General features: G+C 43.8%; 104 protein-coding genes, 1 tRNA gene, 3 rRNA genes and 1 pseudogene (2 of these 109 only partly in view). 58 read left to right on the top strand and 51 right to left on the bottom strand.

Features of this window, described 5'->3' with window-relative positions; genetic code table 11:
- From MADE_RS00165 to rrf (MADE_RS00175), 3 genes are all read left to right on the top strand, one after another.
- Positions 1–1670, top strand: a 23S ribosomal RNA gene (locus tag MADE_RS00165); it begins 1217 nt to the left of the window's first position.
- 212 nt (positions 1671–1882) lie between these two features.
- Positions 1883–1998 (top strand): 5S ribosomal RNA (gene rrf, locus MADE_RS00170).
- A 141-nt stretch (positions 1999–2139) separates the two neighbouring features.
- A 5S ribosomal RNA gene (gene rrf, locus MADE_RS00175) occupies positions 2140–2255 on the top strand.
- 98 nt (positions 2256–2353) lie between these two features.
- Here the strand turns inward: rrf (MADE_RS00175) and MADE_RS00180 are convergent.
- From MADE_RS00180 to MADE_RS00220, 9 genes are all read right to left on the bottom strand, one after another.
- The gene (locus MADE_RS00180; protein ID WP_012516556.1) at positions 2354–2884 is read right to left on the bottom strand and encodes an acyloxyacyl hydrolase; all 531 of its coding nucleotides are present in this window, start codon (positions 2882–2884) and stop codon (positions 2354–2356) included.
- Between the two features lie 136 nt (positions 2885–3020).
- Positions 3021–3830 (bottom strand): substrate-binding periplasmic protein, encoded by an 810-nt coding sequence (locus tag MADE_RS00185; protein WP_012516557.1) that lies wholly within the window; start codon positions 3828–3830, stop codon positions 3021–3023.
- Between the two features lies 1 nt (position 3831).
- Positions 3832–4623 carry a type 2 periplasmic-binding domain-containing protein gene (locus MADE_RS00190; protein ID WP_012516558.1) on the bottom strand — a complete coding sequence of 264 codons (792 nt, stop codon included), beginning with the start codon at positions 4621–4623 and terminating at the stop codon, positions 3832–3834.
- A gap of 139 nt (positions 4624–4762) precedes the next feature.
- Complete coding sequence (locus MADE_RS00195; RefSeq protein ID WP_023559470.1) at positions 4763–7852, bottom strand: error-prone DNA polymerase; 3090 nt, start codon at positions 7850–7852, stop codon at positions 4763–4765.
- A 28-nt stretch (positions 7853–7880) separates the two neighbouring features.
- Positions 7881–9392, bottom strand: a complete 1512-nt coding sequence (locus MADE_RS00200) for a Y-family DNA polymerase (RefSeq protein WP_232362890.1) — start codon at positions 9390–9392, stop codon at positions 7881–7883.
- Positions 9338–10042 (bottom strand): recombinase RecA, encoded by a 705-nt coding sequence (locus MADE_RS00205; RefSeq protein WP_012516562.1) that lies wholly within the window; start codon positions 10040–10042, stop codon positions 9338–9340. The genes MADE_RS00200 and MADE_RS00205 overlap by 55 nt, the downstream gene beginning before the upstream one ends.
- A gap of 249 nt (positions 10043–10291) precedes the next feature.
- Complete coding sequence (locus MADE_RS00210) at positions 10292–10804, bottom strand: hypothetical protein (protein ID WP_012516563.1); 513 nt, start codon at positions 10802–10804, stop codon at positions 10292–10294.
- A 2-nt stretch (positions 10805–10806) separates the two neighbouring features.
- Positions 10807–12558 (bottom strand): DUF885 domain-containing protein, encoded by a 1752-nt coding sequence (locus tag MADE_RS00215; protein WP_012516564.1) that lies wholly within the window; start codon positions 12556–12558, stop codon positions 10807–10809.
- Between the two features lie 39 nt (positions 12559–12597).
- Positions 12598–12933 carry a DUF1820 family protein gene (locus tag MADE_RS00220; protein WP_012516565.1) on the bottom strand — a complete coding sequence of 112 codons (336 nt, stop codon included), beginning with the start codon at positions 12931–12933 and terminating at the stop codon, positions 12598–12600.
- Positions 12934–13121: 188 nt separating this feature from the next.
- On the opposite strand from MADE_RS00220, the gene MADE_RS00225 reads away from it, so the two are divergent.
- Together MADE_RS00225 and MADE_RS00230 are read left to right on the top strand one after the other, a co-directional pair.
- Positions 13122–14759 (top strand): M28 family metallopeptidase, encoded by a 1638-nt coding sequence (locus MADE_RS00225; RefSeq protein ID WP_012516566.1) that lies wholly within the window; start codon positions 13122–13124, stop codon positions 14757–14759.
- A gap of 289 nt (positions 14760–15048) precedes the next feature.
- The gene (locus MADE_RS00230; RefSeq protein WP_012516567.1) at positions 15049–15816 is read left to right on the top strand and encodes a glycosyltransferase family 2 protein; all 768 of its coding nucleotides are present in this window, start codon (positions 15049–15051) and stop codon (positions 15814–15816) included.
- 111 nt (positions 15817–15927) lie between these two features.
- Here MADE_RS00230 and slmA read toward each other — a convergent pair whose 3' ends face one another.
- Entirely contained in the window at positions 15928–16515 is a 588-nt protein-coding gene (slmA, locus tag MADE_RS00235; protein ID WP_012516568.1) for a nucleoid occlusion factor SlmA, read from the bottom strand.
- A gap of 121 nt (positions 16516–16636) precedes the next feature.
- A complete protein-coding gene (coaBC, locus tag MADE_RS00240; RefSeq protein WP_012516569.1) occupies positions 16637–17860 on the bottom strand; it encodes a bifunctional phosphopantothenoylcysteine decarboxylase/phosphopantothenate--cysteine ligase CoaBC in 1224 nt (407 codons plus the stop codon).
- Positions 17861–18065: 205 nt separating this feature from the next.
- On the opposite strand from coaBC, the gene radC reads away from it, so the two are divergent.
- The 9 genes from radC to mutM all read left to right on the top strand — a co-directional run bounded on the left by radC (position 18066) and on the right by mutM (position 25097).
- Positions 18066–18743 (top strand): RadC family protein, encoded by a 678-nt coding sequence (gene radC / locus MADE_RS00245; protein WP_012516570.1) that lies wholly within the window; start codon positions 18066–18068, stop codon positions 18741–18743.
- A gap of 92 nt (positions 18744–18835) precedes the next feature.
- Entirely contained in the window at positions 18836–19195 is a 360-nt protein-coding gene (locus MADE_RS00250; RefSeq protein ID WP_012516571.1) for a hypothetical protein, read from the top strand.
- Between the two features lie 93 nt (positions 19196–19288).
- Positions 19289–19978: a YjbF family lipoprotein gene (locus tag MADE_RS00255; RefSeq protein WP_012516572.1), complete on the top strand. Its 690-nt coding sequence runs from the start codon at positions 19289–19291 to the stop codon at positions 19976–19978.
- Positions 19978–20727 carry a capsule biosynthesis GfcC family protein gene (locus MADE_RS00260; protein ID WP_015065857.1) on the top strand — a complete coding sequence of 250 codons (750 nt, stop codon included), beginning with the start codon at positions 19978–19980 and terminating at the stop codon, positions 20725–20727. The genes MADE_RS00255 and MADE_RS00260 overlap by 1 nt, the downstream gene beginning before the upstream one ends.
- Complete coding sequence (locus MADE_RS00265) at positions 20724–22826, top strand: YjbH domain-containing protein (protein WP_012516575.1); 2103 nt, start codon at positions 20724–20726, stop codon at positions 22824–22826. The genes MADE_RS00260 and MADE_RS00265 overlap by 4 nt, the downstream gene beginning before the upstream one ends.
- Before the next feature lie 327 nt (positions 22827–23153).
- Complete coding sequence (gene rpmB / locus MADE_RS00270; protein WP_012516576.1) at positions 23154–23390, top strand: 50S ribosomal protein L28; 237 nt, start codon at positions 23154–23156, stop codon at positions 23388–23390.
- A gap of 11 nt (positions 23391–23401) precedes the next feature.
- Complete coding sequence (rpmG, locus tag MADE_RS00275) at positions 23402–23557, top strand: 50S ribosomal protein L33 (RefSeq protein WP_012516577.1); 156 nt, start codon at positions 23402–23404, stop codon at positions 23555–23557.
- 265 nt (positions 23558–23822) lie between these two features.
- Positions 23823–24287, top strand: coding sequence for a hypothetical protein (locus MADE_RS00280; protein WP_015065859.1), 465 nt, complete (start codon positions 23823–23825; stop codon positions 24285–24287).
- Positions 24288–25097: a bifunctional DNA-formamidopyrimidine glycosylase/DNA-(apurinic or apyrimidinic site) lyase gene (gene mutM / locus MADE_RS00285; protein WP_012516579.1), complete on the top strand. Its 810-nt coding sequence runs from the start codon at positions 24288–24290 to the stop codon at positions 25095–25097.
- Positions 25098–25123: 26 nt separating this feature from the next.
- On the opposite strand, the gene coaD is transcribed toward mutM, so the two are convergent.
- Both coaD and MADE_RS00295 read right to left on the bottom strand, forming a co-directional pair.
- Positions 25124–25612: a pantetheine-phosphate adenylyltransferase gene (gene coaD, locus MADE_RS00290; RefSeq protein ID WP_012516580.1), complete on the bottom strand. Its 489-nt coding sequence runs from the start codon at positions 25610–25612 to the stop codon at positions 25124–25126.
- A gap of 105 nt (positions 25613–25717) precedes the next feature.
- Complete coding sequence (locus MADE_RS00295) at positions 25718–26443, bottom strand: 3-deoxy-D-manno-octulosonic acid kinase (RefSeq protein WP_012516581.1); 726 nt, start codon at positions 26441–26443, stop codon at positions 25718–25720.
- Positions 26444–26536: 93 nt separating this feature from the next.
- Here MADE_RS00295 and MADE_RS00300 point away from each other — a divergent pair, with 93 nt between their 5' ends.
- The 8 genes from MADE_RS00300 to glpG all read left to right on the top strand — a co-directional run bounded on the left by MADE_RS00300 (position 26537) and on the right by glpG (position 35454).
- Positions 26537–27541, top strand: coding sequence for a glycosyltransferase family 9 protein (locus MADE_RS00300; protein WP_012516582.1), 1005 nt, complete (start codon positions 26537–26539; stop codon positions 27539–27541).
- 89 nt (positions 27542–27630) lie between these two features.
- Entirely contained in the window at positions 27631–28104 is a 474-nt protein-coding gene (locus MADE_RS00305) for a hypothetical protein (protein WP_012516583.1), read from the top strand.
- On the top strand, positions 28101–29276 hold the full coding sequence (locus tag MADE_RS00310) for a TonB-dependent receptor (RefSeq protein ID WP_012516584.1): 1176 nt from the start codon (positions 28101–28103) through the stop codon (positions 29274–29276). The genes MADE_RS00305 and MADE_RS00310 overlap by 4 nt, the downstream gene beginning before the upstream one ends.
- A 9-nt stretch (positions 29277–29285) precedes the next feature.
- Positions 29286–31730 (top strand): putative bifunctional diguanylate cyclase/phosphodiesterase, encoded by a 2445-nt coding sequence (locus tag MADE_RS00315; protein WP_012516585.1) that lies wholly within the window; start codon positions 29286–29288, stop codon positions 31728–31730.
- 158 nt (positions 31731–31888) lie between these two features.
- Entirely contained in the window at positions 31889–33085 is a 1197-nt protein-coding gene (locus MADE_RS00320) for a glycine C-acetyltransferase (RefSeq protein WP_012516586.1), read from the top strand.
- Positions 33082–34107 (top strand): L-threonine 3-dehydrogenase, encoded by a 1026-nt coding sequence (gene tdh / locus MADE_RS00325; RefSeq protein WP_012516587.1) that lies wholly within the window; start codon positions 33082–33084, stop codon positions 34105–34107. The genes MADE_RS00320 and tdh overlap by 4 nt, the downstream gene beginning before the upstream one ends.
- Positions 34107–34418: a thiosulfate sulfurtransferase GlpE gene (glpE, locus tag MADE_RS00330; RefSeq protein ID WP_012516588.1), complete on the top strand. Its 312-nt coding sequence runs from the start codon at positions 34107–34109 to the stop codon at positions 34416–34418. The genes tdh and glpE overlap by 1 nt, the downstream gene beginning before the upstream one ends.
- Positions 34419–34590: 172 nt before the next feature.
- On the top strand, positions 34591–35454 hold the full coding sequence (glpG, locus tag MADE_RS00335; protein ID WP_012516589.1) for a rhomboid family intramembrane serine protease GlpG: 864 nt from the start codon (positions 34591–34593) through the stop codon (positions 35452–35454).
- Positions 35455–35574: 120 nt separating this feature from the next.
- Here glpG and MADE_RS00340 read toward each other — a convergent pair whose 3' ends face one another.
- Complete coding sequence (locus tag MADE_RS00340) at positions 35575–35988, bottom strand: flagellar basal body-associated protein FliL (protein ID WP_012516590.1); 414 nt, start codon at positions 35986–35988, stop codon at positions 35575–35577.
- A 148-nt stretch (positions 35989–36136) separates the two neighbouring features.
- Here MADE_RS00340 and MADE_RS00345 point away from each other — a divergent pair, with 148 nt between their 5' ends.
- The 4 genes from MADE_RS00345 to MADE_RS00360 all read left to right on the top strand — a co-directional run bounded on the left by MADE_RS00345 (position 36137) and on the right by MADE_RS00360 (position 38439).
- Positions 36137–36706, top strand: a complete 570-nt coding sequence (locus tag MADE_RS00345) for a chorismate--pyruvate lyase family protein (protein ID WP_012516591.1) — start codon at positions 36137–36139, stop codon at positions 36704–36706.
- On the top strand, positions 36703–37563 hold the full coding sequence (ubiA, locus tag MADE_RS00350) for a 4-hydroxybenzoate octaprenyltransferase (RefSeq protein WP_012516592.1): 861 nt from the start codon (positions 36703–36705) through the stop codon (positions 37561–37563). The genes MADE_RS00345 and ubiA overlap by 4 nt, the downstream gene beginning before the upstream one ends.
- 194 nt (positions 37564–37757) lie before the next feature.
- Entirely contained in the window at positions 37758–38132 is a 375-nt protein-coding gene (locus MADE_RS00355) for a type II toxin-antitoxin system RelE/ParE family toxin (protein WP_012516593.1), read from the top strand.
- 1 nt (position 38133) lies between these two features.
- On the top strand, positions 38134–38439 hold the full coding sequence (locus MADE_RS00360) for a helix-turn-helix domain-containing protein (RefSeq protein WP_012516594.1): 306 nt from the start codon (positions 38134–38136) through the stop codon (positions 38437–38439).
- 110 nt (positions 38440–38549) lie between these two features.
- Here MADE_RS00360 and ubiK read toward each other — a convergent pair whose 3' ends face one another.
- Positions 38550–38801, bottom strand: coding sequence for a ubiquinone biosynthesis accessory factor UbiK (gene ubiK, locus MADE_RS00365; RefSeq protein ID WP_012516595.1), 252 nt, complete (start codon positions 38799–38801; stop codon positions 38550–38552).
- 111 nt (positions 38802–38912) lie between these two features.
- Between ubiK and rep the strand changes: the two genes are divergently transcribed.
- Entirely contained in the window at positions 38913–40928 is a 2016-nt protein-coding gene (gene rep, locus MADE_RS00370; RefSeq protein WP_012516596.1) for a DNA helicase Rep, read from the top strand.
- A 43-nt stretch (positions 40929–40971) separates the two neighbouring features.
- Here the strand turns inward: rep and MADE_RS00375 are convergent, their stop codons facing one another.
- Together MADE_RS00375 and MADE_RS00380 are read right to left on the bottom strand one after the other, a co-directional pair.
- Positions 40972–43572, bottom strand: coding sequence for a sensor domain-containing phosphodiesterase (locus MADE_RS00375; protein WP_012516597.1), 2601 nt, complete (start codon positions 43570–43572; stop codon positions 40972–40974).
- Positions 43573–43675: 103 nt separating this feature from the next.
- Positions 43676–44083, bottom strand: coding sequence for a c-type cytochrome (locus MADE_RS00380; RefSeq protein ID WP_012516598.1), 408 nt, complete (start codon positions 44081–44083; stop codon positions 43676–43678).
- 280 nt (positions 44084–44363) lie between these two features.
- On the opposite strand from MADE_RS00380, the gene MADE_RS00385 reads away from it, so the two are divergent.
- Positions 44364–44440 (top strand) — tRNA-Arg (locus tag MADE_RS00385).
- Between the two features lie 17 nt (positions 44441–44457).
- Here the strand turns inward: MADE_RS00385 and MADE_RS00390 are convergent.
- Both MADE_RS00390 and MADE_RS00395 read right to left on the bottom strand, forming a co-directional pair.
- Positions 44458–45651, bottom strand: a complete 1194-nt coding sequence (locus MADE_RS00390) for a type II toxin-antitoxin system HipA family toxin (RefSeq protein ID WP_012516599.1) — start codon at positions 45649–45651, stop codon at positions 44458–44460.
- Entirely contained in the window at positions 45641–45931 is a 291-nt protein-coding gene (locus tag MADE_RS00395) for a helix-turn-helix domain-containing protein (protein ID WP_012516600.1), read from the bottom strand. Before MADE_RS00395 ends, MADE_RS00390 begins: the two co-directional genes overlap by 11 nt.
- A gap of 302 nt (positions 45932–46233) precedes the next feature.
- On the opposite strand from MADE_RS00395, the gene nhaC reads away from it, so the two are divergent.
- Positions 46234–47631 carry a Na+/H+ antiporter NhaC gene (gene nhaC, locus MADE_RS00400; RefSeq protein ID WP_012516602.1) on the top strand — a complete coding sequence of 466 codons (1398 nt, stop codon included), beginning with the start codon at positions 46234–46236 and terminating at the stop codon, positions 47629–47631.
- 105 nt (positions 47632–47736) lie between these two features.
- On the opposite strand, the gene MADE_RS00405 is transcribed toward nhaC, so the two are convergent.
- The 3 genes from MADE_RS00405 to MADE_RS00415 form a co-directional block, all read right to left on the bottom strand.
- Complete coding sequence (locus tag MADE_RS00405; protein WP_012516603.1) at positions 47737–48156, bottom strand: YeeE/YedE family protein; 420 nt, start codon at positions 48154–48156, stop codon at positions 47737–47739.
- 20 nt (positions 48157–48176) lie between these two features.
- A complete protein-coding gene (locus tag MADE_RS00410; RefSeq protein WP_012516604.1) occupies positions 48177–48605 on the bottom strand; it encodes a YeeE/YedE family protein in 429 nt (142 codons plus the stop codon).
- Between the two features lie 89 nt (positions 48606–48694).
- On the bottom strand, positions 48695–49147 hold the full coding sequence (locus MADE_RS00415) for an RrF2 family transcriptional regulator (RefSeq protein ID WP_012516605.1): 453 nt from the start codon (positions 49145–49147) through the stop codon (positions 48695–48697).
- Between the two features lie 129 nt (positions 49148–49276).
- Between MADE_RS00415 and MADE_RS00420 the strand changes: the two genes are divergently transcribed.
- From MADE_RS00420 to MADE_RS00445, 6 genes are all read left to right on the top strand, one after another.
- Positions 49277–50077 (top strand): sulfite exporter TauE/SafE family protein, encoded by an 801-nt coding sequence (locus MADE_RS00420; protein WP_012516606.1) that lies wholly within the window; start codon positions 49277–49279, stop codon positions 50075–50077.
- A 10-nt stretch (positions 50078–50087) separates the two neighbouring features.
- On the top strand, positions 50088–50942 hold the full coding sequence (locus MADE_RS00425; RefSeq protein ID WP_012516607.1) for an MBL fold metallo-hydrolase: 855 nt from the start codon (positions 50088–50090) through the stop codon (positions 50940–50942).
- An 11-nt stretch (positions 50943–50953) separates the two neighbouring features.
- Entirely contained in the window at positions 50954–52627 is a 1674-nt protein-coding gene (locus MADE_RS00430) for a bifunctional protein tyrosine phosphatase family protein/NAD(P)/FAD-dependent oxidoreductase (protein ID WP_012516608.1), read from the top strand.
- Positions 52628–52942: 315 nt separating this feature from the next.
- A complete protein-coding gene (locus MADE_RS00435; protein ID WP_023559473.1) occupies positions 52943–53260 on the top strand; it encodes a TonB-dependent receptor plug domain-containing protein in 318 nt (105 codons plus the stop codon).
- Positions 53261–53266: 6 nt separating this feature from the next.
- Positions 53267–53803 carry a DUF2938 family protein gene (locus MADE_RS00440; RefSeq protein ID WP_012516610.1) on the top strand — a complete coding sequence of 179 codons (537 nt, stop codon included), beginning with the start codon at positions 53267–53269 and terminating at the stop codon, positions 53801–53803.
- Between the two features lie 76 nt (positions 53804–53879).
- A complete protein-coding gene (locus MADE_RS00445; RefSeq protein WP_012516611.1) occupies positions 53880–54365 on the top strand; it encodes a hypothetical protein in 486 nt (161 codons plus the stop codon).
- Between the two features lie 96 nt (positions 54366–54461).
- On the opposite strand, the gene MADE_RS00450 is transcribed toward MADE_RS00445, so the two are convergent.
- The 7 genes from MADE_RS00450 to MADE_RS00480 all read right to left on the bottom strand — a co-directional run bounded on the left by MADE_RS00450 (position 54462) and on the right by MADE_RS00480 (position 62451).
- The gene (locus tag MADE_RS00450; protein ID WP_012516612.1) at positions 54462–56126 is read right to left on the bottom strand and encodes an amino acid ABC transporter ATP-binding/permease protein; all 1665 of its coding nucleotides are present in this window, start codon (positions 56124–56126) and stop codon (positions 54462–54464) included.
- Between the two features lie 7 nt (positions 56127–56133).
- A complete protein-coding gene (gene cydD, locus MADE_RS00455; protein WP_012516613.1) occupies positions 56134–57825 on the bottom strand; it encodes a thiol reductant ABC exporter subunit CydD in 1692 nt (563 codons plus the stop codon).
- A 2-nt stretch (positions 57826–57827) separates the two neighbouring features.
- Positions 57828–58829 (bottom strand): cytochrome d ubiquinol oxidase subunit II, encoded by a 1002-nt coding sequence (cydB, locus tag MADE_RS00460; protein ID WP_012516614.1) that lies wholly within the window; start codon positions 58827–58829, stop codon positions 57828–57830.
- Between the two features lie 2 nt (positions 58830–58831).
- Entirely contained in the window at positions 58832–60229 is a 1398-nt protein-coding gene (locus MADE_RS00465; RefSeq protein ID WP_012516615.1) for a cytochrome ubiquinol oxidase subunit I, read from the bottom strand.
- Between the two features lie 241 nt (positions 60230–60470).
- A complete protein-coding gene (locus MADE_RS00470; RefSeq protein ID WP_012516616.1) occupies positions 60471–60866 on the bottom strand; it encodes a rhodanese-like domain-containing protein in 396 nt (131 codons plus the stop codon).
- Positions 60867–60874: 8 nt separating this feature from the next.
- On the bottom strand, positions 60875–61738 hold the full coding sequence (locus MADE_RS00475; RefSeq protein WP_012516617.1) for an MBL fold metallo-hydrolase: 864 nt from the start codon (positions 61736–61738) through the stop codon (positions 60875–60877).
- Between the two features lie 62 nt (positions 61739–61800).
- The gene (locus MADE_RS00480; protein WP_012516618.1) at positions 61801–62451 is read right to left on the bottom strand and encodes a peroxiredoxin; all 651 of its coding nucleotides are present in this window, start codon (positions 62449–62451) and stop codon (positions 61801–61803) included.
- Between the two features lie 134 nt (positions 62452–62585).
- On the opposite strand from MADE_RS00480, the gene MADE_RS00485 reads away from it, so the two are divergent.
- Entirely contained in the window at positions 62586–63032 is a 447-nt protein-coding gene (locus MADE_RS00485) for a hypothetical protein (protein WP_232363090.1), read from the top strand.
- A 44-nt stretch (positions 63033–63076) separates the two neighbouring features.
- On the opposite strand, the gene MADE_RS00490 is transcribed toward MADE_RS00485, so the two are convergent.
- Positions 63077–63904: a TlpA disulfide reductase family protein gene (locus tag MADE_RS00490; protein ID WP_232363091.1), complete on the bottom strand. Its 828-nt coding sequence runs from the start codon at positions 63902–63904 to the stop codon at positions 63077–63079.
- Positions 63905–64096: 192 nt separating this feature from the next.
- Positions 64097–64606, bottom strand: coding sequence for a helix-turn-helix transcriptional regulator (locus tag MADE_RS00495; protein WP_012516621.1), 510 nt, complete (start codon positions 64604–64606; stop codon positions 64097–64099).
- 104 nt (positions 64607–64710) lie between these two features.
- Between MADE_RS00495 and MADE_RS00500 the strand changes: the two genes are divergently transcribed.
- The 6 genes from MADE_RS00500 (at position 64711) to MADE_RS00525 (ending at position 73029) form a co-directional block, all read left to right on the top strand.
- Entirely contained in the window at positions 64711–65901 is a 1191-nt protein-coding gene (locus MADE_RS00500; RefSeq protein ID WP_012516622.1) for a TolC family protein, read from the top strand.
- Complete coding sequence (locus tag MADE_RS00505) at positions 65898–66917, top strand: efflux RND transporter periplasmic adaptor subunit (RefSeq protein ID WP_012516623.1); 1020 nt, start codon at positions 65898–65900, stop codon at positions 66915–66917. The genes MADE_RS00500 and MADE_RS00505 overlap by 4 nt, the downstream gene beginning before the upstream one ends.
- A complete protein-coding gene (locus tag MADE_RS00510; protein ID WP_012516624.1) occupies positions 66914–69982 on the top strand; it encodes an efflux RND transporter permease subunit in 3069 nt (1022 codons plus the stop codon). The genes MADE_RS00505 and MADE_RS00510 overlap by 4 nt, the downstream gene beginning before the upstream one ends.
- Positions 69975–70292, top strand: a complete 318-nt coding sequence (locus MADE_RS00515; protein WP_012516625.1) for a DUF3240 family protein — start codon at positions 69975–69977, stop codon at positions 70290–70292. The genes MADE_RS00510 and MADE_RS00515 overlap by 8 nt, the downstream gene beginning before the upstream one ends.
- 202 nt (positions 70293–70494) lie before the next feature.
- Entirely contained in the window at positions 70495–72255 is a 1761-nt protein-coding gene (locus tag MADE_RS00520; protein ID WP_012516626.1) for a BCCT family transporter, read from the top strand.
- A 144-nt stretch (positions 72256–72399) separates the two neighbouring features.
- On the top strand, positions 72400–73029 hold the full coding sequence (locus MADE_RS00525) for a hypothetical protein (RefSeq protein WP_012516627.1): 630 nt from the start codon (positions 72400–72402) through the stop codon (positions 73027–73029).
- Between the two features lie 136 nt (positions 73030–73165).
- Here MADE_RS00525 and MADE_RS00530 read toward each other — a convergent pair whose 3' ends face one another.
- On the bottom strand, positions 73166–73414 hold the full coding sequence (locus tag MADE_RS00530) for a DUF2960 family protein (protein WP_012516628.1): 249 nt from the start codon (positions 73412–73414) through the stop codon (positions 73166–73168).
- A gap of 121 nt (positions 73415–73535) precedes the next feature.
- Here MADE_RS00530 and MADE_RS21070 point away from each other — a divergent pair, with 121 nt between their 5' ends.
- Complete coding sequence (locus tag MADE_RS21070) at positions 73536–73670, top strand: hypothetical protein (protein WP_257720416.1); 135 nt, start codon at positions 73536–73538, stop codon at positions 73668–73670.
- A 182-nt stretch (positions 73671–73852) separates the two neighbouring features.
- Here the strand turns inward: MADE_RS21070 and MADE_RS00535 are convergent, their stop codons facing one another.
- The 4 genes from MADE_RS00535 to MADE_RS00550 all read right to left on the bottom strand — a co-directional run bounded on the left by MADE_RS00535 (position 73853) and on the right by MADE_RS00550 (position 76874).
- On the bottom strand, positions 73853–74839 hold the full coding sequence (locus MADE_RS00535) for a GTP pyrophosphokinase (RefSeq protein WP_012516630.1): 987 nt from the start codon (positions 74837–74839) through the stop codon (positions 73853–73855).
- Positions 74836–75924 (bottom strand): nucleoid-associated protein, encoded by a 1089-nt coding sequence (locus MADE_RS00540; RefSeq protein ID WP_012516631.1) that lies wholly within the window; start codon positions 75922–75924, stop codon positions 74836–74838. The genes MADE_RS00535 and MADE_RS00540 overlap by 4 nt, the downstream gene beginning before the upstream one ends.
- 9 nt (positions 75925–75933) lie before the next feature.
- A complete protein-coding gene (locus MADE_RS00545; protein WP_012516632.1) occupies positions 75934–76386 on the bottom strand; it encodes a DUF4231 domain-containing protein in 453 nt (150 codons plus the stop codon).
- A 290-nt stretch (positions 76387–76676) separates the two neighbouring features.
- Positions 76677–76874, bottom strand: a complete 198-nt coding sequence (locus MADE_RS00550) for a hypothetical protein (RefSeq protein ID WP_012516633.1) — start codon at positions 76872–76874, stop codon at positions 76677–76679.
- Positions 76875–77044: 170 nt separating this feature from the next.
- Here MADE_RS00550 and MADE_RS00555 point away from each other — a divergent pair, with 170 nt between their 5' ends.
- The gene (locus MADE_RS00555) at positions 77045–77902 is read left to right on the top strand and encodes a hypothetical protein (protein WP_012516634.1); all 858 of its coding nucleotides are present in this window, start codon (positions 77045–77047) and stop codon (positions 77900–77902) included.
- A gap of 113 nt (positions 77903–78015) precedes the next feature.
- On the opposite strand, the gene MADE_RS00560 is transcribed toward MADE_RS00555, so the two are convergent.
- The 4 genes from MADE_RS00560 to MADE_RS00575 are packed head-to-tail and all read right to left on the bottom strand — an operon-like array spanning position 78016 to position 83059.
- Complete coding sequence (locus tag MADE_RS00560; protein WP_012516635.1) at positions 78016–78498, bottom strand: hypothetical protein; 483 nt, start codon at positions 78496–78498, stop codon at positions 78016–78018.
- Positions 78495–80609 (bottom strand): SMC family protein, encoded by a 2115-nt coding sequence (locus MADE_RS00565; protein ID WP_012516636.1) that lies wholly within the window; start codon positions 80607–80609, stop codon positions 78495–78497. Before MADE_RS00565 ends, MADE_RS00560 begins: the two co-directional genes overlap by 4 nt.
- A 6-nt stretch (positions 80610–80615) precedes the next feature.
- Positions 80616–80849 carry a hypothetical protein gene (locus MADE_RS00570; RefSeq protein WP_012516637.1) on the bottom strand — a complete coding sequence of 78 codons (234 nt, stop codon included), beginning with the start codon at positions 80847–80849 and terminating at the stop codon, positions 80616–80618.
- Complete coding sequence (locus MADE_RS00575) at positions 80846–83059, bottom strand: DEAD/DEAH box helicase family protein (protein ID WP_012516638.1); 2214 nt, start codon at positions 83057–83059, stop codon at positions 80846–80848. The genes MADE_RS00570 and MADE_RS00575 overlap by 4 nt, the downstream gene beginning before the upstream one ends.
- A gap of 135 nt (positions 83060–83194) precedes the next feature.
- Between MADE_RS00575 and MADE_RS00580 the strand changes: the two genes are divergently transcribed.
- The 3 genes from MADE_RS00580 (at position 83195) to MADE_RS00590 (ending at position 88499) form a co-directional block, all read left to right on the top strand.
- Complete coding sequence (locus MADE_RS00580) at positions 83195–84154, top strand: DUF4007 family protein (protein ID WP_012516639.1); 960 nt, start codon at positions 83195–83197, stop codon at positions 84152–84154.
- Between the two features lie 95 nt (positions 84155–84249).
- Complete coding sequence (locus MADE_RS00585; RefSeq protein ID WP_148291016.1) at positions 84250–87384, top strand: hypothetical protein; 3135 nt, start codon at positions 84250–84252, stop codon at positions 87382–87384.
- Complete coding sequence (locus MADE_RS00590) at positions 87381–88499, top strand: phosphoadenosine phosphosulfate reductase domain-containing protein (RefSeq protein WP_012516641.1); 1119 nt, start codon at positions 87381–87383, stop codon at positions 88497–88499. Before MADE_RS00585 ends, MADE_RS00590 begins: the two co-directional genes overlap by 4 nt.
- Position 88500: 1 nt before the next feature.
- On the opposite strand, the gene MADE_RS00595 is transcribed toward MADE_RS00590, so the two are convergent.
- From MADE_RS00595 to MADE_RS00605, 3 genes are read right to left on the bottom strand one after another with little or no spacing between them, the layout of a single operon-like run.
- Positions 88501–89622, bottom strand: coding sequence for a cysteine desulfurase family protein (locus tag MADE_RS00595; protein WP_012516642.1), 1122 nt, complete (start codon positions 89620–89622; stop codon positions 88501–88503).
- 27 nt (positions 89623–89649) lie between these two features.
- Positions 89650–91518 carry a DNA phosphorothioation-associated putative methyltransferase gene (locus MADE_RS00600; RefSeq protein WP_012516643.1) on the bottom strand — a complete coding sequence of 623 codons (1869 nt, stop codon included), beginning with the start codon at positions 91516–91518 and terminating at the stop codon, positions 89650–89652.
- Complete coding sequence (locus tag MADE_RS00605) at positions 91518–92198, bottom strand: hypothetical protein (RefSeq protein WP_148291017.1); 681 nt, start codon at positions 92196–92198, stop codon at positions 91518–91520. The genes MADE_RS00600 and MADE_RS00605 overlap by 1 nt, the downstream gene beginning before the upstream one ends.
- 149 nt (positions 92199–92347) lie before the next feature.
- On the opposite strand from MADE_RS00605, the gene MADE_RS20770 reads away from it, so the two are divergent.
- Positions 92348–93199 (top strand): hypothetical protein, encoded by an 852-nt coding sequence (locus MADE_RS20770; protein WP_012516645.1) that lies wholly within the window; start codon positions 92348–92350, stop codon positions 93197–93199.
- A gap of 110 nt (positions 93200–93309) precedes the next feature.
- Here the strand turns inward: MADE_RS20770 and MADE_RS19935 are convergent, their stop codons facing one another.
- Together MADE_RS19935 and MADE_RS00625 are read right to left on the bottom strand one after the other, a co-directional pair.
- Complete coding sequence (locus MADE_RS19935) at positions 93310–95478, bottom strand: DUF262 domain-containing protein (protein WP_012516646.1); 2169 nt, start codon at positions 95476–95478, stop codon at positions 93310–93312.
- 506 nt (positions 95479–95984) lie between these two features.
- The gene (locus MADE_RS00625) at positions 95985–96593 is read right to left on the bottom strand and encodes a class I SAM-dependent methyltransferase (RefSeq protein WP_012516648.1); all 609 of its coding nucleotides are present in this window, start codon (positions 96591–96593) and stop codon (positions 95985–95987) included.
- A 187-nt stretch (positions 96594–96780) separates the two neighbouring features.
- On the opposite strand from MADE_RS00625, the gene MADE_RS00630 reads away from it, so the two are divergent.
- From MADE_RS00630 to MADE_RS00650, 5 genes and pseudogenes are all read left to right on the top strand, one after another.
- Entirely contained in the window at positions 96781–97833 is a 1053-nt protein-coding gene (locus tag MADE_RS00630; protein ID WP_012516649.1) for an HlyD family secretion protein, read from the top strand.
- Positions 97833–100564 (top strand): annotated as a pseudogene (gene rbbA, locus MADE_RS00635) (ribosome-associated ATPase/putative transporter RbbA). Before MADE_RS00630 ends, rbbA begins: the two are co-directional and overlap by 1 nt.
- Before the next feature lie 3 nt (positions 100565–100567).
- The gene (locus MADE_RS00640; protein WP_012516652.1) at positions 100568–101689 is read left to right on the top strand and encodes an ABC transporter permease; all 1122 of its coding nucleotides are present in this window, start codon (positions 100568–100570) and stop codon (positions 101687–101689) included.
- Positions 101690–101817: 128 nt separating this feature from the next.
- Positions 101818–103911 carry a TonB-dependent siderophore receptor gene (locus MADE_RS00645; protein WP_012516653.1) on the top strand — a complete coding sequence of 698 codons (2094 nt, stop codon included), beginning with the start codon at positions 101818–101820 and terminating at the stop codon, positions 103909–103911.
- 426 nt (positions 103912–104337) lie between these two features.
- Complete coding sequence (locus MADE_RS00650; protein WP_012516654.1) at positions 104338–104856, top strand: hypothetical protein; 519 nt, start codon at positions 104338–104340, stop codon at positions 104854–104856.
- A gap of 68 nt (positions 104857–104924) precedes the next feature.
- Here MADE_RS00650 and MADE_RS00655 read toward each other — a convergent pair whose 3' ends face one another.
- Positions 104925–106145, bottom strand: a complete 1221-nt coding sequence (locus tag MADE_RS00655) for an acyl-CoA dehydrogenase family protein (RefSeq protein ID WP_012516655.1) — start codon at positions 106143–106145, stop codon at positions 104925–104927.
- Positions 106146–106240: 95 nt separating this feature from the next.
- Between MADE_RS00655 and MADE_RS00660 the strand changes: the two genes are divergently transcribed.
- From MADE_RS00660 to MADE_RS00675, 4 genes are all read left to right on the top strand, one after another.
- A complete protein-coding gene (locus MADE_RS00660) occupies positions 106241–107176 on the top strand; it encodes a LysR family transcriptional regulator (protein ID WP_012516656.1) in 936 nt (311 codons plus the stop codon).
- A gap of 87 nt (positions 107177–107263) precedes the next feature.
- Complete coding sequence (locus tag MADE_RS00665) at positions 107264–108025, top strand: MBL fold metallo-hydrolase (RefSeq protein ID WP_012516657.1); 762 nt, start codon at positions 107264–107266, stop codon at positions 108023–108025.
- 189 nt (positions 108026–108214) lie between these two features.
- Positions 108215–109606 carry a YcjX family protein gene (locus MADE_RS00670; RefSeq protein WP_041912792.1) on the top strand — a complete coding sequence of 464 codons (1392 nt, stop codon included), beginning with the start codon at positions 108215–108217 and terminating at the stop codon, positions 109604–109606.
- On the top strand, positions 109603–110751 hold the full coding sequence (locus MADE_RS00675; RefSeq protein ID WP_012516659.1) for a YcjF family protein: 1149 nt from the start codon (positions 109603–109605) through the stop codon (positions 110749–110751). The genes MADE_RS00670 and MADE_RS00675 overlap by 4 nt, the downstream gene beginning before the upstream one ends.
- Positions 110752–110760: 9 nt before the next feature.
- Here MADE_RS00675 and MADE_RS00680 read toward each other — a convergent pair whose 3' ends face one another.
- Complete coding sequence (locus tag MADE_RS00680) at positions 110761–111987, bottom strand: threonine/serine exporter family protein (protein WP_012516660.1); 1227 nt, start codon at positions 111985–111987, stop codon at positions 110761–110763.
- Positions 111988–112402: 415 nt separating this feature from the next.
- On the opposite strand from MADE_RS00680, the gene MADE_RS20075 reads away from it, so the two are divergent.
- Positions 112403–112597 (top strand): hypothetical protein, encoded by a 195-nt coding sequence (locus tag MADE_RS20075; RefSeq protein WP_232362933.1) that lies wholly within the window; start codon positions 112403–112405, stop codon positions 112595–112597.
- On the opposite strand, the gene thiH is transcribed toward MADE_RS20075, so the two are convergent.
- The 4 genes in view from thiH to MADE_RS00700 are tightly spaced (at most 1 nt apart) and all read right to left on the bottom strand, a layout consistent with a single transcriptional unit that may run on beyond the window.
- A complete protein-coding gene (thiH, locus tag MADE_RS00685; protein ID WP_012516662.1) occupies positions 112578–113714 on the bottom strand; it encodes a 2-iminoacetate synthase ThiH in 1137 nt (378 codons plus the stop codon). The genes MADE_RS20075 and thiH overlap by 20 nt on opposite strands.
- Positions 113711–114481, bottom strand: a complete 771-nt coding sequence (locus tag MADE_RS00690) for a thiazole synthase (RefSeq protein ID WP_012516663.1) — start codon at positions 114479–114481, stop codon at positions 113711–113713. The genes thiH and MADE_RS00690 overlap by 4 nt, the downstream gene beginning before the upstream one ends.
- Before the next feature lies 1 nt (position 114482).
- On the bottom strand, positions 114483–114692 hold the full coding sequence (thiS, locus tag MADE_RS00695) for a sulfur carrier protein ThiS (protein WP_012516664.1): 210 nt from the start codon (positions 114690–114692) through the stop codon (positions 114483–114485).
- A protein-coding gene (locus MADE_RS00700) for a HesA/MoeB/ThiF family protein (protein ID WP_012516665.1) crosses the window boundary here: on the bottom strand, positions 114679–115343 show its 3' portion. 115 nt of this gene lie beyond the right edge of the window; the window shows 665 of its 780 coding nt (coding positions 116–780); its start codon lies off the right edge, out of view; its stop codon occupies positions 114679–114681. Before MADE_RS00700 ends, thiS begins: the two co-directional genes overlap by 14 nt.

Consider the following 115343-nt stretch of genomic DNA (forward strand, 5'->3'; position numbering starts at 1 on the left):
ATCACAAGTGCGAATGCTGACATGAGTAACGATAATGGGAGTGAAAAACTCCCACGCCGGAAGACCAAGGTTTCCTGTCCCATGCTAATCAGGGCAGGGTAAGTCGGCCCCTAAGGCGAGGCAGAAATGCGTAGTCGATGGGAAACGGATTAATATTTCCGTACTTATATAATCAGTGATGGAGGGACGGAGAAGGCTAGGCAAGCTTGGCGTTGGTTGTCCAAGTGAAAGTGTGTAGGCTAGTGACTTAGGTAAATCCGGGTCGCTCTTTAAAAGAGAATGCCGAGACACGAGACGAGCTCCCAAGGGAGTGAAGTTGTTGATGCCCTGCTTCCAGGAAAAGCTTCTAAACTTATGATTATATGAACCGTACCCCAAACCGACACAGGTGGTCAGGTAGAGAATACTAAGGCGCTTGAGAGAACTCGGGTGAAGGAACTCGGCAAAATTGTACCGTAACTTCGGGAGAAGGTACGCCTCTGTTTGTGAACACTTTACGTGGTAAGCAAATGGAGGCCGCAGTGACCAGGTGGCTGGGACTGTTTATTAAAAACACAGCACTCTGCAAACTCGTAAGAGGACGTATAGGGTGTGACACCTGCCCGGTGCCGGAAGGTTAATTGATGGGGTTAGTCCTCGGACGAAGCTCTTGATCGAAGCCCCGGTAAACGGCGGCCGTAACTATAACGGTCCTAAGGTAGCGAAATTCCTTGTCGGGTAAGTTCCGACCTGCACGAATGGTGTAACCATGGCCACGCTGTCTCCACCCGAGACTCAGTGAAATTGAAATCGCAGTGAAGATGCTGTGTACCCGCACCTAGACGGAAAGACCCCGTGAACCTTTACTACAGCTTGGCACTGAACATTGAACCTACATGTGTAGGATAGGTGGGAGGCTTTGAAGCACAGTCGCTAGATTGTGTGGAGCCGTCCTTGAAATACCACCCTTGTATGTTTGATGTTCTAACATTGGCCCCTTATCGGGGTTGTGGACAGTGTCTGGTGGGTAGTTTGACTGGGGCGGTCTCCTCCCAAATAGTAACGGAGGAGCACGAAGGTTAGCTAATCACGGTCGGACATCGTGAGGTTAGTGCAATGGCATAAGCTAGCTTAACTGCGAGACAGACACGTCGAGCAGGTACGAAAGTAGGTCATAGTGATCCGGTGGTTCTGTATGGAAGGGCCATCGCTCAACGGATAAAAGGTACTCCGGGGATAACAGGCTGATACCGCCCAAGAGTTCATATCGACGGCGGTGTTTGGCACCTCGATGTCGGCTCATCACATCCTGGGGCTGAAGTCGGTCCCAAGGGTATGGCTGTTCGCCATTTAAAGTGGTACGCGAGCTGGGTTTAGAACGTCGTGAGACAGTTCGGTCCCTATCTGGTGTGGGCGTTGGATGATTGATGGGAGCTGCTCCTAGTACGAGAGGACCGGAGTGGACGAACCGCTGGTGTTCGGGTTGTCATGCCAATGGCATTGCCCGGTAGCTATGTTCGGAACGGATAACCGCTGAAAGCATCTAAGCGGGAAGCCGGCCCAAAGATGAGTCATCCCTGACCTTTAAGGTCTGGAAGGGTTGTTATAGACGATGACGTTGATAGGCAGGGTGTGGAAGCGTTGTAAGGCGTTAAGCTAACCTGTACTAATTGCCCGAGAGGCTTAACCATACAACGCCTAAAAGGCTTCGAAGAGAAGTTGGCGTTGTAAGCAAATGATAAGTAAATCGATAGGATGTGACAAACAACAATATGTACTGTTGGTCCTCCTTGCGCAAAAGTCATGATAAAAAGCAATCATGATTTTGCACGACAAATAGAGTAAAAAGTAGTTACTCACTGATTGAATTAATATTATCTTTCCCAAATTGTTACCAGTTTTTCCTGGCAGCCATAGCGATACGGTACCACCTGACTCCATTCCGAACTCAGAAGTGAAACGTATTAGCGCCGATGGTAGTGTGGGGTTTCCCCATGTGAGAGTAGGACACTGCCAGGTCCTATTAAGAAGAACCCGCCTAACGGCGGGTTTTTTGCTTTATATAGAAGCCGCTACATTTTTATGTATACGGCTTACAGAATTTAGTAAAGTTGATAGTAACCAGCTTTACGCAGTAAACGCTACTGCAAACCAGTTTTTCCTGGCAGCCATAGCGATACGGTACCACCTGAAACCATTTCGAACTCAGAAGTGAAACGTATTAGCGCCAATGGTAGTGTGGGGTTTCCCCATGTGAGAGTAGGACACTGCCAGGTCGGAAAACCCATTAAAAGAAAACCGCCTACCGGCGGTTTTTTTGCTTCTGGAAGAAACAAAATAATAGGGTCAGAGTCAGAACTCTGCCCCCATTTAGTTAGAAGTGGTAGGAGTATGACAAGTTTAGGAAGTCTAGTCCTGGGTTGTCGTTATTAAAGCCACCATTTGAAAAGTGCATATAACGCAGGGCAACGTGTTGCTTCTTATTGATCTCTACAAACACGCCCAATCTGTCTTCAAATTGGTAGTTAGAGCCAATATCTTTACCTGCCACTTTTTGATCGCCAATGTAGCTTGCGCCAATACCTGCTTCTATATATACAGGATACTTGTCATATAGTGTGGATATCTGTTTCATAAAAACAGGCGTCAGTGACGCGCCATAGCTTGTACTGTGCGTATCGTTCTCGCCATATTCCCAAACAACCGCACTAACTTCCCAGTAAAGCTTTATGTCGCCAAACCAATCTGTAGCTAATGTTTGTTCAAGCGGTCGGTATGCGAAGCGCATACCGTCAATGTCATCGAATCCATGCATGTAGTCAACGCTCACGGTTTGCCGTGCTTGTGCTGTAGTCGCAGTAAAAGCGATAAAAAAAGAAAATAAAAGTAATGTTACCTGTTTCATAATTGCTCCTTGATCTGCTAATCAATAAGCAAAATGTTTTCCATCTGATAAAAGTACTTAATATCAGTGGTTTATTTTTTTTTGGGGTTTCTTTTTACTACCGATAATCGTGTTATTTACTGACTTTGTGGAAGATTTACAGAGGAGACCAAAGCATGTTGTCTCGAAGTTCTTGCTCTTTCATTAATTGTTTAATTAAGTGCTTCGTCTCTTCGATACCGTATTTTTCTTTTATCTTATTTATAGTTTCAGATTTTGAATGTAAAAACGCATTTAGCTCTTCAATAATGTTGGGGTATTTAAGCGTAGACAGTGAAAACGAGACCGCATTGTGGGGAAGGGTTAAATCAGCGCTAAATGGCCCAACTTGAGGGTGTCGGCGAATAATATGTCGGGCTACGTTATACTCAATGTCCATAGCATCCACTTCGCCATTGTGAAGAAGTGATAAGCCTTCGTATACGCTAGCAACAGTAAAAGTATTTACGGTACCTTCACTAATTTGCTTCTTCCACTTCACCGGTGAAAAACCATCAGGAATAACAAGTTTTCCGATGCTACTAACGCCCTTATTTGTGTTTTCAGGTTTGATTAATGTTACTGAAAACGTCTCGATTAAAGGGGGAGAATAGATTTTATTAAGGTTATACGTTAACGAGTTGTTCCATCGAGGGTTATCTGGAAAAACAAAGTCAACGTTGCCTTTTTTCAGCTCAATTTGAAGGCGTTTAGCTGGCATACTTAGATAGACAAACTGATGTCCGCTTTGTTTGGAAAATGCTTCAAGGATGGCCCAGCCCAACCCTTTTTCATGTTTTGAAGAAAAGTTGTAGTAAGGATCGTACGCAATATTTTGAGCGCCTACGATAAAGGTTTCGGCCTGAATGGCAGGGGTAAAAAGTGCCAGCGCGAACAAAAATGATCTAACATGTCTTAAACCGTTCACCCTACTTCCAAACCTCTTCAATTTCTAATCCTTGTTGCTCTAAAAGTTGTTGAAATAAACGCTCAGTGTCTGTCATTTCATATTTGGCTTTTATATTAGCAATTAATTCTGGGTTTGAGGACATGAAATCATTGAGTTCAGTAATAATATCTTGGTGATAAAGCGTAGATAAAGAAAATGGAATGTCATTATGTGGAAGCGTCAAATCTAAAACAAATGCGTCTTGCTCAAAATAATAAGGCGCAGAATGCTTATGGACAAAATATTCCAAGTCGAGCGCATCCACACGTTCTTGATACACCAAGGTTAGCCCTTGTTGGATATCTTTAACCCATGTGATATCTGTACTCTGATTATCTATTCGCACTTGCCAATTTACAGGTGTAAAACCTAACGGCATGGCAAGGTGTTTTATATTATCTATGCCTTGGCCTGCGTTTTCCCGCTTTACGATAGTTCCTGTTAATGCGCGTGTTATTGGCGCAGAGAAGTATTTTTCTTTAGAGGTTGTAATACTGTTATACCAGCCTCTATTGTCAGGATATACAAAGTCTACATTACCTTTAGCTAATTCAAGCTGAAGTCTTCTAATTGGTAGACTTACGTAAACAAATTTGTGCCCGGAAGCTTCAGAAAAAGCTTCTAATATTGACCAAGCTACACCTTTATCAACCGTAGATGAAAAATCATAATGAGGGAAATATGCTAAGCTCTGTGCACCGATAATGTATTTCCCTGCGCTTATATTAATACTGGCCAAACAGCCACATAAAAGCGCAACCCATCGCTTCATGTTAAACCCCAAAATAATAACTAAAATTTACGATATGCATTTGACTGATATGGTTGGCGATCCTAATGAAGCCAATCATTACAAAAAATATAGCTTTTTTTAGTATACATTAGACTATAAGTACCAAGGCGTTAAACCCCTAATGAAAGTCTCGCGAATTGAGCGAAATACTTTCCAGCCAGGGTGTTCTATCGATAAGTTTGCCGGCAATAATATGAATTACCCCCTCTTTAGAGCGTTCAATAATACCGTTAACTTGCAGAAGCTTTGCTTTTAAGAAAGTCTTTTGCTGAGCGCGTGCTGTGGCTTGCCAGACAACCACGTTTATATTGCCAATGTCGTCCTCTAATGTAAGAAAGGTAACGCCTGCGGCTGTACCAGGGGCTTGACGTCCGGTCACGGCACCTAGCACTTTAACTACCGACTTATTCTTCTTGTTAATAAGCGTGTTAGACCAGCTGATATCATTGAGTTTATGCTGGCGTTTAAGCAGCGAAATAGGATGGTTGTTAACTGACAAACCTGTCGATGCATAGTCTTCGAGTAAATTTTGCGCATCTGATGGTTTATTTTTTAAAGGCGAATAGCCTTGTTTAGTATTCACCTCTACAGTGTCGAAAAGCGGCAGGCGTGTTTGCGTGTCCATTATTCGCCAGCGTGTTTCGTAGCGGTTGCCGGAAATAGTGCGAAACGCATCGGCGCTCGCTAGCGCCTCTAGCTCGTTACTTTTAATCGATAAATGCTGAATTTGCTCTATATGGGTATAGCCTGCTGCCGGGCGGTTTTTCACAATCTTGTGTGACGCTACTTCACTTAACCCTTTAATCAGCTTAAGCCCTAATTGAATATATTTATCTTCACCCTTGGTAACTAAAGTGTGCTCAGTGTCTGACTTGTTTACACAGGGGGCTTCTACATAAATATTGTGTCGCTTCGCATCTTGAACTAACTGTGACGGCGTATAAAAACCCATTGGCCAGCTGTTTAATAACGCTACGTAAAATTCCACGGGAAAGTAAAACTTTAGCCAGCAAGACACATACGCTAATACTGCGAAAGACGCTGAGTGAGATTCTGGAAAACCATAACCTGCAAACCCTTTAATTTGTTCAAACAAGTTATGTGCAAACGTACTGTCGTAGCCTTTATTCGTCATTCCTTTAATTAACTTGTCTCTAAACTCGAAAATTCTGCCATCTTTTTTCCAGCTCGCCATTGCGCGGCGTAGCTGATCGGCTTCCCCTCCGCTAAACCCTGCGGCTACCATGGCTAGCTGTATAACTTGCTCTTGAAATATAGGTACTCCCATGGTGCGCGACAGAACTTTTTCAACTTCTTTTGATGGGTAGCTAATAGTTTCATTGCCGTGCCGGCGTATTAAATAAGGATGTACCATATCCCCCTGAATTGGGCCTGGTCGTACGATAGCTATTTGCACTACCAAGTCGTAATAACGGCGGGGTTTAAGCCGCGGAAGCATAGACATTTGTGCCCGCGATTCTATTTGGAAAACCCCAACGGTATCAGCGCGACATATCATGTCGAATACTTGCTTGTCATCACCAAGCTTGGTGATAAAAGGAATGCTTGTCTCGACGGGGTATTGCTTATTGATTAAGGAGAATGCGCGCCGAATGGCGCTTAACATGCCAAGGGCCAGAACATCCACTTTTAATAAGCCAAGGGTTTCTATATCGTCTTTATCCCATTGAATAATAGTGCGCGCTTCCATTGCTGCATTCTCTACAGGAACTAGGTCATACAGGGGCCCAGCACTAATTACAAAGCCGCCTACGTGCTGCGATAAATGTCGGGGCGTTCCTAATAGCGCTTCAGTTAAGCTAATTAGCTGCTGTACACGTTTTTCTTCAGGGTTTAACCCAAGGTCTGCCAATTGGGACTTCCAAGGAATAACGCTGTCCCGTCGGTTTATTTGTTTAACCACAAAGTCTAGCTGAGACTCGCTAAATCCAAGGGCCTTCCCTACATCTTTAAACGCTGATTTAAAGCGATAGCAGATAACGGTAGCTGCAATTGCAGTTCTTTCTCTGCCATATTTTTTATAGATGTATTGAATAATTTCTTCTCGGCGTTGATGCTCAAAATCTACATCAATGTCTGGCGGTTCATTACGCTCTTTGGAAATAAACCGCTCAAACAGCACGCTAATTTGCCTTGGGTCGACAGCGGTTATTTCTAAACAATAGCAAACCACCGAATTAGCGGCTGAGCCTCGGCCTTGGTATAAAATGCGCTGCTGTTTGGCAAATTGAACAATGTCGTAAATCGTTAAAAAGAAGTACTCATACTCTTGCTCAGCAATCAGCCTGAGTTCTTTTTCTATTGTTTGCCTTATCTCTGACGTAATGCCTTCAGGGAAGCGAATCTTAATGCCTTCTTCCACGCGCTCTCTTAAATATGAGGTGGGTGTATAGCCTTCAGGCACAAGTTCAGCAGGGTATTGGTAGCGCAACTCTTCTAAAGAGAAGGTAAATTGTTGGGCAAGGCTATGGGTATTAGCCAGCCACTTTTCAGGATAAAGCTTTTTTATTTTATGGGTTGTACGCAAACTACGCTCTGCATTGCTTAGCGCTTCTCTTCCTATCTCGTGTACGGTGGTGTGCACTTTGGTGGTGTGCAAAATATGCTGTAACGGTAGTCTATCTGCATGATGCATTAATGCACCAGTACAGGCGATGACAGGAAAAGCGTAGGTAGACTGTAAGTGATTATAATGCGCAAACCTATGATGGTCACGCCCGTCTAGCAGGCGTTGCGCGCCGATAAAGGCGTCTATATTGGGGTGTTTCTGTAGCCACTGTGCCCAATACTTATCCTCATTCACCTCACCGCTAGGCAGCCAGATGAATTTACAGTGGCGAATGGTGCGTAAGTCCCACTCGGCAAGCTGATACTCCCCTTTTTCAGAGCGTCTTCTGGCGTTAGTGATAATACGGCACAGTTCGCTGTAGGCCGCTTTGTTTGGGCACAGCAATACAAAAGATAATGTCTTATCAAATATGAAATAGCTGCCTACGATAAGCTTAATGGGCAACCCTTGGTGTGTAATTTCATCGAAAGCGCGTACCACTCCTGCCACTGAGCATTCATCGGTTATTGCTATAGCCTCATAACCAAGAAAAGAGGCCGTGGTTACTAGTTCTGCTGGGGAAGAGGCGCCGCAGAGAAAGCTATAATGGCTTTGGCAAAAGAGTTCACTGTACTTCATGGTATTGCCTTATCTTAAGCGCTTAGGGCTAACAAAAAATACCTTGTACCCACCAGTGACTTTGCGCATCTTTAAACACTAAAAGCCTTACACTTTGAGGCGTTTGCGCTATAAAGTAGTCACGGTTTGTAGGGGGATCTCGCCACCACTCGCTATGCAGGCGTACCGGTCCGAAGCATATCTGTGATGGTTGAATAAGCGGTTTAGGCGCTTCAAAGGTGAAGGTTGGGGTGATATCACTGCTGTAGGAATAGCCACTGCCGTTTGGTTCTGACACCGTCATATATTCAAACTGGTGGCTATTGGTAGCGCAAGGCTGAAAAGTACTGTGATCGCCTAACTTAGCGTTTAGGCGACCAATTAGTTGCTTTTGTGCCACATCGTTAAATCTATCGCTAAAAAAGTCGCCATTGTTGCTATCTATTTCTTCAAACTGTTGGCACCGAACGCCAATGGCGGTGGCCGGTTCCGGTAACTCAAGGTTCTCTGTTTTAAGTGTGAATAAAGGTAGCCAGCTTTTAACGGATGCCTGAGGAAGCGCAGAGCGGATATTAATATCCAAAACGGGTGCTTCTCTAAAATGAATATGCACACTTATACTGGATGTGTATAAGTTTCTTGCGCGTAAATAGTGCGATAAGTGCTCGAACTGCTGGGTCACAAAAGGGGTTAGGTGTTGTGTATTTTCTATATCAAAAGGTAACAGCGTAAAATTATCGAAGTGCTCTAGCGGCCTAAACAGCGTAACCCGAGGAAAGATCTCCCCCCTAAGTGCGGTAAGGTACACAATCGTATTATTGTCAAAGCGCTTGCCTAGCTCTTGAACTGGCATTGCCAGTAACTCATGTACACGAGTAATACCTACTCTGGTCAGTGATTCTATAACTTTTGACGCAAGCGCCGTGGTAGAAAGAGGGCAAGCACCAAGCGCCTGTTTAATTTCTTGTTGCGCATGTAAGTAGGTATTGTGTTTGTGAAGCACAAGTACTTTGGCGGCTTCTATTGTCCATGCACTAGCGAAATGGTAACGAACATTGGCCTCAAATAACGCCTGAGTTAATGTTTTCCAGAGTGCCTCATGACCGCCATAATAGTGACTGAGATTATCTAACCTTATAGCCAAACCATCAGGAGCGTCTAGCACAATATCAGACGCCAACGGATAAAGCCTATGCGCCAGCTGAGTTAGCATATGTTTTTCATTTTCTTCATTGAAAGGCAAAATGTGTACATAAGGGCACAGCGCAGCCGCTTGAGCTAACCCATGACCTATTTCAATACCTTCTTTTTTCGCAACCTCGTTACATTGAATTATTTTGCTCGCTTTACTGCTATACACAGCTACTGGTGTACTTAAAGGCAGCGATGAGTCTGCGCTGCTATCAAGTTGCCCAGGCACTTTGCTATTCAACGTTTTATTGTTAGTTGCTTGATTGTGGCCATCAAGAGTGAGTTGATAGCAGTGAATATAGGCCCACAGCATGGTTAACTCACAGAGTGGAGCGCCTGATCGGAAAGCGTATTGTGTGCCATCGCCCATTTGATCGCTCGATTGTCAGGTGTCCACTGATGGGATATAACAATGTTATCTTTAGGCCAACCATGGCGCTGCTTGCGTATGCTTATTGATAAGGTGTGCGGCTCCCCTAACAAAGCGAGATCTAAAGCAATCGGTAAAGCACTAGCGTTGGTATTTTGCTGTGATATACGCTGTTGCTGTGGCGTATAAAGTAAGCACAATGCATCGTTATGTGTTGCGGCTACTTGTAAACGTCGCGCTGCTTTTTGACCTACGGCATTGCTCCATAACACTACACAATGACAGGCGGAGCTTTTTAAACATTGCTCTGCCGCCCATAATGACTCTTGCTGTGAGCTTGCCTTTACTACAAGCACTTGCTGCGCGTTTAACCCTAAATTTTCTAACCAAGGTGACTGTAACAGCCCTGGTGGGTTAATAAACACGACAAGTTTATGCGTACGGTGCCTACAGATAACCTCTTTGAATAACGAAAGTTCACCGACCCCCGTTAATGAAGCTATACGTACAAGGCCAGTAGACGCAACGCCTCCGTTAAGCGCTTTATCGAGATGCGGAAAGCCTAGTGAAAACTTTGCTTCACTTTGCTTTTTTTCTCTGGCCCGCCAGATATGCGGGTGGTTGTTAAGCACAGATAGCGGTTTGTTCATGACACTCAAAATAAACTGTATTTTTATACAGTATTATAGTGCAGCAAAAAGCCTTTTCAAGCCAAAAGGCTTTCGCCCCATTGTTTTGAATGCTAACTCACTGATTAGTTTGAAAAGGTAGAAGATTAAACTTTGAAAAATGGGAGGAAGAGTGGCTAAGGGTGCTAACCTTTGCAATGCATGAAAGATCAACACCCTAGCACATAGGTAATGCAGTAATAATGTAAATTAAACCGCGGAGTTTTAGCGCTACCCTTCAGCTGTCGGCGTTTTCGTTGGTTTTGCTGTAGTGCCATTTACCGTTGCTGTAACCATTTGGCAAAAGGCAATAAAACCATCCGCGGTATTCTTTGACCATACCATGCGTACATTTCCTGGCAGCGCCTTTACCACCTCGCGAATGTCTTCAAGGCTAACATCTTCGTTAAGCAACGCCTTATTCAGCGACTCTTCTAGTGACATACCCTTCTCACAGCACGCCATAATAATGGTCGAGAAGTTTTGCATTAGCGGGTGTAGCGCTTGGTACTGAACCTGATCGATAAGACGACTTTTATAGGCACTTTCAATACGTGATGTTAGGTTCTTTTCTAATGCATCTGTAACAAGAACCAAGTTGCGATAAACATAAGTCACCTTACTATTCGTTTGCTTATTCGAGTGGCGCAACAGCGCCAACTCTTTCTGTAAGTTCTGCGCTCGCAGCACAAAGTAAATTAAAAACAGGATGAGTAATCCAATAACACCAAATGCAACGATCATGTTTATTTAGCCTTTTGTTCTTCTATAAACGCATCGATATGTTGTTCTAAAATGAATAGTGGAACCGAGCCATTTTCTAAAACAGCGCGGTGGAATTTGCGAACGTCGAAACGTTCTCCTAATTCACTTTCTGCTTTTTCTCGTAGCGCTTTAATTTTGATTTCGCCAATTTTGTAAGACAGCGCTTGCGCGGGCCATGAAATATAGCGGTCAATTTCCGTATTCACGTTATGCTCAGAAAGGGCAGTATTTTCCATCATATAATTTACGGCTTGCTGGCGGCTCCAGCCCATAGTGTGCATGCCAGTATCAACAACTAAGCGGCATGCGCGCCACATTTCATAGCTTAAGCGGCCAAAGTTGTCGTAAGGCGTTTCATAAATACCGGCCTCAATACCCAAAAACTCAGAGTACAGGCCCCAGCCTTCACCAAACGCTGAAATATAAGTATTACGACGTACCATTGGTAAGTCTTCAAGTTCTGCTGCCAGTGATATCTGAAGGTGATGACCCGGCACGGCCTCATGTAATGTTAGCGCAGGTAGTGCATATAAAGGGCGCTTATCAAGGGCATAGGTATTTACCCAGTAATAGCCTGGTTGATCATCGCGGCTAGGGTGGATGTAACGGCCCGTGGTGTACTTAGGCGCAATGGCGTCAGGCACAGGAGCAACGCCGTAGGGCGTTCGCGGTAGATATTCAAATAATGAAGGCAGCTTAGCGTCCATTTTCTTGGCAATAAACGACGCTTCTTTTAATAAGTCTTCTGCGCTGGTGGCGTAAAACTGAGGGTCTTTGCGCAAAAAAGTGATGAAGTCGTTAATCGTACCATCAAAGTCAAGTTCATCTACAATTTGTTGCATTTGCGCGCGGATGCGTTTGACTTCTGACAGCCCCAGGTCGTGGATTTCTTGGGGCGTCATATCAGTAGTCGTATAATGCTTTGCGCGATTGGCGTAATACGCTACGCCATCAGGCCAGTTATTGGCAGCAATATCTTCACGAGCATTAGGAATATATTCATTCACCATAAAGTCGTAAAACGCCTGATATGCGGGAAGGACACTCGTGTTTATCGCTGCTTTGCCTTGTTCAATTAATGCTGACTTTTGTTCGGCAGTAAAGTACTCAGGAAAGCGGGTAAACGGAGAATAAAAACCACTGTCTTCGGCATTTTCTACAATGTATGACGCCACCGAATTTTCAAACCCTTCAAGCACCACTTTAGGCTGCGTATAGCCCTCTTTTAATGCCTGCTTCATATATGTTATCTGCTGATCAAAGTAGTCATGTAAAGCATTTAAGCGGCTAATGTAAGCTTGATAATCTTCCACGCGCTTAAATGTGGACACGTTCGGTAAAGATGCCATGGCACCGTGAAAACCGTATTCAGAGTTAATGGGCACTAAATGAGAGCGATAGGTGTATTCATCTACATAGTTAGCCAACCGGTATTGTTGCATCAGTAGTGCAATATACCCGTCGGTAGAAATGTCTTCTTTTTTGTACTGACTTAGTGCTTTTTGAAATGCACGCCATTGTTCGTTTTTGGCTTTTAATGCTTCAGGTGAAATATCAGGTAAAGCATGTGCTAGTGTGTTATCGCCTTGACGGGAAGCCAATAGGGGAGAAACGGAAAGCTCGTATTGCCAAATGTCATCAAGCAGTTGATACAAGCTTTCATCATTAAGGACTTTTGCCGGTGAACTAGCACTGCAAATTAGTAGTAATGCTGCTAATAGATAGCGATACATAAGGGTCTCCGGTAACCTTTACCGGATAGACTCCAGCGGCTACTCTTTCGTTGGTGTATATATTGGGCTAGGGAAAGCCGTTACTTTATCAGATTTATTCTCCAATTTAGTAATTTTGGCCGTTCCTTTTTTATTTACGGCGTCAATGCGTAAAACGTTGTGCATAGGAACGTAAGTTTTTGTTACTTCTGAAAATTCATTTTTTAGTCTTTCATGACTGGGATCGACAACAACACTCGTGTGGGTATCCCACACAAAGTCGCCTATCTCGATAAAGCCAAATAAAGCACCTTGTATAAGGGTTTTTACATATAACTCGTAATGCTCTCCATTGCTGATGAACTTTACGCGATAAAGAATATCGTCTTTCGACATGGATGCTGCTCTTCACTAAAAAATAAAAATACTCCCGGAATCTGATCCGGCGTTTGGCTAACAATTTTACCTTGCTCCTAAAATGCGAGCAACGGTAGGAAACGCATGGTAAACGTAAGGAGTTTAATGGTATTACGCCCAGTATCTGCGTTACCATTGTACCCACTTAGTTATACGGTGAAATTAAAATGATAAAAAAACTCCTTATAGGTAGTGCAATGACGGCAATGACATTTGCTGCAACCGCACATAACCACGCATCGACAGATAATGCTTTCAACCCTGATACACAGCGAATTAAGTCTCACCTGTTTTTTCTAGCAGATGACTTGCTTGAAGGTCGTGACACTGGCTCTCGAGGCCATGAAATTGCGGCCCTTTACATCGCTACTGAGTTTGCAAAGTACGGTTTAACCCCAGCGGGCACCGACGGCTATATGCAGAACGTAACGTTTCGCAAAGCCAACCTGGTACAAGAATCGCCAAGCTTTTCCTTCACACAAAACGGTGAAACGGTAAACTTTGATTACCCGAAAGAATACTTAGCTGGCCCGAGCTTGCTTAACACTGATGCCAGTGTAAAAGGCGAAATGGTATTTGTAGGTTACGGTATTGTGGCAGATGAATTATCGCACAACGATTACAAAGACCTTGATGTAGAAGGCAAAATTGTCGTTGCGCTTGCGGGTAAGCCAAGTGACTTCCCCTCAGAGGAAGGGGCACATTTTGCGTCGGGTTATCAAAAGCAGAAATACGCTGTAGATAATGGCGCTATTGGCATGATTACCATTACTACGCCTAAAAACGAGAAAGTACGCCCTTATCAAAGCCGTTTGAACTACATTCATACGCCGCGCATGGCGTGGTTAGATGACAGCGGTCAACCTGCGAACAGCTTTTCTCAGCTTAAAGGCGGCGCTTATATGAGCGAAGGGGCTGCACGTAAGCTGTTCAAAGGTGCAGAGAAAAGCCTTGATGACGTATACGCACAGCTTGAAGCTGACAAAGTACCACAAGGTTTTGCGCTAAATGGCGTGGTAGATATCAGCAAGAAGAGCGTTCACGACACCATCACAAGCCCGAACGTTGTGGGTGTACTAGAAGGTTCAGACCCAGAGCTTAAAGATGAGTACGTGGTTTTCTCTGCGCACTCTGATCACATTGGTTTTGCCAAAACCGTGAAAAAGGACAACATCAACAATGGCGCAATGGACAACGCGTCTGGCACGTCGGTAATGTTGGAAACCGCACGCTTGTTTAGCGAAATGAAAGAAAAGCCAAAGCGCTCAATTCTTTTCGTGTCGGTAACCGGTGAAGAGAAAGGCCTGTTAGGTGCAGACTATTTCGCCCGTAACCCAACCGTACCTGTTACTTCAATGGTGGCGAACGTAAACTTAGATATGCCAATTCTGACCTACGAGTTTGCTGACGTTATTGCCTTTGGCGCGAACCACAGTGATTTGCAAGACTCTGTGGAAAAAGCGGCGGCGAATGCAGATATCGAGCTAAGCCCAGATCCGTGGCCAGAGCAGGCACTTTTCACACGCTCAGATCACTACGCGTTTGTGAAACAGGGTGTACCTTCAGTATTTATGGTGCCAGGTCTTAAATCAAAAGATCCTAACGTAGATGGCAGCAAGGTGTTCGGCCAGTTCTTATCTACGCACTACCACAAGCCTAGCGATGATATTAATCAGCCATTTAACTGGAATGCGGCAGAAACCTTCACAAAGGTTAATGCACAAATTGGTTGGACATTAGCAAACCAGAAGAACAAGCCTCAATGGAACAGCGGCGACTTCTTTGGGAATACGTTTAGTAAGTAGTGATTACTTAGGTTAAATTAGGAAAGCAGCATTTTTGTGCTGCTTTTTTCCTCTCAAGCAGATATTACAGTCGTAGCGAGCTCGTTTATGCGTTGGCGATGACTGATCTATCGCTGGCATTAACCTTTCAAAGCCCAACAGAAAGTGCTACTTTTTCGCGCTGAAACTGACTTCAGTAAAAATAGTCAAAATATAAACTGACGGAACTTTCCATATCGGCTTGGCGCTTTTCTAAAGATCACTTATGAACACAAAGAAATAACGCATAGCAATACTTAAGGGTTAAATCATGAAGAATACGCTTTCTGTCATTGTGATCACAAAGAATGAAGAAGATCGAATATCACGTTGTTTAAGCTCAGTAACACACATTGCTGATGAAATAATTGTCTTTGATAGCGGTAGCACCGACAAGACCGTTGAAATAGCTAAACAATTCACTGATAAGTTGTTTGTTACCGATTGGCAAGGCTATGGAATCCAAAAGCAAAGAGCGTTGGATAAGGCAGCGTGCGATTGGGTTTTATCAATCGATGCAGATGAGGAAGTAGATTCAAAACTTGCTCAAGAAATAACAAGCCTTTTAAATCAAGACGTTATTGAACATAATGCCTATAAGGTGAGGTGGAAAAACATCATCTTCGGTAAACCCACCCGATTTGGTAGAACTGCGAGAGCGTGTACTCGGTTGTTCAGAAGGCATGGCTCTAGATTTGATGGGGCTATTGTTCATGAAAAGGTACTTTTCGAAGGTGAGACTGGCGTAATTAAAAAGGGCTTCTTAAATCATTACTCTATCCGAGATTTTGAGCACCTGCTGTATAAAAATAGACTCTACGCAGTATTGATGGCTGAAAAGAAATTCGCCAAAGGCAAAAAGAGTTATGGAATACCGCTTGCGGTTCTTAGAGGGCTAATCACTTTCATACAAATATATGTATTCAGGCTTGGCTTTTTAGATGGTGGCAGAGGGCTTTTGTACGCCGTTATTTATGCACAGTATACTTTTAATAAGTATGCAGGCTTGTGGTCTCTCGAGCAACAGAGTAAACAATAACTACTAGAAGTAACCACGCTAGATGCTAAAGCAGTTACCAAAAGTTGACTGCAACAAGAAAAAGGCACTTACATGCGCCTTTCATTTTAGTAGCTCTTGTGTTTGTTTTACTTAAACAAACATCTGCTTAAACGCAGCCCATTGTTCGTTGAACTGTTCAGTAGGCTTACGAGTAAAGCCACTGCGAATAAAGCCATTAATGCGACCGTCAGTGTAGCAAATCATCATATTAGCAATAATTGCTTCATCTGCTGAAAGGGTTTTCCCTTCGCGCAGTTTGCGCTCTCTTAACACCTGTTTAAGCTGGGTTTCTAAACGCTCAAACAGTTTTGCAATGCGTGCACGTAATCGGTCTTGCTCACCCATTAGCGCATCACCATTTAATATGCGGGTTATGCCTGGGTTCTTTTCCGCAAAGCCTAAAATTAGGTGCAGTATAAGCTGGCAGCGTGTTAGTGAATCTTTTTCTTCATTCACTATTTTATTAATACGCGTGAAAAGCGTTTCTTCGATGAACTCGATAAGCCCTTCAAACATTCGCGCCTTACTGGGAAAATGGCGATAAAGCGCAGCTTCAGACACGCCAACTTTTTCCGCTAATTTAGCCGTAGTGATACGTTGACCTGGGCTGGTTTCTAACATTCCAGCAAGTGCTTGCAGAATTTGCGCTCTGCGATTGGTTTTTTTGACAGCAGGCATGACGAAAGTATTTCCTCCGCTACCGAGTTAACGCAACTCGGGCTCCATGTTAAGTTGGCTTACGCCAAAGCGTTTATATTTATCGTTGTTATTATCGACACTTAATAAGCATCTGTTAGTTTTAATTGTTTAAAGCGAAACGTTCTGCAATAAGAGCGAGCAGTTGACCCGCTAGCTCATCTTTACTGGTAGCTGGCAAGCGTTTGTCACCATCTTGCCAAATAACATGTAAGGCGTTTTTATCGCTGTTAAACCCAAGACCTTCTGTGGTGATGTCGTTAGCGGCAATCATATCTAATTTCTTTTTAGCGAGTTTTGAGCGCGCGTAATTTTCCACATTTTGGCTTTCCGCTGCAAAGCCAACGCAAAATGGTCTGTCTTGTCTGTTGGATATCGTTGCTAGAATATCAGGGTTTTTAACAAAAGTAAGTGTTAACTCATCACCTGTTTTCTTAATTTTGTTGTCAGCAATGCTCACAGCTTTGTAATCGGCAACCGCTGCAGTGCTGATAAAAATATCTGTAGCAGGTGCTAGCTTTTCACAGGCATTGAGCATCTCGTCGGCTGTGGTTACATTAACACGAGCGCAGCTGTAAGGTGTATCAAGTGTCACTGGCCCTGCCACTAAAGTCACCTTCGCCCCCGCCAACGCGGCCGCTTGCGCAATCGCAAACCCCATTTTGCCCGAACTGTGGTTTGAAATATAACGTACAGGGTCTAAGGGTTCTCTTGTTGGCCCTGCGGTAATAGTAAGGTTTTTGCCAACAAGAGAGTTTAGCGTGTGAGAGGTTGACGGTGAGCTTTTGCTATCACTGTTCAATATTTCTGCAATATCGACGGGTTCTACCATTCGCCCAGAACCCACATCTCCGCATGCCTGCTCACCACTCGCTGGGCCTATAAATGTAACGCCGTCGGTTTTCAGCGTATCAATATTGCGCTGCGTAGCCACAGCTTTCCACATTTGCTGGTTCATAGCCGGCGCAATATACAGCTTGGCTGTTGTTGCTAGATACAAAGTAGTAAGCAAATCATCTGCCATGCCGTGGGCTAGCTTAGCCAGTGTATTGGCGGTAGCTGGCGCGATAAGCAGTATGTCGGCCCACTTGGCTAATTCGATATGCCCCATGGCCGCCTCTGCAGCCGGGTCTAAAAGGTGCTGGTGAACAGGGTTGCCCGACACGGCCTGTAGTGAAAGGGGGCTGACAAACTCTGCCGCAGAATTGGTAATCACTACGCGTACATTTGCACCAAGTGCAGTAAGCTTTCGCACCAAGTCGGGGGCTTTGTAAGCAGCAATGCCGCCTGTAACGCCTAGCAAAATGTTTTTATTAGCAATAGACATAAAAGAATACTAAATCTAGAAATTACCCATAGCCTACCATGGGGATAAAAAATCGGATAGCTGAACAAAAGTAGATCCTTCTTTCATGCACGGTATTTATACATCGCTTATTTACCGCAAAGAACAAACTGGCCTTTTATTCAGTCGTCAGCGTGGCGAGATTCAATTATAACCACAGTTTTACTGAGCTGGTGGACCGTCAAATATGTCGATAAAAGTATGGCCAAAAAGTGAAAGGCCAAGAGAAAAGCTATTGCAGTATGGTGCAGAGAACTTAAGTGATGCTGAGCTTATTGCCGTGTTATTGGGTAAAGGAGTTAAAGGAAAAAACGCAGTATCTGTAGCACATGAATTACTCAATGAATTAGGGTGCTTGCGCGGTGTGGTAACGGCAACGAAAGACGAGTTTGCTAAAGTAACAGGCATTGGCCCGTGTAAATATGCCCAGTTTCAAGCTGGCTTTGAAATATTTAAGCGCAATTTAGAAATTAAGCTTCAGCGGGAAGACGTGTTTAATAATGTGGATGATACTAAGCGCTACTTACAAGCCAAATTAAGAGACTGCCAGCGGGAAAAATTCGCGCTTTTAATGCTAGATAGTCAGCATCAACTCATCGCATTTCGCACTATGTTCAACGGAACGATCAATAGCGCGGCGGTATATCCCAGAGAATTGATCAAACAAGTAATGATCGACAATGCAGCCGCGATCATTTTAGTCCATAATCATCCCTCAGGCGTAGCAGAACCAAGCCATGCGGATATTCGTCTAACAACAGAGATCAAAAGTGCAATGGCATCGATCGATGTGCCTGTTCTCGATCATTTTGTGGTTGGAGACAAAGAAACTATTTCATTCGCACAGCGAGGCTTGCTAACATAAGAAATCTAAGTCATTTATCGATTACAATCTAGTCAAATGGTTGAAAATGATTTAGTATAGGATTTAGTGGGTAATTTTATTAAAGGACTGTTATGAAGAAGTCAATTATTGCATTGTTTGCAGCTGCCACTATGGCAGCAGGTGTTAACGCACAAGATGGCGAAGGTGGTGCTGGTGCAGGTGGTGCGGGCGCAGTAAGCGGTGGACTAATCGCTACTGGTGTTGTTGCTGCTGGTATTATCGCTGGTGTTGCTAACAATAACTCGGCAGACGCGCCAGGAAATGGTGGTACTACTCCAGGTCAACCTACTTGTGAAGGCGACGATCCACTAGTAGACGGCGTATGTGTTGGTACAACTAATACTGTTACCGTAACTACTTCTGGTACAAGCACTGTAACTAAAACAATTACTGTGCCTGTTACATTTACTTACGCGCCGACCGTACAGTAAATTTAAGAGTATTCGAAAAAGCCGCTTTTATTAGCGGCTTTTTTTATTTGTATCGCAAAATAATTTGTTTTTAGTTTTAGTCGGCGTACCTTAATGAAACTACACATTCTATCGGCCATTCTAGGCTTTATTTGCCTTTCTCTTTCTGGGTGTTCCACTACAACACTCGCCTATTACAATACGCTCAAACTCGCTTTAAAAGACAGAACCGTTACTTATACTGTTGAAGAAATTGCTGCCAGTAAAGCCGATCTTATGCAGATAAAAGCCGGTGAGCGCGACGGAGCCTCTTTAGCTTTGGCGTACATCGACGGCGACAAATACAAATGGGTATCAGGTGATAAAGTTATCTTCACAATGCACCACGGTATCATCGTTAAAACAGAAGGCTTAGACAACGACATCTACTACACCGGCAACTTACAGCACAATCCACTGGCAACGAATAATGTTTTGCCATTTAACTGGAAGCGCAAGGTCGATATCGCAACTATCGGTTATGGCATACCTGTAGACTCGTCATGGCGAATTGAGGGTGAGGAAACTCGCGAATACCTTGGGTACTCTGTGCCTGTAATTAAGGTTGTTGAGCGCGTATCATTTTCAGAATACACCCCTTTTATCGACGTGGGGCTATCGTGGGAAAATACCTACTTTTTGCATAAGTACTCCAAAGAGTTGTTGGCCTCTAAGCAGCAATTTAGTCCAGAGGGAAACGTATACGATATGGTCTACCTAAGTCGAATTGTGCGTGAAATGAACAAGCAAGGAGCGACGCAATAATGAAGTTTATCTCTACGCTTATTGCGGTATTGAGTATCACTATATCGGGGTCGCTATTGGCTGACGAAGATACCGTTAGCATTATGATTAACAAGCAAACGTATCAGTTTGATAGACCAATAAGACTGTCGAGTGCGCTGTCTATCGTTGCTGATAACGGCGACTGGTACTGGCCTAGTGCATCTGCGTTTGACTTAACTAACCCTAAAGCCGAGCGCGAAAAAGAAATCGCGTTGTCCCAAATTAGAACGCTTCTCACACAGTTTGATAAAGACTCTGAAACTCACGTTGCGTTACAGAATTTATACGAGCAAGTGGCGTCATGGACAGTGTCAACCCGTATCGACATGCCCATTTCCTACAACCGGGCCAGACTGTTCTTTGAAGACAACCCTATGTTTCAACCGGGTAAGTATTGGATTCGCTTAAACGGCAGACCGAATGTGGTGCATTTCTCTGGCGCTGTAGTAAAACCAGGTGCCTATAAGCATCAAAGCGATACCTCGGTCTATACCGCAGTACACACTGTTAAAAAGGCAGTAGATGCAGACAGAAGCCATGTCTATGTGATTGATCCAAGAGGCAACATTGAAGAGAAAGGTATTGCTTACTGGAATTTAGACTTTGCTCAGCTTATGCCAGGCAGTCAGGTTTACGTACCTATTTCTTCAGAGCTTTTCAGCGACAAACTAAAGCAACTTAATGAGCGCGTTGCCGCGTTAGCAGTACATAGGGTTTTACCTCAATGAGTGCGCCACTACTTTCTAAGAAAACAACACTTGCGCTTGTAATTGGAAGCGCACTTTCTTCTACCACGCTCGCCGATACGCAACTTCGCGTTACGCCATCTCAAATGGTGCAGGGGGGGAACGGTCTTATTCAAACGCCTACCGCACGTATTCGTGAAGAAGGCGGCATGGCCATTAACTATACCGACAATGGCGAATACCGTTTTTGGTCGGTCAATATTCAGCTGTACGACTGGATGGAAGCAACAGCGCGCTATACCGATGTGCGTACGCGATTATATAGCCAAGTTGATTCGTTCAGTGGCGATCAAACCCTTAAAGATAAAGGTTTAGATGTCAAATTTAGGCTGTGGGAAGAAAGCTACTATTTACCCGACATTAGCGTGGGCTTTAGAGATTTCGGCGGTACTGGCTTTTTTGAAAGTGAATACGTAAATGCCAGTAAATCGGTAGGCCCGTTTGACTTTCACTTAGGTGTTGGCTGGGGTTATTTAGGAACCGCCGACGATATCACTAACCCATTTTGTGAGGTTAAAGATAGCTTCTGTGAACGCCCTGGCGGATTCTCAGGCCGTGGTGGTAAAGTCGATTACGACCAGTTTTTTAAAGGTACTACAGCGTTCTTTGGTGGCGTAGAGTACCAAACGCCTTGGGAGCCACTAACTTTAAAGCTGGAGTTCGAAGGTAATGATTACTCTCGTGACAGAGCTGGGCGACTAGAGCAAGACTCACGCTGGAATGTGGGCGCGGTTTACCGCTACAAAGATTTTGACTTCTCGCTAAACTATCAGCGAGGCAATACCATCGGCTTTGGTGTTACCTATCGATTCAACATGAATACGGCATCGCAAATCAAGTTTGACGACGACCCGCGAAACCTGATGGGTAGAAACGCCCCTTCTGATGTTAAAGACGTGAATAAGTCTCGACTCTATAACGATTTGTACAACTCGGGCGGTTTTATCTTGTCCGATGCCGAAATTAAAGAAGACAGTGCGACTTTCTACGGAACGCAGGTTAAATATCGCGATCAAGATGAAGCAATTGAGCGAGTGGGTCGCGTCGCTGCATCAGAACTGCCTGATAGCGTAAAAACTTATCACATGGTAGATAACCGCGGCGGCCTGCCAATGGTCGACACGCAAATAGATGCCGAAGCATTTATCTCTGCCGCGCGCTATGAGTCAGTAGATGCCGACATAACCGAAACCTACGTAAGAACGTCGCCTTCTAAAGAGGTATTGGAAGCGTATGACCCTGAAAATACGTCAGGGCTTTTTTACAGCGCCGATTTCTTCTTCACCCAGTCGTTCGGTAACCCCGAAGATTTCTATTTGTATCAAACCGGGTTGTTGCTAAACGGCGGCTATGCGTTTAATGAAAACTTCTCGGTTATGAGTAGCGCGCGAGTAACGCTACTTGATAACTTCGATAAGTTTAATTACTTGGTAGACGGTGAAGACGTATCCTTACCGCGTGTACGTACCCGAGTACGTGAGTATGTATCTGAAAACGATGTGTGGTTAGACACGGCATTTTTACATTACAAAGACAATGTTGCTGAAGATACGTATTTCCAGGCGTATGCAGGTTACCTAGAAACGATGTTCGCAGGTGTGGGGGGCGAAGTGCTCTATCGCCCTGTAGATAGCAATGTCGCCTATGGTATAGATATCAATTACGTGAAACAGCGTGACCCTTATAGCCAAACAGGGTTAGAAGATTACGACGCCATAACCGGTCACGCCAGTGTGTATTGGCAGCCGGAATTTCTTGATGATACGCAAATTACGGTAAGCGCAGGTCAATTTTTGGCGAAAGACAAAGGCGTTAATATCGACTATGCCAAGCGCTTTGACAGCGGCATTATCGTGGGTGCGTATGCGGCATTTACCGATGTATCTTCAGAAGAGTATGGCGAAGGCAGTTTCACCAAAGGTTTCTATATTTCCATTCCTACCGACTTGTTCCTATTGGAGCCGTCGAAAGGCCGTGGTCTATTCCCTTGGGTACCTATTTCACGTGATGGTGGGCAAATGCTTCGCAGGCCATCTCGTTTAATTGATTTAACAGAAACAAGGTCGCCTTTTTACGACTAACGAAATAAACGCCACTTCATGTGGCGTTTTTTTAGTTTTTTCTGGGCACCGCCACGCTAAAATATAAATTCAAATAGCGTATTTATTCATAGCCTAAATGCGAAAGGAAAAGTACAATACAGCACGCAAAAAAAGAGGGGTGGTGGTATTTTGCGCAAAAATAGTACGTAAAAGTAACCTTTTTGTACTTTCTTATTGAAATGATCCTGCCTTTGCTGTATAAAATGCGCCCTCTAATTTATAGTAATACGTCATTTGACCCAACCACTGTTTGAGCGCTTGGGATTAACTGACGCGACAGTTATCGTTGTTCTGGAGACAAATACAATGTCAAGAGTATGCCAAGTAACAGGTAAGCGTCCAACGGTTGGTAATAACCGTTCACACGCACGAAATGCGACTCGTCGTCGCTTTTTACCAAACCTTCAAACACACCGTTTTTGGGTTGAGAGCGAAAGCCGTTTTGTTAAACTACGTTTGTCTGCTAAAGGCATGCGTATCATCGATAAAAAAGGTATCGATTCAGTACTAACTGATATCCGTGCCCGTGGTGAGAAAATCTAAGGAAGCCGACAATGCGTGATAAAATTAAACTAGTTTCTTCAGCAGGTACAGGTTTCTTCTACACCACTGATAAAAACAAGCGTAACATGCCTGGCAAAATGGAGATCAAAAAGTATGATCCCGTTGTGCGTAAGCACGTTATGTTCAAAGAGGCCAAAATCAAGTAATTAGCTTGCTTTTGTCTCCACGAAAACCCAGCCTTTGCTGGGTTTTTTGCTTTTTGATACTTTTACCTTCCCAAGCGTAGATTTTGATCTAGCGCGATCCACCTAGCCATACACGAATGATCCCACGTTTTTCAACGATCGCAGTACGGTAAGTCAGTGTATTACTTAATGCCTACAGCCTTTTATTGAATTGAATTAGCTAATGCACGAATGAGGTATTACTATATTGCGTTATCTTTGGGTTCATATTTCGCGGGTATAATACGTGGCTAGAATTTCACAGCGAGCAATGAATAACGTGGTCATCATAGCTATGCTTGTCATGATTGCATTGTTTAATTTAGATAGCTTACGTCCACAAAAAAACGTTGTGGAAACCCGCAGTTTGCTACCCGAAAATGCTTATGTGTTAAAAATTGAGCACGATGGACATAGCTTAGAGCGCATAGGGCAACAGTGGCGTCAGAAAGGGCATACCGAAAGCCTTGCCATTACACCTGACGTGCAGTTTTCTCATTGGCAGCGTGGTGTACTTAACCCGGTCACAAAGGTGCCGGCCGATCTTAGCCAGACACAGCCCTACATTGTGGTTGCTTGGCTGGCGGGTAACAGCAACGGGCTGGTTTACGCTATCTACCCAAATACCAGACCTACCGTGATCAAATTCGAAAATAACTGGTACACATTAACTAATACAGATATCGATAATTTATTACCTTGGACATTGTAAATGCCTGAATTACCCGAAGTTGAAGTAAGCCGTTTGGGCGTCTCACCACATCTTATTGGCAACACGATTACCCGTGTTGTGGTTCGCGAGCGAAGAATGCGTTGGCCTATTCCACAAGAGGTGGCCAAGGTTGAGGGGCAAAAGGTCACGGCCGTAAAGCGCCGCGCTAAATATCTATTGATTGAGACAGCGCAGGGTACGCTAATTTTACACTTGGGCATGTCGGGTAAACTACGGGTTATCGACGCTTCTACCCCAGTGATTAAGCACGACCATGTGGACATTGTGCTTAGCACGGGTAAATGTCTGCGCTTTAACGACCCTAGACGCTTCGGTGCCGTGCTGTATCAAGCGCCAGATACACACATTCCCATGCTTGATAATCTTGGGCCTGAGCCCCTTACAGACGATTTTGACGATACGCGCTTATTTACCCTGTCACGCAACCGCAAAGGCCCAGTGAAAAACTTCATTATGGATAATGCTATTGTGGTGGGGGTTGGAAATATCTATGCAAACGAAGCGCTATTTTTAGCGGGTATCGATCCAAGGCGTGCCGCCGGTAATATCAGTGCAGCCCGCTACAAGTCGTTAACCGCTACAATAAAGCAAGTGTTGGCAAAAGCCATTGAACAGGGCGGCACTACGTTAAAAGATTTTGCGCAAACAGATGGCAAGCCTGGCTATTTCGCCCAACACCTTAATGTCTATGGCCGAAAAGGAGAGCCATGCGAGGCGTGTGGTAAGGCGATAGAAAGCAAAGTAATCGGGCAGCGCAATACCTTCTTTTGTACTCGCTGCCAACGTTAATACCGATAAATGCCTGTTACAGGCATTTAGTTTTTCTTACCTAACCTGTCTCTTAACGCTTGCTCTACTACAGGGTGGCAGAAACCGCTTACCGCGCCGCGATGAAGGGCCACTTCTTTTACTAGCGTTGAAGAAATAAACGAGTTTTCTTCAGCAGGGGTGAGGAACACGCTTTCTAATTTTGGGTTCAAGCGACGGTTCATGTTGGCCAATTGAAATTCATATTCAAAGTCCGATACTGCACGCAGGCCTCGAATCAAAATAGTCGCATTTTGCTCATCGGCGAAATCAGCCAACAGGCCTGTAAAACCCACAACTTCGACATTAGGTAAATCTGCCGTTACCTTCTTAATCATTTCTACCCGTTCTTCCAACGTAAATAGTGGCTTCTTACTCGGGTTTGAAGCAATAGCAACAATCACATGAGAAAATAACTGAGATGCGCGTTCAATAAGGTCTGCATGACCATTTGTTATAGGGTCGAAAGTACCAGGGTAAAGTGCTCGTGTGTGCATAAAGTCGAATCTTATCGTTGTAGAGGGTTTATGTGTTCAACAAAGGTTAATGTACCACAATAATGACGAAAGTAGAGCGGGCTGCCAAAGGCTTCCCGTGTGCCACTATCGAGAAACTGCATTTCGATAGCCGTCCATGCACCAAGCCCAATGCTTTTCTTCCCAATGAAACACGGGGTTTTTCGCTTTCTCTTTGTGTAGCGAGCGCAATAAGCGGTCAAGGTTACTTTGCTTCCAGCTATCCCCTTGGCGCTTTGAACAACGGTCAAAATCGATAAGCCAAATCTCTTTATCACTATCAATCATGATATTTCGTACGTTTGCATCGTGGTGATAAACTTGGCAATTATGCATAGCAGCAAGTGCATGGCCTACTTTGTGCCACGCTTCTTCAGACAAAGGCTGGTTACACAGTACATGGTGTAGGTCTTGGCTGTCAGGAATGTTTAGGGTAATAAGGTCGCCCCGATAAATGAGGCCTCTGCGATGAATACGTGCAGCAACCGGCACAGGCACGCGCAAACCTTGCGATTGCATGTGTTCAAGTAGCCTAAACTCTTCGAATGGGCGTGAACGTTCAACACCTAAAAACAAATATTGGTCGCTAAGTATCTTTCCAACTAGGCCGCCACGCATGAAATGGCGCAAAACCCAGCGCTGGTTTTCATGCTCAATGAAAATGGTTGTACCACGTCCTTTCGCTTGACCTGTTATTTTGTTTTGCTGTTGCCAAAACTCGGGGTTAAACATTTCCGCGTGGGGCTGTTTGACCAAGGTGTCGTCGAAAATAAAATGGTGCCCAGCACCTATGTCTCGTCGTATTGTCGCCATGTTGCCCACAACTTATGGTAAATTTCACATTCTAATGATTTATTTTGGTTTTTCAGCAACGATAGAGCTTCTGTGGGAAAAAAGATTTGTTTAATGCGCTTATCAGCCATAGGTGATGTGTGTCACGCCGTTGCCATGGTAACTCGAATTCAATCACAGTGGCGCGATGCTGAAATTACATGGGTAATCGGAAAAGTGGAGTATCAGCTCGTTAAGCTGATGCCAAACGTGCGGTTTATTATTTTCGATAAATCACAGGGCAAAGCTGCTGTTGAATCGCTAAAAGCGGCTGTGGCAGGTGAAACCTTCGACGCGTTACTTATGATGCAGGTGGCGCTTCGGGCTAATATGGCCTCGCGCGTTATTAAAGCAAAGCAGCGCATTGGGTTTGACTGGTCGCGCAGTAAAGAGCTGCATTGGCTATTTGCCAACAAACGGGTTGCTGCGACAAAGCACGCACATGTGCTTGAAGGTTTCATGGATTTTGCCGATGCACTGGGTGTACCCAAATCTGACACGTTAACGTGGAATATTCCTGTCACCCCTGAAGATGCGCGGTGGGCAGAGGAACAAGCAAAGGCGCTTGGAAAATATGTGGTTATTTCACCAGCGGCCAGTAAGGCGGAAAGAAATTGGTTACCGCAGCGATACGCCAGTATTGCTGACTATATCCAAGAGTCTGGCGTCAACGTGATACTATGCGGCGGCCCGGGTGAATTAGATCGCAAAACCGCCGATGCGATTAAAGCAGAGGTCAAACATCCGGTGAAAGACTTCACTGGGAAAACGTCACTTCATCAGCTACTCATGTTGTTAAAGCATGCTCACTTGGTGATTGCGCCAGATACAGGGCCGGCCCACATGGCAACCACGGTAGGAACACCGGTTATTGGGCTTTATGCACACTCTAACCCACGGCGAACAGGGCCTTATCACAACCTTGAAAGGGTGGTGTCAGTCTACGATGAGTGTATCGAAGTGCAAAAAGGAAAGCCTTGGAAAGCCCTGCCATGGGGAACACGGGCCAAAGGTAGCGAGTTAATGGAAAAAATATCTGTGGAGATGGTAAAGCAAAAAGTTGAACCATTTATCGCTTAATTTATTTTACTGTAAGGTAAAACAACCAATTATTATCTACACTTAGCGTTGCTAAGTGAACCTCCGAAACAACAGGGAGTCGTTACTGAATGAAAAAGCCCGCTTTGCGATGGCTATCCAAAGTTCTTGCTTATAACCGCCTTACACTTGTACTGCTAGTATTGGCAGGGCCTATTATGGCAGGGCATAAAGTAAAGGCTTCAGAACTTAATGTCATGGTGAACGAAAGTGTGATGGTAGCAGAGCTTAGCCGCTCTGAGCTTCGTCAGATTTTTACTGGGCAAAGACAGTATTGGAGCGACGGCACAAAAATTACCGTATTTGTTCTGCAAGACAGAGACGAACTGCATAAACAGTTTTGTCGCGATATACTCCAAATGTTTCCCTATCAATTGTCTCGTCTGTGGGATCAAATAACCTACTCTGGACAGGGCCTCACGCCTGTTAGGGTAACCTCGTATCAAGCGTTGATTGACGCATTGGAAAATACCACCGGCGCAATTGGTTATGTAGAGCGTACTGATATTGTGAAGCTACGACGCGTAGAGGTAGATTTAAAATGAAAAAGACCATTACTTTTGCGCTTTGGTTAATGAGTTCATGCGCCGCAGCCTCCCACTCTGACTTCTCATGGCACGGCTATGTTGCGCAAGGCGTGACGCAGTCGAAAGGCAGTAGCTTTATTACTGACGATGATAAAATAACGGGTGAGCTTACCGAAATCGGCCTAAATGGCTATTATCAACTAGCTAAAAATGTATCTATTGCCGGGCAAATCAATTATCTCGACGGTGGCAATCGCTTTGAACAAGGTGCGCGCCTAGATTATCTATTTGTCGACTGGAAGTTACCGGATTTATCGGAAAATTGGCGTGGGCAAATTCATATAGGTCGCTATAAAAACAAGCATTGGTTGTACTCAGTAACCCGTGATGTGCCTCAAACGCGCTATACGTCGGTGCTTCCTCAATCGGTTTATTTCGATGGTTTTCGCGACGTGGCCTTGGGCAGTAACGGCATCCAAGCAAACTTTTCTCACCTAGGTTCTCACTACAATTGGGATCTAAACTGGAGCTATGGCCGCTCTCATATCAACGACACCCAGCGAGACTTTCTTTTAGGGAGCGATGCAAACGGCGAAATAAAACAAGACTTTGTGCACCAAGCGAGCGTGTTTTTACAGCCCTCATCACTCACCTGGAAAGTAGGGGCTAGCTGGCTTAACTCAGATTTTCGCTATACGCCTTCATTAAATGACAACCGTCTTTCTGGCGAGGCGAATATCGAGCGTTTAATGTTGTCTGCGCAGTATTTTGCTGAAAACTGGGAGGTGTCCGCTGAGGTTTTACGAGAAATCCAAGACAGTAAAGGGCTATTTGCCCCCGACTTTGCCGAGAAGCGACGCGGCGAGGGAGGCTTTGTACAGTTTAGGTATCTATTTAATAACGACCTAAGTGGTCTTATTGGCTTTGATACCTACGTCAACGACGTATCAGACAGACAGGGCAAACAGTTAGAAGCACTGTCAGGTGGAACGATCCCAGCCTATTTTGGCTACCAAGACACCTACACCATAGGCTTGCGATGGGATATCGCGCCAAAATGGCGATTACAGGGCGAATATCACTGGGTAGAAGGGGCAACTCGCGTGGTCAGTTTGTTAAATCGGGACGTGGTATCTCATGCAGACAAATATTGGGAAATGTGGTCACTGCAGCTGATGTACTGGTTCTAAGGGTAAAAAATGAAGGTCCAGGTATCTTTTACCACCAAAACCATCCTTATTTTATTGGCGATGGTATTAACCGTTGCTATTGTCATTTCGACAGTGCTGATCCAAGAGTCCGAAGCTCGGGTGTTGCTCGAGCAGCGGGAAAGCCAAATCAGCAATCAGCGACGGGTTCAGCTTTTCGAAGATATTCTTCACGGGCGTATGATCACGCTTATTGATGTTATTAGTCGTAAAAAAGGCACCTATTCCAATAACCTAAACGAACTGCAGCAGTCGTTGAGTGATTTAAGCGAGTATTTAACCCTCAACTTTCAAGTAGAGTCGCTTTTATTATTCGATGAGTTTGGCGTGGTAGGCACACCAAATCGTCCAATAGACAACACAATTGAACGGCTTGTCGATACAACACGAGCAACGTTTGAAAGTCGCTCGCTATTGGTTTGTGACAATGTATGTACACACTATATCTCCATTCCTGTTATGGCGGACAGCGACACAATTCCTATCATTGTAGTTTCCACATCAATGCGTGAGCTTTTGTATTTGTTCAGCCGCGCCACAGATGTGCATAAAGTTGCCATTGTCCAAGCTAAAAAAATGCCGGCAGGGAAAACAAAACTTGCTGTAGCTAGCCAAGTATCTGCGGCAAATCGACAGTATCTGCAATCGCTTTTTGATGTCTTGCCAGAGCAATGGCGTATCGATGATTTAGTGATAAAAGGCTTAAATGTAGTGCTTGATAACCAGCAACTGCTTGTAAGCTTATTGCCCTTTGACCATGCCTCTGGCGATCATCCTTACTTGCTGATAGTGCAAGATGTATCGGCTATGGTACGACAAAACGAGCAATATCAATATGTGGTTATTTCAAGTGCCATTGGGTTATTCCTGCTGTTCTCGTCACTGCTTTACGTATTTCTAAATCAGTACCGAATCAGGTTATTAAATGTAAGTGAACGCTTACCAATGCTGGCGGAGCATAAATTTAAAGAGTTCTATACGATTGCAGCAAAACGCAGAAAATCGCCTATTTTTAGACTTACTGATGAACTCGATGTCGTAGAAGAGGCGGCGAATAACCTAGCTCGTCAGCTTGAAAGCTTTGACGGTCAAATGGCAATAAATACCGCGAAGCTTGAAAAGATGGCTATGTTTGACGTGCTTACTGGCCTGCCCAATCGAAATATGCTGACTTTTCAAATTGAAAAGCAGTTGGCCAGCTCTATCCGCGATGACAGGTTAGTGGCGTTAATGTTCATGGACTTAGATGACTTCAAAAAAGTTAACGACAGCCACGGCCACGATGTGGGCGATAAATTATTAAAAGCGGCAGCCATGCGTATTTCTCGTCCCATTAGAGATTCTGATATCGCGTCGCGTTTCGGCGGTGATGAGTTCGTTATATTGCTATCAAACATAGAAAGTAAACAGCACGTCGATAAAGTCGCACAAAAAATTATCGATGAATTCATAGATCCAATCATTGTGGATGGCGTGACATTTTATGTGTCTATCAGTATCGGTATTGCTATCACTAGTCACTCGCGTGCAACACCGGTAGAACTGTTACGTCATGCAGATATCGCCATGTATGAAGCGAAAGCCAAAAAAGGCGCTGCGTTTAAGGTCTACGATGCCACAATGAACTTAAAAGTGATGCAAAAAGTTGAGTTGGAGTCTGAGGCGCGCGAAGCGTTGAGGGATAACCAATTCAGCTTGGCTCTTCAGCCACAAATCGAAATGCACACTGGGAAGCTGATAGGGTTTGAAGCGTTACTGCGTTGGTATCACCCTAAAAAAGGGCACATTTCACCAGCTCAGTTTATACCGCTGCTTGAAAATACGTCTTTTATGCTAGAGCTAGACTATTGGGTGATAGCACGCTCTACTCGCATAGTTCGCGATTTTAAAAACAGTGGTTATCCCGATATTAAGATTGCTATTAATCTCTCAGCCGGGCAGTTTTTAGCCCCCACTTTGCCTGAGTTTTTACAACAGCAAATCATTAAAAACGATATAGCGCCCAACCAAGTTTGCCTAGAGCTTACCGAAACGGTGCTGGTGTCCGACATTAAACGTGCAACGAGCATCATGAGAACCATTCGAGAAATGGGGTGTATGCTGGCCATTGACGACTTCGGAACCGGTTATTCCTCGCTTAGCTATTTAAAATCGCTACCGGCTGACTATATTAAAATTGATCGCTCGTTTGTTGCGAATATTGCTAGCAGTGCCGACGACAGGAACATTGTTCATTCCACCATTTCCATGGTGTGCAACATGGGAATGCAGGTGGTAGCCGAAGGCATAGAGACCAGTGAGCAATACGAACTGCTGTGTCATTTCGACTGTCATATCGGACAAGGCTACCTTATAAGTAAGCCCATTTCAGAAGCCAATATTTGGGACGTGTTAAATGACAAAGTGGAATATAACTTCTGGAAAGACTTCACCTAGCTATGCGTTAACACCTTGCCCGTAAACCCTGTTCGCGCAAGTGTGCTGAATAATTTACAAACTTGGTCGACAAACCCATTAAATACAGCGCAAGGGTGTGTACCCTTTAATGCGCTTTCATTAAACTACGGGTTTTATACCTATATTCGGAGAATGGCATGTCTGCGGCGTTTATTTCTCACTTGCAATCGCAAATTGAAGCCACGAAAGAAGATGGTTTGTACAAAAAAGAGCGTGTAATTACCTCACAACAGCAAGCTGATATTGGCGTTGCTGGCGGCGAACACGTCATTAATTTTTGTGCGAACAACTACCTTGGTCTAGCAAATAACGAAAGCTTAATTGAAGCAGCGAAAAACGGCCTAGATAGCCATGGTTTTGGTGTAGCATCTGTACGTTTCATCTGCGGTACTCAAGACATTCACAAGCAGCTAGAAACCTCAATCAGCGACTTTTTAGGTACAGAAGATACCATTCTTTACCCGTCGTGCTTCGACGCCAACGGGGGCTTGTTTGAAACGCTACTTGGCCCAGAAGATGCCATCATCTCTGACGCGCTTAACCACGCCAGTATCATTGACGGCGTACGCTTGTGTAAAGCTAAACGCTACCGCTACGCGAATAACGACATGGCGGCGCTAGAAGAGCAGCTCAAGCAGGCCAATGCCGATGGCGCGCGCTTCAAAATCATTGCCACTGACGGTGTTTTTTCAATGGACGGCGTTATTGCCGACCTCGCTTCTATTTGCGATTTAGCCGACAAATACGACGCTATGGTAATGGTCGATGACTGTCATGCGACAGGCTTTCTTGGCGAAAACGGCAAAGGCAGTCACGAATACTGCGGCGTAATGGGCCGTGTAGACATTATCACCGGTACTTTAGGTAAAGCCCTTGGCGGTGCGTCTGGTGGCTATACGTCAGGTAAAAAAGAAGTAGTGGAATGGCTGCGTCAGCGTTCGCGCCCTTATCTTTTCTCTAACTCAGTTGCGCCACCTATTGTTTCAGCGTCACTTAAGGTGTTTGAAATGATGAAAGAAGGCGATGAGCTACGCGCAAACCTATGGCGTAACGCAAACCACTTCCGCAAGCGCATGGAAGAAGCGGGTTTCACCCTTGCGGGTAAAGATCACGCTATCATTCCTGTCATGCTAGGCGACGCTCGCTTAGCCAGTGAAATGGCTGACAAACTGCTGGAAAAAGGCATTTACGTTATCGGCTTCTCATACCCTGTAGTGCCAAAAGGCCAAGCCCGAATTCGTACGCAAATGTCGGCAGGTCACAGCCTTGAACACGTTGATAAAGCCATAGATGCATTTATCGAAGTAGGCCGTGAAATGGGAGTAATTTCATGAAATCGCTAGTAAAAGCGAAGGCGGAAAAAGGCATTTGGCTGCAAGACACGCCAAAGCCGGAAGTCGGGCACAACGACCTGCTGATTAAGATTCGCAAAACCGCTATTTGCGGTACCGATATGCATATCTACAACTGGGATGAATGGTCACAAAACACCATTCCCGTGCCTGTGGTCGTCGGTCACGAATACGTAGGCGAAGTAGTGGGTATGGGGCAAGAAGTAAAAGGCTTCGAAGTAGGTGACCGTGTGTCCGGTGAAGGTCATATTACCTGTGGTCATTGCCGAAACTGCCGTGCTGGCCGCGTACATTTGTGCCGCAACACCGAAGGTGTGGGTGTAAACCGCCCGGGGGCCTTTGCCGAATATTTAGTTATTCCTGCCTTCAACGCGTTTAAAATTCCAGACAATATCAGCGACGACCTAGCGTCCATATTTGACCCATTTGGTAATGCTGTTCATACCGCGCTAAGTTTCGACTTAGTAGGCGAAGACGTACTTATCACAGGTGCAGGACCTATCGGCATTATGGCGGCTGCGGTCGCCAAGCACGTTGGTGCGCGTCATGTTGTGGTTACCGATATCAACCCTTATCGCCTTGAGCTTGCTAAAAAAATGGGTGCTACTCGCACTGTTGATGTCAGTAAAGAAAACCTACAAGACGTTATGGATGAGCTGGGCATGTCAGAAGGCTTTGATGTAGGCCTAGAAATGTCGGGCGTGCCGGTAGCCTTCAGAGACATGCTGAACAAAATGAACCACGGCGGCAAAATAGCCATGCTAGGTATACCGCCACAGGATGTGGCAGTCGACTGGAACCAAGTTATTTTCAAGGGCTTGGTAATAAAAGGTATTTACGGCCGTGAAATGTTTGAAACCTGGTACAAAATGGCGAGTTTGCTGCAAAGCGGTTTAGACCTGTCGCCTATCATCACACATACCTTTTCTATTGATGACTTTCAGAAAGGGTTTGATACCATGGGGTCAGGACACTCAGGTAAAGTTATTCTGGACTGGCAATAATGACAACATTTTCACACATTAGCGTCAACGACGTTGCTAACTTTCAAGGCGACGTAACCATTGTGGACATACGCGATCCTCAATCGTTCGCTAATGGACACATGCCGAACGCGGCACCGTTAAACAATGACAACTTTGCCGCGTTTATCGAACAAACGCCCAAAGACATCCCAGTGGTTGTAGTGTGTTACCACGGCGTTAGTAGCCAACAGGCAGCACAAGTGATCGCACAGCAGGGCTTTGAAAGCGTTTATAGTATGGACGGTGGTTTCGAAGCGTGGCGACTGGCGAATCCGGTGGTAACGGCATAAGTTACATCATGCAGGATGTGACGTAAGAACATAACAAAGGTGCACACGGTGCACCTTTGTTTTATGCTTTGCAGAACTAATACATTCCAGTATAAAGGTGTTACGCACCGCACCCACATTATACGTAACATTGCGTTTATCTATTTTCTGCTTTCGGGGTAACAAAAAGCCTATGGGTCATCCTTTAATTGCGTTTAATCAACAAAGTCCAGCGCACCTTCTCGCTAACTACTTAACCAGTCAGAACATTACGGCCAACGTTGTTCAAAGCGATAAAGAATTCGTGGTAGTACTTAACGAAGATGCGCATATCGACCGCGCAAAAATCATAGCGGAAGACTTCTTAGCGAATCCTACTCACCCTAAGTATCAGCAGGCTGCGTGGGACAGCGGTAAGAATGTGCAGCTTGCGCCCTCAGGCAGCGGCTTTTCTATGGGCAATATTATTACCGATGCGGTCAAAGCGCCTTTCACGTCAGTGGTGTTTATACTGTGCGTAGCGGTGTATGGCTTGTCGTTACTTGGCATGTTCGCGCCTATTGCCCAGCATTTACTTATGCAGCCGTTTTCTGTTTTGGCACAAAATCAAGAATGGTGGCGTTTACTCGGTCCGGCGTTCATACACTTTTCGGCATTACACATCATATTTAACCTGCTTTGGTGGGCCATGCTAGGGGCCAAAATTGAACGGACCCTTGGCATGAGCATGTTGCTCATTGTGTTTATCGTATCGGCAACTATATCCAATGCGGCTCAGGCTATTTTTAGCGAACCGGTGCAGGGTAACTTGTATCTATTTGGCGGCTTGTCAGGCGTGGTTTACGCTGTAATGGGGTTTGTGTGGTGGTTAGGGTGGCTACGCCCAAGCTGGGGCTTGTCGCTACCTAACTCTATTGTGGGGTTTATGCTGGTGTGGCTGGTGCTCGGTTATGCCGATATCTTATGGGTAAACATGGCGAACGCGGCGCATACCGCAGGACTGATTTCGGGTTGCCTATTGGCGGCAACATTAAGCCTTGGCTCGGGCAAGCGTTAATTACCAAACTCTCTAATGAGAGCCGGATGCCTAATAGCACATCATTGAACCATTCATACTAAAAAGCGAGCGCATTACACCGGCTCGCTTTCTATTTTTACTTACCCGTTACTCAGCGCACTAGCCGCCCTGATACAAGTACTTGGTAAAGATAACGTTCTTTATAACTTCACCACCGGTTTCTTGTTGCATATGCTCTTGAAGGGCTTTAAGAATGGCGCGGCGAATATCTTCGCGCCCGGTAAGCGACTTCACTTTTTCTGCTGGCTGTTGGCCAAATATTTCAATGGCGGTAGAGCGCAGTAATGGCATGTGGTGTTCCGCAATTTCAAGCTCGTTCACATCGTGAATCATTAGCTCAACCGATACCCGTACGTAACCTAATTTTTGAGCGCTATCGCTAATGTAGTTGGTAACAATTTCTGGTTCTAAACCTAAATAGGCATAATTGGCGTTATCTTGAGCCACTGCCAAGTTTCCACCAAAAAGAAAGAAGCTAAGCGCAAATACACGTAAAACTAAAGGCTTAAGCATAGTGAAGTCCGAAACACCAAAGTAATAAATTCACTGGGTAGTGTAGCAAAACTCTGATTAAACACACTACTGCAAAAGTTTAACCGAGTGAAAATATTTAAACACGACGTGTTATCATACTCACAGATTTATTATTCGGGCTTTTCGTGTGAGTTTTAATGCCACTTTTCCAGTGGGTTTGGCGGTTAACTGGCAAGCACCTTCTGGCATCACAATTCCTAATGCGCAGCTGAAAAACTGGCTGCTTGATACCGGTTCTTTAACTGCGCGGGTGCAGTCTTTAAGTAATCACTTCTCTTTAGAGCTACTAGGCCAGCATACGCAAATACCCCACGATAACGAACTATCGTTACTACACGCTAACGGTGAAACCAGCTATCAAGCCCGAGAAATTTTGCTATGTGGCGATCATCAGCCGTGGGTGTTTGCCCGTTCTATTATTCCTCAAGCGTTTGTAGATAGTGAGCTTTCAGGTCTGGGTCGAGAGCCTTTAGGTAAAAGATTGTTTAACGACACTAGGTTTACACGGTCAGCATTTCAATTATGTACTATGCCCGCCTCTCAATTTGGTATGGGCGGCAACCAAACCTTGTGGGGAAGGCGTTCGTTGTTTACGTTAGATAATTACAGCATGATAGTGGCAGAAGTTTTTCTTCCTGCATCTCCTGCGTATGGCGAAAGTGTCACAAGTAAAGTAGAAAGCGAAAAACAGTTATGAAGCACAATTGGAAGGCATACGCGCAACTTATGCGCCTAGACAAACCCGTAGGTATTTACTTGCTACTATGGCCAACGCTGTGGGCACTATTGATGGCTGCCCAAGGTTTACCGCCATTGGAGATAACCGTAATTTTTGTAGCCGGTGTGGTTGTTATGCGCTCTGCAGGGTGCGTTATAAATGACTATGCTGATAGAAACGTAGACGGGCGCGTAAAACGCACTACACAGCGCCTGCTGGCAACAGGAGAAGCTACACCAAAACAAGCGCTACAGTTATTTGGCGCACTTATCGTAATCGCATTTATCTTAGTGCTGTTTCTTAACTGGCAAACTATCGCGTTATCTGTCGTCGCGCTTATGCTTGCAGCAAGCTATCCCTTCATGAAGCGCTATACGCACTTGCCGCAGGTAGTATTAGGCGCAGCGTTTGGCTGGTCCATACCTATGGCTTTTATGGCCGTGCAAGAAACTGTACCAACGTACGCTTGGTGGTTGTTCATTGCTAACTTACTATGGACAGTCGCGTACGACACCATGTACGCCATGGTAGACCGCGACGACGATTTGCAAATAGGCGTTAAGTCTACCGCTATATTGTTCGGTAAAAACGACGTGCTAATTGTGATGTTGTTGCAGGCCTGCGCGCTAATAATATTGTGGTGTATAGGCTGCACAATTAATGCTACCTGGCCTTACTATACAGCCGTGCTGTTTTCCGCTTTGCTATGCGTGCGCCAATATCAGCTTATTAAACGCCGTCAGCGTGAGGGTTGTTTCACCGCGTTTATTGAAAACCACTACATTGGTTTAGCCATTACGCTTGGTACGGCGCTGCATTTTTATTTGGTTTGGTAAAACTTACCAACAGCAAATTTAGTAGCTATTTAGCGCTGGTATGGCCTTAAGAAATTACAGCACTAAAAGCCTACTCCAATCTGTACCCACGTCCCCTTATAACTTATTTATAGCCAGTCTAAAGTATTTACTCACTAAATGTTTTTAAAGTCGCGCACAAAATGTGCTACTAAGTGTTATGCTTTAGGTGTCAAATGGAATCTATACGCATATATAAATTGAAGTGGTTCAAGAGGTGGGCGAATAAAGAAGGTTTATCAGACAGCTTGATAAAATTAGCAGTTGCGGAAATGCTAGAGGGGTTAGTTGACGCCGATTTAGGTGCAAACGTATATAAAAAGCGAATACCTCTTTTGGGGCAAGGCAAAAGTGGAAGTTTAAGAACCCTCATAGCTTTTCAAGTGGATAATAAAGCCTTTTTTATTTATGGCTTTTCCAAAAGCGCCCGCTCGAATGTTAGTGTTAAAGAAATGAAGTCTTTAAAACTCCTAGCTAAAGAGCTACTGAACTATAGCGAGGAAAAGCTCAAGAAAGCTATTGATTCAGGTAGTGTTGAAGAGGTGAGATAACATGAAAGAAAGCATTTTAGATGTGGTACACAGTACTGCAAAAGATTTAAGCGAAGCCGGAGTAATGGATAAGCAGACTATGCATCAGTTCGATGCATTATGTTTACCCAAACTCAAGCAATACGATGGACAGCGGATAAAAGCAATACGTGAGAAAGCAAGAGTAAGCCAAGCTGTTTTTGCCGCCTATTTAAACATCACGCCATCTACAATTAAGCAGTGGGAGCAGGGGAGCAAAAAGCCTCGAGGTACTTCTTTAAAGCTCTTGAGTCTTGTTGAGCAGAAAGGTTTAGAGATCTTGATGTAACGTTTCTTTTGTTCTGCGCCTTTGCAAAGGCAGAAGAGCATTTCTTTATTTCATCGATCCCAACAAAAAAGCGCCGTAAAGGCGCATTGTATTTTTGAAAGTAGTAAGTACTACTTTTCTGCTAGTTTCGCTTCAAGCTCGGCAATGCGGCTTTCCATTGCGTCTAGTTTTTCGCGAGTGCGAATAAGCACTTGGCTTTGAATGTCGAACTCTTCGCGAGTCACTAAATCTAGCTTCGACAGCTGCGATTGCAAAACCGTCTTCACTCGGCCTTCCGCTTCTTCAGCCATGTTTTTAACGCCTGGTGGTACAGCATCAGCAATTTGTTTCGCTAAATCTTCGAGTTTCTTCGGATCCAACATGGAATTCCCTTATAATGCGCAGCTCAAAATGTGAAAGCTATTCTATCGGTATCGACACGACATGCAATGAAAACCGTGTTGTGCCCAAATGTACGTTGTTTTAGGAATTAAATGAAACTAAATGAAGCTCAAGAATCTGCCGTAACCTATGTGTCGGGCCCATGTTTGGTGCTGGCAGGGGCGGGCAGTGGTAAAACCCGTGTAATTACCAACAAGATTGCTCATTTAGTCAGAAACTGCGATATGCCAGCACGCTATATTGCAGCGGTAACCTTTACCAACAAAGCAGCACGTGAAATGAAAGAGCGTGTGGCACAAACTTTGGGTAAGCCCGAAGCGCGCGGGTTAAAAGTATCAACTTTTCACACCATGGGCTTAACCATTATCAAAGCGCATGTGAAAGACCTCGGTCTAAAGCCCGGGTTCTCGCTGTTCGATGATAAAGACTCGTTTGCTCTGCTTAACGACCTAACGTCTGACACACTCGATGGTGATAAAGATCAGCTTCAGCTACTTCAAAGCTGCATTTCGAACTGGAAAAACGACCTTATCTTGCCCGATGCTTTATTAAAGTCGGCAACCAGTACGGGCGAGCGAGAATTTGCAGAGGCCTATAAGCGCTACCAAGACAATCTAAAAGCCTATAACGCACTAGATTTTGACGACCTTATTTTACTGCCCACGCTGCTTTTAAAAAGCAGCGAGGCCATTAGAGCAAAATGGCAAAGTAAAATTCGCTACCTGCTGGTGGATGAATACCAAGATACCAACACCAGTCAGTACGAGTTAGTTAAGCTATTGGTAGGGGAGCGTGCACGCTTCACCGTGGTTGGCGACGATGACCAGTCTATCTACTCATGGCGGGGGGCTAAGCCGCAAAACCTGCATCTGCTACAACAAGATTTTCCGCGCTTAAATGTCATTAAGCTACAGCAAAATTATCGCTCATCGGGGCGCATACTACATTGCGCCAACATTCTTATTCAGAACAACCCTCACTTGTTCGATAAAACCCTGTTCTCCGAGCTTCAATACGGCGAGCCGCTTAAAGTAATAGAAGCCAAAAACGAAGAACACGAAGGCGAGCGTGTAGTGGCAGAACTGCTGGCGCACAAGTTTATGAACCGCACCCAGTTTAAAGACTACGCCATTTTGTATCGTGGTAATCACCAAAGTCGTATCTTTGAAAAACTGCTAATGAGCAACCGCATTCCCTACAAAATTAGTGGCGGCATGAGTTTCTTCGGACGGGCCGAAGTAAAAGACGTTATGGCCTATTTACGGCTATTGGTAAACCAAGACGACGATAATGCCTTACTTCGCATAATCAACACGCCAGGGCGCGGTATAGGCCGTGCTACGCTAGAAAAATTGGGCAACTTTGCTAATAGCTTAGGTGTGTCTATGTTTGAAGCGGCCACGCACCCTAACTTAAACAGCGTATTGCCAGATAAAGCCTTTCACGCAGTCTCGAGTTTTTCGCGATGGATAGTTGAGCTTTCAGACAACGCCGAGCGAGGCAATACAGCAGACGCCGTGCGTACTATGATCCGCACCATGGGCTACGAAGAATGGCTTTATGAAACCAGCGCTAGCCCCAAAGCGGCTGAAATGGCAATGGCTAACGTCAGTACGCTATTTGGTTGGGTGAACGACATGCTCGAGGGCAATGACCTAGACCAGCCCATGACCCTTACCGAAGTGGTAAACCGCCTTATTCTGCGCGATATGATGGAGCGTGGTGAAGATGATGGGGAAGGGGACCAAGTTCAGTTAATGACCTTGCACGCATCGAAAGGCCTGGAGTTCCCGATTGTGTTCCTAGTAGGGATGGAAGAGGGCTTGTTACCCCACCAAAGCAGTGTTGATGAAGACAACGTTGAGGAAGAGCGCAGGTTGGCGTATGTAGGTATTACCCGTGCCCAGCGCGAACTTATCTTCAGCTTAGCCAAAGAGCGCCGTCAATTTGGTGAAGTCATCAACCCTGAGCCAAGTCGTTTTTTGTTTGAACTGCCGGCCGATGACGTGCAGTGGGAAAACCAGAAGCCAAAAGCGACAAAAGAAGAGCGCCAGCAAAAAGCTCAAGTGGGCATCGCTAATCTTCGCGGCATTTTGGGAAAGAAGTAAAGTCTAAATATAAAGCGCTACCGTTAAGAGTAAGCACTTACTCTTAACTAGCTAGCGACGTCATATCCAGCACTTTGGCGTGCTTGAGTATTTTGCCCTGACCGTAAATGCATTCGATTTCATTAAGCGCGTCTAACTGCGCCTGTGAATCTACGCCCTCTGCAATAACCTGAAACTTCAAGTGCTCCGAAATAAGCATTACCGACTGAATCAGTTTTAAATTGCGCTGCGAGCGAGGAATAGATTTAACGAAGCGGTGATCAATCTTTATGAAATCGAAGGGGTAGGCGAACAGATAGCTAAGTGAGGCTAAACCGCTGCCAAAGTTATCAAGCACAAGGGTGACGCCAGCCCGTTTTAACTTTTTAATAGCGGGAAGAATAAACTGTGAACGGCGGTTTAAGTCGTTCTCATCAAACTCAAACACCAGTTGGCTTGGCGTTATATCGGCCGACTCGATAACATCAATCATTTGATTAACCATTGAGGCCTGTAGCAAATGATTAATCGACACATTCACCGCAATCTTGTTAATAGGATCGTCGGTGCCTTGATAATAGTTAATGAGTTCACAAGCTTTGGTTAGCTGAAATAAATCGAGATCTAGCGTTAAGCCGCTGTGCTCAGCCACTTGCCTAAACTGTTCTCTGGCTATTTTGCCGTAAGCTGGGTGCGACCAGCGAACATACATTTCTTTATATAGCGTACTTTTATCGTCTAGTTTAATAACAGGTTGCAAAAAGTAGTCGAATTCTTCTTCACGCAGCGCCCGTCGAAACTCATTTTCAAGTTCTAGCTCTTCAATAAGTCTGTCGCGCATGCTCTTATCGAACATAACAAAGCGGCCGCGACCAAGGGTTTTCGCTTGATACATGGCGGCGTCAGCATCACGTAGTACTTCATCGGCACTGCGATAATAGGTTTCAATGTGTGCAATACCTACACTAGCGCCGGAGTACATCTCTCGGCCATCCAATAAGAAGGGTTCAGAGATAGATGAAATAATACGGCTGGCCACCTCTTCAACGTCGTCTTCATCTTCAAAATTGTCGAGCAATACCACAAACTCATCGCCGCCTAAACGGGCCAACAGGTCGTGCCCGCGAATACAAAGAGCAATACGACGGGCGACTTCAATTAAGAACTCGTCGCCAGCATGATGGCCTAGGGTGTCGTTAATAACTTTAAAGCGATCTAAATCGATGAATAAAACCGCAAACATGTTTTCGCTGTAGCGCTGCTTGCTTGCTATAGCAAGCTCTAAGCGACTGGTAAACATAGCGCGGTTGGGTAAGTCGGTTAACGAGTCGTGATGGGCGTCGTGAATAAGCTTCAGCTCAATCTCTTTACGCTCTTCAATTTGCTGCTTTAGAAATTTGTTTGTGCGGTTAAGCTCGGCAGTGCGTTCTTTTACGCGTTCTTCAAGCTCTACGTTATACCGCTGCATCGACTCGGTATTGCGCTTGCGCTCTATGGCAACAGCAATATGATGCGACACAAAGCGTAAAAGCTCTTGGTCGCGGGCGTTGTACTTTGCGTGTTTGCCGTAAGTTTGCACGGCAATAACCCCGGCAATTTCGCCGTCTACAACTAGGGGAGAGCCCAGCCACGAGTTCGCACTGTTTAACATGTTCTGAGCAACAGACACATCCAAATCGCCAGACTCAGCTAACTCCAGTACTTTAGGCGGGTTTATTAACTCCGCTTGCCCAGTTCGCAATACAAACTCAGTTAGCCCTAAACCAAGCGGCCTAGCATTAATCTGGTCTTGCTTTGCATCGCTGAAATAAGGAAACTCAAGAAGGTCTTTTTCTTTATTGTGTATGGCTATGTAGCAGTTAGGTGCGCTTATCAGCCTTGCCAAAATCTCGTGCAAGCTCGAATAGAATGCATTCATATCCCCTTCAAGGTTGGCGGCGAGTTCAGAAATTTCAAAAAGTGCTTGCTGTAGCGACTCTACTTTTTGTCGTTCTAAAATTTCTTCTTGAAGGTCGTCGTTTATCTTTCGAAGTTGGCGGGTGCGTTCGCGGATGGTACTTTCGGTAAGTTCTCGGTTCTTTACTCTATCAACGGTGGTAACAATGTGCTGAGAGACAAAAAGCAAAACTTCTAAATCTTCTTGTGTGTAATGCACGCCCTCATCGTAGGTTTGCACCACCATCGCCCCGATAACTTGGCTTCCTCGTTTTAAAGGTACGCCTAAAAGTTCATAGGGTTGTGAACCCACCAATTTAATATCGTGTTCAGACGCAAAAATTTCTTCTTCGGCACGTTTGTAGAAAAGGTGGTTACCGGTTCTAAGAATGAACCCCGTCATGCCATCCATTAACGACTCGGCGGGCAATTGGTGAACCGTTTGCTCGTCGAATTCATCTACAAAATAAGCGAAGTCGACAACGTGGTTTTCAGGTTCGTAGAAGGCAACAAAGAAGTTGTCGGCATTCATAAAATCAGCAATGATTTCGTGAATGGCAGAATAAAGGCGATTGAGGTGACTTACGGAACTGGCAAGCTCGGAAATATCAAAAAGCGCCTTCTGAACACGTTCAGCGCGCTTGTATTTATCGGTGAGTTGCTGAAGCTGCGGTATAAGTTCGCGCAGTTCTTCTTCCGTCAACTCGTGTTGCGTCGAATCTTGTGACATTCCGCTCGCCAGTATAAAAGTAACGTTTACCCAACCAATTAAATTACCCGATAAGCAGGTAAAACGCTACTTTTTCCATCAACTTGTTGTGATTGTGTAGGTATTAAATACCTTCAATCATGTACTCGATAGCCGCTTTAATTTCGTCATCAGAACAGGTGCCGCACGTACCACGAGGTGGCATAGCGTTAATACCGTTCAGTGCGTTTTGCCAAACGCCATCAAGGCCGCGCTCGTCCAAACGAGGTTGCCAGTCTGCAGCGTTTTGAAGCTTAGGTGCGCCTAGTACGCCTGCTGCGTGGCAAGCTACACATGCTGAGTTGTAAACGTCTTCACCAGACTTTGCTCCGCCAGCTGCGCCAGCACTACCTTCTGCCGCCGCGCCTGCAACGTGTACCTGACCTACCGGCTTAATGCGATCGGCAATTTCATCGTTACTCATTTCTTGTGCTTGTGCTGCAAAAACAGTTAGCGCAGTAGCAGCAACAGTTAACCAAGTCTTTAATTTCACATCTGTCTCCAGGCAATGATGAATTTGTTTAAAATATAACTGGCCAGATTATAACGGTAAATTGGGGCTGAACAACTATTTGAAGCCAATTACCTATAAAAAGTAAGGATTTTTAACAATCAAGCCAAGCTACCTGAAGAGATTTTAATAAATGAGTTGAAGCTAACCCTTGGCCTAAGTATTATTACGCCCCGTTTGCAGCATATGTGTTGACGCAGCGCTCTTGATGCAAGAGTGCATCACAGTAAACGCTCGGTGATTATCTCACTGGTTCTACAAACCGCCCTTAGCTCAGCTGGATAGAGCGCGGCCCTCCGGAGGCCGAGGTCAGAGGTTCGAATCCTCTAGGGCGGGCCATTACCTTTTCTAATGACCTATAAAGGAATAATCCCCTTAAGCGTTTCTATATCGGTATCGGGTACACCAGCCTTGGTAAAATAAGATATCCATTCATTAGTTAACGCTTGCACACTAGAAATGATTGTTTTGGCTTTTGCTTGAGAAAGTCCAAACCTTTTAGATTGAGACAGCGCATTTTCAAGCGTTCCTTCTCTGCCGTGAACCCCTATTCCAATTCCATGTTGGCGGGAATTGTTTATCGGCAATACGTCGTAGGCTGGAGATAAGCGCCAGTTTTTATCTGAGAAGGAATACAAGAACGCATGATTTCTGGAATGGTCATCAGTGTTACCCATTAAGATGTTAAAAACCATGCGTGTGTACAGTTCATGGGCATCTCTCGGCTCTGCTCCATGCTTCATTATAAACTCTGTCAAAGCACCATAACTATAATTCTCAGTTAATGCCTGATTCGTCAACTTTTCTTGGTTGATTAGGGAATTAGCACTTAAGAAATGGTGTGTTGGTCTATCAGCGTCACAGTCGAAGCGCTCTACTAATAATATGTCTTCTTGTTGGCTGTTCACTATAGACGTGGCTGCAACTCTAACGTCCAGTTCTTCTAGCATTGTCATTGTTGCATGTTCTACTAAACATACGTTGTATAAATCATCTGGACGGTTGAATTTCGCTAAGTAATTTATACCACTGTCTTCAACCAGTGTTTTAGGTCGGGCGCCACCCATACTGGACCCGTATTCAAATGCTTTTTTGACTTCCTTAGGAATGTCTTCATTTTTTAAAATTGCCCTCTTTCCCTGCAAAAGCATAGGGATATCGCCAAGCGTATTCTTATTCTTCTTTGGCTTACTTGCACTTCTAGATAAGCTAAAAGTAAGTGCGCCAACACCCATCCCAGAACCAGCCAGAACGAGTTCTAGGTCATTGTTAGGCTTAGTTGAGTGCAGTGACAAAATAAGCCTTTTACCCCAGCTATCTGCACCAGCATCTAAGATAGCGCCAAACATTCCTTTATTTACTCTAGTAATAAACTGATTGCTAAGTAGGGGAAGGTGAAGTGGATCTAGAGGAAATGCATCATCCCTTTGTAGGTAGCTTTGTCCATATCGAAACTTCCCGATATTAGTCTTCGGATCTAACTCAACAACGCCACATATAACCGGGTTATTTTCGAGTCCATCGATAAAGACATAAGCTCTAGAAGTCATTAGGCAGTTCCTTTTCTACGAGTGAGCTTTTTCTCAACGGGTTATTGCTTACTAACTCGTACTCTTTCTCAATAGTTTCAATAAGGGGGTCAAGCACTTCGAGTTGATCTAACACGGTAAACAATGTATCGGAATTAATGCCTTTTCCTCGCTCTAACCTGCTAATGGTATTTTTGCTTGTGCCGGTTCTAAGCGCTAACTCTTCTTGATCCATAGAAGCGGCTCTCGCTTGCTTTACGAGGTTGCCGAGCAGTTTTTTCGTGTATTCAACTTTGCTCATAAAACACCAAATATAGCTATTAGTGACGTAATTCTTTAAGTATGGCTATTTATTATGACATGTCAATTAAATAGCCATAAATGGCGTTTAGGGTCTTAAAGCACCATTTATGGCGTATTAAGAGGAGGTTGTTCTTTCAGTTTCCTCATTTAGGCAGCACTTATTGACTGAACGGGCCATTTCTTTCTGAAGCGTTGTGCGTATTTCAAGCCTATGCTGCGCCAAAGTCATTCCAACGCATAGCAAAGTCGTTATACTGTTTTTCACTACTTTCATTTTTAAAGCGGTTCAACAGGTCTTTCATGTCGCCTCAACCATCGAATACCCCCAGTTTTGCTCAGTCACTGCTTTGTTTTAGCGTTATTGTCGCGCTAATAGCCGGTGGGCTGTTCGGCCTGGGTATTAGCCTGCATGCGCTTATATTTTTGTGTTTATTGTGGGCCGGTATTAATGCGTTTAGTTTGGGGTACACATACCTGCAAATTCGGGAATTAATGACCAGCGCGTTAACCCGAGCCATGCCAGCAATCTATATCTTTATCCTTATAGGCATGGTTATCGCCAGCTTTATGCAAAGCGGCACTATCTCAACGTTAATTTATTACGGCTTAAGTTGGCTAAACCCAAGCATATTTCTGGCGGTGGGGTTAATTTTGTGTGCGGTAATGTCGGTGGCAACGGGCACATCGTGGGGAACGGTGGGGACTATGGGCGTAGTGCTAATGGGCATTGGTGAAGCCATGAACATACCACTGCCCATTGTGGCGGCCATGGTGGTATGCGGTGCAACCTTTGGCGATAAAATGTCACCGGTTTCTGATACTACCAACCTTGCGGCCATGAGTGCGGGCACCAACCTTTATCGGCATATGTATGCCATGCTGTTTACAACGTTGCCTAGCTTCCTTCTCGCACTGGTCATTTTTTTAGTGATAGGTTTTAGCTACGCAAGCGAAAGTTTAAACGCAGGTCAGGTATTTGAAATTAAAGCAGCGCTTGCCACGCATTATAACCTTGCACCCTATATAACACTGTTACCTCTGGTGCTACTTACAGTGCTAAGCATCAAAAAAGTACCTGCTGAAGTAACCATGTCGTGCAGCATTTTGCTTGCCGTAATCATCGCTATTTTTTACCAAGATACCAACACCATTAGCGTTCTCAATGCACTGTGGGAAAACACCCCACAAAACACGGGTATCGAAAACTTAGATGCACTATTAGGCCGGGGCGGCATAAGCAGCATGAGCTGGACGCTATTACTCGCCTTAATGGCAATAGCATTAGGCGGCATATTGCATGGTGCAGGGTTTTTATCGGCGCTGTTGGCGGGCATTGTTGAACGGGTAAAACGCACGGCAAGCTTAATTGCAGTTACCATAGCATCGGGTTTTTTAGGTAACGTAGCTATGAGCGAGGCTTATATCTCTATTATTTTAAACTGCCAACTATTTAAACCAAAATATGAACAGCAGAACCTTGACCCTGCCGTGCTATCAAGGTCGGTAGAAGAAGGCGCAACCATGACCACAGGGCTTATTCCGTGGACAACCGCCGGCGCGTTCTACTCTGCTACCCTAGGCGTTGACGTGCTCGATTACGCGCCCTATGCGTTTTTTAATTACTTAAACGGCGTTGTTGCAGTGATCATGGCCGCATTGGGGGTAGGTTTATTGAAAGGGAAAACCGCAAAACGATAAGTCAGCTATTTTCACTTTTGTAAGTGGCTGGCACGTTTATCCCCTTAAAGGGATAATTACGACTTTATACCCACTAGGGGATAAAGCCGCAAAGGCAGTTATGCTTTAAGCCGCTTTTGGCTTCAACCAATGCTGCGCCAGCATGCCAACAACCATAGCACCTACAAACAACAGCACATCGGTTTGAAGCGACGCAATGGCTACCACGGCAGGCCCTGGGCAAAAGCCGCTAATACCCCAGCCAATACCAAAAGCCGCAGAGCCTAAAATTAACTTAGCGTCGATAGTTGTGCTGGTTGGAATATCAAACTTATCGGCAAACAAAGGCTTGTTGCGCTTGCGCACCCAATACATACCTGGCGCTGCAACTAAAATAGCGCCGCCCATTACAAACGCTAATGTGGCATCCCAATTTGAACTGAAATCTAAAAAGTTAAGCACGCGGGCAGGGTTGCTCATACCCGATATAAGAAGGCCAAAGCCAAATAAAAGCCCACAAATTAGCGAGGCGATAATTACTCTCATAGGTTGTCTCCTCAGTTAACTTACAGGTGTCTGATAATTGTGGTGGTAATAATTGCCGCACCCATAAAGGTAAGCGTTGCCACAATAGAGCGGGGGGATAATCGCGATAAGCCTGCCACGCCATGGCCCGACGTACAGCCACAGCCAAGGCGTGTACCGAAGCCTACTAATAAGCCCGCTACTACCAACCACGCCGACCCCATTTGAGTTTGTACCTGCATACCGCCGGTAAAGGCAATATAAAGCACGGCAGACAAAACAATGCCTGCTAGAAATGCCAGCCGCCAGTAACGTTCTGAACCTTGTTGCGTCATCGCGCCTGCTGCAATACCTGATATACCTGCAATACGACCAAGGGTATACAGCAGCAATACCACTGACGAACCAATAAGCAGTCCGCCGGCCAAACCGTCTAACGGCTCAAAGGGGGTTGTCGTCCAAGTTTCCAATTTTCTCTCCTAAATCTACCCGTGCGATGCCCAAGTTAAATGACGCTATCGCGAATAAACACAGTACAAATAGAAGCCTTAAAAAACTTCTACTCAACTTCTATAAAATCGATGGCAAGGTGCATCGCTAATGCACCTTCTCTGTCTTTTACCAAATCATGAAGCGTAAATTGATCAAGCTCGCTTATAAATTTATCCGCAGCGTCCTGAAGAATTGTCTTCAAGCGACATGTGGGCGAAATAACACATTTATTCGTTGGTGATGCAAAACACTCAGCTAACGCTACATCTTCAATAGTTAATCTAAAAACCTCGCCTATGTTTATTAGGTTGGCTTCTTTCGCCAACCGAATGCCGCCACCGCGCCCTTTCGTACCAATGATATATCCCTGGTCAATTAGCAAAGTGATGACCTTTTTTAAGTGATTGAAAGACACAAAGTACGCGTCTGCTATTTCACTTGTCTTTACAGTTTGGTTTTTGCGTAGCGCGAGATAGATCAAAACGCGAAACGCTAAATTGGTAAAAGTATTGATTTTCATGGGATATCTAAAAAAACGATTAACGTAATCTAGCAATTTTACAGCACCCCGAAAATTAAATATATATTTAGAATATACTTTAATGTATATTTTGTTCTATTATATATCAAAATGAAATAAGGTGTCGATATGATTATTCTTGGCTACATCGCTGCTGTTCTTATGGGAATGGTTTTAGGCGTAATAGGCGGAGGGGGTTCTATCCTCACCGTGCCTATCCTCGTTTACTTAATGGGCGTTACGCCTGATATAGCTACCGGCTATTCTTTGCTTATTGTGGGTGCCACAGCCGCATTCGGCGCGGTAAGGTATTTCAAAGAAGGTCTAGTAGACGTTAAAGCGTCTATTTTATTTGCCGTGCCTTCCATCATTGCTGTTTATCTTTCAAGGGCCTACCTAATGCCCGCCATTCCCGAAACTATTTCTTTTCAATCGCTAACCATAGATAAGAACCTGGGCATCATGGTGCTGTTTGCTGCACTGATGTTGGCCTCGGCTGCCATGATGTTGAAAAAGGCTTATAGCAAATCGACGCCAGCAACACAGGTCATTGAGAAAAAACAACCCAACATTGGGCTGATAGTTATTGAAGGCGCAGTAGTGGGTGTTGTTACCGGCATACTCGGCGCAGGCGGTGGCTTTCTTATCATACCCGCCTTGGTACTTATTTTAGGCATGCCCATGAAAAACGCGGTGGGCGCGTCTTTATTCATTATCGCCTTAAAGTCGTTGCTTGGCTTCGTAGGCGACCTACAAACCGGAATTCAATTGGAGATGCCTTTGCTGCCGCTTATGTTGGTAGCCACGTTTATTGGGATGGCAGTCTCCACGAAGGTAGCGGGAAAACTAGATGGTGCAGCTTTGCAGAAGTTCTTTGCATTTTTCACTCTAGTTATTGCCGTTTTTATCATGACCAAAGAGCTTCTTTAGGAGAACACCCATGAACGTTGAAACATTTTACGATAACAAAACGGCCACGTTTACCTACGTGCTATTCGACCCCGCTTCCAAAGAGTGTGGCGTGATAGACTCGGTTGCTGACTACGATATCTTTTCGGGTCGCGCGTCAATGGAAAGCGCCGACAAGGTTATCGACTTCATCAACCAAAAACAGCTTACTAATAAGTGGATTCTAGAAACCCACGTACACGCCGACCACATTACGGCTGCGCACTACTTAAAGTCTAAAATTGGCGGCAAAATTGGTATTGGCTCAGGTATTAAAACGGTGCTAAATACCTGGCTAGATGTATTTGAAACGGCCAACGACACGCCAAGCGATGGCAGTCAGTTTGATGTGCTGTTCGAAGAAGGCGACACGTTCAATATCGGCGAATATGAAGTGACAGTATGGCATACGCCGGGGCATACCCCAGCCTGTGCAAGCTTCTTAGTAGACGGCAAAATATTTGTGGGCGACACCATGTTTGCCCCCAACTTAGGTACAGCACGATGCGACTTCCCGGGTGGCAGTGCAGAGCAACTTTACAACACCATTCAGCGCTTCTTCACCCTGCCTGACGACACCACTGTTTATCTTGGTCACGACTATCCCAAAGAAGGTACAGCGCCGCTATCAACAGTATCTATCAAAGAAGCCAAGGAAACGAACAAGCAAATTCGCCCAGAAGTTACGCTTCAGGAATATGTGGAAAAACGCGAGGCAAGAGATGCAACCCTTGCGGTACCCAAACTACTGTTACCCGCTATTCAAGCAAACCTTCGAAACGGCCAGTTTGGCGAGAAATCTGAAGGCGGTAAGCAGTTCATTAAAATTCCTGTAAATGCCATTTGAAGGGGTGAGTTATGCAATACGCCAACGTAACACAACAGCTATCTGTCTGCCCTCAAATCTCAGTGGATGAGCTTGAGGCAATAAAAGCAGCAGGGTTCAAATCTATTATTTGTAACCGCCCTGACGGTGAAGGTGCAGACCAGCCCACCTTTGCTGAAATAGAAGCAAAAGCATCCTCATTGGGCATGCCCTGCGTGTATCAGCCAGTAGTTAGCGGAAAAGTAACTCAGCAAGACGCAATAAAATTTGAAGCGAACTTACAAAAGTTAGAAGGCCCGGTATTTGCCTACTGCAGAACAGGCACGCGCTCTATTACGCTATGGGCAATGACCGCAACCAAAACCCTTTCTTATGAAGAGATACTCGGTCTTTCACAAAAAGCCGGCTACGACCTAAGCGGGGTAGTGCGACGCCTAAAAAACGGCGGCGAAACGCCCAGTGATCATGCCGATCACTCTCATGCTGTAGTGATAGTAGGGGCGGGCGCGGGTGGTGTTGCTGTAGCATCAAGTTTGAAATCGCGATGCCCAGATTTAGATATTGCCATAGTAGAGCCTAACGAAGTGCACTACTACCAGCCTGGCTGGACGCTAGTAGGCGGGGGCGTATTTAACGCCAACGACACGGTGCGCACTGTGGCATCTGTCATTCCTAATAATGTTAAATGGATAAAAGCCGGCGTAGCGGCCTTTGCGCCAAAAGAAAACATGATTGTGGTAGACGGCTGTCGCACCATTAAATATGAACACTTGGTGGTTTGCCCCGGCATTAAGCTAGATTGGAATAAAGTGGAAGGCTTAAGCGAAACCCTAGGTGAAAATGGTGTGACGTCAAACTACCGTTTTGACTTGGCGCCGTATACATGGGAATTAGTAAAAAACCTTAAAAAGGGAAAGGCCGTATTTACACAGCCGCCAATGCCAATTAAGTGTGCAGGTGCGCCGCAAAAAGCCATGTATATGTCGTGCGACCACTGGTTTAAAGAAGGCGTGTTAAACGATATTAACGTTGAGTTCTACAACACGGGTGCCGTACTTTTTGGTGTAAAAGAATACGTGCCTGCACTTATGGAATACATTAAGAAGTACCACGCAAACCTTAACTTTGAACACCAGTTGGTAAAGGTTGATGGCAAAGCAAAAGTGGCATCATTTAAAAAAGTGGCAGAGCCTGATGCACCGCTTGTCGAAACAGAGTTCGATATGCTACACGCCGTACCGCCGCAATCACCGCCTGACTTCATTAAAGTCAGCCCTATTGTAGATGCTAATGGCTGGATTGATGTCGACCAGTCAACGCTACAGCACAAGTCGTTCCCCAATATCTTTGCCCTTGGCGACGCAATAAACGCTCCTAATGCTAAAACAGCTGCTGCGGCGCGTATGCAGGCCCCGGTGGTTGCCAACAACTTGCTTTACGAGCGTGGTGTACAAACAGATAAAGCCATATACAACGGTTATGGCAGCTGCCCGCTTACTGTAGAGCGAGGCAAAGTGATATTGGCCGAATTCGGCTATGGCGGGAAAATTCTTAACAGTATGCCGACGTGGGTATTGGATGGCACGAAACCGTCGCGCCTGGCATGGTATTTAAAAGAAAAGTTGCTTCCACCCATTTATTGGGAAGGCATGCTGAAAGGCAGAGAGTGGCTGGCTAAGCCTGAAACTCAGCATATAAATAAGTAACTCGTCATTAAATTCGACAGGAAGCTTTAGCCCGTTAGAAAGGCTAGAGCTTTTTTATTTTAGAAAATGGACTGCACTTGAGTTTTACGTAAGCACCGCTTATCAAAGGGCGATGCTAAATAAAATGCTGCTTGTTCCTATCTCTCACACTCCTCCAATTTTTAAAACTAAAAGCAAAAATATAAATAATTCTTTATTTAATATTGTAATGTGTATTTCAAATATATATTATAGAGGCGTAGTGAGTTAGCGAAGTTCAAAATTGGATATCGCTTAACTCATTACAAGATACTTCATGTCTTTTCCAGTTTGGATATGGTCGAAACTACCTGGCCACCTCTTAAAGGTGGCGTTTTTTCAATTTCACATATGGCCGGAGTGGATACGGTAAGTGCAGGCGGGCAAGCGGGAGAGCCAGTTGTAAGAGGCTTAACCGGTAACCGCGTGCGAGTGTTGCATGATGGTGTGCCTCAGGACTTTCAACAGTTTGGAATTAGACATGCACCAACCGTTGACCCCGTTAATGCCTATAGAATTGATGTAGTACGTGGGCCTATGAGCGTTATTTTTGGGTCAGATGCATCAGGCATGGGCAGGAATATTCAGCTTAGCCTGTCGGCTCAACTTAGGTAATTGACCATGAGCATCACTTTAGCAAACAAAGATGACAGAACCACACTCTTAATCTTATCAATAGTGCTCGGTGTAGCAGCAACCGCCTTTTTAGACGCTGTGAACTATCTGCAACACATCGTCCTAGATAAGCCACTAACGCGGTATGAATTTATTGGGCGATGGGTTATTTATATGACAGACGGCGTATTTTCCCATGAATCAATTAAAACCGCAGAGCCGCGAAAGGGTGAATTACTGCTGGGGTGGTTTGGCCACTATGCGATTGGCGTCGGGTTTGCGCTTCTTATGCTTGTGTTTACAGGTTTAAGGTGGATTCAAAAACCATCGTTCATGCCGGCTTTTATTGTGGGTTTTGCCACTTGCAGTATTCCTTTTTTCCTTATGTATCCAGGAATGGGATACGGCGTTGCAGGCTTGCATACACCAAACCCTGCCATGCTTCAGTCGAAAGTACTGTTATCCCATTTTATTTTCTCAGTGGGTCTTTATGCCGCAGGCTGGCTTTTAAGCAGGCGGATTCAAGATGCCAGTAATGAATAAAAAGACTTTCACCACACGCACAGTCGCGCGTTTGCAATAACTAAACTATGCGGAACATCACACAAGGGTAAGCCATATGAAAACGATACGCCTAAATTCACACCGCTTAGCTTTAATGTACGGTTTCTTGTTACTGATATTGTCTGTTCAGGCGTTCTCTACAAACGCGTCAGAGCATGAACATAGTCCTAATCATATCTCGTTATTTATCGGTCATACGGATTTTTCTGAACATGGCAACGGTGAAACAGTTGGTATCGATTACGAATACAGAGTTTCACCGTTATTAGGTTTAGGTAGTGTAGTGGAGTACGCATTTGGCTCATTAGACGCACTAACTGCGCTTGCAGTGGCAGATATACATCTCACCGATCAGTTTATTATTCAGGTAGGCCCCGGCTACGAGTACACCTCTGAACATGAGTTCTTTGTTTCACGACTAGGTGCCTTGTATGAATTTCGATATAGCGGGTATACCTTTTCGCCGCAATTTCATTTTGATTATCATGAGGGCGTTGGAAGTTCAAAGGTTGCTGGTTTGGCTGTTGGTTTCGACTTTTAACTTATCCTTTTTGCTTGCCGCTTCATACGTTAACAGCGAGACAGGATAATGAACGCATAGGCGCCAGCATTCGTTAAATAAACGGCGCCTCAAATTTTACGCTGCTGATAAATCCACATTAAGTGAATGGTAATCAATACTTTGCTGCTCGATAAACAAGGGCACTTCATGAAGTAAAACAATAGATTTTCGTGCCGTAAGCCAAGGCAATATACGCATGAAAATACGCTCTGCCATAGCGCTATCTAGGCCATTAAACGGCTCATCTAATACAATAAGCTCTGGGTTTCTAAGTAATAACCTAGCCAAACAAATGCGTCTTGCTTGTCCACCTGAGACCTTTGCTCCACCTTCACCTAACCAGGTATTCAATCCCTCGGGAAGCGAATCAGCCCACGCTTGTAGCTCTACTAGCGAAAGTACATCGAACACTCTACTGTCTTCTATGCTTTCAAGACCCAATGTTAAGTTGTAGTACAAACTGCCAGACAGTAATGAAGAGGTTTGCTCTAGATAGGCACAGTGGCGATACAAGCTGTCTGACGAAATATTTTGTACAGATATATTATTTATCATTACGCTAGCGTTCGATTTATCTAACGGTACAAGCTTGAACATAAGCTTGGCCAAGGTTGACTTGCCAGAACCAGAGCGGCCTGTGATTAAAAAAGGGGTCGTATCAATCAGATTAAAGCTTATGTTGCGTAACGCACTCGCGGGAATATGTGGGTGATTACTTACCGTGCAACGCACTTCGCTTATCGCCGCGATATCAGTGTTATTACTTACATTGCTTTCACTGGCCAACGTTGATAGGCGCTTACTTGCATAGTCGGTTTTTCCCCATGTACTGAACTGTTCTGGTGTAGTCTGTAAAAGCTCAGCTACACCGACAAACAAAAGTGCCAACATGATAGCTGTTGGCCCCTCAATAATGTGGTGGTTTACAGCCCATAGGCTGGCATAAAGCGTAGCTACAAGGGCAATAGCAAATATTGAATCGGTTACCACCTGAATTCGAGCAATACGTTTTTGCAGATTATTGTGATGTTGTTCAAATAGCGAGAGTGCTCTCGTAGTGTCACCTGAATGATGACTCATCAAATGCTGGCTATTGAGCACAAATGCGCCCTTAAGATGGCTAATCAAGGTTTCTCTCGTGTGATTTAAGTGCGAAATGGCTTGCGAGGCGGCGCTTTTAGTTTGCCGTATTGAAAACAGTATAAGAAGTAACCAGGCTAGCGTTGAAGCAATTATAAAAACAACACCAAACTCAAACCATATGAAGCACAAAAAAAGGCTTACCACACCTAAAAGAAGCCCTGTGGCTAGAGTTGGAATGGTGTAACGAATTAATATGCTATCAAGGGCATCTAAGTCTGATGTGAGCCGGCTTAGCCACTCGCTGTCAGACGTTTGCCTTACATCGTGAAGAGGCCTACGGGAGAGCGCATTAAATATCGTGACGCGATATGTCGCAATTAGCCTCAGAATAGTATCGTGATTGTATAGTCTTTCAATATATCGGCCAATGGTCCGACTAAGGGCAAAATAGCGGATCCCAGAGCCCGGCATATACATATCAAGCTTTACAATTAAACCCGCACCTATGGCTATTCCAGCTAACGCCGTGGCAGTAATGAGCCAACCGGAAAGCGCCAGTAACCCCACGCCAGAAAGCATGGTAAAAAACGACCAAAAGAGCCCAATTAGCAGGCGTTTACGCTCATTCTTAAAGATAATTGAAAACCAAAACTTCATATAACCGTTAGGCCTTATTGGTTAAGTCAAAATGATTACTGGTTTTTGCTATAAGGTCGCTGTCATGTGTTGCAACCACTACAAGGGCGCGGCTTTTAAGCTCGTCTAAAACGCCAGTAATTACGAGCCTACTTTTTAAGTCTAAGCTTGCCGTGGGCTCATCAAGTAAAATAAGTTCGGGTGGGTTTAACAGTACTCTCGCTAGCGCAATACGCTGCATTTGTCCTCCAGATAACCCTTGCCCATGCTCACCTATCACGGTGTCTAGCCCGTTATGATGTGTTAGAAGCTCATCTGACAATTCAAGTCTTTCAAGAACCCTTAACATATCTTCATCTGATGCGAAGGCGGCGGTGACGGATAAATTCTCTCGAACGGTAGCGTTTTTAATCCATGCTTTCTGAGGCAAATAGGCAATGGAGTGCACTTCTTTAAGTGCTAGTTCAACACTGCCCGACATTGGGTGTAAATAACCTGCAATGGTGTTGAGAAGGGTGGTTTTACCACACCCCGATTCGCCAGAAAAAACCAGTAAACCTCGCCCGGAAAACGAAAAGTTAAGGGCAGACATTTTCTGTTTATTGCCGCTGTACCCAATAACGGTGTCTTTAAACATCAAGCGCGTTACATCACTTGAAGCTATAACGTGTCTGCCATCGCTGCAGCCTAATAGCACTTGTTGTTCTTCCAAGTGTTGCAGTGAAGACATTATATTATTGGCGGCGCCTAAAGCGCAGGCTCTGTCGTGATAGTAAGTCGATAGCGTGCGCAATGGCTTAAAAAATTCGGGTGCAAGCAGTAAAATACCAAGCCCTGAAAACAGCGTTAACGACTGTGCAGGCCCCCAATTAATTGCCCCGTAAAGTGAAAAACCAATATAAATAGCAAGGCTTGCAATGGCTACGCTGGTGAAAAACTCCAGTACCGTTGAAGAAAGAAACGCTAGCTTAAGTGTTTTCATAACAACGTTACGATAAGTGTCACCACGCTTAGCAACCTCATCAGACATATTTTTTTGCGCGCCTAAAAGCGCAATAGTTGAAAGGTTTGCGACACGGTCGAGAAAGTGCCCGGCTAAACGTTGGCGTAACAACGCATACTTTTCGTTCACATGCTCAGCGCCCATGCCAACCAAAATCATGAAAAGAGGAATGAGAGGCGCGGATACTAAGAGCAAAATGGCGCAAAGCCAATTCAAATAGGCAACAGTAACAAGAATGAGTAGAGGGGTTATCACAGCAAGCATTTGCTGAGGCCAATAGCGAGAAAAATAGCCGTCAGTAGATTCGATATCTTCAACCCATTGCGACGCTAAGGCGCCATTAGATAGGCTTTGTAGTGCAACAGGGCTGGTGGCATTCCACTGTTTAAGCAGTGTATTCCTTAAATGGTTTCTTACATTGGCACTTGCGTCTTGTGCAAGGTTAGTTTGCTTCCATGTGAATAGTGGTTTTACAACACTAACAACTAAAAGAAGCAGCCAATAGCCAGACAAATCACTAAGAGAGGATTGGTTTACAAGCGTATCATGTGCAATAAGCGCAACTAACAGCCACTGCACTATCATAAGCACTGACCCTATCGAACCAAAAAACACTGATTGATTCAAAAGGGAGCGTTGGCTGGCTACTTGCTCTTTTAAAAACTGCGCGCCTGATACAGCTTTGTTGTCAGGCGCGCTTCGGGTACTACTAGTCATGATTAATGATAACCAGCGTCGCCTACTTTTCCTCTAAATACCCAATAAGTCCAGCTGGTGTAGGCTAATACAATGGGAATAACAAATAAGAAGCCCAACAACAAGAAAAGTTGTGAATTATAAGAAGACGCGGCGTCGTAAATAGTAAAGTTTGGTGGAACAATGTAAGGCCATTTACTAACTAATAAACCAAGGTAGCTGAACAAGAATATACCCATTGTGGCAACGAAAGGCATACCATCTTGTTGCTTTTTAACCGAACGAAATACTACATAGGCACACCATAATACCAATACCGGAAGTGCCCAAATAATACTAAAACCTTCAAACCATCTGACCATTGCTGTGCTATCTACATAAGGCGTATAGAAAGACACTACACCAAATACAACAAGCAATGCGATAAGCAATTTAGGCGTAATTTTATATGCCCATTGTTGTACCGCACCGTCTGTTTTCATGATAAGCCAAGTGCTGCCAAGAAGCGCATAGCCTACAACAAGACCAAGACCTGTTAATACGGTAAACGGCGTTAACCAATCAAGGGGGCCACCTGAGTAAACAAAACCTTCAGTTTCAAAACCTTGAATGTAAGCGCCTACTACCGCACCCTGTGCAAAAGAGGCAACAAATGAACCTACAGAAAATGACCAGCTCCATAGGTATTTTGACGTTTTTGCTTTAAACCTGAATTCAAATGCAACGCCTCTGAATATGAGGCCAGCCAGCATTAAAAATACGCCAATATAAAGGGCCGGTAAAAAGACTGAGTAAACCAGAGGGAAGGCCGCAAGCAACCCTGCGCCTCCCAAAACAAGCCAAGTCTCGTTGCCATCCCACACAGGGGCGACAGAGTTCATCATTTTATCACGTGCTTGTTCGTCGGGTGCGAAGGGGTACAAAATGCCTTGGCCTAAGTCAAAGCCATCCATTAGCACGTACATCATGATCCCGAAACCAATGATGCCAGCCCAAATTAAGGTCAAATCAAATGTTGGTTCCATTTTTATAAGTCTCCATCAATAGCCACGTGGCCAGCAGAAAATGGGCGAGCTGGACGTTCTACTTCATCCATTTCATGAGAGGCGTTTGCTTTTTCTAGGCCGCCTTTGAACACCTTAAGCAAGTAGTAAATACCAGCGCTGAATACCAAAGCATATACCACTACATATCCAATTAACGAGAACAGTGCCATGCCACCGGTCAGCGAAGGCGTTAACCCTTCTGCATGAGTCATTTGGCCGTATATAAGCCAAGGTGCTCTTCCAGCCTCAGTGACAATCCAGCCTGCCAGTACCGCAAAGAACGGGCTTATGCTCATCAATCTAAGGCCTTGTAAGAAAACGGGCGATGTATAAATTTTGCCGCCTTTCCTGTATACAAGCCCCCATACGCCGAACAATACCATCAGCAATCCAAGTCCAACCATGACCCTGAACGACCAAAACACAACAAACACAGGAGGTTGTTCCTCTTTAGGTACCGCCTTTAACCCCGGCACTTCACCATCCCAGTCGTGAGTGAGTATGAAGCTGGCTAACTTAGGAATTTTCAATTCAAAATGATTGGTTTGTGCTTCTTTGTCTGGAATAGCAAAAAGCAGTAGAGGAACACCTGTACTTGTCTCCCAGTTACCTTCCATCGCCGCAACTTTTGTAGGCTGGTGTTTCATGGTGTTTAAACCGTGGAAGTCTCCAATAACCGTTTGAAGTGGAGCAAGGAACAATAAGAACCATAACGCTACAGACAGCGCTTTTTTATTCGCTTCTAGTTCACGTTTTTGCAAAATGAACCATGCACTAACGCCTGCTACAACGAGCGCGGCAGTAAGGAATGAAGCTAAGGCCATGTGCGTAAAGCGATATCCGAAAGATGCTGTGAATAGTGCATCAGCCCAAGATTTTACGTGGTAAATGCCGTCGATAAGCTCCAAGCCGTCTGGGGTTTGCAGCAGTGAGTTGGCTGACAATATCCAAAATGAAGAGATAAACGTTCCTGTTGCCACCATGATAGCGGCAAAAAGGTGTACCCCTTGCGGTACTTTTTCTCGACCAAAAAGTAGAACGCCAAGAAACGCCGCTTCTAGGAAGAAAGCCGTAATGACTTCGTAACTTAGCACAGGCCCTAAAAAGTTAGCCGTGGCATACGAGAAGTTACTCCAGTTTGTGCCAAACTGGAACGACATAACAATACCGGAAACCACGCCTATGCCGAAAACAACGGCGAAAACCTGTATCCAAAATTTTGACAAACGTTGCCAAATTGGGTTTTCAGTCTTAAAATAAAGTGTTTCAAATCCCGCGATGGTACTCGCCAGACCAATAGTAAACACTGGGAATATGGCATGGAAACACACCACAAATGCAAACTGTATTCTCGACAGTACGAGAGGATCTAATTCCATAATGCAGGCCTCTTTAGAGATAAACGCAATCAGGTTATAAATTCACCCTATGTAGGGTAGATGGCGAGCATTTTACGCTCCCCTTTCTTAAATGTATATTTAAAATGTACTTTTAATGCTCGTATCTTAACAATAATTAATGTTTAAGTAATTAACGGCTTACAGCGAGTAAGCTAAAACGCATAGGTCATCTGTGTATAGACATAACGGGTGGTTTGATTGCCTATCACCGTCTTTCGGTTTAATGGCTTAATGTCAGTTGTTTACGTTGCCACTCATCCATACCTCCGGCAACAGAAAATACATACTTATGGCCCATATCAGTTAACGATTTAGCCGCCAACGCAGACCGGCCGCCTGTCTTACAAATTAGGTAAACACTGCGCTGTGCTAGGTCATTAATCGCATCCTGCTCCTCGCAGTGGTGTGCAAGAAGTGGGTGGCTACATATTTTTGCTTCAAGCATGCCTCTAGGAAAGTTCACCGAGCCATTAATGTGACCGTGTTGGTATTCCTCACTTTCCCTAACATCAATCAAAATAACGTCCGGTTGGGTTAGTGCCACCATTAAATCGTCTACCGTTACTTCCTCAACCGCAGCTTTCACTTCGCTAATGAATACTTTTGGTGTTTTCATCATTCACCTCACAGTTGGTTAATGGGTACTTTGATGTAGCTAACGTCATTGCTCTCTGGTGGTGGTAACTCGCCTGCTCTCACGTTAACTTGAATAGAAGGCAAAATGAGTCTAGGCATACTTAAAGTCGCATCTCGAGTTTCACGCATTTTTACAAATTCATCCTTTGAAACGCCATCTTTAACGTGAATGTTGTATTCGCGCTGCTCGCCAACCGTTACTTTGCTTTCATGAGTGCGGTGTTTTGTAGGGTAATCATGGCAAACGTAGATATTGGTTTCTTCAGGTAATGCCAAAATGCGATGTATTGAATCGTACAGGGTAGTTGCACTGCCACCAGGGAAATCACATCGTGCGGTGCCTACATCAGGCATAAACATTGTGTCACCTACAAATACCGATTCGTTATTAAGTAAGTAGGCAATATCTGCTGGTGTGTGCCCAGGTACATGCATAACCTCAAAGCGCATGTTACCCACTTCAAGAGTGTCACCCTCTTCAAATAATCTATCGAACTGAGCACCGTTAGGCAGAAACTCTTTCTCTAAATTAAACAGCGCTTTAAATATTTTCTGTACTTCAGTAATGCGCGCGCCTATACCAATTTGCGCGTTATATTTGCGTTTGAAAAATGGTGCGGCTGATAAGTGATCAGCATGGGCATGGGTTTCCAAAACCCATTCTACTAACAAGCCTCGTTCATCTACAAAGTCTGCAATTTTCTGTGCACTGGCGGTATGTACGCGGCCCGCGCTATAGTCAAAATCTAATACAGGGTCGATGATTACCGCTTTTGAAGAAGCTTTATCTTCGACTACATAGGTAAAAGTTTCACTGTCATTATCTAAGAATGAAGTAATTTCAATATTCATGGTGATCTCCTAAATTCAGAGTTGGGTGGCATGCTTTCATGCCACCAATAAAAGCGTTTTACTTACAGCGCTTTTTTACAGAAGTACCAGTCGACATAGTTGTAGCCCGCAGACTCACGACCTTCAGCATCTTCGATAGTGTGAGGAGGTGGAACAATAACTTCATCACCAACCTTCCAGTTTTCAGGGGTAGCACAGCTGTTTGCATCGCTGGTTTGTAGTGCTTCAACCAATCTTACGAATTCATTAATTGCTCGGCCATTGCTCATTGGGTAATAAACCATAGCGCGAAGAATACCTTCTGGGTCGATAATGAAAGTTGCTCGAACCGCAGACGTGTCGCTCGCTCCAGGCTGAACCATGCCGTAAGCCTTCGCTACTTCCATCGACAAATCAGCAATGATTGGGAAAGGAATAGTTACGCCAAACTTCTCTTTAATGTTGCGAACCCAAGCAATGTGCGAATGCGTGCTGTCGATAGAAAGGCCAAGTAGCTCAGTATTAAGTGAAGCAAACTTGTCAGCCGCATTAGCAAAACCGATGAATTCAGTAGTACATACTGGCGTGAAATCAGCAGGGTGAGAGAAAAGTACCAACCACTTGCCTTTGTAATCAGAAAGTGACTTTTGACCGTGCGTTGTCTTAGCACAAAAGTCAGGTGCAGGGCGGTTAAGTTGCGGGAAAGTTACGTTGTTTTGAATTTCTGTCGTCATGATTAAGCTCTCTTTTGTTTAAAGGTGTATTTAATTTACACATTTAATGTATAGTGAGTTATGAGGTTTTTCTAATATATTTTTTTGAATAGCTTCATCGGATTAATCGTTTAATGAAATTAATTAGGAATGAAATGATGACAAAATTTTTAAAAGCACTTGTTGTTGGAGCGCTCTTAGCTAGCGTTTCAGGCCTCGCTGAGGCAAAAGAGACCAACTTGGTTGACGGTCTAGCGGTAGTCATTACATCAGAAAATGAACAGGCTCAGATGATGGCGATGGTGCTATCGCTTCAAACGATAAAGACACATGGGAAAGAGGCACATATTACATTATGTGGTCCTGCGGGTAATTTGGCGCTACGCAGTACTGTAACGAAGCCGATGAAGCCAATGGACGCCTCACCGTCAATGATGCTTAAAAAGTTAATCCAGTTAGGCGCAAAAGTAGAGCTTTGCCCGCTTTATCTTCCTAATAAACCGGGTTCTGACAATGCACTAATAGAAGGAATTACCGTTGCTAAACCCGTTGAGGTTGCAGAGCGCTTACTAAATAGCAATTTTAAGAACTTAACGTACTAGTATAGCGAAATGGAAGCCTTGGCTTATAGTTGCCAGGCTTCCGCTTAATCACTGCTGTTGATAGCTTTTTTTCGTAAGGGGTCTAAGTAATATTGAAGGCTTGCCTCGGACAATTCGCCCATATGGCTGTCAACCAATTTACCGCCGGCATTAAAAAATAAGGTGGTGGGAAGCCCGAAGGCGCCTAACTCTTTTGCTGTGCTGCCAGTAAAATCAAAATATGTATTTTTCAAATCAATTTTTTGTTTGCCCAAAAATTGTCGTACTTTACTCGGCGCTTCTCCCTGATTTACAAAAATATACTCTATGTTTACATCGTTTTTTTGCGCGTATTCCAACATTGGCATTTCTCGCCTACAAGGCGGGCACCACGACGCCCAAAAGTTTATAACGGTAGGCTTGTTATTGTTTAAAACTAACTCGATGGGTGTACCGTCAGCATTGTAAACGTTGATAGTTTCAATCGTTCTTTGATTGCTTAGCATTGAGTTAAAAACAAAAAAAGGGAAAACTGCAACAGCCGTAATAGCTGCCGATTTTATGTATATAGAAAACAGTTGGCTGTACTTTTTGCTTCTAAATAACATGATGCACACCCCTGCAAACCAACCTATTGATTGGTTAAAACCACCGTCTCGTATATCAATTGCTGATAGCCAGTCGTGCTGGTACACCTCCCACATGGCAATAACAAACGCGACTCTAGCGGCGAACAACCCTGTAAATAAACTATAAAATAAGGTATCAGTAGCAAACGATTTGTATGATGCCTTGCGAGTGAAAAAAGCAGTTAGCAACCATAGTGAAATAACACTTACTATAGTTAGAAGAGAGTCAACTGTTAGGGCAATTGGGCCTATTGAAATACTCATAAACATAAAAAACAACTTATTGATAATAACGTCGGAAATAGGCCTACACTGATATAGACATTGAAAATTGAGACCGGTTGTAATAATAAACTTAAATAACGGACTGGCTCAGCCTCGCTCAAACCTAGAAGTCTGCTTCTACGCCCGAACTATCGGCTCATTCAACAATTGGGTTTGTCTTTATTCAAAGAGCTATGCCGCTTTATCTTCTTGTTGAAGAATATCTTCAAAAAACCAAGCGGCTAGTGCATAGCGCCCTTCAAGTTGAGACTTTGCGTAAACTGCCGATGCTTGTTGTCTAACGGTTTTCTCTTTTGTATTTCTTGCCGCTGCAATTTCTTGCGTGCTTAAGCCTTTTAACATGAATAAGGCTACCTCTTTTTCGCTCGGGGTTAAGCTCCAATCATTGAACTGATTTTCGACCTCGTGCAAGTATTGCGCTTTCACATTTCGCAGCTTGTTATTCATAGAGCTCAATCGTGCAGTGGCGGTATTGAGCTCGGCGAGTAACAGCTTTGTTTTTCGGGTGCGTTTACGCATATCAAAGATAAGATAGACAGCCATCAAACCCGCAAGTAACACAATCATCGATTCTTCGATAATGTGTGAAGTAGGCACATTCAGTGACAAATCGACCATGACATCTCTGAAGTTTAAAAACATGATGAGCAATAAAAGGCTAGTAATTACTTTATCTTTCATTTTCTTTAAAAACAGTAAGTTAGGGCTTTATGGGACATATGTCTAATGACGATGAGACATATAAAGGAGAATACTAGAGGTATTAGTTTCTCTGGCGTCTGCTTATGAATACCCGTTATCTGTTCATCCTTTTAAGTTTTCTCGTGTCGAGCTTATTTTCAATCAGCAGCGTGGCGGCTGAAACGTTAAGTGCTATCACCAACAATACTACACAGCGCTTAAAGCAAATCTATAACGTTAACCCCGAAAAATTGCAGGATAACGTTAAAAGTATCAATCGTTGGTTACAAGGGCCAGCCTCTTTGCAGCTTATTGCACTGCCAAGCAATACACAAGGCGGTACAGATGAATATGAGGTAGGGGTGTTTTTTCCCTTTCGGTCACCTGCGGGCAGAGAGCTAGACGCTCAGCAGTTGTCTATTACCAACGCGCTGGATAACCTTCAGGAAACGCGGTTCAGGCTAATGACAAGCGGTTTAATAAGAGAGGCACTGTGGCAGCGTCTCTTTGCAAAAGCCGAAGTAGATGGGCTTTTAAGCAAGCAAGAGTGGATTGCGTCGTTAGACGGTGTAATAGCAAGCTTAGCAAAAACTGGCGAGCTCGACCGTATCGCCTCATTGAGGTGGCAGCAGGAAAAACTTTCACAGCAATTGGCGTTGAAAAAAGCGCAAATGGCGTTAGATAAGGCGCAGAAACAATACAGACAAGTCACGGGTACTGATGTATTACCAGAGCAAGTGACCGAAGCCCTAGCTGGTGATCTTGAGAACAAACTGCAAACACACCCTGAATTAAGGCTACTTACCCTGAGTCAATCTCAGATTGATATGAACTTGGCGCAGTCTGATCAATCACTTTCTCCTTGGGTGCTAGGCGTTATAGCAAGGCAGCTTAGGGGACCAGCGGGCAATGAGAATCTGCTTGGTGTCAGTATTAATATTCCGCTGCCAATGGGCGAGGGCAACTCTGCAAACAATTATGCCTCATGGAAAGCAACACGCGACGAACTTACCGAAGCATTGGCAGAAACGTACACACGCCTACAAACGCAGCTCAACGACGCATTGCAACAGGTTAACTATCTTACTGAAGCTACAAACAATTTAGAGGAGCAGGTTGAATTGGGTGTAGAGATCGCCGACCTGTACCAACAGCAGGGTAGCGTGTTGCCCAAAACATTTTGGCTAGAGCAACTTATCGCCCAGCAGGAGCTTAAGCTAACGCTGTCTCTCAATCGTCTACGTCGCGCTGAAGCAATATCAAAAGTTAATCAAATCGCAGGAGTTACGCTTTGAAATTATTCACCTTTGTTTTCACAAGTTTGTTTCTGCTGTCAGCTATTGCTCAGACCGAAGTCCCAATCGACAGCCTTGGAAAGTTAAATTTAACCTACGTCAACGCAGCGCCGTCACAAAGCGTGCAAAAGGCGGTGTCGACGGGCATTGTAGCGCCTTTTCCGGGCTCCCAATTACACCTTATGGCGCCAATGACGCCGCAGCAGGTGCAATATCTTGTAGCCGATGGCTCAGCCGTAAGCAAAGGGCAGAAGTTAGCTATGCTAAAAGGCAGTGAAGTACATCATTTTACTGAAAATTTAAAAGCAAAAACTGCGTTGCTTCATATCAGCCAAAAACGGTTTAATGCGAACAAGCCCTTATTTGAAGCGAACGCCATATCACAGTCTACCTGGTTTTCTATCGCACAAGCTTATTACGACGCAAAACTTGCCTGGGGGCACTTAGACCATTTTGCTGAAATGTTTGAGTCAGACGAAGATGACGATATCGGATATTTGGTTGCCCCAGAGGCAGGCTTTTTTTTATATGCAAACGGTGAGAAAGACGCGGAAGCAACGCGACTAGGCAGCATAATCAGCAATAGTTCACTCAGAATTAAGACTATGGTAAGCGCTGATGAGGCAAGCCTAATATCAGCAATAGAAACCGCGAACTGCCAGGTTCAAGTTGCGCGTACAGACGCAATAGTTAACGAGTATCTTACTTCAGTGTGGTCTGAGACACTGCCTGAAAGCTGCAACCTGAAATTAGGCCAGCGGGCCCAAGTCAGCGGTCACTTTCAGCTTAAAGCTTTGAAAATTCCCGCACAAAGCGTGTTTTACCTGAACGGCCAATCGTCGGTATTCGTGCGCTCTGATAACGTGCTTAACGTTGTACCCGTGGAGGTAGTTGGGCAAAGTGGATCAGACGCTCTCTTAATCAAAGCAACGCCACAGCTTAATAACCAGCCTGTGCTTTCCTCATCGGTAAGTGCAGTGCAAGGTGTGCTTATTGGACTGGGAGAGATGGAGTGATAGCCCGGATTATACAATTTTCGCTTGTACAGAGGTTGTTTGTACTTGGCGCTTTCATTGGGCTGACTGCTTTTGGAATTAACGCCTGGTTGAATCTGCCTGTCGATGCATTTCCTGATATTTCGCCAACACAAGTTAAGGTCATCATGAAAGCAAATGGCATGACCGCAGAAGAAGTAGAAGCGCAAATAACCCAGCCCATAGAAACCGAGTTGTTAGGTATTCCACATCAGACCATTTTGCGTTCAACCACGAAATACGCCATTACATCCATAACGCTAGATTTTGAACAAGGCACAGATATATATTGGGCCAGGCAGCAAGTAAGCGCACGCTTAGCAAGCGTGGCCGATTTGCTGCCAGCCATTGCCGAAGGCGGGCTCGCGCCTATGAGTACCCCGTTGTCTGAAATGTTTATGTTCACCATAGAAAACCCAAACCTATCACTGCAAGAACGCAAGCATATTCTCGATTGGCAAATACGCCCTGTGCTTCGTACCGTAGCCGGCGTTGCCGATGTGAACGTATTAGGCGGGTTTACTCGAACATTTCAGTTTGCGCCCGATTTATCGCGCTTAGTTGCCTATGGGTTTAGTTTAAATCAACTAGAAACAGCTCTGGCCGAAGCCAATATGAATGGAAGCGTTGGGCGAGTGCGAGCAGGCGCCGACTCACTTGTGATCAGAACGCAAAGCCGCGCCACAAGCCTTGAAGAGCTCGCGGAGTTAGTAGTAGGCAACGTAGACGGGCAGCCGGTAAGGCTATCTGATCTCGGTACGCTCTCCCTTGGCAGCCTTACGCGCTATGGCGGGGTAACCCGAAACGGAGAAGAGACTACTCAAGCGTTAATCGTAGCGCTAAAAGACAGTAACACAGCCAGCGTTGTTGAAGGGGTGATGGAAAAGCTAAAGGCGCTGAAAGCTACGCTGCCAGAGGGGACCGAGCTTAACGTTTTTTACAACCGTAAAACGTTGATTGATACCGCTGTTGGCACCCTAACCAATGCGCTCACACAAGCTGTACTTATCGTTATTGTTGTATTGGCTGTGTTTCTTGGCAATGTGCGCGCGTCTTTCGTGGTTGCGCTGGTTATTCCTGTTGTTGTGCTGCTTACGTTTCTTGCTATGAGTATGACGGGCATTACAGCAAACTTGATGAGCCTGGGCGGGTTGGTCATTGCAATTGGCATGCTGGTAGATGCGTCGGTGGTTGTGGTTGAAAATACCCTATCGCAGCTTGGCGCGAATAAACCGTTACCTCGCCTTCATTTGGTGTACCGTGCTACCCGCGAGGTGGCGGTACCAGTAATTGCAGGCACCGTTATTGTTATCGTGGTTTTCATGCCCCTTCTAACGTTAACCGGGCTGGAAGGTAAACTGTTTTCACCGGTAGCTACCACCATTGTTTACGCCATGATTGCCTCACTGGTCACTGCATTTACCCTTATTCCGGTGGTTGCTTCGTTTTTACTTTCGTCCAAAGACGGGGGGGTACCGGGGTATTTGCAATCTCTTCAGTTAGCCTATCGACGCTCTTTAACGTTCGTCCTCAATCACGCTAAATTAACAGGCATAGTGGCACTTAGTTTACTGGTTTTAAGCGGTCTTCTGTTCTCGATAACGGGCAAAACCTTCATGCCGGTTATGGATGAAGGCGATATTATTGTGCAATTTGAAAAGTCGCCAACCATATCACTCCCATCATCACTTGAAATAGACAAACAAATAGAGCGCATGCTGTTAGCGTCGTTTCCAGAGATAGAGCAAGTTGTGGCGCGAACTGGCTCAGACGAATTGGGGCTAGATCCCATGAGCTTAAATGAAACCGACGTTTTTATGCAGCTTGCACCTTCAGATACCTGGCGCTTCAGCAATAAGCAAGCGCTGGAAGCGTCCATACGAGAATCGCTTCAGGCATACCCGGGTATAAACGTTGGGTTTACGCAGCCTATACAAATGCGTGTGTCTGAAATGCTAACCGGCACAACAGGAATGGTCGCCATCAAAATTTTTGGTGCTGATATGCAAACACTGTCGGATATTGCGAATAACGTGGCTAACGTTGTGCGAAAGCAAGAGGGCGCAGTAGACACAAACGCCACGCTAATTGAAGGCGGTGACTTTCTTAGCATTATTCCCAAACCGGGCGTAGCCATGGAATTTGGAATGACTAACGCGGCCCTTTCTCGCTACCTGAAAATGCAGGTTACCGGCATTCAGGTGGGAGAAGTAATAAAGGGAAGAGTGCGTACACCAATCTACTTTGGTGAGTTAGAGCAGGGGCAGGCAGCTATTCTTTCACCAGATGTACTTAACAGCATGATGGTACTTATGCCCTCGGGCCAAGAGCTAATGCTCTCTGATATCGCAAACATTACCCGCACACAGGGCCCTGCTGTAATTGAACGAGAGAAAGCTATGCGCTTTGCTGTGGTAACCACAAACGTTGAAGGCCGAGATTTGGTGGGGTTTGTTGAATCAACGCAAAAGGCTGTTGGTTCTAGTGTGTCTTTACCATCGGGCTATGCCATAGAGTACGGCGGCGAATTTGAAAACCAAATACGCGCGACGAATAACCTGCTTACGGTAATACCCTTGGTTATCGCAGTTATTGTACTGATACTGTTTACTATTTTTGGTTCGCTAAAACTGGCTGCACTGGTTATGGCTAACGTGCCTTTTGCAGTAATGGGCGGCGTTTACGCACTGTTTATTACCGGCGAATACATTTCAGTTCCAGCTTCAGTGGGCTTTATAGCGCTACTAGGTGTGGCAGTGCTTAACGGCGTGGTAATGGTGTCGCATTACGAATCATTGAAAAGGCAGTCGTTATCGCTATCTGAGCGCGTAGCAAACGGAGCGGTGTCACGTTTACGCCCTATTTTAATGACCGCAACCACAGCAATGTTTGGCTTATTACCTTTGGCGTTTGCATCTGGGCCTGGTGCAGAAATTCAAAAGCCGCTAGCGATAGTCGTCATTGGCGGGTTAATTTCATCAACGCTTATCACATTATATCTTTTACCTATTGGCTATCATTATTTGGAGCGCCGTCAAAATGGATAAATCCCAGCTACTAACGTTGTTTATCGACAAAGAAATGGAAGCTGATGTGGTAGATTGCCTTATTCAGTTTGATGGTGTGAGCGGTTTTACTGTATCCACCTGTTTTGGCTTTAGCCGCGAGAGCGCGCATCTTAACAAGGCCGAACAAGTCGCGGGAGGCCGGCACATGCTGAAATTAGAGGTAATACATAACAGTGAATACGCGCAAGGGATGTTGCAAGCGTTAAAGGCACTTAATGGCCGAAATGCCATACGCTATACCATAACGCCAGTATTTGATGAGGGCCACATAGTTCAAAAAACGCTGTAAGCCGAAACGTGTACTAAAAAAGATACGCCGCTAATGCGGCTTGCGTATAACATTGCAGCGACTAAGCGCGCCTAAACTGCATGCGCATAAAAGTAACCATCGCCACACATACAACACTATTCTGATAAACTGTTTTAAAAGATTACCCGTTTAAAGCTTCATTGCACAATGGCATCGATAAAAATAAAACAAAGGATCGTGTATGAGTAGTAATACCCGAGATGAAGTCTCATCAAAGGCTAGCACTGAACAGGAAAGCGCATTTAGCGTAATCGACAAGCCTACCTTTTTTGGCTCTCTTATTCTTCTTCTGTCTGTCACTCTTCCCCTTATCATTTGGCCCGACCAAGGCGCCCAGTGGGTAGCCACGGCCAAAGACTTTGTTACCAGTAAGCTCGGCGTTTTATACCTATTGCTTGGTGTGGGCGCAGGTGGCTTCATGGTTTACATCATGTTCAGTGATATTGGGCAAATTAAACTGGGCGAGCCAGAAGAAAAGCCCGAGTTCTCGCCTGTATCCTGGGCTGCCATGCTGTTTTGTGCCGGCATTGGGGCGTCTATCTTGTACTGGTCGATGATTGAGTGGGTGTACTACTACCAAGCGCCACCGTTTCACATAGAAGGCGAAACCCCCGAGGCCGCTAAATGGGCCGCGGCCTACGGTATATTCCACTGGGGGCCGTTAGCGTGGGCGATTTATCTTATTCCCGCCGTGCCTATTGCCTACTTCTACTACGTGCGCAATCACAGCGTGTTAAAAATATCCGAAGCGCTTATGCCGGTCATCGGCGAGAAAATGGCCCACGGCTGGTTGGGTAAAATTATCGATATCAGCTTTATCTTCGGCATGCTAGGCGGCGGGGCAACTACCCTTGGCTTGGCTGCACCTATGATAAACGAAGGGGTACACGAACTCTTCGGGGTACCTAAATCGCTGACTACCCAAGTAATTGTGCTTGTAACCTGTACCGCCATATTTGGCTATAGCGCGTATGTTGGCCTTAAAAAAGGCATTAAGCTGCTGTCAGACATTAACTTTTGGCTGGCAGTTGGCTTACTGCTATTTATCTTCATTGTTGGGCCAACCTTATTTATGGCCAATACCGGCCTAGACGCCCTAGGCCGAGTAATGAGTAACATCATAAAAATGGCCACATGGCTAGAACCCTTCGCCGAATTCAACGGCTTTGAAGACACCCACTTCCCACAAGACTGGACCATTTTCTACTGGGCTTGGTGGCTAGTGTTCGCGCCAAGCGTAGGTTTATTTATTGCCCGTATTTCACGTGGGCGTACCATTCGCACTATGGTGGCGGGCTCTATGTTCTTCGGTACTATGGGATGCTTCTTATTCTTCATGGTAATGGGCAATTACGGCCTGTATTTACAGCTATCGGGCGAGCTTGACGTAGTAAGCATACTTAACCAGCAAAGCCCAACAGCGGCTATTTTTGCCATGCTGCATACGCTGCCGCTAGACTACTTAGTTATTGCTGTGTTTACACTGTTGGCACTTATATTCACCGCTACGACGTTCGATTCTATTTCTTACATTCTGGCAGCCGTAGTGCAAAAAGAAGTGGATGAAGAGCCACTGCGCTGGAACCGTTTATTCTGGGCCTTTGCGCTATCCTTCATGCCCATAGTACTTATGTTTGTAGGCGGGTTAGAAACGCTACAAACCGCATCGATAATAGGGGGCGTACCGCTACTCGCCGTTGCTTTAATGCTGTGTATTGCCATAGTACGGGCGGCCAACTACGACATGCGTTATCAGCCCGATTATTCAATAAAAGAAATCAACATAGGCGAATTCCCCGACGACGACCCATGGAGCGAAGAGGGCAGTTGGGAAATTGAAGAGGAAACCGAAGAAGACGTGCCTATTGCGGCAAAACCTAAACCTCGGGAACCGAAAGACCACATTGAAGGCGACCCGCACAGCAGGCCTTCTAGGCTGTAGGTTTTAATAACAAATGTGTTAAGCAAAACGCTGCCAACTGGCGGCGTTTTTGTTTCATGAACCCGCACAATTTACTTTTTCTAAAAACTGGCTGTGGTACCGTAATTAGCTCCATTAGCCTTAACGTTTAAGCCAAGTAGCAGTATGTCAGTAAAGAATTATCAAAAATTCTACGAACCACTAAACGCGGTACATTCGGCTGACTTTAACCGCTGTATTTACTGCGGCTGCGAAGCGGCCCGGCAAGATTTTATCCCGCCCATAACATTCATTCACGATTGGCAAAGCGGGCACTTACAGGCCGACTTCATCTCTGTACCTTCATGCAATGAATGCTTCGACCTATTAAAGAATGAAAACAACGGCACGTTAGAACCCAGAATTACCGTGCTAAAAAAGCGATTGGCAGAAAAGTACAAAAAGGCCATTAGGGTTTTTAACCACTGGAGCATGGAAGAAATTGAAGAGATGGACGCGGCATTTCAAATAAGCCTTAAAGGCGGCATGCGCTTAGGCAAAGAAACCCTTTCGCGCCTTCAATTTGCTGGGTTCAACTATGAAGTAAACGGCAGTATAACGCGGGTGGCAAAACCCCAGCACCAAGTGTTTAACGTATTCGATGAAGAATTTAGCAGCTTTAGAGAAGCGCTAGCCTTTGCCAGCGCCACCTACAAAATAAAGAAAAGCCGGCTAAGCCAGCTTTATTTCGACAATGATGAAAGCTTTGATAGGGCGATTGAGGTATTTCATGGGTTGATTGAGGGTAAACCATGAAAATTTAATTGATGGCTTTGCGCGCCGGAGTCAGAGATTCGAACCCTATCGGGCCCACCATTTTTTAAAATTTGACCGTTAACCCCCAAAAGCAAAGTATTTTAGACGTCTAGTATGTGTTGCATGGGCTCAACCATCATTCTTGACCGTTTTTTAAGAAGTACAATTCAGAAAAACCCATTTTTACAAATTCGGTATCTCTGAAGTTTCTTACGGTTTTTTTGTCTTTACTGATAGCGGCAAGTTGCTGTTCAGTTTGCAGGAACTGGGAAAGGTCTATTCCCTCAGCATCAGCCACGGCTTCATGCATATTTTGATGGCGGCTGTAAGAAAAGTTTATCTCTTTTGCCACACCTTTAAACTTATAACGTACTTTATGGGCCATGTTCTACTCAAGTTGGTCGATGTAATTCAAAAACGGTTTAACCGCTATTATAAACTCAATTAGTGATAATGATTAGCGTGTTAAAAAGCGGATGGGAAAACTGCTGTGTGAGGTGTTTAAAGTGTTCTACGAAGAATTTAGTAGCTTTAGAGAAGCGTTAGCCTTTGCCTGCGCTACCTACAAAATCAAGAAAAGCCGACTAAGCCAGCTTTATTTCGACAACGATGAAAGCTTTGATGGGGCTATTGAGGGTTAACCTATGAAAAGCTGAACACTGGCTTTGCACTCCTTAGGCAAAAATCATAAGTTCTAATCCTAGCGAGTACGCTATGAAACACCGATTCTTTTCCTCAAACATTTAGTTTTTTAAGTTGTTTAGGAAATGTAGCAGAGGTTAGCAACTTTTTAGAGTGATAGGTGTGGTTAGAAAGAATTACACTAATCGATATCGAGTGATTCCCCCATATCAGAAGCAATAATTTCTAATACCCGTCGTTCTATAGGCCATTGTTCTATAGCCTTTATTTTCTCTTTCCTTATAAGCCAAATAATGAACATAACTATCGATTGTGAAAACCAAGGGTACAGCTCTACTTCAGTTACTAAGAGCTCAAGAAACTCTTTACGACGTATAAATAGCTCCTCAATTTGACCTATTAGGGTGTCTGAAAGAATTTCACTAAATTCATCAAGTATAGTAAGAGAGGATTTTTGAGCAGGCGTAGGAATATTACCGGTTAGCTTTGTATACAGAAAGTCTAATGATGATTGAAAATTTAGCTGTTCAATTGGAGTAGAGTTTAACTCTCGGTTAACCATAGAAAAAAAATCATCAGTAGTCTCTATAAGAGCCATACTTTTTGCTACGGTTCTATGTACTACTGGTTTAACTGATGTCTTGGTTTTATATATCGCGTCATGGGTTAATTCAGCATAAGCATGCTGAAGAAGAGTTCTAATTTGAATCTCACAAGGTATGCTCTTATCGACTCTGATTCCATTTGATGATAACTCCTCCCTTGGTCTAACAATGTAATGAACGGATTGATATGTAAACAAGAGGGGGGAGGCATCTCTTTCTTTTCCGAAGTTACGACACTGTTTTGCTGTCCACTCCGGCGCGCTCTCAACGATGTCGGTAATGAACTTTATGTCTTCAACCAATAAAACTACAAATCTGCAGCCAGCTTTATCTTCGATTTCTTTATAAGGATCTTTATAGCCTTTATCCTTTCTACAGAAAGCTTTATCCAATAGGGAGGCTTCTTCCTTAATACGAACGTCACATGGCTGCTTAAGAAAGGTGTTAAGACTTTTAACTCGATCTAATAAACGTTCCTTTATTGTAGATACGACGAAGCTGCCCCATTCCTTATAAACGAGTTTCTCATCATTCCACTTTTGTAAAAATTCTGATTCGGTCATTCTTGAGATGTAATTCGATCTTTGACCAGAACTTTTGTCCATTTTTCAGTCTCGCCACCTCCAACATCAACGTCATATTCTTCAAAAGTTACAATTTCACCAAAGTCTTTTGCAGGAGCTGTGATTCTTACTTGTTTCTTAAACTCTATCTTTCTCATTTGAAGTTTGCTTTCAATGAATTTTGTGTCTTTCGTGAATGCTGAAAATGGTAATCCGGATTCGTCAATTTCGTCTTTATATTGTGACCTTTCTTCTTTGTCAAAATATCTGTTAGAGAACTCTTTTGGCTCAATTACCGAGTTGTTTTCAAACTTCAAATAAGAGTTCAGTGCATTTAATAGCTGATTCTTTCGGTCTTGAGGGATAGATAGCTCGTCAATAAAATCTTTTGTAACCTCGTAAAACTTATAAGTGGTTCTTGCACTGGACTCAGGATATCCACACCCTAAAAATGCTGAATAAAAATACTGTGCAGCCGCCTTGCCATCAACTTGCGATATCTGAGTATCGCTAACTAGCACAGTATACTTATCCTTTAAATCAGTAGTTTTCTCTGCATCTGGTTTAAGAAAAAATCCTGCAGTTTTGTATAGCTTTGTTGCAGGAGTTAGTAAAGCTTCTTGAACGTATTGCAAAGTAATTTGCTTGGTGTGCGGATCTTGTTTCTTTTCGTATGCACTATATATCTCTGCTTTCATAATGCCAATGAATGGCGTTTTATTCGAGCCATAAGCACCTTTAAAAACTACTACTATTCCACCAGTGTAACTTCGCCTATTCTGTGCCTCTGCGAGATCATAAGCAATGTCATAAGAAGTCTGAATAAAATCAGGATCGGAAGCGCTGATAAGACGATCAACCTTACAGACAATGGAATCATCCCCATCTTTTTTTATAGCCATCTCTACAGCTTTTGAGTCATTTCCTAAAGCTTCAGTCACTCTAGTTTTAAAAGTATGAGATGCAGCTACATCAAAATTTATTAAATCCTCACCTTTGGTCGGCTCGACAACTTCAGACATACTATCACGTTGATATATTTGATGAATTGCAATCTTGTTGATATTTATTTTTGTAAGAATCATTATTACAACCTACTTAGAATTTTCATTTACTTTTTGTCTGACAATTTTTAGCCAATCTGAGCTATCTTGCTCCCAAGTTTTTTGATATTTTTCGAATAGTTCATCAAGGTCGAAAATTTTAGCTCTAGCAACAAGATAAGATAGTTCATTTTGTAGTTGGTACAGCGAAAGGAGAGTGGTTTTATGACGAATCCATAGATTTTTATAGTTGAACGCCGCGTCCATTCCACTAACGACAGTTAGTAAAAAACCAAAGATTAATGCCGTATTTTTCTGGTAAGTTTGATACTCAGTATCAACATCAAATCCAAGCGTTAGAGTGACAATAGCGCCTAAGATAATAGAAAGCGCTTTGAATAAATTTGCCCTTATTTTTAATTTTTTTGATTTGCTTTTTAGAGTCGAAATTTTTACTTCAAGCGCATTTTCTAAAAACTTGATATCTTTATTTTCTCTGTCCATGAGACCTGCTAACTATTTATGTTTTTCTATTATTCTTCTATCATAACCTAAAGGAATAATTTGAACCACGTTCCGGCTCTAAAACCTCTATTTTTAAGTGCCACACGCCCATACTATGTTGGAAATCTGAATAGCGTGATCATTGCACTAAGGAATACTCACCTCATCAGCTTTATGAGGTCATTCATTGCCCCTTGTCTTCATTTACTCCAAATTAGTCGCGATGTGTTACTGTGTCCAAAGGCTCAATAGCTTTGCTACTAGAAGAGTAAATAGGGTAGAAATAACCGTTAGCTTTGTAGAAGTCTTAGCGCGGTTTTTATTGTGACGATGACATCGTCAAATGGAATAGAGAAGGACTCGTTTTGCTCGTCGATCAACGCGAGTAGGTTGGACAAAATTACTTCAACCGTTTCTTCTTTGAAATTTTCTTGGCGTATCAATGATTTTAGCTCAATTAGCGAAGCATTCGGTGTTATTGTTACCATTTACTGTCTCCTGTAATTCTTTTTTAAAATTACAACAGAAGATGTGTGAAAACAGCTGTACCAACGTTCAGTTAAGTGGTTTTTCGAGTAGCTACTTGAAATGAAAAAATAAGTAAGCGGTTTCTATGTTGTGAAAAACAGTAAAAAGGTAAACAGAAAAGGATGTTCTAGTGCTCGAAAGAAGTGATGTTGAATGGCCGCTATGGCGTAAAAAAGTAGATGGTACCTTTCTCAAAGAGTTCTCTACACCAATACCCCAATGGGTTCAAAAAATATGGCAGATTCAGGATAACTTTAGTGAAGTTAGGTCTAAACTAGATGAAATGAGCAATGTACGCATTCAGTTTAAAAAACAGATTTTCGAAGGAAATGTAGTAAAAAGAAAAAGCCAGAACGGCTATCGATATAGGCTTAGTTTTCAGCGTGAATTAGGCCGGAAGTTACAGGATATCTATTTAATGACCTTTATGAGAGCTATTGAAGCCGAGCTCACAGAAGGAGTTAGCCATAGACAAATTGAAAAGGACATAAGTTTCTGGGAGTTTCTTGATATTGAATTCGATATTGATAATAAGCTTTTTATATTTACACCAAGCTTCACAGTAGAGCCCCAGTTCCCTCAATTATTTAATCGGTTAATCGATTCAGCACCGCTTAAGGCAGTGGCTTCTACCCTATTGTCTGGTGAGTTCGCGCGTATTCACAAGCAAGACTGGAAGCCACGATCAGAATACAAACTAGAAATTGGTGCAAGCAATGTTATTTATATGCTGTTGGATACTGAGAACAAACTTCTTTATGTTGGGGAAGCGAACTTACTAATTCCTAGGTTTAATAATGGCCATCTTGATATAAAAAATTGGGATTATTATAAGTACAACGTTCTCCCGCCAGAACTTGGAAAATACAGACTAGCTATAGAACGAATGCTAATCAGAGATCTCGCTGCGATTTTAGATAATAAACAGGGAATTAAAACAATTTCAATCTCTGACTATAGCCTTGCTAATCGTAAAATAGATATTTAATTCGCTAGTTAAATACCTTCTTTAAATATTCCTACAACATAACGAAAGTGTGAACACGTTTAAGCCTGAGTCAGTATTGGTTCGAGTTCGCGTTCACACTTCAGTTTTACTAATTAATCTTCTTCCAATAAGTTTACAAACAATAACTCATCTTCAGCCGCTTCTTCACTTTCTTCAACCTTCTGTTTTATATACATAAAACCACCATTGGCAAACTTTTCAATTGTTGAAAGGACCTTGGTACTTTCTTTGTATAGGCTGTCTTTATCCATACTTTCGACGGCGTTCATATCAAAGTCAGACTCGGCGATAGCGCAGATGATCAATTGCTCAGTAAGATCTGCAGGTTTCCAATTTTCTATTTCCCAAAAATCTTTTGCAGTATCTTCGGAGGTCAATTCAAGTGACTTGTTCTTAGCTAAACCAATAAAGAATGCATAAATATAAAACTCATACACATTTGCAAATGCTTTACCCCGGTTAAACTTATCTTCTTTACTTCCGCCGCCGTATTGCGCGTATCTCGATATAATTGGCTCAAAAGACTGGAGAAACTTTGGCCTAAAACTATTAATTCTCTTTTTTAGTAAGTTCATAAAACAACTTCCTCTATAGAGGTTTCTAAGTCCGTTCTGTCATTCATATTTCCACTAGCGTATTTGGAATTGAGTATGTGAATTGAACCAATGTTTTGTTTGTTTTCCATTATGAACTTAGCCCTATCTTCTGGTTCGATAAAATCATAAGTCATAACGATAGACTGAGAAAAATTCGAGCTTAAAGCCTTATAGAAGCCTGTGGAGTATTCGTGTGCCATCTTTGACGTGGGCGCATCAGAAATTAAAGTGAAGTTGTCACTCCACCTGGCTCTAGCCGTCAAGATAGCCATGATTAGCGCGAGTTTCACCAAAACAATATTAGAATCATTGCTTCCTGTAACAGAGTAACCTTCTTGGTCAACTATTTCAGCTTTATATGCACCGTTATCAAGGCGCTTTAACCTAATTCTACCTTTAAAGGACATGTTGGAGGACGTCATTTCCTCAAAGATTTTGTTTGCTTTACTCTCTAGCTCTAAGACGATCTGTGTATAAACCTCTTCTCTAGTAGATTTTGCGATTCTAGCTAGCGAAGCAAAAACTTTTTCAGCATTCACTAAAGCTAAATCAACTTTACCTAATGTCAGTTTTTCTAATGATTTTTTGATTTTTTCCTGATTCGTGCTGAGGCGATTGAGTTTATTTTCAATATCTTTTTGCTCTGCTCCGAATCTTTCCACATTGCTTTGAGCACGTCTAAATTCACTTACAACATCTTCAGAGCTATCGTTTTCTAATAAACCTTCAAGCTCTGCATTTATAGTGTCCAATCTACTTTTATTTTCAAGAATATCAGCCTCAAGACTCGAAATTGTGTCGAATTGCTCTGAAATTCGTTCATTCGTAGTCTCAATATGTTGATAAAATCGAATGCTTTTAGTGTATAGATGGTCATAATATTCGGAGCAGTCACACTCAAACGGCGACTTTGTTACACTACTACTGCGGTTAACTAACTCTTCTATGTGTTGGTAGGCATCGCTTCCCTTTTCTGCCTTCCTATTACAAACGTAACAAGTCTCACTTTCTAGCATCCCGTGCAGGTGCATGGGCTGCGGTACATTAAGGGGAAGCTTAAATGAAGTTTGTTGATTTTGATTAACAATCTGCTGGTGTTTTTCAAAATATTCTTTATATTTGCGACCAAATTTTTCTAGTGATGGTTTGCTAAACTTAAGAATCCAGTAGTCATGGAACATTTTGCTGGTGAAGCTCTTCCTTTTTTCAATTACAGAGTCTTCATTGGCTTTTAATTTTATTTCAAGGTTAGCTCTTTCAATTTTTAATTTTTGTTTTTCTTCCGCATCATCAATTTTATTTAAAAGATCGTTTATCTTTGATTGCGCATTGGTGTAATTCTCATTCGCTAATTTTTTGTCATCTTCGAGATTTTTTATTTCTCTTAAGTTATCGTTAAATTCTTTTTCAAGTCTATCAGATTCTTCTTTGTTTTTACTTAAGCTTTTTTGGTTTTTTAATAAGCTTTTAGATGATTTCTCAGCACCTTTATGCGTGATTTCAACGAGTTCATCGTAAAAGTTTATGTCGGATAGCAGCTTTATTATTTTGGCTAATGAACTTTTTTGCGTTAAATCCATTAGGCCGTCAACTTGTTCACCCTGAAACCACATATAAGGTTTGATGTGTGGGGGAATGACCCTATTTAATACTGAATCAGGTGTCTCATTTGATGTAGTCCATCTATTTGTTTTTTTCTCTTCGATCAAAAGGATAGACCGCTCTTTCATCCATTCAGTATCTGAGAGCTTTGTGCAATGAAATACTCGAGTAAGCCTGTACTCTCTGCCTTGACTACTCTCTACTACGAGACATGCTTCGGCAGTAGCTGTGTCACCTACCTCACAGTTTCTAGTAACTTTATCTGATATTAACTTTTCACCATATACACTCGTAGGGGTAAACTGTCGTATGTCAGTGTCAAAGATTTGGTCATATAAGACCCAATAAAAACCATCAAAAACTTTAGATTTGCCATTTCCATTATTACCAATAATTAGGTTTAGGCCGTTTTTGAAGCAAAAGTGATTCTGATCTAGCTCGCCACAATAGCATTGAAAATTTTTAAGCGATAAACTTTTTATTAACATAGAGCATTACACCGATTTTGACATTTCTTCTATTTTCACATTGACCTTTTTAAAGCACGCTTGTTCACCATCACCGCTACTATGCGCGATTAACAGTGTTTTTAAGCTTTCAATTAAAATGTCTTTTGAATCCCGACTAAAATCAACGTCAGATAATTCATCATTAGTAAGTGCGCACTCCTTATCTAAAGCACTTGATAGTAAAAACGAGCGTAGTATTTCATTTCTATCATATCTCATTGAAAATCCTCTATTTCGTCTTGTAGACCATACAAGTCAATTTGGTACTGTTTGCAAATCGGTTCAAATAAGCTCATGACATTTGAATAGTTTCTAGCTAATGATGCAAAGTAGACAACTCGTACAATCTCATCTTTTAAAATTTTTCGCTCAAACCTAAAAGTGTCTGGATCTGATGGAGGAGGTGGTATAACAACCATGTCATGTATGAGCGCTACGTGTTTATCTTTATGTTTTCTTAAAACCCGTCCTCGTCTTTGAACAAACTGCCTCGGGTTTCCTGAACTTGCGCAAAAAATAGCGAGTTCCGTTCTTGGTACATCAACACCTTCATCTAAACACTTCATGGAAAATAATGTATCTATAATTCCATTTTGAAAGTGTTGCATTGTTAAATCTCTACTTTCAGTTTTACCGGTAAACGCATGTGCTTTATAGTTTGGATAGTTAGTTTCGTACACGCGGATAAATTCATCCAATATATTCTTTTGTTCTGTATCTTCACTTTCGTAATCGCCTTCAGGAGCATACACAAACGAAAATGATAGCGTTTTGTATTTTGCTTTATGCTTGGCTAAGATACTTTTAAAAACGCGTAGCTTGTCTTCAGCTTTGTGTATGATGCGTTTTCGTTTTATAAGCAGCATCTGCACATATTCTGAGTCCTTAAAGCGATTTGTCTCAAAGTCAAAATATTTCAATAGCTCTTTACTAGTTGCATAGTATTCTTCGTTCTCTTGTTCATTTAACTGAACAAAATGAGGAAAATAGTCATATTTACACAAAACCCCTTCTTGAATCGCTTTGCTCATCGGGAAGTTGTACGTGTAGGGATGCCGTGAGTTAAACGCGTGCTCTATTGCTTGATTACCATCTTCGTCAAATTGGCGTTTAATAGTGGCTGAAAGTGCAATTCTCCGCTCGATGTGGAGTTTTTCTAGAATCGTTTTTAACTTTGGGCTTCCAAATGCGTGGGCTTCATCTGCTATTAGGAGAGCGGGTGACGGAATTTTTGTAAAATATCTCTGAAATTTTTCTGATGAAAACGTAGTGTAAGTAGTTATTAAAACAAAGCTTTTCTTTTTATTAAATCGTAAGTTACTTTGTAGCTTGTTTAAATCTTGCTCCCATGTCTTGAATTCAGACGAACATGGAATAATGTTTCTAAAGTTAAACGACTTAGCTTCACCTATCCACTGCTTTAATAATGTTTTTCCTGGTACTAGAATAACCGATTGGTAGTAGCCTTCCATTTCATAAATATTCAGAAGACAGTTGAGAGCCGTTATGGTTTTACCTGTCCCGGTAGCCATCAGAAAGATGCCCTTAAAATCATTCTGTTTCCAATTAGAATATGCTTCTTTTTGATACTCTCGAGGCCCGGTCTCAAATGGAAACCGTGGAGTTTCATTATATTCTTCTATCTGTTTTTCTAGGTTTGCTGCTGCTTCCTTTAATTTTCGACTAATATTAAAAAACTTATCAGAACTAGCTTCTAACAACTTTGCTTCATTAGCGAGTAGCTCCACTAAACTTTTATCTTCACCTAGTGTCTCGACAGCGTCTAATAATTGCGATTCATCTAAATAGCGATATTGGCCATTTTCTTTATTTAGGATAGCTTCTATTTCAGACTTCTTACCCTGTCCTTTACTTTGTTCAAAAGTACTAGCCCATAGTCTAAAAACGGACAGAGTTTCAGCATTTTCCAATAGCCCATTAGCCGTAAAGTTACAGCTACCATCCATAAAGATTTCATTATCAAAATGATCGGTGAATACACCTTGTTTAAAGTGAGTCATTCTCGCTGGTTTCAGCATAACGGGAACAATTCTCAGTCTTCCTTGTTTGCGCAGATATTTTAAGCAATTGAAAAAGTGCTCCTCACTTGTTGTCAGCGCACTTTTTATATGGACTAAGTTTTTTAAATCGAGTTCTTCAGAGAGTAAGGAGTCTTCACTGAACAATGCTCTATCTTCACCGTATACAAAGTGGTTTGAAACTATATTCAATGTACCACCGCGATAAATGAACTGCGCGAGCGCACAAGAAAGGAGTCTTAGGGCTTTTGAACTAAAGTAACCTAATTTTAGATGGATAGATTTACTAAGTGGAATTACATCAAGGTAAAACTCTATAGGAAGGTTTTGACCGTCTGTAGTGTACTCAAAACTTTTAGGGAAAACTAAATCGCGGAAACTACTGCTCACTTTCCATTGCACTCCTTGCATCTATACAAAAGTAGAATATCATTGATTTTATTTTTTTCAACAGGATACCTATTCAAAGAAGATTGAAGGAGTTAACATCTACCTTTGGACAATTTCTCCAGGAGCTGTATTAGAATGGAACCTAAGTTTTCAGGGCATGAGACTTTCCCGCTTAGATATGGGTGGTTATTTAAATCCGCAAACTTGTTGAATATAAAAGGGAATTTGAGCACTTCGAGTGCTAAAGATGTACAAGAAGCTATTGTCGAACTCGGCGTGGGGAAAAACATGGTGAGTGCTATTCGATACTGGAGTGAAGCTTGCTCTATAGTCAAGACACTTAAAAATGACGCTTCTCAATCGTTAACAGATATCGGAAGATATCTATTTCTTCCTTCAGTTAATGAAGGAACTACGAGAGCCGCGGGAGTTGCGAATGATCCATTTCTTGAGCGAATTGGAAGCATATGGCTTATACACTTCTTACTGAACTTTGATGAGGATGTTCTCACCTCTTATCGCTATTTTTTCAATATGACTGCTATGCAGAGCTTTGAAAAATCAAAGCTTATTTTTGATATTGAACGAGATGCTAAAGTCATATGTGATAAAGAAGTAAAGGAAAGCACTATTAAAAAAGATGTAGATTGCTTCCTTCATACTTACGCAAGTAAGTCGTTAGCGAAAGGTAAAAAAAATTTCGTTATAGGTGAAGAGCACTTTGCTTCACCGTTGATTGAGCTAGGCCTTATACGTGATTTAGGAAAGGGCAACTATTCATCAATTTTAGACGAGCGGCCAACCCTGCCTACCGAAATTTTCTCATTTGCGCTGTTACGTTTTGTCTTCGAAATTAAAGCTTCAGAAACAGCTGGTTTTGATGCGTTGTTATCTGATCAGTGTTCTCCAGGTAAAATATTTAGGCTTTCAGAAAGGGGCCTCGGCGTACAGTTAGACAACGCGGTAAAGCAGTATCCTAATTTGCTTGAAGAGACAGATACGCAGGGAATGCGACAGGTGAGGGTTTTAAAAACGTTCGATGAAAACGAAACCTTCCAATTTATCTTGGATGATTATTACAGAGGCTCGAAGTGATAACGATAAAGCAAAATTATAAAAGTTCTACAAGGATTGACGGCTTAGTAGATCCAAAGCAATTTATAGACAATATTGTTTTGCATGGTACAGCGTTGAGTACGTTGGATACGTTAGGAAAGGAAGTAAACAACACTAATCAGCGTTGCTTCACCCTAACCGGAACATATGGAACGGGTAAATCTACGTTTGCTCTATTTATGTCGCTATTATTGTCTGCAGATAAAAAAGTGAGAAGCCTAGCTAGTAAAAAGCTGCTAGCAGCACAAGCTGATAGTACTTTCATTAAAGACTTCAAGGTAAAAAAAGGCTGGAAAGTTGTAAAACATGTATGTGGCTTGGGCGCTCCTGCAGAGGGTTTAGCAAATAGTGTTTTAAGTACCTTACAAGGTAACGTGGCACCGTCTGGCGAAGACGATAATTTCTATGTCGAGCTTATTAAATCCGCACTAAACTCGCAAGATGAAGACGCTGATGGTGTTTTGATTTTACTAGATGAGATGGGTAAAGCCCTAGATTATCAATCTCGAGAAAACAAAGACCTGCACTTCTTTCAAGAGTTAGCAGACGCTATTGAGAAAAGTAATAAACCAGTGGTCCTAATAGGCTTTCTTCATCAGTCATTTGCTGAATATGCACGCTCTATGACATCTCATATTCAGCGGGAGTGGGGTAAAGTACAAGGTCGCTATAGAGATATTGCTTATTCGCCGTCAATTGATGAGTCGTTAATTCTCATCGGTGAAACAGTAAAAGCGGATAATGATTTAAAGCAAAGAATAGAACGTAAGTATGCTCGTTTAGTTGATGTCGTAGCCAAATATTTGGGGCGAGAAAAGAATATCACTAACTCGTTAAAAAACGCATTACCTATCGATCCGGTGGTGAGTCTACTATTAGGGCCTATATCCAAACGCTCATTTTCACAAAATGAGAGGAGCCTTTTTGGTTTCTTAGCGTCTAGTGAGAAGCTTAGTTTTAACCAATTTATTAATACCTTTTATGCCGATGATGAATCATCAGAAGCGCTGAAACTTTATAACGCCAATCTTTTTTGGCAGTACCTTACTACTAATCTAGATCACATTATTTCATCGAGCCGAGATGGCAAAATATGGCTAGAAGCCAAAGATGCGCTATACAGAGCTTCTCTAGATGGTGAAGAGCTACACGAAGCGATAACGAAAACAGTCGCATTAATCACGATGTTTGGTTATCAATATCAATTGTTTGCTTCGCGAGAGTTCTTAATAAGTTACTTCGAGCAGCTTGGCTACAAAGCTAAAAATGTAACCAATGCACTAGAAGAATTAGAAAGCTGGAAAGTTCTGATATATCGCGACCTACATCAGGCACTGACTATATTTCAAGGCAGTGATATTGACGTTAACGAAATTATTACCTCGACAGTAGATGCCATCAAAGATGGTGTCGATTGGGTTTCGGAAGTTAGCTCAACTAAACACATATTAGCTTCGGCGCATTATCATCGAAAGGGCACGCTTAGATGGGCTGATGTCCAATTGATAAATGAGCGTAGTGTTAATTTAATAGCATCGAAGGCAAAAAGCTCTGCGGAGAACGCTGCGTTTGTAAACTTTTACGTTCCTACGTCAAAGGCCGCCTTAGAATTACTAAAAAAAGTAGCTGCAAAGCAGTCGCAAGTAGTTTTTAGCGAAAGTATAGCGCCAGAGAATTTAAGAACGCTTGCAATCGAACAAATTGCGTTAAGAAATATAAAAGAGACTAATAAAACCTTAGTGCATGACAAAATTGCGAGAGAAGAAGTAGAGAGCAGGCTTCAGGCTAATGAGCGTGCACTGGAGAATGAATTAGATTTATTATTCAATAAATCGCAATGGCACTATGAAGGGCGCCAATATTCTGATGTTAGTCTTAGCACGATAGTTTCAGCTTTAGCTGATGAGATCTACAGTGAGTCACCTGTAATAATTAACGAGCTAGTCAATAGAAATAAGCCTTCAGGTAGTGCAAACGCAGCAATTAAGAAGCTTGTATTGGCAATGGCCGAGAACTACGGCGAAGAATTACTTGGCTTCCCAAGCGACACCTTTCCAGCTGAAAAGGGGCTCTACTTTTCTTGCTTAGCAAACTTTGGAATTCATTGCGCAATCGATAATGGCTGGGGTTACCCAACTGAGATTGAAAATAGCGACGTAGATAACCTTTTCCGAAAAACTCACGAAACGTTAATAGCTGATACTAACGCTCCTGTCTGGTTATCAGAAATAGATGAATATTGGGCTGCTGCACCTTACGGGCTGACAAAAGGAATTCGCGCAATTTGGCTAATGGCTTTTGTGATGAAGCATATGAAAGACTACGCTTTCTACGATAAAAATGACGCTACTGGCGAAATTATTTTTATTACGCAACCCGATGATGAATTTGCTTTGAAGCTAATTCAGAAACCACATAATGTAGCAGTTCAGGCTATACACATAGATCAAGAGAAAACCGCTTACCTCAATAAGGTCGCGGAAGCATTAGACAGCGTAACGAACCACGAACACGACTATTCTAAGGACGTTACGCCACTAAACGTAGCAGAAGGACTGGTAACTTTTTACTCTTCGTTATCCAGTTACACAGTTGCTACAAAGAACGTAACTAAAAAGGCTAGGAAGTTTCTAGAAATAACGAAAAAGGCGTCTGACCCCAATGCTTACTTATTCAAGGCTTTACCTGAATTATTAGAAACTGACTTAGATAGTATTTCTGTACAGGACGTTGAAGATATTTTACGTACTCTTAAGAACGCACATGGTGAGCTGCTCAGTAACTTCAAAAAAACAACTGAAAAAGCGCTGGGAAATGATTTAATCGCAAAAAGTACCTGCACCGCGGTAGTTGATTTTACTGATGATCATAAGCTCAAGTCTTTTGCACAGCGTTTAAGCGAGAGAAAAGAAAACGATAACCGATGGGTTTCAAACTTGATATCGTTGCTATCATCTAAATCGGAAAGGAATTGGGATGACCTTGCCATTAAACGTGCACAAGTAGCACTGCCAGAATTAGTTGAGAAATTTAAGATTGCAGCGCATCGCGCAAAGTTTAGTGGTTTAGACTTCGCTGAGATTGAAAAAGAATTCAATGAACAGATACAAGGGATTACAAGTTCACTTGAAGGGTTAGACAGTGAGAAGAAGAAAACGCTATTAGTTGCGCTTCTCGATGAGTTAGAAAATGGAGCTGTAAAAAGTTGAGTTCAGAAAAAACGTTACACGTGCTAGGCCTCTCTGGGGGTAAGGATAGTGCTGCACTCGCGATGTATATGCGCGACAATTATCCTGAGCTAGATATTCACTATTACTTTACAGATACGGGCAAGGAGCTGCCTGAAGTAAATGTTTTTATTGATAAGCTTCGTGGTTACCTGGGTAAAGAAATCATCGACCCTTATGAAGAAGTGTTTACGTCCAATCGTAAAAAGAAGGACTTCGATTATCACCTAGATCAACATAAAAATTACCTGCCTTCGCCACAAGCGCGCTGGTGTACCATTCAAATGAAATTAGTGCCATTTGAGCAGTGGGTAAAGAAAAAAATCGAGGAAGAAGGTTACACTGAAATAGTATCTTACGTAGGTATCAGGGCTGATGAACCGGCCCGAGACGGCTTTCTTACCAATAACGTTACAGAAGAATACATTACTATCAAGATGCCGTTCAGAGAAGACGGCCTAAATCGCCAAGATATTCTGAATATTTTACAGCAAGCGGATTTATATAGTGATGATGAAGAGGTACAAGCTTTTAGAGAGTTAAAGCTTGGCTGTAATGGTATTGAGCAAAAGCTACCAGAAGAGCTGTTAGAACAACATTTTGAACAGCGATTGAAAGTGATAAAGGCAGACGAAGGTCATCCTTATTATAAATCAAACATAAACGTTCAGACGTTGGCTAAAGTCGTTAGCGCCATGGACCAAGGTAAACCAGGTTATTACGGGTGGCGCTCGCGAAGCGGCTGCACCTTCTGTTTTTATCAACAAAAAATAGAATGGCTTCGCCTGATGGAAATTTATCCTGACGCATATGAAGAAGCTAAAGGATACGAAAAGGCCGCGGAAGATAAGCGACCTGATGGCACATTTTACTGGTTAGGTAAAGGTACCCCTCTCTCGGTTCTTGAAGATGAAGAACGAAAGCAGATGATTCTAGAAAACCATAAAAAGCGTTACGACCGCTTTGTTAAAAAGCAGGAGCGACAACGTGCTAGGAATCCATTGCAAAAGATAATCTATTTTTCTGATGTAGACGTGATGGACGAAATTTATGACCAAGCAGAGGGTGGAGGTGCTTGCGTTACTTGTTATAAATAAACTAGGCACTTTCAATAAAAGCTTTTAGTTTCGAAACTAAAGTGCTGATGTCGTGTTTAGTTGTGTTGAAGTCGAAGCTGAGTCGAATTGTTCGCTCAGCTTTTTCTCTATCTAACCCTATAGCTTTCAGTACATGTGAAGCCTCTATCTCTTTTGAGGAACATGCTGATCCCTGCGCTAACGAGAAGTCTTCTCTGTGAGCCAGTAAAAAGGTAATCACATCAATTTCCGGCAATGTTAGTGAAACGATGTGAGGAAGTCTGGTTCCGCCATTAATGGTGTATCTGATGTTTTTGCCTTTTAATTCGCACTCTAGATGCGCAGTAATTTGGCCAAAATCTGCTTCAGCGTAATAGATTGGGAAAGCTTTACAGGCCTCTCCTAAGCCGACCACTAGTGGAGTTGCAACGGTTCCACCTCTAATTCCCAGTTCTTGCCCTGCACCGTGAATGACGGGCAAAACATCGATGTCACGTGCATCTCTTATATAAATCGCCCCTATACCTTTTATTCCACCTATTTTATGAGCAGATAGAGATAGCAGATCAATACTCATGTCATCGACATCGATTTCTGTTTTGCCAAAGCTTTGTGCTGCATCGGTATGAAACAACGTTCTGTTTCGGAAGCACAGTTCACCTATTTCACTAATAGGGTTTAGCGTCCCGAGTTCATTGTTAACATGCATAATACTGACGAGTGCGGTGTCATCTCGCAACGCGGTTTTTACTGTATCTGCTGAAATTCGCCCCGTAGAGTCTGGCGATAAGTATGTTACTTCGTAGCCGCAAGCTTCTAAGTAGCTACATATACTCAGAATACATTTATGTTCTATTTTACTCGTAACAATGTGTTTTTTATTCTTAGCTAAATCGCAATGTAACAGGCCTTTTAACGCTAAATTGTTTGATTCAGTGGCTCCGCTAGTAAATATGATTTCGCTAGGGCTTGCGCCAATCGATTCAGCAATTTTTTCGCGCACTCTTTCAAGCTCATTAGCCGCCATTGCTCCTGCAGCATGGTCTGAAGATGGGTTTGCGTAATGCAAGTTAAACGCGCCAATGACTTTCTCTTTCACTTCATCAAGTACGGGAAAAGAGCCTGCTGAATCGAAATAAATCATTGCTATTGACCTTGGTTAGTTTGGGAGTCAGACGAATTCGTTTTTATTTTCTAGCACCGGAGCGCTATGTTCATTTAAGTGATAGTCAAAGAAATCAACATCTTGATCGGCCATTTTGATTTTAACTCGCTCTTTCAAAGTAGGAGCGTTACTTTCCTCAAAATTGTCATAACCGAGTAGCGTTAGTTTACCTGAATTTATGTGGATTTTAATTAGCTGTATGTCTTCAAGTTCACCATAAAGCTGCAATGCTGAGCTTACATAAACTCTCAATAGTGGGGAAAGTAAGTCTAAGTATTGCTTATGAAAAGTTAGGGAATGTGGTTTTCCGTACTCTTCTGCCAATACACTTTTAGGCAAGGTTTTGTGGGCTTCTAAGCATTCGGCTTCTATCATTTCGACATCAGCTATTTGAAAAAGGAGTTCTTTAGCTAGGGTTTGGGCATTTTTGTTAGTATCGAAGAAGGCTTTTATGTCACGCTTCGTTTGCTCTGGTTGATATTTGTATGCCTTTCTTTGTCCAAAATGGCCTACAGCGAAGTAAACTAGCAAGTCTTCCGTTCGCATTTGTTGAGCAATATTAAAGTCATCACTGCCATAAAAGTTTAGGCACAGCCTAAAAGCTTTTTTCATGGTGCCAACTAGTTCTATTAACTCGTCAGCTTTACTAAACTCGTCCTTCGCGGGTGCTCGTCCTAACAGCAAACACGTTTTCCAGTATTCTTCAAAAAGCTCGCCGTGCTTGGTAAATAAAAGCTGTGTATTGGCTTCTTTGATATCAATAGGTTTAGACTTCTGTTCCCAAGTTCGCGTTCGCTTATGTCGGTTCTGAAGATAATCTTGTTCTAGATACTTATCTTTGAATACGAAATATACCCCAGGGGCTACTGCAATGGCTGCCTCATCTAAGCTCAGCTCAATGAACATTTTTAGTTCGCTTTGAGTGAAGTACTTTTGAAAGGTATTTCGACTAGTGATAATGCCATCTTTATATGGCGTGAATTTAGCCAGATAGCTTTCGTTTGCTAGCATTGCTGATATCACCAGAAGCTTATCAGTAAGAGCCCATGCCCCTTGAATAGCTTCCATACGCTCGTTTCTTTCTTCAATTACATTAATTACAAAACCGATGTTAACTAAGTCAGCATTCACTTTATCTGCATCTGGCAGAAAGTTTGGATCCCACCCAAGGACATCTAGCCCATGCGCTTCAAGTTCTCGAAGATCATCTCCTCTACCGCACCCGTAATCAAATATGGAATATTGGCCTTCAAGAAAGCCGTGCTTTGCTAAGACCTTCATTGGGGCCGATAGTTCGTGGCGTACTATTGCGGTTTTATCGCGCTCAATTTTTTTATCATCTTTATTAAGTAGTAATGCAGAGTTTCGAAACAAGCGCCCGTCTAAAAGTTCGTAGCCATGCGCATTTATCAAAGCCTCCCAAGACGCTTTAAACCCAATATGTCGCGAGCTTTCATAAAGGCCTGCTTGCTCACCCTCTTCGGTAATTTGCTTGAATTCTTCGTATTGCGGATGGTCGGGTAAAACCATGGTTTCTTTGCGGTGAAGAATAGGCGGGTTATCGTAGTTAGAATAGTCTGTTACTTTATGAGAAAGCTTTTGCAGGTCAACCGTTACGCTTTGTTTTAACGAGGGGTAAGACTCTTCTTCGAAGGTAGGGTAGTGAAGTAGGCTTAATGAAAACTGCTTTCTAGAAAGCTTGATTAAGTTCCAGTGCTCCCGAGGGATTTTCAGCGCTTTGCCAATAGCCAGAATAACATTTCGTAGTTTGTCGGGTAGTTGCGGCAATGTACTGTCATGAATGTAAATGGCGTCGGGGAGCTTTTTCCCTACTTCCAATTTATCAACTAATGTTTTAAATAAAGCTGCGTCCACTATAATCCCTCTGCCAATATTACTGCTCGATCGCCAAATGCCTTTTTACCCGGATAACGCCTACCATTTTCGCTTTCGCCCATTATCTGTAGGTGTTTAAGCGGGTCGGTTAAATGAATACTGACATGAAGTGGTCTGTTATTTCCATAGTAATAAATGCGATCGTAATTTAGCTTTTGCGTAATGAAACGAACGATATTGGAAGTTGGCACGCCTTCCATGTAGAAATCACATGCAGCACCACCTCTACTGCATATTTGTTTACCCACACTATTGGTTTCGTGAGATGAATGCTGATCTAGTGTCGGTGCCGTACCGCTTGGTGATGCTTTCTGGATAAATTTTTTCAGAGGGAAGGAGGTGAAGCCGTAAGTGATTATCGGTTTTCCCAAGGTGCGGTTGATAGGTAGAAGTATTTCACTGACTAACTCTTCCAATGCGAGCGTCGAGCTATCATTAATAGGTTCATTTGATTGTAAAAAGTCATGCCTGCCTATGTACCAGTTCAATAAATCTCTACCTATTGGATGAGCAAGTACTGAATGTCCAGCAGGTAAGGAGTAGAAGAACGCTCGCCCACGTTTTTCATAGGCAATGCCGCCTTGTTCGCGCAGGTGCATCAGTTCACAGTCACTGATGTTCAATGTTTGTGCCGTATCGCGGCTGTTCAATTTTTGCATAGGGTCCATCATATTTCATTTTAAGACCCTGGGTATATGTTGAATATAAAATAAAATCTAATAATTAATTTTTTGTTCACTTTAAGGTTGACTTTGTTTTGGTTTGATTTAACCTGTGTATGATTTTTTAAATAACATTGAGGTTTAAAATGGAAAAGCATCAAAATCTGAACGAACAAACCTTCACTAAGGTTGCAGAGTCATTAGTAACTTATTTCACCTATTGCCTAAATGAATACTCAGGTTACGAAACTCCTCATATCGACTATGCTGCTGTTGGAAATGAAAGATTACTAGATATGTTACAGCGGTTGTTCAGATTTGGAATTATTGGGCAAGTTATTGAGGGGGATCTTGCACCCGATGACTTAGGTGACATTGAAAAATTTGCGAAGTTAGAGAGTGTCATTGATGTTCTTACACCAAATACAATTTGCGCCACTCTTTTCCATGCCTTGTCGGGGCGCCTAAAATTATGCCTATATGAAGGAATTCCGATCGAAGAGATTTACGATACAACGTTTTATATTAGTAATGAAAATGCCCTTTCTGTCAAAGAGCTAGTAGCTCTTTCAAATACCAGCGAAGGCGCTGTACGTAATGAGCTGTCGAAGATGCCAGCTAGCGCTTTTAGTAACGAAGCAACAGGGAAGCAATTGTTGAAAATTGAAGAAGCTGCTGAATGGTTGAAGTCACGCAAAGAGTATAAGCCAACTAAAAATTTGTCAGGCATGACGGGATTAGAAAAAGAGTACGTTAATGTTCCAGTTGCTTCTGACGGCACGTATTTCTCTTACGCTTGTGCTTATAAAAGAGGCGGTTTTACCGTTGGAGAAAAAGGTGATGAAATTAAAGTTGAGTCGTTTGATGAAGCACTGAACTACTTAATAAGCATGCCGCATGCAAAATGGCGTAGGCCTAATTCTGCTGGAAATTATGGCATTGTCAGCGCTGTTGAATGGAAGCGTATACCTAGAGCTCATTTAAATAAAACTCGCTAAGTTCAGCCACCTAAACAATTCAATAGTTAATGGTATTTGTATATACAAATACCATTAGGGCGGAAAAACGCCAGTTTTTACTTTGGCGCCTGTACTTATGATGAATACTACTAGAGCGGCGGCAGGGTTAGAACATTCATAAAATAGTTTTTGAGCGCATCTCGTCTTTGTCGGAAAAACTCCTCAGTTGGAATATCGTTTGAGTTATTTGCTTCATACTGTTTTATCGCTTCTATACCTAGCCAATGATCTTTTATACCTGCTTTATTTAATGCTTCCACCACTACGATACTGAAAGGTCGGTTGCTTTTCTCGATATTAATTTCAGATGGTAGTGGCAGCATGTTACCTAAACTATTAACTATTCTTTCTCGCTCATCGTGCTCAAAGTAGCTTTCACGATGATCTTTATTAATAGTTTTAGGCTCTAGATGGTCAAGATGCAGTTTTCTAATAGCATCTTCAGATAAATTGAAGGCCATAGCTTTTCTTTCTAGTGAGCCATCGTCGTTTTTTGATACTGTAAATAACATAGCGAACAGAACTTTTACATTTAACGTGCGTGAGTCATCGTAAGACCAATCTTGAAGCCATGGAAGCTCAAATTGCCGCTGCGTGTTGGCAAAAGCGACGACTGTATCTACAGGTGAATTTATAAGCATGTCAGAAAAAGCTTTGGGTGAAGTGTAATCTTTTGAGCTAACTGATATTTTCCACAAAGCATCAGCAACTTTTGTTAAGACATCATTACCACTCTTTGCTACATCTTTATTTAAAAATTCGAGAAACTTGTTTTCTTCAAACTTCTTTACAGAGTCGAAATACTGTCTAAGAATAAAAGTTACGAATCCCGCTAGAACTCCACTCTGTTTTTTAGCCCAGAGAAAAGCATAAGCTTTTTGCGCAGCACTGAATTCAGGTTTATAAGCTTTAAGAATCGCATTTGAGTCACGATTGCGAAATGGAGCATCAAAATGTTTTATAATACATTTAACAGCCTTAAAAATATCAAAGTGAGACTGCGCCTCTGGCATTGTGTAATTTTTTGCATAGCTATTTGATAAAAATGTATTCAACGCATCTTTTATATCTTCTTTCTTATCACTTTTAATAATCTGTCTAGTTAGATAAGTTGCGCTAAAGTAAGCAATGTTATCCGACTCATAAGAGGCATTCTTAGAAAAAATTTCACCCCATTGGTTATCGAGGTCTTCAATATTTTCGTCTAGTTTTTTTGTGTCTATCGAAGGGTTTTCACAAAGTGTCTTAAAAAAGTCGTTCTTTATGAGGTCAAGAGGTTCCAATGCGAGAGAACGATCATTTAATACTTCGAACAAAATGTATGCGTCCCGTGGGTTACCTGTTTGCATTAGGCATACTTGTATACTGCAAATAAACCTTTTAATGTTCTCTGTGATTTGTTTGTAAAAATCAATTACTTCGTATTCATCTCTAGGCTTAGAAAGTGATTCATCATTAACGAACTCAGTAAAAATAGTCTTTAGTGCTTCTATATAGACTTTTTCTTGTTCATCAAAATCAACTTCTGCCACTTCATACTTAAGGCCGGTCTTAGAGAAACTAACTCTGAAAGAAGACAAAACGTTACTAAGTTTTTTGTTGTATGAATCCCTGTTGTAAGTAAGTCTCAGTTGTTTGTTGACAAAAAACTCTCTGGAACCGATCTCGATTTCATCTTCACTAGTTTTAATAACTATTCCGAATGCTTCATAAAGCGCATTCATTATATCTTTTTCGATAGAAGTTTTTCGCTCATCACTAAAATCAGGGCTTTTTAGGTCATTATATTTTTGAATTACACTCTCTGAAATTGTTTGGCTGTCACGAAAAACATATCGATAAGCGTTCTCTAGCTCTCGACACAGCTCGGCAAAGTTGCTGTACTTTTTCTGGACATATATTTTCAGTCGCTCTTTAAGAATGAGGTAAAAGACGAAGTTTGCTAAGTACAGTGTTGTTGTGCGTTGTTGCCCGTCTATCAAGTCGTGACAACTACTCCCTTCTGCATTTACCGTTACAACCGTGCCTGAAAAATATGGCTTTCTCTCGTTGTCTCGCCAATCCTTTATTAATTGACTAATGTTCTCGGCTTCCCACTTGTAAGGACGCTGAAAGTGAGGAACTCTAATCTGATGGTTCTCGATTTGCTGATTTTTCCACTCTTCCTGAGTCATATAGCTAGGGCTATGACTTACGTCACTACCAATATTGTTCAGCATTCTAGTGAAAGTTCTTACCTGAGCACCGTTTAAATCCATTTCTAATCCTTCTTATCTTGATCTAAATGCCCTCACAGCAAATACGTACATATAAGTAAACATAATAAGTTACGAGGACTACCTAACAACAAAGAATATAACAATATATCAGAGTTTTAGACTGAATTTGTAAAACCAAAAACTTATAAACCTAAACTTTTTTAAGGAAGACTTCTTCAATTCTAATACCCCTTCTAATTCCTTCTTAAGAATAAGCATTGCTTGACCGAAAGCCATTTGTATAGCCATTTGGGGGTCAGTCTCTGTCTTACCCATAATATATAAGCCCTTGAAGAGGTCTGTAGTTAATAACGCAATTGGTAAACTAATATCTAAGTTTCCAGGTCTTTCTTTTCTACATTGAGCGCAGTAAATCACCATTCTGCCGGGAAAGTCGTCCCCTTGTGTTCCATTAGTCACGAAATACAAGTCACGGGTTCCCGCGCAGTTTGTGCATTGTTGTCGCATTTGTCCTTTATATTCCCGTTCAATGTCTATTACATCGCTTAATTAGTAGCCTTCACCACTTCTACCGTAACCCACTTCACATCATCACGCTGCAACCCGTCCTTACCAGGAACAGTGTTTAAGTTGCGAGCCTTTAGGCCGTTACTTTCCGCTAAGGTCGCTAACTCTTCATAACTAACGGGGTGCATGGGCCTTGCTTCATCATTTGGGCCGAACCGAAGGCTTATATACATGGTTCCATTTTCTGAAAGCAATTCTGCTAACCTTTTTAACGTGGGTGGCCTTTCATATTTAGGCAAGTGCATCCATACCGCTGAAAGCAGTATTAGGTCGTATGTGTTTGGTTTTTGGGGTAGGGCGGTAAGCGCGGGTAGGCTGGCGTTACACCATGTAACACTGTTATGGGCATTGGATTGCGCTAAGGTTCGTAAGTTATCAGCGGGCTCTACAGCTACTACTTTCCAGCCTTGTTCGGCTAACCAGTTGGCGTCGCGGCCACTTCCTGCGCCTACATCTAGTGCGGTGCCTGCTTTTGATTTTTGTAGAAACGCTTTCCAATCGCTGTGCACACTTTCGGCGTCTACCGAATTATACAAATCGTAATAGTGCTGCGCTTTTTTGCTGTAGTGTTCAATTGTTTTTGTCACTATGAACAGAGTCCCTTCATTGTTTAATCTAATTTACCGCATGCCCAAAAACTCGGCTAGTCGCTCAACCTACCAAAATTTTGATCCAGCGCAAAGATTAAAGTACACCACCCAGTATACATTAGCTATTAACCTTGGCGCTTTCGCCACTTTTCACCTTTATTGATAAACCACAGGGAGCGTCACTGTGAAAAAAACGCCGTTTATTCTATCCATTATGTTCGTTGTGTTTTTAATTGTGGTTTTTAGTACTGTTTTCAGTGGCCCTGAAAATGTCGATGTGGTGTCAGGGAATGGCCGCATTGAAGCTACTGAAATTGGCATTTCTGCAAAAGTAGCAGGGCGTGTAGAAGAAATTTATGTCAGCGAAGGAGACAGAGTAACGGCGGGCGATGTGGTCGCCAAACTTGATACCACCACCATTAATAGCCAGCTTCAGCAGGCCAAGGCACAGCACCAGCAAGCCAAAAGTGCGGTAGAAGCTGCAAATATGGCTGTTGCACAGCGCCAAAGTGAAAAGTCAGCGCTTGAAGCCGCGCTGCTGCAAACTAAAGCCGAGCTAAAAGCAGCTGAAGCTCATGCTGCCCGTACTAATGAATTGGCAAAAACAGGCGCTGTGTCTAAACAATTGGCAGAAGATAACCTTACCAATGTTGAAAGCGCAAAGGCGGCGGTAAATGCAGCTAAGGCTCGTTTGACAGCGGCTGACGCCACCATTGAAGCTTCGCGCGCGCAATACTACTCGGCACAAGCAGCGGTCAGCGCTGCCAATGCCACTATTGCGCAAATCCAATCTGAAATTAACGATATGGTGTTAAAAGCACCACGTAATGGGCGTATTCAATACCGCGTAGTGGAGCCTGGCGAAGTTGTTAGTGCAGGTGGGCGTGTACTTAGTTTGGTCGACCTAACAAACGTATACATGACATTCTTTTTGCCTGCTTCGCAGGTGGGCAAGCTTACTATGGGCGGTGAAGCACTTATTGTGCTAGATGCCGCGCCCGACATCGCTATTCCGGCCACCATTTCTTACGTTGCCGACGTAGCGCAATTTACTCCTAAGTCGGTTGAAACCCAAAGTGAGCGAGAAAAACTTATGTTTAGGGTTAAAGCGCAAATTCCTGAAAACTTATTAAAGCAGCACATTGAAAAAGTGAAAACAGGGTTGCCGGGTGAAGTATGGGTAAAGCTAAACGATACCGCTGAATGGCCTAGCGACCTACCTGAGCTTGTCGACTAATGGGCAACATTATTGAATGCAATTCGCTAACGGTTCGCTACAAAAGCACCACAGCTATTCACAATCTTGCGCTTTCTATTCCCGCGGGCCTAACGGTAGGCGTAATTGGCCCTGATGGCGTGGGCAAATCTACGTTGCTGTCGCTTATTGCTGGTGAGCGAGTTATGCAAAAGGGGCAGTTGCAGGTTCTTGGTGGCGATATGCGTGATGAAAAACACCGCGCCGCGATATGTTCTGATATTGCATACATGCCACAAGGTTTAGGCAAAAACTTATATCCCACGCTGTCTGTAGAAGAAAACTTACAGTTTTTTGCCAAACTTTTTGGGCACAATCGTGCTCAGCGTCGTGCACGAATAGATATCCTTACCAAACGAACCGGACTTTATCCATTTTTATCGCGCCCAGCCGGCAAGTTGTCGGGTGGTATGAAGCAAAAACTGGGGTTATGCTGTGCCTTAATACACGATCCCCGCCTGCTTATTCTAGACGAACCCACTACAGGGGTAGACCCCCTTGCCCGAAGTCAATTTTGGTCGCTTATTAAAGACATTCGCAAAACCCAGCCAAATATTACCGTATTGGTAGCGACTGCCTATATGGATGAAGCCCAACAGTTCGATCATCTAATAGCGTTAAATGCAGGTGAGATACTGGCGAGCGGCTCACCGAAGTCACTGCTTAGTGAAACACAAACCAGCAATTTAGAAGCGGCATTTATTGCGCTTTTGCCGGCAGACGCAAAGCATGAACATCGCAGCGTAGTTGTGCAGCCTTATAAGGCTAGTGAGCATATGCAAACCGCGATTGAAGCTAAAAACCTTACTATGAAGTTTGGCGATTTTACGGCAGTTAATAACGTTAGCTTCACGATTGGTAAAGGAGAGATTTTCGGGTTTTTAGGGTCGAATGGCTGTGGTAAGTCTACCACCATGAAAATGCTTACTGGCCTGCTGCCGCAAACCTCTGGCGAGGCGTGGTTGCTGGGCAGCCCTCTTGTTGCTAACGATATTAACACCCGCTACCGCGTAGGTTATATGTCGCAAAGCTTTTCTTTGTATACCGAATTAACCGTTCGGCAAAACCTTACGCTTCATGCCAAGCTCTTCAAAGTAGCAAGCAACGTATTAAATTCGCGCGTTGACGAAATGCTTAACCGCTTTGCATTAAGTCATCACCAGCACAGCTTGCCTAACGACCTTCCTTTAGGTATTCGCCAGCGTCTGTCTTTGGCCGTGGCCATGGTGCATAGACCTGAAGTGTTAATACTCGATGAACCCACTTCTGGCGTCGATCCAGTTGCCCGAGATAACTTTTGGCAGTTGCTTATTTCTCTGGCGCGAAAAGACGGCGTAACCATTTTTATTTCTACACACTTTATGAACGAGGCAGTACGCTGCGATAGAATTTCCCTAATGCATGCAGGCGAAGTGCTGGTAACCGATACACCGCAAGCCATAAAAGCGTCTAAATCTGCCGATACGTTAGAGCAAGCGTTTATCGATTATTTAGTTGAAGCGCAAACACCTGAGAACCAAACACAAAACACTGAGCAAAGTGCACCAGAAGGTGTTAGCGCAGATAAAGCCACGCCACCGAATAAACGTGCAAAAGGCTTACGGCGATTGTTAAGCTATGCCTCGCGTGAAACCCTTGAGCTTATCCGCGACCCCATTCGCTTAACCATGTCGTTCTTAGGCAGCATGGTGTTAATGGTAGTTATTGGCTATGGCATTACTATGGACGTTGATGACTTAAGCTATGCGGTATTCGATCGCGATCAAACTTCCACTAGTCTTAACTATCGCAGTGCTTTATCAGCTCGCGCTATTTCAATGAACAGCCAGTCATTACCAGCTATGCCGATATGGACAGGAGAATGAAAAGCGGAGAGCTTTCATTGGCTGTGGAAATTCCCCCCGAATTTAGCCAAAAACTGCATAAAGGCGAACAAGTGGAAATAGGGGCATGGATTGATGGGTCTATGCCCTCAAGGGCCGAAACTATACAGGGTTATGTAACAGGTATTCACCTGAAATGGCTTTTGCAGCAAGCCTCACAAGCTAGCCAAGTGCAGTCGACTAGCAGTATTAATGTGGAATCACGCTATTTGTATAACCCAGATGTTCGCAGCTTAGTGGCCATTGTACCTGCGGTAATGCCCATGCTGTTGTTGATGATACCTGCGCTTTTAACGTCGTTGGCGGTGGTGCGCGAAAAAGAGCTGGGTTCGATAATCAACTTATATGTTACACCAGTTACACGCATAGAGTTTTTGTTGGGTAAGCAACTTCCTTATATCGCTACCTCATTTGTTAGCTTCTTGCTGTTGGTTGCTATGGCGGTGTGGCTTTTCGACATTCCACTGAAAGGGGATGTGATAGTGCTATGCCTTATAACGCTGTTATTTGTTACTTTTTCCACTAGCTTTGGTTTGTTGGCTTCGGTTTTTACTAACAGTCAAATTGCCGCTATTTTGCTTACCACTATTGGCACTATGGTACCTGCCGTTCAGTTTGCGGGCATGATAACGCCGGTTTCTGCCTTAGAAGGGGCAGGGCGCGTAATAGGAGAGCTTCACCCTATTAGTTATTTTTTAACTGCTAGCAGGGGAATATTTAGCAAAGGGTTAGGTTTTGGAACCCTTGACTTTGCCGTGTTTGCCATAGCTATTTCTATACCAATTACACTGTGGCTTGCCACTGTTTTGTTACGCAAACAGGAGCGATGAACCGTGGATATTAAAAATGTAGGCCAGCTAGGTGTAAAAGAACTTTGGAGCTTATGGCGCGACCCAGCCATGCTTATTCTTATTGTGTATGTGTTTACGGTAAACATCTACACGGCGGCCACTGCGGTGCCTGAATCTTTGCACAACGCGCCCATTGCCTTTGTCGATTACGACAATTCGCAGATGTCTAAGCGGGTAATAGATGCCTTTTATCCTCCTTATTTTTTAGCGCCAGATATTATTGAAAGTAATGAGGCCGACACGTATTTAGACACGGGCAAGTATACCTTTGTTGTGACCATTCCCCCTGAATTTGAAAAAGATATTATGGCTGGGCTACAGCCCGATGTTCAGGTCAATGTTGATGCAACACGTATTAGCCAGGCGTTTACTGGTAATGGTTACATCACAGAAATAATCACCAGTGAAGTAAACACTTATTTACAGGGTTATAAATCCGACATTGATTACCCTGTCGAGTTGATCATGCGAGCCCGATTTAATCCAGCGCTAGAAGGTTTTTGGTTTGGCTCTGTGATGGAGCTCATTAATGCGGTAACAATGATCGCCATAATTCTGTCTGGGGCTGCGCTTATTAGAGAAAAAGAGCGTGGCACTATAGAGCACCTGCTGGCTATGCCAGTTTCAGACAGTGAAATTATGCTGTCTAAAATATTAGCCTCGGGAGTAGTGGTTTGGGTTACTACTTTGTTTTCTGTTTATTTTATTATTCAGTGGGTACTCGCCGTCCCCATTAACGGCGAAATATGGCTTTTCATGGTGGCTGTTGCTCTACAATTATTCGCCGTTTCGAGTATGGGGATTTTCATGGCTACCATTGCGCGATCTATGCCACAGTTCGGATTGTTACTTATTTTAGTTTTACTGCCCCTACAGTTGCTATCTGGTGGGGTAACACCAAGAGAAAGCATGCCCGAGTTTATCCAAAACACCATGCTACTTATGCCAAACACGCACTTTGTGATGGTATCGCAAGGGGTACTGTATCGCGGTGCCGAGCTAAGTGTGGTGTACCCTCAACTTATTGCGCTATTTGCTATTGGGTGCATTTTTTACTTTATCGCTTTAAAGCGTTTTAAAAGCACCATTGGCAGCATGGCGTAGCGTTAGCAAGTCGAACACGGTAATGTAAATAGCAATAATTATCATTTAAATTTGGTTTTCTTTAATTTATACTGCGTGCGAAAAATAACCCAACACGCTTAACGAAAAAGTTAAAAACAGAGAAAACCATGAAACTATCTAGCCTATTTGCACTAACGCCACTTGCCCTTGCGCTGTCAGTACAAGCGCAAACACCCCAAACAAATACTGACGACGTTAAAGAAGCCGACGTAGAAAAAATTCGTATTGTTGGCGTTCGTCAAAACCGCGTAAGCCGCGGTGCTACGGGCTTAACCATGGAAGTCAGCGAAACGCCGCAGTCTATAAGTATTCTTTCTGAAGACTTAATGCAGTCGTTTGGTGCGTTTAATATTAACGATGCGCTAAAGCTAGCGCCGGGTATTAACGTAGAAGAGTGGGAAACCAACCGTACCAACTACACGGCCCGTGGTTTTGAAATTAAGAATACCCAGATAGACGGTGTGGGCCTGCCGAACGACTGGGGTATTGTTACCGGTTCGGTAGAAGCGTATGGCTACGAAGAAATTGAAGTGATTCGTGGTGCCAACGGCCTGCTAACCGGGGTAGGTAATGCGTCGGGTACCATTAACTATGTGCGCAAGCGCCCCACCAATGAAGAAGGCGGTGAAATTGGTGCAAGTATTGGCTCTTATAACTTTAAGCGCGTGCAGGGCGACTATTCTATGCTGCTTACCGAAGACGGCAGCTGGGCAGCTCGCGTAGTAGGTAGTGTTGAAGATAAAGAGTCGCACCTTGATGGCCTAGAGAACGACCGCAGCTTTGTTTATGGTGTTATTGACGGCCAGCTAACCGATAACGCCACGGTAACGTTTGGGCTGTCGTATCAAGATGCCAATACCGACGGCAACACCTGGGGCGGGCTAGTGTTTAACTACACCGACGGCACGCAAGCCGAGTGGGACATTAACGACACTACCACACAAGAGTGGACAAAGTGGGATACCGAAACGACTAATGCGTTTGTTGAACTAGACTATGTGTTCGACAACGACTGGCAGCTACTGCTTAGCTATAACTACCGCGATTTTGAAGATCAGAGCAAGCTGTTTTACGCCTATGGCGCTATTGATAAAGACACCGGCCTAGGCCTTGTTGGCTGGCCAGGTCGCTACGATTCAGAGCGCGATTCTCACCTAGTAGAAGGCCGTGTATTTGGCGATTTTGAACTATTTGGTCGCAACCACGAAGTGAACTTTGGTGTAAGCCACGCCACCAGCGATGATGTGTCTTTTGTTCACGCGTTTGATTATGCAACCACACCTGCATATGGCCCCACGCCAGCGTTCCCTTATGCGTTAGATGCCATAGCCGAACCTGACTGGTTAGACGTTTCCGAGTATTCAAACATTGAACAAACCCTAACCCGTTACTTTGGTTCTGCCCGTTTTAGCGTTACCGATGACATGCACGTTATTGCCGGTTTTAATGCCATCGACTTTGAGCGTAAGGGGCAAAACGCCGGAGCTGTTATCGATAACTCAGAAAGCGAAGCCAGCCCTTATGTGGGCGCGACTTATGCGGTAACTGAAGATGTTAACGCGTACGTAAGCTATTCAGACGTGTACCAGCCGCAAGAACAGTATGATATTAACGGTCAGTACCTAGACCCAACTAAAGGTCAAAACTTTGAGGCGGGCGTGAAAGCCCAGTGGTTCGACAATAGGTTACTCACCACGTTTGCTTACTTCACGGCAGAGCAAGACAACCTAGCCGCTTACGCAGGCACCAACCCAGATACGCTGCAGTATTACTATGAAGGTGTGTCGGTAGAGTCTGATGGTTTTGAAATTGAAGTGGCGGGGCAGGTAACTGACGCGCTGCGTGTTAATGCGTCTTACACCAATATTGATGTAGAAGACGAGCAAGGCAATGATGCTAACCTGTGGGCGCCACGCGATGTGGTTACCTTTCAGCTAGGGTACACAATACCGCAAGCGCCAGAGGTGGAAGTGGGCTTTGGCGGCCGCTGGCAGTCTGAGATAAGCAATGTGGATTATAACGTTAAACAAGGGGCGTATTTCTTGGGTAACGTGTATGCGTCTCGCGCGTTTACCGACGACCTTACGGTTCGCATGAACATCAATAATATTTTCGATAAGAAGTATATTAACAGCCTACATACCGTGGGTTACTACGGCGCTGGCATTAATGCACAGTTAAGTGCCTCTTATACCTTTTAATTGACCTCCTTATACGCTGCGCAAGCCTTTGTGCAGCGTTTACGCTATCCCTCCTGAAATTCTAAAGCTCTCTTATCCTAAAGGCTAATATAAATTAAGCCTTATGAGTGATGATTATCTCCTTCAGATATATTTTTTAGATTAATCATTCTAATTATCTAGTGTTTATTGGTTTGGCTGTCTCGTTCATTTTAATTGCCGGCCGCCAATAAATATTAATCACGCCAATAATAAAAATAATTAAACACTTAAAAAAACAACACGTCTTGAAGGAGAAACACAGTGGATCAAGGTAATTTCCCTAAGGGGAAAAAACTTAATCGAATAACCTCGGCCATAATTGCAAGTTCATTACCTTTTTTTGACTGAAATTTGTTCAGGTGCTAGTTTGAATAGTATACAAAAGAAACAACGAGGATGTTGACTATGATGAACAGACGTAAACACGGATTTCACGCCATAAAAACTGCTGGGCTTTCGCTAGTGCTAGCGGCAAGCTTTCAAGTAGCGGCGCAAAACGACAAAGAACGCGTTGAAACCATTGAAGTATTTGGTCAAAAGACCACGCCGCAATTAAAGAAAGCATTCGATAACCAGCGCTTCGAGTTCTTAGAACTGTACAACAGTATCAATGACGTCGCGAAGTTCGATGTTATCTGTAAATACCAGAAACCCATTGGTAGTAAAATTGCCCGTAAAAGCTGCGAACCCCGCTATGTGAAAGATTTTCGTGCCATGAAGATTCAAGCCTCCTCTACCGGCCCAGGTATCGACTTTAATCGCTTACCTAGCGACGACGATATTCGCTTTCTTACTAATGACACGCGAGAAGAAGCTTTTGAGCATGTTGCCGCGCTCATTGCCACACACCCAGAACTGTTCGACAGCTTCAGTAAGCTAGACGCGCTGCATCAGCGTATTAAGCAGCGCGAAGAAGAGAACTAATTCTTTTCGAAATGAAGTAAAACCAACAAAAAATGCGGCATTAAGCCGCATTTTTCGTATTAGTTTTACTACTGATATTTTTTGAGTTCTAGGCGAGATACCATGCCTTTGTGCACTTCGTCAGGGCCGTCAGCCAAGCGAAGGGCTCTTGCGCCAGCCGCAAAACGGGCGAGCGGGAAGTCGCTACACATGCCCGCGCCACCGTGAATTTGTAGTGCCATATCCACTACGCTTTGTAGCATATTTGGCACAACTACTTTAATGGCTGAGATCTCTGTCATAGCGTGTTTAACGCCAAGGTTATCTATTTTCCACGCCGCGTGAAGGGTAAGCAAACGCGCTTGTTCTATTGCCATGCGAGCATCAGCAACACGCTCTAGGTTGCCGCCTAAACGGATGATAGGCTTACCAAAGGCAACCCGTTCGTGACCGCGTTTAAGCGCAAGCTCTAACGCTTTTTCGGCCATGCCGATAGCGCGCATGCAGTGGTGAATGCGGCCCGGGCCTAAGCGACCTTGTGCTATCGTAAACCCTTTACCTAAACCCATTATGATGTTGTCTTTACTTACCCGAACATTATCAAAGTGCATTTCGCCGTGGCCGTATGGCGCATCGTAATCACCGTAGGCATCTAGCATACGCTTGATGTTAATTCCTGGTGTATCTAGCGGCACTATCACCATACTGTGGCGGCTGTGCTTGTCGTTGTCGGGGTTCGATAAACCCATGAATATCGTGAATGCTGCGTTAGGGTGGCCTAAGCCTGTCGACCACCATTTCTTACCGTTAATAACTACGTCGTCGCCGTCTTCAATGATGGTTGCGGCCATGTTAGTGGCGTCGGACGATGCAACGTCAGGTTCGGTCATGCCAAACACTGAACGAATCTCGCCAGCCAGCAGGGGTTTTAGCCACTGTTCTTTTTGTGCATCGTTGCCGAAGTGATAAAGCACTTCCATGTTGCCGGTGTCAGGCGCATTACAGTTGAATATTTCAGGGGCAAAAAGGTATTTACCCATGCGCTCAGCCATTGGCGCATATTCAAGCGTGGTAAGGCCCTGGCCTAGTTCTGCATCGGGTAAGAATAAGTTCGCTAAGCCCGCTTCACGTGCTTTGGCTTTAAGGGCTTCTGTACCAGGGTGCAGCTTCCAGCTTTTCCAATCGCCGTGGTTATTTTCTTTGTGGTGAAAGTCGTAAACTTCATTTTCGATTGGCGCTATATGCTCAGCAATAAAGTTATCCAGCTTTTCTAGCAAGGCTTTTGTTTTGTCGTTATGTGAAAAATCCATAGGGCACCTGTTATATAATTTATTAAGTTCATACTAGTGAAAGTTGTTTAGTGAATGAAATGAAATATAATCTCTAAATGGTGTGAATTTTATTCATGGTGTTGTGGGTGTTAGAGCACAGACAATTTGAAAAGCTAGACCTAAACCTGCTTAAGGTGTTTGAAGCACTCTGGCAGCACAGAAACATGACTCGTGTGGCCGAGGCGCTGCACATTACGCCGTCGGCAGTCAGTCATGCTATGCGTCGGTTTCGGGATATTTTAGGCGACCCGCTTTTTGTAAAAGAAAAACAAAGTATGTTGCCTACCGCTGCCTGCGAACGTTTAGCCCCCGCAATCCTGAAAGCCTTGAACGATATTCGAAAAGCATTAGGGGAATTTGTTGATTTCGACCCGTTACACAGCCATCAGCGGTTCGTTATTGCCATGCAAGAGTCGTTAGAGTTAGGTGTTTTACCTGCACTGCTTTCAACCCTTGAGAAGCAAGCGCCTAATATTGAAATAGTAAGCACTCGCTTACATCGTGACACTATACTAGCTGATTTAACCAACCGAAACCTTCATTTGGTCATTGATATTGGCCGCGCCGTTGCTGCACCTATTTCCCATTCGCTTTTACGTCGCGATACCTACAAAGTGCTTATGAATAAGCAAAACCCATTGGCACAGAGTTTAGATAAGAAAAGATATGTAGCGGCGCGGCATATTACGGTGTCTAACCGGGCTAAAGGGGCGTCGGTGGAAGAAATTGCGCTGCAACAGTTAGGCGTAAGCCGCCCTTCTTTGTGGCGCTGCCAAAACTATCGTGCTGCGGCAGATGTGGTGGCTAATACTGATGCGTTACTCACCTTGCCGGGTTCGGTGGCCGATGCCGTGAATGACGACAATTTGATTAGCACCAAACTGCCGTATCAGCTACCTGAATTGGAAACCCACCTTTACTGGCATAGTCAACAAGAAGGCGAACCAGGGCTAATGTGGTTGAGGGATTTAATGCTACACTTGTTTGCTGAATCTGGTCTTACCAGATAGTCTTTGGTAGAGTTTACGACCGTCGCGGTTGTGCTGACGTAGAGCGGCGTATACCACCGTGAAAGAATGGGTGAAAAGGAAGTTGTTATGAAGATTCACACGCTAAAAGGGTACATTCAACATATCTACCTAGCTGAAGATAGCAAAGGTCTGCTTTTGCTGGACGGGTGTAGTCGTGCTGACGTAGACACCGTGTGTAATTACATAACACAAACCTTGGGTCGCCCGCTGGCTGATTTAAAGCTGATTGTGGTTACACATATGCATCCTGATCACGCCGGTGGGGCCATCAAACTTCGCGTGCGCACAGGGGCGCAGGTGGCATGTCACCCCAAAGCGATTAACTGGTATAAAGGGCTTGCTGGTCGTACGGCCCACGGTATCGATTTGCTGCTCACGTGGTGGGTGGCAAGCCGTATAGGAAAGCCCCGTTTACCCATTTGGTATAACCCAATTCTTACGCCAGATATCACGCTTAAAGATAACCAAACATTACCCGGTTTCCCTGACTGGCAGGTTATCTATACCCCTGGGCATACCGATCACGATTTAACGCTAATGCATGCGCCTACGCAGCAGGCTTACATTGCCGATGTGCTAGTTAAAGTGAAAGGCAAGTTGGTACCGCCATACCCTTTATGCCACCCTAATCAATACCGAGAAAGTTTACATAAACTGGCGCAGTCACAAATTGATACATTCTTTTGTGCTCACGTACCGCCCACTAAACGCGCCGATATTGATTTTGAGCATGTAATGGATAATGCCCCTCGAAAGCCAAAGAACCACTGGCATTCCAGCAAAAATCGTATAAAGAAGAAGCTGTTTAACCAGACCAATGAACACTAAAAACGGTAGACGTTTTTTATCGTGTGAAGCCCACTTAGCTGGCACTGCCCTTGCTTTTATTACCTAGCAACCACATTACTCTTTTATATCTATACTTAACCCTATATTCACGATTATGCGAAGGCGTACCCTTTTCGTTAGGTGAATGGCAAAGGAACTAAAGCTGCAAAGGCAGAATACAAACAAATAATGCAGAAAAATATCGCTACGTTTTTTGACAAGACTCGGGAAATAGCGTCGCTAACTGGCGACAAACTAAGTAGTGCGTTTAACAAAGAGACGCACCGTTTCACCATAACGGGGCTTAGTCGAAGCGGTAAATCTATGCTGTTTACCAGCCTTATTACCATGCTTAAAAGCCGTAGTGAAGAGGGCTATGCGTGTTTGCCCTTGTTGCGTTATTTACCGCCCTCCCAAGTGCTTGATATGCATATAGAGCCTATTGATGGCTATAAACCTTTTCCTCATATACAGAATATTGAAGACCTGGAGAACGGGCAGTGGCCGAAGGCTACTGAAGAAGCATTTGGCTTTAAACTAGTGGTGCGCTTAAAAGAAACAGCCTCACTAAAGCGCCATGTATTGCCGCACAGCGACGTAGTATTTGAATTTATCGATTACCCCGGCGAGTGGGTAACCGACATTCCTATGTTAAGTAAAACCTATGCGCACTGGTCAGATTCTGCATGGGCACAGCTTAGTAGCGGGCCGCAGCAGTATTTTGCTAATCAATGGAAAGCGTTCGTTAATCAATTCGATTTCGAGCAGGAGCCAACGGAGCAGCGCATACAGCTACTGGTTAACGCTTACCGCGATTATTTAGTAGACGCCAAAGCGAACGGCATATCTTTACTTCAGCCGGGCAGTTTTTTGTTGGAATCTAGCGACTTTGATTGGCAGGCATTTGGGTTTACACCACTGCCGTCCAGCATTACCAGCGACGTGTCGCACCCGTGGTTCAACATATTCGATAAGCACTTTGCTAAGTTTCAAAATGGATGGTTAACGCCGTTAAAACAGTCCATTTTTAAAGAAACGGATAAACAAATTATTCTGGTAGATTTGTTTGAAGGGCTTAACCACAGCAGGCAGCATTTGTATCAGTTAAAGGAAACCCTAAGCCATTTGGCCGATACGTTCGTGTACGGGCAAAGCACGTGGTTTTCACGTAATGTGTTAAAGAAAGAGCAAATAGGTAAAGTGGCGTTTGTGGCCACCAAATCCGATCTTATCCCGGTTAGCCAGCGGGGCAATTTACTGAGTTTGTTAATGCAAATTACCGAAGGGGCCAGAGCACGGTTCGATGGTAAACCTATCCAGTTTGAACATTTTTTAGTGTCGAGCATGCAAGTGACCGACGATGGCAGTAATGAAGATGCTATTCGCTATAAAGACACCGATGGTCGCTATGTTGAATCTACGTTCGAGCCCATTCCTAGCACATTGAAAGAGATGGAAGAGGGCAGCCATTTCCCTGTACCAGATGTAAGTGTGCCAAGCGATTACAAAGCACGTATTTTGGCCGGCAAAGGCGTAGACAGATTGCTTCAGTTTTTACTGGGCAAAGGAGAGCAAGAGTGAGCGATAAACCTTATAAATTTGACGAAAGCCCAGAGCCGACTCGATCGTCTAATATTAGCAACTCGCCCAATATCAGAAGCGAAGCGCTTTATGGCGCGAATAGCGACCAGCAAGATGAAGCAAATACGAAATCTCAAACAGCGTCTCCGGGTGAACAAAATAGTAGTACGGTAAACAAACCGCAGTATAAAACCAAAGTTAAAACACAAACCTTAGATATTGCACAGCCTGAAACCAAGCTACCGCAGCAGGTTACTGAGGATGTATGGGAAGTCGAGGCTAAAAAAGGCGGCATTTCGTTAGGTGCAGCGACCTTGGGTTTCGGTGTAATTTCATTATTGGGTTTCTTTGTTTTTGAAGCTTATACCACCCTTGTTGCAAATGTTTCTGAACATCCCATTGGAACCGGTGTATTAGGTGCGCTGCTGATAGGTTTTGTTAGCTGCTTTAGCTTTTTAAGTTTTAAAGAATGGCGTGGCTATAAGCAAGTTAACACGGCAATGAAAGACGCTAGCGTTATCCGAAATTTGTTGGCTAATAAGGGCGTAGAGCCCTCAGCGGGTAGAGAGCCTTCAGCGGGTAATCAGCCTTCAGCGGGTAATCAGCCCTCAGCGGAAAACCAGCCCTCGCCAGAGAAAATAGATCGCGTGTTGAACCAGCACGGAAAGCGCTTTTCCCAAGGGTCTTACGCGGCGCATTGTTTTGACCGTTATCAACAGCAGCTTCAAGACGATATGACCGGGCCAGAGCGATTAGGTCTTTATGAAGATACTGTGCTAAAACCGGTGCAGGAAAAGGCCTACAAGGTGCTAAATAAAGAGTCGGTAACGGCGGGGAGTTTAGCGTTCATTAGCCCCAATAACCTTATTCAAACCTTTGCAGTGGTGTGGATTAGCTTTCGCACTATTCGCCGCATGGCTCGCGTGTATGGGCTAAGACCAAGTACCGCGGGGAACTGGAAGTTGCTAAAAGTGTTGGCGCAAAACATTGCTGCGCAGGGGGTATTCGATTTAGCAACCGACGAAGTAGCTAATCAAATTGGTGGCAGCTTGTCGGCGAAATTTATGGAAAATTCGGCTGAAGCCATTGCCGCTGGCGCACTTAACGCCCGTTTAGGACGGGCGCTGATCAAGCTGCTTAAATAATAATGTTTCTTATAGCGCCTTTTTCGTAGGCATAACAACGTTGGCAAATATCAGCCCTGCCACTAACGACATGAAGATAAGAAACACTTCTTGGCCTAAATGATCGGCTTTTACAAAGTCTTGGCCCGTCATAAACGAGTTTAAGCCAATGTAGGTTTTCGACCCCGGCACTAATACAATTAGCCCGTGCATCGCCACAATAGTAGCGGGCTGATTGGCAATGCGGGTAAACGCATTAGCAAAAATACCCAACGCAAATGCACCTACGAAAGCGCCTAGCCCCGGGCTCATGTAATCTGAACTCCACGCCGTTGCGCTGTATGCGATAAACGCCGCTGCCAATGCCCAAGGTATGTGCTTAAGGCGGGTTCTAAATATTGCAACTAGCGCAATACACAATAGGAATACAGCAAGCCAAGTCGCCCAGTAAGGTAGTGACTCTGCTGGGGTATACACGTTTTCACCAAACACGCTAAAGCCTACCGATACACCTAAAAATGCACCAAAATACAGTTTGAATAACTGCATAATGGCGTCCATGGTACGAGCGGTGCCCGACACCATATTGCGCGAAGATAGTTCCGCTAATCCCATAGTCAGGGCAAGGCCTGGCACAAATACAATCACCGACGAAAGTACAACTAGGGGAATGTTCATACCCGGGTCTATATATCGGCTGATTGCGCAAGTTAGAATGCCGCCTACGAACGCGGTGACCGGCTCTAACATCAGGTTTACCCGTTTAGATTGCTGTGCCCATAAGGTCCATAAGTACGCCACTATCCCCAGTGCTGCAGACCAACCTATTTCACTCCAGCTTGCACCCATTAGCATAGCGAATGCACCTGTTGCCATGGCAAACGCCGTTCCGGTAGATAACTTACCGTAAGGGCTACCCATGGCATCTATTTCATTTAGGCGCTTATCGGCTTCAGTTAGCGACAGGTTTCCCGATAGCAACTCGCTGGCTAATTCATCGGTTAGCGACAGTGCATTCATGTCTAGGTCGCCAGGCTGTAATCGCGCAGCATGGTTGTATTCGTCTTCGTGACGGTCGCTCCAGATAACAAAAGTTAGTGACGTGGGCGTCGAAATAAATGAAGCGTGTACGCCCAGATATTTGGCGACTTCACCGAGGTAAGCTTCAAGACGGAACGCAGGCGTACCGTACTTGTGCAGCATTTTTCCTAGCTTCACTATAAATTTACGAATTTGAATAAATTCAACGGTATCCAACGCACTGCCCTTAAGTTTTGATAACTTTAATATGAGATAAATAAGACAAAAAAGCCAGACGCATAGGAAAAGAGTCTGGCTAAAATTTGGGCGGATTCTACGGAGGGTTTTACGTGAAAGCAAAACAAATTTTTTATTTATTTTGCCTTAAAAAAACTAATGTTTTCGCTCAAACCAAACGCTTGGTATCAAGATCAAAAATAGCTATTTATACTATAACGAGGTAGAGTTATTCGTTATGGGAGGTGTATATGTCGCATACTGTTTCAAAAAATAGTAACCACAGGAAAGAGAGGTTTGCTCCTAATATTCAAAACTACGAGGTAAGTCTCAGTTACGAAGGTTTGGAGTTAAAGAAAACCAATGAGCGCAAGACTATTGTCGATTTAAAGCGAAAATATGCGAGATAAATATTATTCATCCTTTTAGAGAGGGTAATGGTAGAGTACAGCGATTCTATTTTGAAGAATTACTATTTGTTCTGGGCTATGACATTAACTGGCCTAAGATTTCTCAGAATGCTTGGATAGAAGCTAACATTGCTGGAGTCCACTTTGACTTGTCACCTTTAGAAAAAATTTTTGCCGAAGCTATGTCGGCGAGAGCCTAAAGGGCATCCAATCTTTCCAAACGGGCTCTAATCCTCTCGCCGAAATCGCGTTTACCACTTCTGGCACCGAACGATTGTCATCAATATCAAACTGATTTAATGCCTGTGAGGGTTCGCTGTAGCCGCCTGGCTGCGTTTGTGACGCGGCACTCATAGATGTTATACCCAGCGGCATTACGCCATCTCTAAACGCGGCCGATTCACGGGTAGACATTGATAGTTCGGCTTGTGGGTTAAACAGGCGGTGGGCACAAATTAGTTGTAGCAAGTCCCGCTCATTTGGCAGCTTGCTGTTGGTAAGTGCATTCCCGCCAGTGTTGTTACCTTCACAGCTGCGAAGTCTAGGAAAGGCGATAGATACGCGGCTTTGCCAATAATGCTGCTGAATCAACTTACCGTGAAGGGCGGTCATAGCACTATCAACTCGCCAGTCACCTAAACCAAGTAGCGCACCTATGCCTATTTTATCAACACCGGCTTGGCCTAACCGGTCGCTGGTTTCCAAACGCCATAAAAAATCCTGTTTTTTCCCTCGCGTATGATAGGTTGCGTACTGCTGGGGCGAATAGGTTTCTTGGTACACTAAAACGGCATCTAACCCCTTCTGCTTTAGCGTTTCATATTGCTCACGCTTTAGCGGCTGCACTTCCATCATGAGGTAGCTAACTTTGTCTCGTATAGCGCTAAGGGTTTGCTCAAAATAGTCCATACCTACTTTGGTTTCGTGTTCGCCAGTTACCAGCAACACCTGAGAAAAGCCCATATCTTTAATAGCTTCAATCTCGGTAAGCACTTCACTTATAGATAGGGTTTTGCGCTTTATTTTGTTGCTCATGGTAAAGCCGCAATAGGTACATTCGTTGGCACACAGGTTCGACAGATACAAAGGCACGAATAGCTGCATGGTATTGCCGAAACGATGGCGGGTGAGTGCCTGAGCACGAGTTGCCATCGCCTCCAAATAGGGTGCACCAGCAGGGGAGATAAGCGCCATAAAATCATCTATTGAAAGTGTGCTGGCATTTAAAGCTCGCTCTACATCACTCGCGGTTTTACTGTTAATCAACATAGCTAGATGAGCTAAGTCTTGCTGCATTAGCGCTTGTGCTACCTTCATACTGTTGGCTCCAAAAAGGCGGTAAGCGGGCTAGAGGCCAGCGCCACGTTACTGGTTGCGCCCAAACCCGCCTCAAAAGCGCAACGGCCTGTTTCAACGGCGCTGGCAAAGGCTTTAGCCATAGCCACAGGGTTTCTAGCGGTGGCGATAGCCGTATTGACCAGCACAGCGTCTACGCCCATTTCCATGACAGCCATAGCCTCGCTGGGCTTGCCAATGCCTGCATCAACAATTACCGGTATCGACGCTTGCTCAACAATGATCTTCAAAAAAGGAGCAGTTTGCAGCCCTTGATTGCTTCCAATGGGCGCACCCAATGGCATAACGGCTGCACAGCCTACGTCTTCTAAGCGTTTACAAAGTACAGGGTCTGCGCCGCAGTATGGCAGTACGTTGAACCCCTTTTTTACTAAGGTCTCGGCGGCCCGAAGGGTTTCAATGGGGTCGGGCAGTAGGTAACGCTGGTCGGGGTGAATTTCTAGCTTTACCCATTGGCTACCCAGTGCTTCATAAGAAAGCTCGGCTGCAAATACGGCTTCTTGGGCATTTTTAGCCCCCGATGTGTTAGGAAGTAAGGTAACCCCTAGTTCGCGTAGTGCCTTTAACGTTTCGTCTTGTGCGTTATTACTCGCTACGCGCTTCATGGCCAGGGTCACAATGTTGCTTTGAGCAGCGCTCACAGCACTTTTCATAGTGGTAGCGTTACTGAATTTTCCTGTGCCGGTTAAAAGGCGTGATGAAAAAGTATGGTTTGCAAGCGTTAGCATATTAGCCTCCTGCAACTAGGGTAAAGATATCAACGGTGTCGTTATCGTTAAGATACGTTGTCGACCAGTCTCGTTTGCTCACAATGGCCGCATTCTTAGCGATGGCAGTCCCGTCTACGTTGATCTGCTTAAGCGCAACCAGTTCGTTTAACGAGATGGGCGATATCACGTTCATGGGTTGATTGTTCACATTCACTTTAATTTGGGTCATGACATACCTCGCAAGTAGAAGAAGAGGGCAGCGTAAAGCTTTTAAGGGAACCAAGGTCGGCGTTCCCAGTTAGGTAATGGCCCCATTTGATATTGGCACTGAACCCTTTGGCTAAAAACAGCAATGCTTGCGTTGCCTGATGGCAAGCCGCCATGCCAACCACAGGGCCAAGTACGCCTTTGCTTAAGCAGTCTTCGCGCACATTGATGTATTCAACAAGACAGGCGTAACAGCCACAGCTTGTTGAGTTTTGCGGTAGGTTTAATGCTTGCCAGCTTAGTCCGCTCGCTGCCGCAATAAATAGCGGTGTAGAGGCGCGGTACGTAGCCGCATTAATCAATTTTCGCGTGTCAATTTTGTCAGTGCAGTCAAGCACGCAATCGGCTGAGGAAATCAGCGTTGGTAAGTTGTTACTATCAACATAAAGGCTTTTATATCTGATATTAAGCTTGGGGTTAACTTTGCGGAGCTCGTTATACAGTGATTTGGCTTTAAGCTCTCCAAGGTGCATCTCGTTGTAGGTTACCTGGCGCTGCAAATTGCTGATGTCTACCGTGTCACCGTCAACCAAAGTGATGCTTCCCACACCGGCACCCACCAAATACCGGGCGACTAAACTGCCCAACCCACCAAGGCCAACTACTACGGCGT

This window comes from Alteromonas mediterranea DE, assembly GCF_000020585.3.
GTDB lineage: Bacteria > Pseudomonadota > Gammaproteobacteria > Enterobacterales > Alteromonadaceae > Alteromonas > Alteromonas mediterranea.

What these genes read in the sequence shown, in the direction of transcription:
- MADE_RS00565 (WP_012516636.1), bottom strand. Translation starts at nt 80,609, where the DNA reads ATGTTAATAAAAAGTTTATCGCTTAAAAATTTTCAATGCTATTGTGGC.
- MADE_RS00195 (WP_023559470.1), bottom strand. Translation starts at nt 7,852, where the DNA reads ATGAAGTACAGTGAACTCTTTTGCCAAAGCCATTATAGCTTTCTCTGC.
- MADE_RS00425 (WP_012516607.1), top strand. Translation starts at nt 50,088, where the DNA reads ATGAACGTTGAAACATTTTACGATAACAAAACGGCCACGTTTACCTAC.
- MADE_RS00190 (WP_012516558.1), bottom strand. Translation starts at nt 4,623, where the DNA reads ATGAAGCGATGGGTTGCGCTTTTATGTGGCTGTTTGGCCAGTATTAAT.
- MADE_RS00420 (WP_012516606.1), top strand. Translation starts at nt 49,277, where the DNA reads ATGATTATTCTTGGCTACATCGCTGCTGTTCTTATGGGAATGGTTTTA.
- ubiA (WP_012516592.1), top strand. Translation starts at nt 36,703, where the DNA reads ATGAAGCACAATTGGAAGGCATACGCGCAACTTATGCGCCTAGACAAA.
- glpG (WP_012516589.1), top strand. Translation starts at nt 34,591, where the DNA reads ATGGGTCATCCTTTAATTGCGTTTAATCAACAAAGTCCAGCGCACCTT.
- MADE_RS00465 (WP_012516615.1), bottom strand. Translation starts at nt 60,229, where the DNA reads ATGGAATTAGATCCTCTCGTACTGTCGAGAATACAGTTTGCATTTGTG.
- MADE_RS00220 (WP_012516565.1), bottom strand. Translation starts at nt 12,933, where the DNA reads ATGTCGAAAGACGATATTCTTTATCGCGTAAAGTTCATCAGCAATGGA.
- MADE_RS00180 (WP_012516556.1), bottom strand. Translation starts at nt 2,884, where the DNA reads ATGAAACAGGTAACATTACTTTTATTTTCTTTTTTTATCGCTTTTACT.
- MADE_RS00520 (WP_012516626.1), top strand. Translation starts at nt 70,495, where the DNA reads ATGAGTAGTAATACCCGAGATGAAGTCTCATCAAAGGCTAGCACTGAA.
- MADE_RS00490 (WP_232363091.1), bottom strand. Translation starts at nt 63,904, where the DNA reads ATGAGTATTTCAATAGGCCCAATTGCCCTAACAGTTGACTCTCTTCTA.
- MADE_RS00250 (WP_012516571.1), top strand. Translation starts at nt 18,836, where the DNA reads ATGAAGAAGTCAATTATTGCATTGTTTGCAGCTGCCACTATGGCAGCA.
- rep (WP_012516596.1), top strand. Translation starts at nt 38,913, where the DNA reads ATGAAACTAAATGAAGCTCAAGAATCTGCCGTAACCTATGTGTCGGGC.
- MADE_RS00360 (WP_012516594.1), top strand. Translation starts at nt 38,134, where the DNA reads ATGAAAGAAAGCATTTTAGATGTGGTACACAGTACTGCAAAAGATTTA.
- MADE_RS00665 (WP_012516657.1), top strand. Translation starts at nt 107,264, where the DNA reads ATGAAGATTCACACGCTAAAAGGGTACATTCAACATATCTACCTAGCT.
- MADE_RS00550 (WP_012516633.1), bottom strand. Translation starts at nt 76,874, where the DNA reads ATGGTAACAATAACACCGAATGCTTCGCTAATTGAGCTAAAATCATTG.
- cydB (WP_012516614.1), bottom strand. Translation starts at nt 58,829, where the DNA reads ATGGAACCAACATTTGATTTGACCTTAATTTGGGCTGGCATCATTGGT.
- MADE_RS00500 (WP_012516622.1), top strand. Translation starts at nt 64,711, where the DNA reads ATGAATACCCGTTATCTGTTCATCCTTTTAAGTTTTCTCGTGTCGAGC.
- MADE_RS00215 (WP_012516564.1), bottom strand. Translation starts at nt 12,558, where the DNA reads ATGTATCGCTATCTATTAGCAGCATTACTACTAATTTGCAGTGCTAGT.
- MADE_RS00340 (WP_012516590.1), bottom strand. Translation starts at nt 35,988, where the DNA reads ATGCTTAAGCCTTTAGTTTTACGTGTATTTGCGCTTAGCTTCTTTCTT.
- MADE_RS00690 (WP_012516663.1), bottom strand. Translation starts at nt 114,481, where the DNA reads ATGCTAACGCTTGCAAACCATACTTTTTCATCACGCCTTTTAACCGGC.
- thiH (WP_012516662.1), bottom strand. Translation starts at nt 113,714, where the DNA reads ATGAAGGTAGCACAAGCGCTAATGCAGCAAGACTTAGCTCATCTAGCT.
- ubiK (WP_012516595.1), bottom strand. Translation starts at nt 38,801, where the DNA reads ATGTTGGATCCGAAGAAACTCGAAGATTTAGCGAAACAAATTGCTGAT.
- MADE_RS00405 (WP_012516603.1), bottom strand. Translation starts at nt 48,156, where the DNA reads ATGAGAGTAATTATCGCCTCGCTAATTTGTGGGCTTTTATTTGGCTTT.
- MADE_RS00650 (WP_012516654.1), top strand. Translation starts at nt 104,338, where the DNA reads ATGATGAACAGACGTAAACACGGATTTCACGCCATAAAAACTGCTGGG.
- MADE_RS00595 (WP_012516642.1), bottom strand. Translation starts at nt 89,622, where the DNA reads ATGATTTATTTCGATTCAGCAGGCTCTTTTCCCGTACTTGATGAAGTG.
- glpE (WP_012516588.1), top strand. Translation starts at nt 34,107, where the DNA reads ATGACAACATTTTCACACATTAGCGTCAACGACGTTGCTAACTTTCAA.
- mutM (WP_012516579.1), top strand. Translation starts at nt 24,288, where the DNA reads ATGCCTGAATTACCCGAAGTTGAAGTAAGCCGTTTGGGCGTCTCACCA.
- MADE_RS00305 (WP_012516583.1), top strand. Translation starts at nt 27,631, where the DNA reads ATGAAAAAGCCCGCTTTGCGATGGCTATCCAAAGTTCTTGCTTATAAC.
- MADE_RS00445 (WP_012516611.1), top strand. Translation starts at nt 53,880, where the DNA reads ATGAAAACGATACGCCTAAATTCACACCGCTTAGCTTTAATGTACGGT.
- MADE_RS19935 (WP_012516646.1), bottom strand. Translation starts at nt 95,478, where the DNA reads ATGGATTTAAACGGTGCTCAGGTAAGAACTTTCACTAGAATGCTGAAC.
- MADE_RS00560 (WP_012516635.1), bottom strand. Translation starts at nt 78,498, where the DNA reads ATGAACTTACTAAAAAAGAGAATTAATAGTTTTAGGCCAAAGTTTCTC.
- cydD (WP_012516613.1), bottom strand. Translation starts at nt 57,825, where the DNA reads ATGACTAGTAGTACCCGAAGCGCGCCTGACAACAAAGCTGTATCAGGC.
- MADE_RS00295 (WP_012516581.1), bottom strand. Translation starts at nt 26,443, where the DNA reads ATGGCGACAATACGACGAGACATAGGTGCTGGGCACCATTTTATTTTC.
- MADE_RS00210 (WP_012516563.1), bottom strand. Translation starts at nt 10,804, where the DNA reads ATGATCGTTGCATTTGGTGTTATTGGATTACTCATCCTGTTTTTAATT.
- MADE_RS00265 (WP_012516575.1), top strand. Translation starts at nt 20,724, where the DNA reads ATGAGTGCGCCACTACTTTCTAAGAAAACAACACTTGCGCTTGTAATT.
- MADE_RS00255 (WP_012516572.1), top strand. Translation starts at nt 19,289, where the DNA reads ATGAAACTACACATTCTATCGGCCATTCTAGGCTTTATTTGCCTTTCT.
- nhaC (WP_012516602.1), top strand. Translation starts at nt 46,234, where the DNA reads ATGTCGCCTCAACCATCGAATACCCCCAGTTTTGCTCAGTCACTGCTT.
- MADE_RS00605 (WP_148291017.1), bottom strand. Translation starts at nt 92,198, where the DNA reads ATGCAAAAATTGAACAGCCGCGATACGGCACAAACATTGAACATCAGT.
- MADE_RS00395 (WP_012516600.1), bottom strand. Translation starts at nt 45,931, where the DNA reads ATGAGCAAAGTTGAATACACGAAAAAACTGCTCGGCAACCTCGTAAAG.
- MADE_RS00655 (WP_012516655.1), bottom strand. Translation starts at nt 106,145, where the DNA reads ATGGATTTTTCACATAACGACAAAACAAAAGCCTTGCTAGAAAAGCTG.
- MADE_RS00375 (WP_012516597.1), bottom strand. Translation starts at nt 43,572, where the DNA reads ATGTCACAAGATTCGACGCAACACGAGTTGACGGAAGAAGAACTGCGC.
- MADE_RS00670 (WP_041912792.1), top strand. Translation starts at nt 108,215, where the DNA reads ATGCAGAAAAATATCGCTACGTTTTTTGACAAGACTCGGGAAATAGCG.
- MADE_RS00485 (WP_232363090.1), top strand. Translation starts at nt 62,586, where the DNA reads ATGATGACAAAATTTTTAAAAGCACTTGTTGTTGGAGCGCTCTTAGCT.
- MADE_RS00320 (WP_012516586.1), top strand. Translation starts at nt 31,889, where the DNA reads ATGTCTGCGGCGTTTATTTCTCACTTGCAATCGCAAATTGAAGCCACG.
- MADE_RS00530 (WP_012516628.1), bottom strand. Translation starts at nt 73,414, where the DNA reads ATGGCCCATAAAGTACGTTATAAGTTTAAAGGTGTGGCAAAAGAGATA.
- MADE_RS00230 (WP_012516567.1), top strand. Translation starts at nt 15,049, where the DNA reads ATGAAGAATACGCTTTCTGTCATTGTGATCACAAAGAATGAAGAAGAT.
- MADE_RS00415 (WP_012516605.1), bottom strand. Translation starts at nt 49,147, where the DNA reads ATGAAAATCAATACTTTTACCAATTTAGCGTTTCGCGTTTTGATCTAT.
- MADE_RS00315 (WP_012516585.1), top strand. Translation starts at nt 29,286, where the DNA reads ATGAAGGTCCAGGTATCTTTTACCACCAAAACCATCCTTATTTTATTG.
- MADE_RS00535 (WP_012516630.1), bottom strand. Translation starts at nt 74,839, where the DNA reads ATGACCGAATCAGAATTTTTACAAAAGTGGAATGATGAGAAACTCGTT.
- coaD (WP_012516580.1), bottom strand. Translation starts at nt 25,612, where the DNA reads ATGCACACACGAGCACTTTACCCTGGTACTTTCGACCCTATAACAAAT.
- MADE_RS00480 (WP_012516618.1), bottom strand. Translation starts at nt 62,451, where the DNA reads ATGACGACAGAAATTCAAAACAACGTAACTTTCCCGCAACTTAACCGC.
- coaBC (WP_012516569.1), bottom strand. Translation starts at nt 17,860, where the DNA reads ATGTCTATTGCTAATAAAAACATTTTGCTAGGCGTTACAGGCGGCATT.
- MADE_RS00205 (WP_012516562.1), bottom strand. Translation starts at nt 10,042, where the DNA reads ATGAACAAACCGCTATCTGTGCTTAACAACCACCCGCATATCTGGCGG.
- MADE_RS00430 (WP_012516608.1), top strand. Translation starts at nt 50,954, where the DNA reads ATGCAATACGCCAACGTAACACAACAGCTATCTGTCTGCCCTCAAATC.
- MADE_RS00225 (WP_012516566.1), top strand. Translation starts at nt 13,122, where the DNA reads ATGATAAAAAAACTCCTTATAGGTAGTGCAATGACGGCAATGACATTT.
- MADE_RS00450 (WP_012516612.1), bottom strand. Translation starts at nt 56,126, where the DNA reads ATGAAGTTTTGGTTTTCAATTATCTTTAAGAATGAGCGTAAACGCCTG.
- slmA (WP_012516568.1), bottom strand. Translation starts at nt 16,515, where the DNA reads ATGCCTGCTGTCAAAAAAACCAATCGCAGAGCGCAAATTCTGCAAGCA.
- MADE_RS20770 (WP_012516645.1), top strand. Translation starts at nt 92,348, where the DNA reads ATGGAAAAGCATCAAAATCTGAACGAACAAACCTTCACTAAGGTTGCA.
- radC (WP_012516570.1), top strand. Translation starts at nt 18,066, where the DNA reads ATGTCGATAAAAGTATGGCCAAAAAGTGAAAGGCCAAGAGAAAAGCTA.
- MADE_RS00440 (WP_012516610.1), top strand. Translation starts at nt 53,267, where the DNA reads ATGAGCATCACTTTAGCAAACAAAGATGACAGAACCACACTCTTAATC.
- MADE_RS00435 (WP_023559473.1), top strand. Translation starts at nt 52,943, where the DNA reads ATGGTCGAAACTACCTGGCCACCTCTTAAAGGTGGCGTTTTTTCAATT.
- MADE_RS00495 (WP_012516621.1), bottom strand. Translation starts at nt 64,606, where the DNA reads ATGAAAGATAAAGTAATTACTAGCCTTTTATTGCTCATCATGTTTTTA.
- rpmG (WP_012516577.1), top strand. Translation starts at nt 23,402, where the DNA reads ATGCGTGATAAAATTAAACTAGTTTCTTCAGCAGGTACAGGTTTCTTC.
- MADE_RS00470 (WP_012516616.1), bottom strand. Translation starts at nt 60,866, where the DNA reads ATGAAAACACCAAAAGTATTCATTAGCGAAGTGAAAGCTGCGGTTGAG.
- MADE_RS00310 (WP_012516584.1), top strand. Translation starts at nt 28,101, where the DNA reads ATGAAAAAGACCATTACTTTTGCGCTTTGGTTAATGAGTTCATGCGCC.
- MADE_RS00355 (WP_012516593.1), top strand. Translation starts at nt 37,758, where the DNA reads ATGGAATCTATACGCATATATAAATTGAAGTGGTTCAAGAGGTGGGCG.
- MADE_RS00200 (WP_232362890.1), bottom strand. Translation starts at nt 9,392, where the DNA reads ATGGGCGATGGCACACAATACGCTTTCCGATCAGGCGCTCCACTCTGT.
- MADE_RS00260 (WP_015065857.1), top strand. Translation starts at nt 19,978, where the DNA reads ATGAAGTTTATCTCTACGCTTATTGCGGTATTGAGTATCACTATATCG.
- MADE_RS00540 (WP_012516631.1), bottom strand. Translation starts at nt 75,924, where the DNA reads ATGATTCTTACAAAAATAAATATCAACAAGATTGCAATTCATCAAATA.
- MADE_RS00390 (WP_012516599.1), bottom strand. Translation starts at nt 45,651, where the DNA reads ATGACTTCTAGAGCTTATGTCTTTATCGATGGACTCGAAAATAACCCG.
- MADE_RS00545 (WP_012516632.1), bottom strand. Translation starts at nt 76,386, where the DNA reads ATGGACAGAGAAAATAAAGATATCAAGTTTTTAGAAAATGCGCTTGAA.
- MADE_RS00660 (WP_012516656.1), top strand. Translation starts at nt 106,241, where the DNA reads ATGGTGTTGTGGGTGTTAGAGCACAGACAATTTGAAAAGCTAGACCTA.
- thiS (WP_012516664.1), bottom strand. Translation starts at nt 114,692, where the DNA reads ATGACCCAAATTAAAGTGAATGTGAACAATCAACCCATGAACGTGATA.
- tdh (WP_012516587.1), top strand. Translation starts at nt 33,082, where the DNA reads ATGAAATCGCTAGTAAAAGCGAAGGCGGAAAAAGGCATTTGGCTGCAA.
- MADE_RS00300 (WP_012516582.1), top strand. Translation starts at nt 26,537, where the DNA reads ATGCGCTTATCAGCCATAGGTGATGTGTGTCACGCCGTTGCCATGGTA.
- MADE_RS00475 (WP_012516617.1), bottom strand. Translation starts at nt 61,738, where the DNA reads ATGAATATTGAAATTACTTCATTCTTAGATAATGACAGTGAAACTTTT.
- MADE_RS00515 (WP_012516625.1), top strand. Translation starts at nt 69,975, where the DNA reads ATGGATAAATCCCAGCTACTAACGTTGTTTATCGACAAAGAAATGGAA.
- rpmB (WP_012516576.1), top strand. Translation starts at nt 23,154, where the DNA reads ATGTCAAGAGTATGCCAAGTAACAGGTAAGCGTCCAACGGTTGGTAAT.
- MADE_RS00525 (WP_012516627.1), top strand. Translation starts at nt 72,400, where the DNA reads ATGTCAGTAAAGAATTATCAAAAATTCTACGAACCACTAAACGCGGTA.
- MADE_RS00580 (WP_012516639.1), top strand. Translation starts at nt 83,195, where the DNA reads ATGGAACCTAAGTTTTCAGGGCATGAGACTTTCCCGCTTAGATATGGG.
- MADE_RS00570 (WP_012516637.1), bottom strand. Translation starts at nt 80,849, where the DNA reads ATGAGATATGATAGAAATGAAATACTACGCTCGTTTTTACTATCAAGT.
- MADE_RS00645 (WP_012516653.1), top strand. Translation starts at nt 101,818, where the DNA reads ATGAAACTATCTAGCCTATTTGCACTAACGCCACTTGCCCTTGCGCTG.